Source organism: Ureibacillus galli, assembly GCF_014836845.1.
Classification (GTDB): Bacteria; Bacillota; Bacilli; order Bacillales_A; family Planococcaceae; genus Ureibacillus; species Ureibacillus galli.
Genome location: NZ_JACSQA010000001.1, coordinates 1 through 115,343, shown reverse-complemented (window position 1 = coordinate 115,343; position 115,343 = coordinate 1). Strand labels below are relative to the sequence as shown.

The 115,343-nt window shown below is 33.9% G+C and carries 115 protein-coding genes, 2 pseudogenes and 1 riboswitch (1 of these 118 running past the window's edge); of the genes and pseudogenes, 91 read left to right on the top strand and 26 right to left on the bottom strand.

The window, feature by feature from the left end; genetic code table 11:
- The 8 genes from H9636_RS00575 to H9636_RS00540 form a co-directional block, all read left to right on the top strand.
- Positions 1 to 1,052, top strand: the 3' portion of a protein-coding gene (locus H9636_RS00575) for a type IA DNA topoisomerase (protein ID WP_191705714.1). Its footprint begins 1,027 nt before the window's first position; 1,052 of the gene's 2,079 nt are visible here — the last part of the coding sequence; its start codon lies beyond the left edge, outside the window; its stop codon occupies positions 1,050 to 1,052.
- 687 nt (positions 1,053 to 1,739) lie between these two features.
- On the top strand, positions 1,740 to 3,101 hold the full coding sequence (locus tag H9636_RS00570; RefSeq protein WP_191705713.1) for an aspartate kinase: 1,362 nt from the start codon (positions 1,740 to 1,742) through the stop codon (positions 3,099 to 3,101).
- Positions 3,102 to 3,225: 124 nt separating this feature from the next.
- The gene (locus H9636_RS00565) at positions 3,226 to 3,750 is read left to right on the top strand and encodes a tubby C-terminal domain-like protein (RefSeq protein WP_191705712.1); all 525 of its coding nucleotides are present in this window, start codon (positions 3,226 to 3,228) and stop codon (positions 3,748 to 3,750) included.
- A gap of 16 nt (positions 3,751 to 3,766) precedes the next feature.
- Positions 3,767 to 4,000, top strand: a complete 234-nt coding sequence (locus tag H9636_RS00560) for a thymidylate synthase (RefSeq protein WP_191705711.1) — start codon at positions 3,767 to 3,769, stop codon at positions 3,998 to 4,000.
- Positions 4,001 to 4,037: 37 nt separating this feature from the next.
- Positions 4,038 to 4,265 carry a hypothetical protein gene (locus H9636_RS00555; RefSeq protein WP_191705710.1) on the top strand — a complete coding sequence of 76 codons (228 nt, stop codon included), beginning with the start codon at positions 4,038 to 4,040 and terminating at the stop codon, positions 4,263 to 4,265.
- A gap of 139 nt (positions 4,266 to 4,404) precedes the next feature.
- Complete coding sequence (locus H9636_RS00550) at positions 4,405 to 4,836, top strand: BrxA/BrxB family bacilliredoxin (protein WP_191705709.1); 432 nt, start codon at positions 4,405 to 4,407, stop codon at positions 4,834 to 4,836.
- The gene (locus H9636_RS00545) at positions 4,824 to 5,609 is read left to right on the top strand and encodes a class I SAM-dependent methyltransferase (RefSeq protein ID WP_191705708.1); all 786 of its coding nucleotides are present in this window, start codon (positions 4,824 to 4,826) and stop codon (positions 5,607 to 5,609) included. The genes H9636_RS00550 and H9636_RS00545 overlap by 13 nt, the downstream gene beginning before the upstream one ends.
- A 626-nt stretch (positions 5,610 to 6,235) precedes the next feature.
- A complete protein-coding gene (locus H9636_RS00540; RefSeq protein ID WP_191705707.1) occupies positions 6,236 to 6,844 on the top strand; it encodes a YpjP family protein in 609 nt (202 codons plus the stop codon).
- 46 nt (positions 6,845 to 6,890) lie between these two features.
- Here H9636_RS00540 and H9636_RS00535 read toward each other — a convergent pair whose 3' ends face one another.
- Complete coding sequence (locus H9636_RS00535; protein ID WP_191705706.1) at positions 6,891 to 7,178, bottom strand: hypothetical protein; 288 nt, start codon at positions 7,176 to 7,178, stop codon at positions 6,891 to 6,893.
- Positions 7,179 to 7,534: 356 nt separating this feature from the next.
- The gene (locus H9636_RS00530; RefSeq protein WP_191705705.1) at positions 7,535 to 7,726 is read right to left on the bottom strand and encodes a hypothetical protein; all 192 of its coding nucleotides are present in this window, start codon (positions 7,724 to 7,726) and stop codon (positions 7,535 to 7,537) included.
- 364 nt (positions 7,727 to 8,090) lie between these two features.
- On the opposite strand from H9636_RS00530, the gene H9636_RS00525 reads away from it, so the two are divergent.
- From H9636_RS00525 to H9636_RS00500, 6 genes and pseudogenes are all read left to right on the top strand, one after another.
- Positions 8,091 to 8,282: an ABC transporter permease gene (locus H9636_RS00525; RefSeq protein ID WP_191705704.1), complete on the top strand. Its 192-nt coding sequence runs from the start codon at positions 8,091 to 8,093 to the stop codon at positions 8,280 to 8,282.
- Positions 8,283 to 8,456: 174 nt separating this feature from the next.
- Positions 8,457 to 9,056: a histidine phosphatase family protein gene (locus H9636_RS00520; RefSeq protein WP_191705703.1), complete on the top strand. Its 600-nt coding sequence runs from the start codon at positions 8,457 to 8,459 to the stop codon at positions 9,054 to 9,056.
- 665 nt (positions 9,057 to 9,721) lie between these two features.
- Entirely contained in the window at positions 9,722 to 10,105 is a 384-nt protein-coding gene (locus H9636_RS00515; RefSeq protein WP_191705702.1) for a hypothetical protein, read from the top strand.
- 492 nt (positions 10,106 to 10,597) lie between these two features.
- Positions 10,598 to 11,797 carry a GGDEF domain-containing protein gene (locus H9636_RS00510; protein ID WP_191705701.1) on the top strand — a complete coding sequence of 400 codons (1,200 nt, stop codon included), beginning with the start codon at positions 10,598 to 10,600 and terminating at the stop codon, positions 11,795 to 11,797.
- Positions 11,798 to 12,142: 345 nt separating this feature from the next.
- Positions 12,143 to 12,337 (top strand): annotated as a pseudogene (locus tag H9636_RS00505) (Ger(x)C family spore germination C-terminal domain-containing protein); the annotation flags it as partial.
- 408 nt (positions 12,338 to 12,745) lie between these two features.
- Positions 12,746 to 13,726 carry a thymidylate synthase gene (locus H9636_RS00500; protein WP_191705699.1) on the top strand — a complete coding sequence of 327 codons (981 nt, stop codon included), beginning with the start codon at positions 12,746 to 12,748 and terminating at the stop codon, positions 13,724 to 13,726.
- A gap of 119 nt (positions 13,727 to 13,845) precedes the next feature.
- On the opposite strand, the gene abc-f is transcribed toward H9636_RS00500, so the two are convergent.
- Both abc-f and H9636_RS19225 read right to left on the bottom strand, forming a co-directional pair.
- A complete protein-coding gene (gene abc-f, locus H9636_RS00495; protein ID WP_191705698.1) occupies positions 13,846 to 15,654 on the bottom strand; it encodes a ribosomal protection-like ABC-F family protein in 1,809 nt (602 codons plus the stop codon).
- Positions 15,655 to 15,751: 97 nt separating this feature from the next.
- Positions 15,752 to 15,886: an RAxF-45 family protein gene (locus H9636_RS19225; RefSeq protein WP_263604092.1), complete on the bottom strand. Its 135-nt coding sequence runs from the start codon at positions 15,884 to 15,886 to the stop codon at positions 15,752 to 15,754.
- Between the two features lie 391 nt (positions 15,887 to 16,277).
- On the opposite strand from H9636_RS19225, the gene H9636_RS00490 reads away from it, so the two are divergent.
- Entirely contained in the window at positions 16,278 to 16,556 is a 279-nt protein-coding gene (locus tag H9636_RS00490) for a hypothetical protein (protein WP_191705697.1), read from the top strand.
- Positions 16,557 to 16,666: 110 nt separating this feature from the next.
- On the opposite strand, the gene H9636_RS00485 is transcribed toward H9636_RS00490, so the two are convergent.
- From H9636_RS00485 to H9636_RS00475, 3 genes are all read right to left on the bottom strand, one after another.
- On the bottom strand, positions 16,667 to 17,620 hold the full coding sequence (locus H9636_RS00485) for a TRM11 family SAM-dependent methyltransferase (protein WP_404817729.1): 954 nt from the start codon (positions 17,618 to 17,620) through the stop codon (positions 16,667 to 16,669).
- Between the two features lie 16 nt (positions 17,621 to 17,636).
- The gene (locus tag H9636_RS00480; protein ID WP_191705696.1) at positions 17,637 to 18,086 is read right to left on the bottom strand and encodes a hypothetical protein; all 450 of its coding nucleotides are present in this window, start codon (positions 18,084 to 18,086) and stop codon (positions 17,637 to 17,639) included.
- 130 nt (positions 18,087 to 18,216) lie between these two features.
- The gene (locus H9636_RS00475) at positions 18,217 to 19,023 is read right to left on the bottom strand and encodes a hypothetical protein (RefSeq protein WP_191705695.1); all 807 of its coding nucleotides are present in this window, start codon (positions 19,021 to 19,023) and stop codon (positions 18,217 to 18,219) included.
- A 145-nt stretch (positions 19,024 to 19,168) separates the two neighbouring features.
- Here H9636_RS00475 and H9636_RS00470 point away from each other — a divergent pair, with 145 nt between their 5' ends.
- The 7 genes from H9636_RS00470 (at position 19,169) to H9636_RS00440 (ending at position 25,567) form a co-directional block, all read left to right on the top strand.
- The gene (locus tag H9636_RS00470; RefSeq protein WP_191705694.1) at positions 19,169 to 19,648 is read left to right on the top strand and encodes a dihydrofolate reductase; all 480 of its coding nucleotides are present in this window, start codon (positions 19,169 to 19,171) and stop codon (positions 19,646 to 19,648) included.
- 143 nt (positions 19,649 to 19,791) lie between these two features.
- Positions 19,792 to 20,322 (top strand): hypothetical protein, encoded by a 531-nt coding sequence (locus tag H9636_RS00465; protein WP_191705693.1) that lies wholly within the window; start codon positions 19,792 to 19,794, stop codon positions 20,320 to 20,322.
- Positions 20,323 to 20,338: 16 nt separating this feature from the next.
- Complete coding sequence (locus tag H9636_RS00460; protein ID WP_191705692.1) at positions 20,339 to 21,853, top strand: flotillin family protein; 1,515 nt, start codon at positions 20,339 to 20,341, stop codon at positions 21,851 to 21,853.
- A 107-nt stretch (positions 21,854 to 21,960) separates the two neighbouring features.
- A complete protein-coding gene (locus tag H9636_RS00455) occupies positions 21,961 to 22,377 on the top strand; it encodes a potassium channel family protein (protein ID WP_191705691.1) in 417 nt (138 codons plus the stop codon).
- A gap of 120 nt (positions 22,378 to 22,497) precedes the next feature.
- A complete protein-coding gene (locus H9636_RS00450; RefSeq protein ID WP_191705690.1) occupies positions 22,498 to 23,178 on the top strand; it encodes a response regulator transcription factor in 681 nt (226 codons plus the stop codon).
- Positions 23,162 to 24,574, top strand: a complete 1,413-nt coding sequence (locus H9636_RS00445) for a HAMP domain-containing sensor histidine kinase (RefSeq protein WP_191705689.1) — start codon at positions 23,162 to 23,164, stop codon at positions 24,572 to 24,574. The genes H9636_RS00450 and H9636_RS00445 overlap by 17 nt, the downstream gene beginning before the upstream one ends.
- A gap of 105 nt (positions 24,575 to 24,679) precedes the next feature.
- Entirely contained in the window at positions 24,680 to 25,567 is an 888-nt protein-coding gene (locus H9636_RS00440) for a peptidylprolyl isomerase (protein WP_191705688.1), read from the top strand.
- A 79-nt stretch (positions 25,568 to 25,646) separates the two neighbouring features.
- Here H9636_RS00440 and trhA read toward each other — a convergent pair whose 3' ends face one another.
- The gene (trhA, locus tag H9636_RS00435; protein WP_191705687.1) at positions 25,647 to 26,288 is read right to left on the bottom strand and encodes a PAQR family membrane homeostasis protein TrhA; all 642 of its coding nucleotides are present in this window, start codon (positions 26,286 to 26,288) and stop codon (positions 25,647 to 25,649) included.
- A gap of 201 nt (positions 26,289 to 26,489) precedes the next feature.
- Between trhA and H9636_RS00430 the strand changes: the two genes are divergently transcribed.
- The 13 genes from H9636_RS00430 to H9636_RS00370 all read left to right on the top strand — a co-directional run bounded on the left by H9636_RS00430 (position 26,490) and on the right by H9636_RS00370 (position 38,774).
- The gene (locus H9636_RS00430; RefSeq protein WP_191705686.1) at positions 26,490 to 27,332 is read left to right on the top strand and encodes a DegV family protein; all 843 of its coding nucleotides are present in this window, start codon (positions 26,490 to 26,492) and stop codon (positions 27,330 to 27,332) included.
- 45 nt (positions 27,333 to 27,377) lie between these two features.
- Complete coding sequence (locus H9636_RS00425; protein WP_225229998.1) at positions 27,378 to 28,346, top strand: GDSL-type esterase/lipase family protein; 969 nt, start codon at positions 27,378 to 27,380, stop codon at positions 28,344 to 28,346.
- 103 nt (positions 28,347 to 28,449) lie between these two features.
- Positions 28,450 to 29,028, top strand: a complete 579-nt coding sequence (locus tag H9636_RS00420; RefSeq protein ID WP_191705685.1) for a YpmS family protein — start codon at positions 28,450 to 28,452, stop codon at positions 29,026 to 29,028.
- A gap of 13 nt (positions 29,029 to 29,041) precedes the next feature.
- Positions 29,042 to 29,575: a peptide-methionine (S)-S-oxide reductase MsrA gene (msrA, locus tag H9636_RS00415; protein ID WP_191705684.1), complete on the top strand. Its 534-nt coding sequence runs from the start codon at positions 29,042 to 29,044 to the stop codon at positions 29,573 to 29,575.
- Entirely contained in the window at positions 29,568 to 29,999 is a 432-nt protein-coding gene (msrB, locus tag H9636_RS00410) for a peptide-methionine (R)-S-oxide reductase MsrB (RefSeq protein ID WP_191705683.1), read from the top strand. The genes msrA (H9636_RS00415) and msrB overlap by 8 nt, the downstream gene beginning before the upstream one ends.
- Positions 30,000 to 30,173: 174 nt before the next feature.
- The gene (locus H9636_RS00405; protein ID WP_191705682.1) at positions 30,174 to 30,395 is read left to right on the top strand and encodes a YozE family protein; all 222 of its coding nucleotides are present in this window, start codon (positions 30,174 to 30,176) and stop codon (positions 30,393 to 30,395) included.
- Positions 30,396 to 30,512: 117 nt separating this feature from the next.
- A complete protein-coding gene (gene deoD / locus H9636_RS00400) occupies positions 30,513 to 31,217 on the top strand; it encodes a purine-nucleoside phosphorylase (protein ID WP_191705681.1) in 705 nt (234 codons plus the stop codon).
- Between the two features lie 325 nt (positions 31,218 to 31,542).
- Entirely contained in the window at positions 31,543 to 32,688 is a 1,146-nt protein-coding gene (locus H9636_RS00395; protein WP_225229997.1) for a Ger(x)C family spore germination protein, read from the top strand.
- Between the two features lie 306 nt (positions 32,689 to 32,994).
- Entirely contained in the window at positions 32,995 to 33,378 is a 384-nt protein-coding gene (locus H9636_RS00390; RefSeq protein ID WP_191705680.1) for a hypothetical protein, read from the top strand.
- Between the two features lie 433 nt (positions 33,379 to 33,811).
- Positions 33,812 to 35,317, top strand: coding sequence for a lmo1851 family serine protease (locus tag H9636_RS00385; protein ID WP_191705679.1), 1,506 nt, complete (start codon positions 33,812 to 33,814; stop codon positions 35,315 to 35,317).
- A gap of 120 nt (positions 35,318 to 35,437) precedes the next feature.
- Positions 35,438 to 36,340, top strand: a complete 903-nt coding sequence (locus tag H9636_RS00380) for a CobW family GTP-binding protein (protein WP_191705678.1) — start codon at positions 35,438 to 35,440, stop codon at positions 36,338 to 36,340.
- Positions 36,341 to 36,573: 233 nt separating this feature from the next.
- Positions 36,574 to 37,440 (top strand): CAP domain-containing protein, encoded by an 867-nt coding sequence (locus H9636_RS00375; protein ID WP_191705677.1) that lies wholly within the window; start codon positions 36,574 to 36,576, stop codon positions 37,438 to 37,440.
- A 257-nt stretch (positions 37,441 to 37,697) separates the two neighbouring features.
- A complete protein-coding gene (locus H9636_RS00370) occupies positions 37,698 to 38,774 on the top strand; it encodes an undecaprenyldiphospho-muramoylpentapeptide beta-N-acetylglucosaminyltransferase (RefSeq protein WP_191705676.1) in 1,077 nt (358 codons plus the stop codon).
- A gap of 88 nt (positions 38,775 to 38,862) precedes the next feature.
- On the opposite strand, the gene H9636_RS00365 is transcribed toward H9636_RS00370, so the two are convergent.
- Positions 38,863 to 39,408 carry a GNAT family N-acetyltransferase gene (locus H9636_RS00365; RefSeq protein ID WP_191705675.1) on the bottom strand — a complete coding sequence of 182 codons (546 nt, stop codon included), beginning with the start codon at positions 39,406 to 39,408 and terminating at the stop codon, positions 38,863 to 38,865.
- 340 nt (positions 39,409 to 39,748) lie between these two features.
- On the opposite strand from H9636_RS00365, the gene dapF reads away from it, so the two are divergent.
- The 8 genes from dapF (at position 39,749) to H9636_RS00325 (ending at position 50,328) form a co-directional block, all read left to right on the top strand.
- Complete coding sequence (gene dapF / locus H9636_RS00360; RefSeq protein WP_191705674.1) at positions 39,749 to 40,708, top strand: diaminopimelate epimerase; 960 nt, start codon at positions 39,749 to 39,751, stop codon at positions 40,706 to 40,708.
- 219 nt (positions 40,709 to 40,927) lie between these two features.
- Positions 40,928 to 41,611 (top strand): response regulator transcription factor, encoded by a 684-nt coding sequence (locus H9636_RS00355; RefSeq protein ID WP_191705673.1) that lies wholly within the window; start codon positions 40,928 to 40,930, stop codon positions 41,609 to 41,611.
- Positions 41,608 to 43,008 (top strand): HAMP domain-containing sensor histidine kinase, encoded by a 1,401-nt coding sequence (locus tag H9636_RS00350; protein WP_191705672.1) that lies wholly within the window; start codon positions 41,608 to 41,610, stop codon positions 43,006 to 43,008. Before H9636_RS00355 ends, H9636_RS00350 begins: the two co-directional genes overlap by 4 nt.
- Positions 43,009 to 43,239: 231 nt before the next feature.
- Positions 43,240 to 46,041 carry a 2-oxoglutarate dehydrogenase E1 component gene (locus tag H9636_RS00345; RefSeq protein WP_191705671.1) on the top strand — a complete coding sequence of 934 codons (2,802 nt, stop codon included), beginning with the start codon at positions 43,240 to 43,242 and terminating at the stop codon, positions 46,039 to 46,041.
- Positions 46,042 to 46,142: 101 nt separating this feature from the next.
- Positions 46,143 to 47,396, top strand: coding sequence for a 2-oxoglutarate dehydrogenase complex dihydrolipoyllysine-residue succinyltransferase (gene odhB, locus H9636_RS00340; RefSeq protein WP_191705670.1), 1,254 nt, complete (start codon positions 46,143 to 46,145; stop codon positions 47,394 to 47,396).
- 180 nt (positions 47,397 to 47,576) lie between these two features.
- Positions 47,577 to 47,763: riboswitch (Lysine riboswitch) on the top strand.
- Positions 47,764 to 47,866: 103 nt separating this feature from the next.
- Positions 47,867 to 48,706: a transporter substrate-binding domain-containing protein gene (locus H9636_RS00335; protein WP_191705669.1), complete on the top strand. Its 840-nt coding sequence runs from the start codon at positions 47,867 to 47,869 to the stop codon at positions 48,704 to 48,706.
- A 139-nt stretch (positions 48,707 to 48,845) separates the two neighbouring features.
- A complete protein-coding gene (locus tag H9636_RS00330) occupies positions 48,846 to 49,568 on the top strand; it encodes an amino acid ABC transporter permease (RefSeq protein ID WP_191705668.1) in 723 nt (240 codons plus the stop codon).
- 25 nt (positions 49,569 to 49,593) lie between these two features.
- Positions 49,594 to 50,328 (top strand): amino acid ABC transporter ATP-binding protein, encoded by a 735-nt coding sequence (locus tag H9636_RS00325; protein ID WP_191705667.1) that lies wholly within the window; start codon positions 49,594 to 49,596, stop codon positions 50,326 to 50,328.
- Between the two features lie 30 nt (positions 50,329 to 50,358).
- Here the strand turns inward: H9636_RS00325 and H9636_RS00320 are convergent, their stop codons facing one another.
- Positions 50,359 to 50,997 (bottom strand): YitT family protein, encoded by a 639-nt coding sequence (locus H9636_RS00320; RefSeq protein ID WP_191705666.1) that lies wholly within the window; start codon positions 50,995 to 50,997, stop codon positions 50,359 to 50,361.
- A gap of 168 nt (positions 50,998 to 51,165) precedes the next feature.
- Entirely contained in the window at positions 51,166 to 51,444 is a 279-nt protein-coding gene (locus H9636_RS00315) for a YerC/YecD family TrpR-related protein (RefSeq protein WP_191705665.1), read from the bottom strand.
- Between the two features lie 310 nt (positions 51,445 to 51,754).
- Between H9636_RS00315 and H9636_RS00310 the strand changes: the two genes are divergently transcribed.
- Complete coding sequence (locus H9636_RS00310) at positions 51,755 to 51,952, top strand: DUF6501 family protein (protein ID WP_122971750.1); 198 nt, start codon at positions 51,755 to 51,757, stop codon at positions 51,950 to 51,952.
- 69 nt (positions 51,953 to 52,021) lie between these two features.
- On the opposite strand, the gene H9636_RS00305 is transcribed toward H9636_RS00310, so the two are convergent.
- Complete coding sequence (locus H9636_RS00305) at positions 52,022 to 53,134, bottom strand: toxic anion resistance protein (RefSeq protein ID WP_191705664.1); 1,113 nt, start codon at positions 53,132 to 53,134, stop codon at positions 52,022 to 52,024.
- Positions 53,134 to 53,781 (bottom strand): 5-bromo-4-chloroindolyl phosphate hydrolysis family protein, encoded by a 648-nt coding sequence (locus H9636_RS00300; RefSeq protein WP_191705663.1) that lies wholly within the window; start codon positions 53,779 to 53,781, stop codon positions 53,134 to 53,136. Before H9636_RS00300 ends, H9636_RS00305 begins: the two co-directional genes overlap by 1 nt.
- Positions 53,782 to 54,190: 409 nt before the next feature.
- Here H9636_RS00300 and H9636_RS00295 point away from each other — a divergent pair, with 409 nt between their 5' ends.
- Together H9636_RS00295 and H9636_RS00290 are read left to right on the top strand one after the other, a co-directional pair.
- On the top strand, positions 54,191 to 54,469 hold the full coding sequence (locus tag H9636_RS00295; RefSeq protein ID WP_191705662.1) for a DUF1033 family protein: 279 nt from the start codon (positions 54,191 to 54,193) through the stop codon (positions 54,467 to 54,469).
- Positions 54,470 to 54,718: 249 nt separating this feature from the next.
- A complete protein-coding gene (locus tag H9636_RS00290) occupies positions 54,719 to 54,919 on the top strand; it encodes a cold-shock protein (protein ID WP_036179813.1) in 201 nt (66 codons plus the stop codon).
- Between the two features lie 409 nt (positions 54,920 to 55,328).
- On the opposite strand, the gene H9636_RS00285 is transcribed toward H9636_RS00290, so the two are convergent.
- Positions 55,329 to 56,933 (bottom strand): ABC-F family ATP-binding cassette domain-containing protein, encoded by a 1,605-nt coding sequence (locus H9636_RS00285; protein WP_191705661.1) that lies wholly within the window; start codon positions 56,931 to 56,933, stop codon positions 55,329 to 55,331.
- A gap of 348 nt (positions 56,934 to 57,281) precedes the next feature.
- Here H9636_RS00285 and ahlS point away from each other — a divergent pair, with 348 nt between their 5' ends.
- The 3 genes from ahlS to recQ all read left to right on the top strand — a co-directional run bounded on the left by ahlS (position 57,282) and on the right by recQ (position 61,178).
- On the top strand, positions 57,282 to 58,115 hold the full coding sequence (ahlS, locus tag H9636_RS00280; RefSeq protein ID WP_191705660.1) for an AhlS family quorum-quenching N-acyl homoserine lactonase: 834 nt from the start codon (positions 57,282 to 57,284) through the stop codon (positions 58,113 to 58,115).
- A 31-nt stretch (positions 58,116 to 58,146) separates the two neighbouring features.
- Complete coding sequence (locus tag H9636_RS00275; RefSeq protein ID WP_191705659.1) at positions 58,147 to 59,286, top strand: zinc-dependent alcohol dehydrogenase family protein; 1,140 nt, start codon at positions 58,147 to 58,149, stop codon at positions 59,284 to 59,286.
- Positions 59,287 to 59,423: 137 nt separating this feature from the next.
- Complete coding sequence (recQ, locus tag H9636_RS00270) at positions 59,424 to 61,178, top strand: DNA helicase RecQ (RefSeq protein WP_191705658.1); 1,755 nt, start codon at positions 59,424 to 59,426, stop codon at positions 61,176 to 61,178.
- A 46-nt stretch (positions 61,179 to 61,224) separates the two neighbouring features.
- Here the strand turns inward: recQ and msrA (H9636_RS00265) are convergent, their stop codons facing one another.
- Positions 61,225 to 61,740 carry a peptide-methionine (S)-S-oxide reductase MsrA gene (msrA, locus tag H9636_RS00265; RefSeq protein WP_191705657.1) on the bottom strand — a complete coding sequence of 172 codons (516 nt, stop codon included), beginning with the start codon at positions 61,738 to 61,740 and terminating at the stop codon, positions 61,225 to 61,227.
- Between the two features lie 224 nt (positions 61,741 to 61,964).
- Between msrA (H9636_RS00265) and H9636_RS00260 the strand changes: the two genes are divergently transcribed.
- Both H9636_RS00260 and H9636_RS00255 read left to right on the top strand, forming a co-directional pair.
- Complete coding sequence (locus H9636_RS00260) at positions 61,965 to 62,912, top strand: LCP family protein (protein WP_191705656.1); 948 nt, start codon at positions 61,965 to 61,967, stop codon at positions 62,910 to 62,912.
- 79 nt (positions 62,913 to 62,991) lie between these two features.
- Entirely contained in the window at positions 62,992 to 64,218 is a 1,227-nt protein-coding gene (locus H9636_RS00255) for an AI-2E family transporter (RefSeq protein WP_191705655.1), read from the top strand.
- 84 nt (positions 64,219 to 64,302) lie between these two features.
- On the opposite strand, the gene H9636_RS00250 is transcribed toward H9636_RS00255, so the two are convergent.
- Positions 64,303 to 65,466: an aminotransferase class I/II-fold pyridoxal phosphate-dependent enzyme gene (locus H9636_RS00250; RefSeq protein WP_191705654.1), complete on the bottom strand. Its 1,164-nt coding sequence runs from the start codon at positions 65,464 to 65,466 to the stop codon at positions 64,303 to 64,305.
- A 209-nt stretch (positions 65,467 to 65,675) separates the two neighbouring features.
- On the opposite strand from H9636_RS00250, the gene H9636_RS00245 reads away from it, so the two are divergent.
- Positions 65,676 to 66,476 (top strand): P-loop NTPase family protein, encoded by an 801-nt coding sequence (locus H9636_RS00245; RefSeq protein ID WP_191705653.1) that lies wholly within the window; start codon positions 65,676 to 65,678, stop codon positions 66,474 to 66,476.
- A gap of 42 nt (positions 66,477 to 66,518) precedes the next feature.
- Here the strand turns inward: H9636_RS00245 and H9636_RS00240 are convergent, their stop codons facing one another.
- Complete coding sequence (locus tag H9636_RS00240) at positions 66,519 to 67,310, bottom strand: enoyl-CoA hydratase/isomerase family protein (RefSeq protein WP_191705652.1); 792 nt, start codon at positions 67,308 to 67,310, stop codon at positions 66,519 to 66,521.
- Positions 67,311 to 67,599: 289 nt separating this feature from the next.
- Between H9636_RS00240 and H9636_RS00235 the strand changes: the two genes are divergently transcribed.
- Together H9636_RS00235 and H9636_RS00230 are read left to right on the top strand one after the other, a co-directional pair.
- On the top strand, positions 67,600 to 68,466 hold the full coding sequence (locus H9636_RS00235) for a tyrosine-type recombinase/integrase (protein WP_191705651.1): 867 nt from the start codon (positions 67,600 to 67,602) through the stop codon (positions 68,464 to 68,466).
- Positions 68,467 to 68,488: 22 nt separating this feature from the next.
- Positions 68,489 to 69,352: a patatin-like phospholipase family protein gene (locus tag H9636_RS00230; protein WP_191705650.1), complete on the top strand. Its 864-nt coding sequence runs from the start codon at positions 68,489 to 68,491 to the stop codon at positions 69,350 to 69,352.
- A 39-nt stretch (positions 69,353 to 69,391) separates the two neighbouring features.
- Here H9636_RS00230 and H9636_RS00225 read toward each other — a convergent pair whose 3' ends face one another.
- Complete coding sequence (locus H9636_RS00225) at positions 69,392 to 70,420, bottom strand: PTS transporter subunit IIC (RefSeq protein WP_191705649.1); 1,029 nt, start codon at positions 70,418 to 70,420, stop codon at positions 69,392 to 69,394.
- A 333-nt stretch (positions 70,421 to 70,753) separates the two neighbouring features.
- Here H9636_RS00225 and H9636_RS00220 point away from each other — a divergent pair, with 333 nt between their 5' ends.
- Together H9636_RS00220 and H9636_RS00215 are read left to right on the top strand one after the other, a co-directional pair.
- Positions 70,754 to 71,182 (top strand): GatB/YqeY domain-containing protein, encoded by a 429-nt coding sequence (locus tag H9636_RS00220; protein ID WP_191705648.1) that lies wholly within the window; start codon positions 70,754 to 70,756, stop codon positions 71,180 to 71,182.
- Between the two features lie 135 nt (positions 71,183 to 71,317).
- A complete protein-coding gene (locus H9636_RS00215; protein ID WP_191705647.1) occupies positions 71,318 to 71,512 on the top strand; it encodes a transcriptional regulator in 195 nt (64 codons plus the stop codon).
- 170 nt (positions 71,513 to 71,682) lie between these two features.
- Here the strand turns inward: H9636_RS00215 and H9636_RS00210 are convergent, their stop codons facing one another.
- Positions 71,683 to 73,077 (bottom strand): nucleoside-diphosphate sugar epimerase, encoded by a 1,395-nt coding sequence (locus H9636_RS00210; RefSeq protein WP_191705646.1) that lies wholly within the window; start codon positions 73,075 to 73,077, stop codon positions 71,683 to 71,685.
- 624 nt (positions 73,078 to 73,701) lie between these two features.
- On the opposite strand from H9636_RS00210, the gene H9636_RS00205 reads away from it, so the two are divergent.
- The 3 genes from H9636_RS00205 (at position 73,702) to H9636_RS00195 (ending at position 76,817) form a co-directional block, all read left to right on the top strand.
- Entirely contained in the window at positions 73,702 to 74,070 is a 369-nt protein-coding gene (locus H9636_RS00205; protein ID WP_191705645.1) for an ArsR/SmtB family transcription factor, read from the top strand.
- A complete protein-coding gene (locus H9636_RS00200) occupies positions 74,063 to 76,219 on the top strand; it encodes a heavy metal translocating P-type ATPase (protein WP_191705644.1) in 2,157 nt (718 codons plus the stop codon). Before H9636_RS00205 ends, H9636_RS00200 begins: the two co-directional genes overlap by 8 nt.
- A 160-nt stretch (positions 76,220 to 76,379) precedes the next feature.
- Entirely contained in the window at positions 76,380 to 76,817 is a 438-nt protein-coding gene (locus H9636_RS00195; protein WP_191705643.1) for a hypothetical protein, read from the top strand.
- A gap of 111 nt (positions 76,818 to 76,928) precedes the next feature.
- Here the strand turns inward: H9636_RS00195 and H9636_RS00190 are convergent, their stop codons facing one another.
- Positions 76,929 to 77,333, bottom strand: coding sequence for a cytidine deaminase (locus H9636_RS00190; RefSeq protein WP_191705642.1), 405 nt, complete (start codon positions 77,331 to 77,333; stop codon positions 76,929 to 76,931).
- A 281-nt stretch (positions 77,334 to 77,614) separates the two neighbouring features.
- Here H9636_RS00190 and H9636_RS00185 point away from each other — a divergent pair, with 281 nt between their 5' ends.
- The 17 genes from H9636_RS00185 to H9636_RS00110 all read left to right on the top strand — a co-directional run bounded on the left by H9636_RS00185 (position 77,615) and on the right by H9636_RS00110 (position 91,083).
- Positions 77,615 to 78,409 carry an IclR family transcriptional regulator domain-containing protein gene (locus tag H9636_RS00185; protein WP_225229993.1) on the top strand — a complete coding sequence of 265 codons (795 nt, stop codon included), beginning with the start codon at positions 77,615 to 77,617 and terminating at the stop codon, positions 78,407 to 78,409.
- Positions 78,410 to 78,596: 187 nt separating this feature from the next.
- Positions 78,597 to 78,767: a hypothetical protein gene (locus H9636_RS18955; protein ID WP_225229992.1), complete on the top strand. Its 171-nt coding sequence runs from the start codon at positions 78,597 to 78,599 to the stop codon at positions 78,765 to 78,767.
- On the top strand, positions 78,748 to 79,056 hold the full coding sequence (locus tag H9636_RS18950) for a hypothetical protein (protein ID WP_225229991.1): 309 nt from the start codon (positions 78,748 to 78,750) through the stop codon (positions 79,054 to 79,056). Before H9636_RS18955 ends, H9636_RS18950 begins: the two co-directional genes overlap by 20 nt.
- 361 nt (positions 79,057 to 79,417) lie before the next feature.
- Entirely contained in the window at positions 79,418 to 80,101 is a 684-nt protein-coding gene (locus H9636_RS00175; RefSeq protein WP_225229990.1) for an RraA family protein, read from the top strand.
- Positions 80,102 to 80,115: 14 nt separating this feature from the next.
- Complete coding sequence (locus H9636_RS00170) at positions 80,116 to 80,994, top strand: DUF1932 domain-containing protein (RefSeq protein WP_191705641.1); 879 nt, start codon at positions 80,116 to 80,118, stop codon at positions 80,992 to 80,994.
- A 61-nt stretch (positions 80,995 to 81,055) separates the two neighbouring features.
- Positions 81,056 to 82,408, top strand: a complete 1,353-nt coding sequence (locus tag H9636_RS00165) for a TRAP transporter large permease subunit (protein WP_191705640.1) — start codon at positions 81,056 to 81,058, stop codon at positions 82,406 to 82,408.
- 14 nt (positions 82,409 to 82,422) lie between these two features.
- A complete protein-coding gene (locus H9636_RS00160; protein WP_191705639.1) occupies positions 82,423 to 82,707 on the top strand; it encodes a hypothetical protein in 285 nt (94 codons plus the stop codon).
- 267 nt (positions 82,708 to 82,974) lie between these two features.
- Positions 82,975 to 83,826 carry a MurR/RpiR family transcriptional regulator gene (locus tag H9636_RS00155; protein WP_191705638.1) on the top strand — a complete coding sequence of 284 codons (852 nt, stop codon included), beginning with the start codon at positions 82,975 to 82,977 and terminating at the stop codon, positions 83,824 to 83,826.
- Positions 83,827 to 83,951: 125 nt separating this feature from the next.
- Complete coding sequence (locus tag H9636_RS00150; protein ID WP_122973533.1) at positions 83,952 to 84,230, top strand: ArsR/SmtB family transcription factor; 279 nt, start codon at positions 83,952 to 83,954, stop codon at positions 84,228 to 84,230.
- A 106-nt stretch (positions 84,231 to 84,336) separates the two neighbouring features.
- The gene (locus tag H9636_RS00145) at positions 84,337 to 84,720 is read left to right on the top strand and encodes a VOC family protein (protein ID WP_122973527.1); all 384 of its coding nucleotides are present in this window, start codon (positions 84,337 to 84,339) and stop codon (positions 84,718 to 84,720) included.
- 242 nt (positions 84,721 to 84,962) lie between these two features.
- A complete protein-coding gene (locus tag H9636_RS00140; RefSeq protein WP_191705637.1) occupies positions 84,963 to 85,535 on the top strand; it encodes a hypothetical protein in 573 nt (190 codons plus the stop codon).
- Positions 85,536 to 85,641: 106 nt separating this feature from the next.
- Positions 85,642 to 86,013: a hypothetical protein gene (locus H9636_RS00135; protein WP_122973525.1), complete on the top strand. Its 372-nt coding sequence runs from the start codon at positions 85,642 to 85,644 to the stop codon at positions 86,011 to 86,013.
- Between the two features lie 227 nt (positions 86,014 to 86,240).
- Positions 86,241 to 86,963 (top strand): GntR family transcriptional regulator, encoded by a 723-nt coding sequence (locus tag H9636_RS00130; RefSeq protein ID WP_122973524.1) that lies wholly within the window; start codon positions 86,241 to 86,243, stop codon positions 86,961 to 86,963.
- Between the two features lie 222 nt (positions 86,964 to 87,185).
- Positions 87,186 to 88,487, top strand: coding sequence for an SLC13 family permease (locus H9636_RS00125; protein WP_191705636.1), 1,302 nt, complete (start codon positions 87,186 to 87,188; stop codon positions 88,485 to 88,487).
- 9 nt (positions 88,488 to 88,496) lie between these two features.
- On the top strand, positions 88,497 to 89,264 hold the full coding sequence (locus H9636_RS00120) for an amidohydrolase family protein (protein ID WP_191705635.1): 768 nt from the start codon (positions 88,497 to 88,499) through the stop codon (positions 89,262 to 89,264).
- A 183-nt stretch (positions 89,265 to 89,447) separates the two neighbouring features.
- Positions 89,448 to 90,404, top strand: a complete 957-nt coding sequence (locus H9636_RS00115) for an alpha/beta fold hydrolase (RefSeq protein WP_191705634.1) — start codon at positions 89,448 to 89,450, stop codon at positions 90,402 to 90,404.
- Positions 90,405 to 90,492: 88 nt separating this feature from the next.
- Positions 90,493 to 91,083 carry a hypothetical protein gene (locus tag H9636_RS00110; RefSeq protein ID WP_122973658.1) on the top strand — a complete coding sequence of 197 codons (591 nt, stop codon included), beginning with the start codon at positions 90,493 to 90,495 and terminating at the stop codon, positions 91,081 to 91,083.
- A gap of 282 nt (positions 91,084 to 91,365) precedes the next feature.
- Here the strand turns inward: H9636_RS00110 and H9636_RS00105 are convergent, their stop codons facing one another.
- The 3 genes from H9636_RS00105 to H9636_RS00095 form a co-directional block, all read right to left on the bottom strand.
- Entirely contained in the window at positions 91,366 to 91,815 is a 450-nt protein-coding gene (locus H9636_RS00105) for an AraC family transcriptional regulator (RefSeq protein ID WP_191705633.1), read from the bottom strand.
- Positions 91,816 to 92,271: 456 nt separating this feature from the next.
- On the bottom strand, positions 92,272 to 92,475 hold the full coding sequence (locus H9636_RS00100; RefSeq protein WP_122973660.1) for a tautomerase family protein: 204 nt from the start codon (positions 92,473 to 92,475) through the stop codon (positions 92,272 to 92,274).
- A gap of 21 nt (positions 92,476 to 92,496) precedes the next feature.
- A complete protein-coding gene (locus tag H9636_RS00095; RefSeq protein WP_191705632.1) occupies positions 92,497 to 93,684 on the bottom strand; it encodes a YbfB/YjiJ family MFS transporter in 1,188 nt (395 codons plus the stop codon).
- Between the two features lie 126 nt (positions 93,685 to 93,810).
- Here H9636_RS00095 and H9636_RS00090 point away from each other — a divergent pair, with 126 nt between their 5' ends.
- Positions 93,811 to 94,677 carry a LysR family transcriptional regulator gene (locus tag H9636_RS00090; protein WP_191705631.1) on the top strand — a complete coding sequence of 289 codons (867 nt, stop codon included), beginning with the start codon at positions 93,811 to 93,813 and terminating at the stop codon, positions 94,675 to 94,677.
- A gap of 196 nt (positions 94,678 to 94,873) precedes the next feature.
- Positions 94,874 to 95,242, top strand: coding sequence for an iron chaperone (locus H9636_RS00085; protein ID WP_191705630.1), 369 nt, complete (start codon positions 94,874 to 94,876; stop codon positions 95,240 to 95,242).
- Positions 95,243 to 95,980: 738 nt separating this feature from the next.
- Here H9636_RS00085 and H9636_RS00080 read toward each other — a convergent pair.
- Positions 95,981 to 96,859: an alpha/beta fold hydrolase gene (locus H9636_RS00080; protein WP_191705629.1), complete on the bottom strand. Its 879-nt coding sequence runs from the start codon at positions 96,857 to 96,859 to the stop codon at positions 95,981 to 95,983.
- A gap of 150 nt (positions 96,860 to 97,009) precedes the next feature.
- Here H9636_RS00080 and H9636_RS00075 point away from each other — a divergent pair, with 150 nt between their 5' ends.
- Positions 97,010 to 97,720: a MerR family DNA-binding transcriptional regulator gene (locus tag H9636_RS00075; RefSeq protein ID WP_191705628.1), complete on the top strand. Its 711-nt coding sequence runs from the start codon at positions 97,010 to 97,012 to the stop codon at positions 97,718 to 97,720.
- A 202-nt stretch (positions 97,721 to 97,922) separates the two neighbouring features.
- Here H9636_RS00075 and H9636_RS00070 read toward each other — a convergent pair whose 3' ends face one another.
- Entirely contained in the window at positions 97,923 to 98,882 is a 960-nt protein-coding gene (locus tag H9636_RS00070; RefSeq protein ID WP_191705627.1) for a helix-turn-helix transcriptional regulator, read from the bottom strand.
- A gap of 110 nt (positions 98,883 to 98,992) precedes the next feature.
- Here H9636_RS00070 and H9636_RS00065 point away from each other — a divergent pair, with 110 nt between their 5' ends.
- From H9636_RS00065 to nhaC, 8 genes are all read left to right on the top strand, one after another.
- Positions 98,993 to 99,478 (top strand): GyrI-like domain-containing protein, encoded by a 486-nt coding sequence (locus tag H9636_RS00065; protein ID WP_191705626.1) that lies wholly within the window; start codon positions 98,993 to 98,995, stop codon positions 99,476 to 99,478.
- A gap of 19 nt (positions 99,479 to 99,497) precedes the next feature.
- Entirely contained in the window at positions 99,498 to 99,962 is a 465-nt protein-coding gene (locus H9636_RS00060; RefSeq protein WP_191705625.1) for a phage tail protein, read from the top strand.
- Positions 99,963 to 100,319: 357 nt separating this feature from the next.
- Positions 100,320 to 101,237, top strand: a complete 918-nt coding sequence (locus H9636_RS00055; protein ID WP_191705624.1) for a LysR family transcriptional regulator — start codon at positions 100,320 to 100,322, stop codon at positions 101,235 to 101,237.
- A gap of 118 nt (positions 101,238 to 101,355) precedes the next feature.
- Positions 101,356 to 102,459 (top strand): 5-methyltetrahydropteroyltriglutamate--homocysteine S-methyltransferase, encoded by a 1,104-nt coding sequence (locus H9636_RS00050; RefSeq protein WP_191705623.1) that lies wholly within the window; start codon positions 101,356 to 101,358, stop codon positions 102,457 to 102,459.
- Between the two features lie 167 nt (positions 102,460 to 102,626).
- On the top strand, positions 102,627 to 103,262 hold the full coding sequence (gene ytaF / locus H9636_RS00045; protein ID WP_191705622.1) for a sporulation membrane protein YtaF: 636 nt from the start codon (positions 102,627 to 102,629) through the stop codon (positions 103,260 to 103,262).
- A 479-nt stretch (positions 103,263 to 103,741) separates the two neighbouring features.
- Positions 103,742 to 106,333, top strand: a complete 2,592-nt coding sequence (locus H9636_RS00040; RefSeq protein WP_191705621.1) for a calcium-translocating P-type ATPase, PMCA-type — start codon at positions 103,742 to 103,744, stop codon at positions 106,331 to 106,333.
- A gap of 198 nt (positions 106,334 to 106,531) precedes the next feature.
- Positions 106,532 to 107,065, top strand: coding sequence for a hypothetical protein (locus H9636_RS00035; RefSeq protein ID WP_191705620.1), 534 nt, complete (start codon positions 106,532 to 106,534; stop codon positions 107,063 to 107,065).
- Between the two features lie 294 nt (positions 107,066 to 107,359).
- A complete protein-coding gene (nhaC, locus tag H9636_RS00030; RefSeq protein WP_191705619.1) occupies positions 107,360 to 108,736 on the top strand; it encodes a Na+/H+ antiporter NhaC in 1,377 nt (458 codons plus the stop codon).
- Positions 108,737 to 109,137: 401 nt separating this feature from the next.
- Here nhaC and H9636_RS00025 read toward each other — a convergent pair whose 3' ends face one another.
- Positions 109,138 to 109,761, bottom strand: coding sequence for a LysE family translocator (locus H9636_RS00025; protein ID WP_191705618.1), 624 nt, complete (start codon positions 109,759 to 109,761; stop codon positions 109,138 to 109,140).
- Positions 109,762 to 109,993: 232 nt separating this feature from the next.
- Between H9636_RS00025 and H9636_RS00020 the strand changes: the two genes are divergently transcribed.
- The 4 genes and pseudogenes from H9636_RS00020 (at position 109,994) to H9636_RS00005 (ending at position 115,025) form a co-directional block, all read left to right on the top strand.
- Positions 109,994 to 110,326: a TetR family transcriptional regulator gene (locus H9636_RS00020; protein WP_191705617.1), complete on the top strand. Its 333-nt coding sequence runs from the start codon at positions 109,994 to 109,996 to the stop codon at positions 110,324 to 110,326.
- 150 nt (positions 110,327 to 110,476) lie between these two features.
- On the top strand, positions 110,477 to 111,781 hold the full coding sequence (locus tag H9636_RS00015) for an Nramp family divalent metal transporter (RefSeq protein ID WP_191705616.1): 1,305 nt from the start codon (positions 110,477 to 110,479) through the stop codon (positions 111,779 to 111,781).
- A gap of 252 nt (positions 111,782 to 112,033) precedes the next feature.
- Complete coding sequence (gene aspA / locus H9636_RS00010) at positions 112,034 to 113,458, top strand: aspartate ammonia-lyase (RefSeq protein WP_225229989.1); 1,425 nt, start codon at positions 112,034 to 112,036, stop codon at positions 113,456 to 113,458.
- A gap of 570 nt (positions 113,459 to 114,028) precedes the next feature.
- Positions 114,029 to 115,025 (top strand): annotated as a pseudogene (locus H9636_RS00005) (IS110 family transposase).
- Positions 115,026 to 115,343: the final 318 nt, after the last annotated feature.

The window sequence follows — 115,343 nt, the reverse complement described above, 5'->3', positions numbered from 1 at the left end:
ATCCAGGGCAAATGCATAAAACGATCCGTTCTAAAAAATATGTTGACGATAAAAAACTAACGGATCACCATGCGATTACAGTAACCGAAGTGCCCATTGGGAAGAAAAAACTATCGCCATCTGAGTTGAAAATTTATCATCTTATTGCGAGAAGGTTACTAGCAATCTTTTTACCGCCGTATGTAATTGATAAATCTGAAATCCTTTTACAATCCAAGGACAACTATTTCAAAGCAAACGGAAATGTTGTGATGGATAAAGGTTATACGATTCTTTATGAATCATTTAAAAAGAAGCAAGAACAGCCTTTACCACCACTTCATTTAAATGAAGAGAAGATAATTTTCGAGAAAAAATTATTATCTAAAATGACAGAGCCTCCTGCTCGATATACAGATAGTACGTTATTAGATGCGATGTTTCACGCAGGTAGGTTTGTCGAAAATAAGGAACTCCAAAGAATATTAAAGGATGCTGAAGGAATTGGTACTTCAGCAACTCGGGCGGAAATCATTGAAAAGCTTATTTCGATTGGCATGATTGCAAGAAAGGGGAAATCTTTTATGGCTACCCAATTTGGTATTGATGTCATTATGAGTATTGGAGAGCATGATATCGTTTCCCCTGAATTAACCGCTATTTGGAGTAAAAAGTTAAAAGATATCGTTGATGGTCAGTTAAGTTCTAGCGAGTTTTACAAAGAAATGTTGCACTATGTAAAACAAACAACGAAATGTTTCATTGACTTAAATATGAGCGTTGCTGAAAAAACAAAGGTCATAGTAGGAAAGTGCATCCAATGTGGCCAACCAGTAGTCGAAGGTTTTAAAGGATATAGTTGTTCGAATAAAGGGTGTAAATTTTTTATTAGTAAATCAATCATGAAGGGAAAAATTACGCCTGTTGATGCAAAAAAATTATTGAACGGAAAGGAAACGAGGGAAATTCGCTTTACTTGGAAAAGTGGGAAAAAGGGGAAAGCCCGATTAAAACTGAACGGAGAAAAGATAGAATTTGTTTTTAGCACGAATCCTAATTTAAATAAAAAATGAACTAGTTTCCTCTGAACGTTAAAGAAGTAATGTTAAACAGAGTAAAGATTTCTTTATCTTTTATGTCATAAAAGTACTTATCCTTTATTCGTTATAATAGAAGTTTTTAGAATTAAGAATGGATAATCCTTCTATTGGAGAAATGATTGTATTTCAACAAATAGCAAATTCTTCTTTAAAGGATGGAAAATAATACTTTTGAACGTAGAATTTGATAGAGGGAAGGGACTTTTAATAGCCCCATTCTAATTTATAGGAAAGTGCCTTCAAGTGTAGTTATTTAATAAGAAAATTTGTATCCATATAACAATAATTTCTATCTTGCTAAACTGTAAACATAGTATATAATTAATTGACGAAATTATTTTAGTTTATTACTAAGTACAACGATATTATTCTTTTGTGCATCGTCTTGGAGCGGTGTGCATCTTTTGTTTTTGGGTGCTGTTTTGATTTCTATTGGTTTTAGGCATGTATGCTACCATTCAATAGAAAATAACATATAATAAACTGACCTGAATAACGAACAGCCAATTAGTTAAAAGGGTGTTCGTACATTGGCTCTTATGGGTCATGATGTTAGTTTTCTTTAAATAAGCTTGACGCAAGTTTGTAAAATTTGTACACTGTGAACAATCAAATGTTTTTTCAGAAAATACAATTTTTAATAGTAAGGATTTGGTGATATTGATAGTATGTAAATTTGGTGGTACTTCCGTTGCGAACGCAGAACAAATTAAAAAAGTGGCGAATATTGTGAAATCCAATCCTGAGCGAAAGATTGTTGCAGTATCAGCACCTGGTAAACGTTTCGGCGATGATATTAAAGTGACGGATCTTTTAATCGAACTAGCTGACGCAGCCTTAACTAACGGGGATGTTTCTGGGAAATTACAAGTCGTAGTAGATCGATTTAAAGAAATTACCGAAGAACTCGGAATAGATGACTCGATTTGCGATGTTATTGAAAAGGATTTGCAAGAACGAGTCGCTTTAGATAAAACAAATGAATTTTTATTTATTGATAATATAAAAGCTAGTGGGGAAGACAACAACGCAAAATTAATCGCGGAATATTTCAATGCGATTGGTTTACGTGCAAAGTATGTTAGCCCGAAAGATAAATTAATATTAAACGACTATCCAGAGCGTACGATTGCACTTCCTGAAGCATATGAAAACTTAAAAGATCTAGGTAAAGGTGACGAAGTCATTGTCTTTCCAGGATTCTTTGGCTATACAAGGGAAGGTATTTTACGTACATTTGACCGCGGAGGATCAGACATTACAGGATCTATTCTTGCAGCAGCGGTAAAAGCGGATCTTTACGAAAACTTTACAGACGTTGATTGTGTATTTTCTGCCAATCCTAAAGTTGTTAGTAATCCAGTAGGTATTTCTGAAATTACGTATCGTGAAATGAGAGAACTTTCTTATTCTGGATTTACAGTTTTCCATGATGAAGCTTTAATGCCTGTATACAAATTAGGTATTCCGGTTACAGTTAAAAATACAAATAATCCTTCTGCTCCTGGAACAAAAATTGTCCCAACACGTGCCTTAACTGGACGTCCGGTGACAGGAATTTCAGCGGATAGCGGATTTTCTATTTTATATGTATCCAAATATTTAATGAATCGTGAAATTGGATTTGGACGAAAACTTCTTCAAATCATTGAAGAAGAAAATATCTCCTATGAGCATACACCTTCCGGATTAGATGATATATCTGTCGTTATTCGTTCAAAACAAATAACTGATGAAGCGGAAGACCGAATTGTCAAACGTGTAAAAGAAGAGTTACATGCAGATGATGTTTATTTCCGTCATGGTTTGTCGTTAATTGTGATTGTTGGAGAAGGTATGCGTAACAATACGGGTCTTGCAGCTCGTGCGACTTCGGCTATTTCAAGAACTGGAGCAAATATTGAAATGATTAACCAAGGTTCTTCTGAGGTAAGTCTTGTGTTTGGTGTTTTACAACAAACAGAAAATCAAATTTTACGTGCGCTTTACGACGAATTTTTTGCTCCCATAACAGTTGGCTAGTAAATGACTAGCCAAAGGAGAAGGTTCTACAGATGAAACTGTAGAACCTTTTTACTTTCTTAAACGGTTCGTTTCATCTAGTATTAAATAGTGGAAAATAAACTGAAATATTGGTGAAGATAAAATGAAAATATATACATACAAACACCCGGAAAATATTGAATATACAGGAGAAATAGCAATATGTAATGAAATGGGAGAGACAATCGCTATTTCAAAACGTGTATATAATCATGCATTTCAACGTATGGTTGATTCGATATTCGATTACCGCTATTTTTTAAAATATCATATTGAGGATCGGGCCGGGAAACAACTATTCACTGTGAAAAAAATCAGTAGAAGAGGAAAGCTTTGGTTTGAAGGATACGATATCCAATTAAACAAAAAATATGTTATTTCCTATGAAAATTGGCGAATTGGCATTCCAACCCTTTATATAACCGATGGAGACATGAAAATTCAGTTAGAAAAGGAAATGGAAGACTGGTCAAAGTTTATTTATAATGAGCAAGTGATAGCTGAGTGGAAAGCAGAGTATATGGAAGGTCAATTTCATATGGTGCTACATATTCATGATCAAAGTCCAATCCAAAAACCGGAGTTTTTCATCGCAATTTGTCAAGCAACTTTATTTGTTGGAGCATAATGAAGGAGTGTTAGTTATGAACGTTGTTTTTGTCATTACGAAAACGGGAGAAGAAATATTAGAAATGGTATCAAATGATGTGGCGGGTCTTCTTGCGGCAGTAAAAGGAGATAGTGTTACATTCCCCTTCGGTAGTTATAAATATGATTTCCATACATTAGACCATTATCTAGAAAACGAAGTTTATCGACAAGAACTTGTGATTTATTTAAAAGAGGAAGACAATCAATTGTCTATCATACCGGAATAAAGAATCGTAACAAGAGTCATTAAAGTGAGGCTAAATAGTGGTTCAACTATTTTTTATTGGTATCGTATGTTATACCATTTTATTTCTGTTAGCAAAATTGAATATTTATAATGGGCTGACGCGTATTTTGTCTGTCATCAACATGGTGATTATTATAGGTTTTGTATTATTTGCACTAATAAAAACAGGTCTATTACGTACAATTGCTACCTTTATTAGCTTCTTAATAATACGAGTGTCAGAGATGGTAAACGAGTTATTTTAAATACAGGAATACAATAATTTTGGAACAGAGTTCTATGCACTTTGCGGACTTGTAAAGAAGGGAAGCAAACTTTCTGTAAATGAAAGTAAACAGTTGCTATAATGAATAAGGTAATAAAAAAGAAAGAGGGCGATATTTAATGAACGCTTATGATGAATATATGAAGGGCATTGTTCAACCGATGCGCCAAGAATTAGTAGATGCAGGTTTTACAGAATTAACAACAGCGGATGAAGTAAATGAATTTATGGCAACGGCAAAAGGAGTTTCTTTAGTTGTCATTAACTCGGTATGTGGTTGTGCAGCAGGGTTAGCACGTCCAGCAGTTCGACAAGCAATCGAAGAAGTAAAACCAGATCAACTTGTTACCGTGTTTGCTGGTCAAGATCGGGAAGCAACAGCTGCTATGCGCGGATATTTTGAGGAGATTCCACCAAGTTCACCATCCATTGCCATTTTACGAGATGGTCAATTGGAATATTTTATTCCACGGGAACAAATTGAAGGATATCCGGTAGAACAAATTACGGATCATCTTGCAGGTGTTCTGAAACAAGCATGTGCCAAATAACCGTCGTGACAACAGCTGGGAGACCAGATGAGTTATCCATGATGCTTGCTAAAAAAGCATGTGAGGAATTAAATGTACCCTTTGAACCGAGGAGAAAGCGTTCTGTTACAAAAATAAGCCAATTATTAGATGCCAATGTGATTGTAGCAGGAAAAAATCGATATGAATATTATCCGAAAGGTGCTCAAACACCTTTCTTTTTTCATCCTAATTCTGCGGCATTCCGTCTAAAGCGGATAGCTCGAGGGGAATTGGAACCTTTTTTACAAAGTTGCCAACTTGAAGAAGGTAATTCTTTTTTAGACTGTACGTTAGGGATTGGTTCGGATGCGATGTTAGCAGCATACACAGTAGGGAATAAAGGGAAAGTCGTCGGCCTAGAAGCTAATCCCAATGTGGCCTTTATTGTTCGAAATGGAATGAAGACATATGATACATCTGAACTACCTTTAACAAATTGTATGCGTCAAATTGTAGTCGTTCAAAGTGAGGCGGTCGCCTTTTTAAAAAAACAAGAAAACGATTCCTTCGATGTAGTATATATGGATCCGATGTTTGAAGAAGTTATTGGAGAATCCAATAATTTCGAAGCATTGCGGGAGGCAGGTCGTCATATTGAGCTCTCAGATGAATGGGTAAAGGAAGCGCTTAGAGTGGCCAAAAAACGAATTGTTTTAAAAGCTCACTATAAATCGAAGCTATTTGATCGCTATCATTTTCAAAGGGAAATCCGGTTAACTTCGAAGTTCCATTATGGAGTAATCGAAAAATAAATATAATGAGCTCATTTACTAGTAGTATCAATGGATTTTACTTTACAGCAATATGATGTTATAATGTCTATATGCTATTTTAGGGTAGCAGGTAAATAAATTTGGCGTTTCGCTAGAGTTTTTGAAGATACTTATTCACACTGGCGCAAGTATAGGCTTGCAAGGACGCGAAAGTAGGTAGGGTTTGCGTTGCTTAAGTTAGAAGGCGTTTAGTGGAATTTTACCGCGGTTAAGAACGATGCATATTAGCATCTATTATAAAATTCCCCTGATGATAGGGTTGAGACTTAATTTATTTATATGTTACCTTTGAATGCTAAAGGGGTGCCTGATTTAAATCGGGCACCCCTTGTCTAATTTTCTGGAATGAAAAAAGCTACTTTATGAGTAGCTTTGGATTTACCTTTATTAGTCGGTAAAGCACATTGAAGTTAAATAACCTAATAATACAAAAAAGCCAATTCCGATAGCAGCAGTCATTTGTTGAACCTCCCTTGTGAAAAAAACAAGCTTTATTTACTTTATTATTGTACAATGAATTAGAAAAAGTTGAAACCTTTTAATGTGTAAAACGTATATAATAATAGAAGGTTTTTACAATTTTGTGCGAAATTGAAGGTGATTCCATGAAAAAATGGTTACAAAAAACACTTGTTATAACGGTAGCATTATTAACATTTGGATTAATAACGCCAAACCATGAAATATGGGATGCGTTAGATAATGGACAAGCAAATAATGGTTCTGCAAATAGTAATATCCAGAGTAATACTACGAATGAACAAGTCACAACAGTCGTTGAAGACAATTATGCCATTGATCAATCTGAAGAAGAACAAAATTTGGATTCCATCCTATTCGCAGCGAAAGAACAATCATACATAAAGTTTGGACCTAGAATCGCACCAGTCATTGGAAAAGAATTTGAAGAAAACATTTTCCCGAAATTAGAAGAAGTGATTGCCATGACATTATCTAGTTTGGACGATGAATCGATAAAATATTTAACGATCACTGATCGACCAAGTGGACAATATGGGGAAAAAATCTTCCATATTTCGGATGGGACAAACGGTAAAGATTTAATCCGTTTCCATGTGCGAACTGAAAAACGCCCACAAGAAGGTTATTACTATAACTTCCATTACCACACATCAGAAGATAAATTTGTTGTGCATCATTCATTAGGTGATATTTTTTATTCAAAAAATACTCCACCAAAATGGTTATCTTAAAATAATCAAAACACTCGTGCAAAATACGAGTGTTTTTTAGTTTTCACTATTTTTTTAATTTCTTTTGCCTATAGGCGATAATGGTCGTTTTTAAAGACGCATAACTTCCAATAGCCGAATAACCATAAAACCAACCCATAAAAATACCTGCGAGCAAGTTGTGTCTATGACTGATAAAAATAGAAATGAGCAAACCTATGACCAAGGCAATGGTAGGCACCCAAACTGGCTTAATATGCAAAAACTTTTTTAACAGTTGAGTAATTATCATGATAATAGGAACAGCAATGACTGCATCCCAAAAATTTGTATGTATCGTAGGAAAGTGTTCCATAAAAGCACCTCATATTAAATAAAGATCAATTCTTGTATAATGTTCCCAATTAACCGGATTTAATACATTGATACTTTTCAATGAAGTATTGGATACTGAGTCATTTCCCTTATTTTGAAACAGTTTTTTATTATCGGTAATTTTCTAAACGCTACTTTTATAAATGATTGCGATACACGTCCATCTTTTTTTAGTTGTTTAACTTCCTCTTCAGTTCATTTCCTAGGTCGATGCGCGTTCATTTTTTCATCCCAGATAGTTTCGCAAGCTGTTTTAGATTGATTAGTTGTCATTTTTTCAATTCCTTTTATGTAAATTCAATTGGATATTAAAATTACAATACGATTCTGTTGGTTTTATTCAGATAGTTCTTTTTCTCTTTTGTCAATTAATAATTTTAACTCTTTTAATTTGTCTAGATTACTGTATTTATTTATAAAGGTTTTAGCAGCACTTTTTGCACTTTGCTTACGGGTTTTTTCTCTGTTTCTTTCCCTATACGCTTGAGTTGCCCGTTTTTGAGCATCGGCTGTTTTTTGTTCAGTCAAAATAATCCCCCCACATCTCCTTAAGTTAAATATCAAGTTAAAAAGCTCCAACATCGGAATAAATTGAATATTCCTATTTTCATCATATATCTAGATACAAAGATGATTCAATGATTATTTGTTAAATAAGCGGCAACAAAAAATTCACAGTAAAAGAATCGCTACTCAAATAATTTTTAGTGAAATTATGAAAAAACTGACAAATGAGCAATTATTTCATATGTTCAAAGAGTAAAGTCAAAACGAATAATGGTCGCATAAAATGAGTAAATTACAAATAAATAAACTAATTTCACGCTTAAATAGTGAAAAATTTCTAATTAAGAGGTAAAATAAGAATATTAAAACAATGAGGAGGATGCCGATGATAACCGGTCAGTTAGAGCGAGCGTTTCAATTAGCAGAGAAACATAAACTCGACGTAAGCACAATTTTGGAATTAAACAAAATTATTATGAAGGAGGTTAATTCAACTCCAAAAGTTGAGGAAAAAATTCTTCAACAAATTATTCAAATTATTGAAAACAATAAACAAATTTTACGGGAGGCAACATAACAATTGGAAAAACAAATTGAATTGTATGATGATTTAGACACATTTGATTAAAGGCGCTGCTCAGCATAAGTAATAAGAGCAGCGCCTGTTTTTGTTTTTGATATTGGTTTATTTTCCCAACCCCCTTATAATAATGAGTTATACGTAACAAAAATGGGCGATGGGGGTATAGTTTTGTACATATATATTTTAAGACATGGTGAAACAGAAGCAGATTTACTCGATGTCCATGAAGGGCGAGCAGATTATCCTTTAACTACTAAAGGGCATTTTCAAGCAAGTAAAATGGCGAAATACTTCTCAATCCGATATCAACCAGATGTCATCATTTCGAGTCCGATGACGAGAACGAGACAAACTACTGAACATATTTTAAAATTTTGTAATGCTAAGCTTGAGTTTGATGAGAGACTTATGGAGTGGAATAATGGTTTACTTGCTGGAATGGACCGTACAGAGGCAATGGCGAAATTTCCGCTACCCTCTAACGGTCGCCCCATAACAGAGGCAATAGAAGAAGGGGAATCAGAATTAGCTTTTCGCCATCGTGTGGAAGAAGCAATGTTTGACATACTTGAAAAGTATAAAAATTGTCATCAGATATTAATTGTAAGTCATGGTGGTACCATTTCACATATTTTAAACATATTACTTAACCATTCTATAAATGAAAGGATACTATTTCCAACTTCAGATGTAGGGCTTCATTGTATCGAAATTAAAAATGAAAAGAAGATTGTCCATTTTATAAATTTAACTTCAATTGACTCATAAATACAATGAAGTTGCTATTAGATCAATCGTATAAAAGAATGCTGTATAAGAAGTGTTTTCCTTTTATGATGATATTGTGAACTCCTGTAAGGCGAGCTATCAAAAAAGGAGGATTGTTTTATGATTAATTTTCAAACTATTTCAAAACTTCTGCTATTTTGTTTCCTTTTATATTAATTTGTTATTGCATATTCAGAGAGAACATGTAAAAGGGAAGAATACATGGATTATGCTTGATTACATGATTGGTAAAGGGAGAGATTTTTATCAGAAACTATATTGTTATAACTTTTATTGGTTCCATTTTAGCATTTGTTATTAGGACTTTGAGTATTGTAAATAAATCAGATCAACCGCTCCTTTCTTTTTATCATTTTGATTTAGTTATTTTAGGAGTCATAATCATATATAGTGGGTTTCTCCTATTTGTAAAAACAATTAAATTGAAAAATGATTGAGCAGTTAACTGCTATGTTAAATTTTGATAGGATGATTTGTACATTATTATTTTCAATTTTGACATCCGATATGTTATTGCCAGGAATAAGCGCTTTTTCATATGTAACCATTTTCTTTATAATAGACTGTATAACAAAATATGTTGAAACCCAAGTATATAAAACCATCTTACTTTGCTATAGGTAGTGATAAAAATTTACAAGGGGGTGGGGGAAATTGAAATAATTTCAAGGAAACTGTATGCAGCCACTTTGACTTCGATTATTGGATTCTTTATTGTACCATTCTTTTTCTATGAAATTTCACCTGGGTATAATTTAGCCGCTGGTTTAGCAGTAAGTATTTGGACGGTTCCAACACTTTTTATAGGTGGGGTTATTTCATCTATTGTTATAGAGTATCGGGACAAAAGTCATTCGTTTGGATTTTCTTATTTAAAACATTTAGGATGTGCATTAATTTGTACATTATTATTTTCAATTTTGACATCCGATATGTTATTGACAGGAATAATCGCTTTTTCATATGTAACCATTTTCTTTATAATAGACTGTATAACAAAATATGTTGAAACAAAAAGTGAACACTAGATGATTTTATTAATTTTTATTGTTTTAATATAAAGGCAGATTTCTTTTTACATGTTTGTAGAAAAGACTGTCTTTTTTATTTTTGTCTTAACCAAACTCCGAAAAACATCCATTTTTTAACGATTCCCCTTATCTCATTAACATAGATAGTCCAATGATTATTCTTTTGTTGATGGTATTCCTTTTATTCTGGATTGGTCCCCTTTGTTTTCACCGTAATTTGAACTTTTCCTAACAGATTCTCCTTTGAGTCTATTTGCTAAATTTAGCCTCCTATCAAGAGTCTTTAGTTGGGCTATAAAAGATTTACTATTGGTCTATTTTTCATAATTATTTCATATGTATAAATAAGCAAAAAGCATATAAAAACAGATAAAAATCCTTTAGGTAAATGAAATTAGTTTAATAATTAATGAGAGCAATAATTAAAACGGTTTTATACTTTTCTTGATTTTTTAGTAGAAAAAGACTAGGAATGAAGAGGGTGAATCGATGGAAAACAATGTGGAATATGAAACAAAGGTTTTGGAAGTCGAAATCGTAAAACATAACCTTCAAAAAATGAGGCTACTAAATAAAATTTATACAATCGTGATCATTACAATTGTACCTATTATCTATTTTTTAACGTTTTTTCCTTCTTTGCGTATTCAAAAATTATTTATCGAAAGCAAAGTGGAATATGTATTATTGCTTATTTTTCATCTCGTCATTTTTTATTTATTTCATTTTCGTAAAATTCATTTAAACACACTAAATAATAAAAAAATGAAGTTCTTTATAAATTTTTATATTTCGTTTTCATTAATTTTAGCTGCTCTCATTTCGATAAAAGATCAAAGTATTTATAATCCTTTTCTTATTTATACATTAATCTTGTTTACTTGTAGCTCCTTTTTAGTTTTAAAAGCAAAACAACTTTTGATCCCATTAATCATTTCGAGTTTCATTTTAATCGTAGGTCTTTACGGTGATAATGGAGAGTTCTCCGATTCATATTTACAATGGGTCTATATCGCCATCCTACTTCCGACTGCTTTTTATCTATCACGTTCTTATTATTTATCCTTTGAAAAAAACTTTTATCGTCAATTGGAAATATTGGAGGAAAGAAATTATACCCGAAGTTTAACAGCGAAATTAAAAGAGGTAAATAATCAACTAGAATTACAAACTTTAGTCGACCCTCTCACGAATTTATATAATCGTAGGGCTTATAATGAATATTTACAAAAACTACAAGATCAAACATTACAATCTCCAATTCTCCTTTCGGTAATCATGATTGATGTCGATTGTTTTAAATTGTATAACGATACATATGGTCATATGGAAGGTGACAATGTATTAATTAAAATTGGAATGTTATTAAATAATATATCTGAACAATTTCACTGCTTCACTACGCGATGGGGTGGGGAGGAGTTTATTTTATTATTAACAGATGTTCCAGAGCAACAGGTGGAGAAGATTTGTCAAAAAATAAAAGATGGAGTTTCTAATTTAAATATTCATCACGGTTCATCAACGATTGCATCTACTGTTTCGGTAAGTATAGGGGCTTGTACAAAGAGAATTTATAAACAAGAAGAAATTACTCATTGTATAAACGAAGCAGATGCTGCGCTTTATTTTATAAAAAAACATGGTCGGAATAATTATGAATACCGTTCACCTACACAATTTCAATAGTTGTAAGAAACAATTTAACTTCTTTTAAAGATAACATTATCGGTTAAAATTAAAAATTCTCTCTAAGGTGTGTGGTTGTAATCCAACATCCAGTTCCCCCTTATATTGGACAATGATGTAATCAAGGAAGGTTAAATAGGAAAGGACGCTAGGTATTTTCCGCCATCAAATGGGATTTAATTTATGTACGGGAACCCCGTTATTAACAAACGGGTTCCTTATTGCGTATCATTGATCTGTCCACGAATGAATAAGTTCTTTATCTGTAAGCTCATTAACAAAGATAATTACCTCATTAATACCTGTAACTCGTGGACATATAATGCCTAAAAAGTAGTTGAAGATTTAGTGAAAAGTACATTAGATAAAATACAAAATGAATATCAAGTAGACGTTTTGGAGTTTGGAAACAGAATGAGAATCGAACACCCTAGATTATGGAAAAAAATAAAAAAAGATTGGGATCAAACATTTAGTCAGGTTTCAATTAATTGTAAGGTGAAATTTACGATCAAAGATTATGGGACAACAGGTTATTGAGACATTATAGTTAAAAAGACCAGGTATTCACTTGAAAGAGTGAACCTGTTTTTTTATGCGACACCATGAATCATATTGAGCACCCTATATAAACGACGAATCTATTTTGAACTATCGTTACTGATTCCTAACAATTTATAAAGCATTAATATGCCGTTTTCCTAAAATGATTTTCATCCCAAGTGTTAAACACGAATCAAACATTTGAGATGGTTACAAAAATTGATTACCTATCTTATAGAAATTCCCTAGATAAATTGCTCTATTAAAAAGAGTAAATGGTAATTTTTACCTAAAGATAGGACGGTTGATATTCAACGAAATCGAATAAAAGAATTAATGAATAAATCAACATAAACATTAAATTACCCTTTATAATGGGATATAGTTAATGAAGAGGTGATTAAATTGGAAAAACATCCTGAATATGAATATTTAAATTTATTACAATATACATTGGAGAAAGGGATAAAAAAAGAAGACCGAACAGGGACAGGTACTTTTAGTGTGTTTGGTTATCAAATGCGTTTTGATTTAAGCAAAGGTTTTCCTTTATTTACTACTAAACGCGTTTCCTTTAAATTAATAGCAAGTGAATTGTTATGGTTCATTAAGGGTGATACAAATATTCGTTTTTTACTCGAACATAATAACCATATATGGGATGAATGGGCATTTAAACGTTGGGTTGAGTCGGAGGAATATAAAGGACCAGATATGACTGATTTTGGTCGACGTAGTTTAGTAGATGAAGCATTCAATGAAATTTATCAAAAAGAACTAAAATCGTTTTGCCAACGAATTTTAGAGGATGATACGTTTGCTAAAAAATATGGTGATTTAGGGAATGTCTATGGAAAGCAATGGCGAAATTGGACAACTTCTGATGGTGAATTGCTTGATCAATTACAAGATGCAATTAATCAAATTAAAAACAATCCTGATTCTAGAAGAATTATAGTAAACGCTTGGAATCCAGAAGATGTTATAGATGCAGGTGGTAAAGATAGTAAAGCTGCACTACCACCATGTCATGTAATGTTTCAATTTTATGTAGCAAATGGTAAATTGAGTTGTATGCTTACTCAACGTAGTGGTGATCAATTTTTAGGTATTCCATATAACGTAAGCTCTTATGCACTATTAACTCATCTAATCGCACATGAATGTGGTTTAGAAGTAGGTGAATTTATCCACTCTATCGGTGATGCTCATATTTATTCCAATCATATTAAACAAGTAAAATTACAATTATCACGTGAACCTCGTCCGTTCCCAACTTTAAAAATTAATCATGAGAAAAAATCAATTTTTGATATTGAATTAGAGGATTTAACGATAGAGGGTTATGATCCCCATCCTTCCATCAAAGCTCCAGTAGCTGTTTAAAAAAGTAGCAACCTCATCTTACTAATGTCCATACTAATGATTAAAAAAATACTAACTAAAACTATTACTTTATAAATAAAACGAAGCACACTGCTATTGTATAGCAGTGTGCTTATTTGTTATTCGCCTATCCAAAGAGTTAATAGTTCATCCAATTGACGTTCTAGTTTTTCTAACTCCTTTCGATGAGTAATATTATTTGTTTGATGAAGTTGATGTTTTTTCTTTTCTATTTTTTGTTCCAGTTGTTCAATTTGTTGTTCAATCGAAATGGACGTGCTCTGTTTTTCTTCGTACGGAACATCGAGTGTTTGCTCTATCATACGCTCACTATGTTTTTGGCGAGCCCAATGATAGTTTCCTTCATAGATAAACAGTTGTTGGTTTTCTAACCATGCAATACGATGGAATAACTGATTGATGAAATAACGGTCGTGGGAAACAGCAAGAACAGTACCTTCAAATTGTTGAATCGTTTCTTCTAATACTTCCCGAGATTCGATATCTAAATGATTTGTTGGTTCATCTAATATAAGCAAATTAATATCCTGTTGCATTAATTGGGCTAAACGAAGTCGCATTTTTTCGCCACCGCTTAAGTCTTTTACCTTTTTAAATACATCAAAGCCATAAAATAAAAACTTTGCTAGAACATGCCGAGCATCGCCTTCATTCATGGATATATGCTCTCGAAACACATCAATTAATCGAGCGTTTTCATCATCGTATAAAAACTGTTGGGAAAGGTAACCAATTTTCACATTACTTCCAATTCGACATTTCCCTTCATCATGTAATACATCACCAGTAACCATCTTTAATAATGTAGATTTACCAGTTCCATTGGAACCAACAATTGCTAGACGATCTTGCCAATTCAGTTGAAATGTAACGTCATGAAATAGAACTTTATCAAAGCTTTTGCTTACATTTTCGAATATAATGACATCTTTTCCACTTCGATCATTTACGTTCAACTTAAGCTGCATCTTTTTTGCAATCGTCGGTTTTTTCACAAGTTCAATCCGCGCTAACGCTTTTTCCATACTTTTAGCCCGACGATGAAGGGATGCGTTTGGGGGATTCGCTTCATTTGCCCATTGTTTGAGCCGTTTAATCGTTTCTTTCATCTTTGAAATTTTCTTTTGTTGTTCCTCGTATTGGCTAAATTCACTTAAAATACGTGCCTCTCGCTCTTTTAAATAGGCATCATAATTTCCTGTATAAGAGTAGGCAACTCCATTATCGATTTCAATGACTTTCGTAACTACTTCATTCATAAATTGCCGGTCATGGCTAACGACAATTAACGTTCCTGAATAACGACTTAAATATCCTTCTAACCATTCAATCGCATCCATGTCTAAATGGTTGGTTGGTTCATCCAAAAGTAAAATATTCGGGTTTGTTAACAAAATTTGCCCAAGCATCACTTTTGTTTTTTCGCCTCCACTTAGTAAATGGAAGGGTGTATATAGTAGGGGGGTAATGGATAATCCACCTGCAATCATTTGAATTTGGGCATCCATTTCATAGCCACCTTGCGCGATGAATTGTTCCTGTATTTCACCGTATTGCGTTAATAATTTTTCTAAGTTATGATGATTCCCCATTTGTGCTTCTAATTGCTGCATTTGTTTTTGCATACGAAGTAAGGGGGAAAAAGCTTCTTTCAATACATCGATGACTAAACTATTCTCATATGGTGGGATTTGATGTAAATAACCAATTGTTGCCCCTTTCTTTTTAATAATACGACCTGCATCGGGGCTTTCTATATTAGCGAACGTTTTTAAAATCGTTGTTTTACCACAACCATTTCGTCCAACGATGGCAACCCGTTCTCCTTCGTGAATATCAATGGTTAAATTTTCAAAAATAATTGATCCACCGTAAATTTTTGTTATGTTTTCTGCTTTTATCGACACTGTGATTCCTCCGTTTTTAACACAGTGCAGCCAAATAAAAAAGACTGCTCGATTAACAAGCAGTCTTTTCCTAAAGAATTGTGAAAAGAATGGCTAATCAGCTGTGTTTTCGATTTATTTCATTAAAAAAGGGCAGACTAATCCCGTTAATGGCAAAATCGAAAGTAATGACACGTGCAAAATAGTGGTAACCATTCATTTCCACACATGTCGTCACAGCTAATTGATTCATTCTCTCCACCTCCGTTCAAGTTAATTACATATAGTATATTCACTATTGGAAAATATGTCAATTCCCGAAATTTTTGAAATTTCTCTCCTCTAATAAATTGGATACTCGTCTGTAAGAGGTGATTTTTTTTATTGGATATCTATGTTATTATCAAAATACGCATTGTAAACAATTGTTTCAACGAGGCAGGTAAGTGGCAATGCTTGAAATAACTGTTCTAGCGGAGAACTTATTCAATCATTCGATAGGTTTTTGAACAAATAAATAGAACAATAGAAAAATAAAATATGAAGTTATTGTTTAATTGATGGATGAAAATAGGATATACTTTTAAAGCTATGTTTTATAAACATTATTTTAACTTTAACTTAAAGATTTTTGGAGGATTACGATGAATTACAAAATTATTAACAAACCAGTCTTTGAACAAGCGCAATTACGTTCGGTTTCCGATGTTCCTTTTACAGAAGAAGAACTTGAAAATGGTATGAAATTAGCGGTATCGAGAGCAGATGATACCCTTGCTCTATATTTAGTAGATGTAGATGGTCAGAAAAAATTTGATGTCCGTTGGGATGATTCTTCGGAAGTTTTCAGTGGTTGGTATTCAGCATGGGATAATTTTTCTTGGTGTTTATCCGTTGTGGACGGTCAAAAAACAACGAATTAAAACTAGTTCCTATTTTGGGTAAAATGTACGTAACCATCTTCATAAAGGTGAAAAAAAGCTTCAATCTCTCTGAGATTGAAGCTTTTTTATGGAATGACGAAGAGAAAAAATTATTCGCATAACAGAATTTGCCTTACGAATAAGTGTTTTTTCGCAACGCAACGATCGGTAATCGTGAACCCTGTTTCTTCAATGACATGATCAATTGTATCGACCGTTACGATGACCGCTTTATCTGCAATTCGTCTTGCATGTTGAATAATTTCATATTGTTGCTCCCTTGTGATATGCGTATAAAGATTGTAAGGTAAATCGATAATAGCCACATCATAATGCGTCGTTACTTCCGATATCGGTCCTTTAGTAACCGTACCTTCCAGATTAAAATAAGCAATATTTTCCCTTGCCCCTATACAAACGAGTGGATTAATATCCCTACCGACAATATCAATCCCCATTGAGAGTGCTTCTATCACCACTGTCCCAATTCCGCAACAAGGATCGATTACAGATATCCCCTCTGGTTTAGGGGCGGCTATATTTGCAATAGCCCGAGCAACCCTCGTGTTTAAAGCAGTGGAATAACTATTTGGTTTATGTAAATGTTCACGCCAAACGGATATACTTTTTTCATATTTTCCGAAATACCAGTATCCATCAATTGAGACTAGACCAAAAATCATTTTTGGATGATCAAGATCTGGCTCTCCATCAATACATAATCCAATTTCCCTTTCTATAGAGCGACGTTCCGGATGGGGAATTTTCTTTGTATCCCCTATATCCATCTTATTTAAACAGATCACTTTAAAGGTAGTAGCTGTTTCATTCATCTCTTTCACCATATCTTTTATATCGGATAAACTACGTGCTTGATAAATAACTTGTAGCCGCTCTTCTATAAAAGGACTACGACTTGGGTCGACCTCAACATTGCTTATGATATAATTTGAAGTTGAATCGGAACCAAAGAAGGAGCGCATCTCCATTCGACAAAGGTCGAATTCATCTTTATGGTGTACATAGGTATAAATATACGTGTCTTGATCGTGTTGGTTATTCAAAAAATCATCCTTCATTCTATTGTTGTGCTATCGACTTTGATAATTGTTCTAAAAAGTGATAAGTGATTGAGAGAACTTGTTCAATGGATTGATTTTCATGGAAGCCATCCATAAAATCAATTGGGATATTTAATTCCCATAAGCCTTCTTCCCCTGAAAAACTGCAACTATAAAAAGCATTTTCTCCATGTAAATGTTCTGTCAAATATCGTTTTATTCCGTCAGCATGTTTCTTTTGTACTTTAAATCCAAGTAAAACCATATAAGTTTTAAATACGTCATCCACTTCAAAAGATAGAGCATCCGTTTTAATGTTTTCAAAGGTAGGGGATTCAATATAAAGGAATTCGTTCATATTTTGTTTTAAATGTTGAATAGAGGTTGTAAGAAATGTTTGATTTTCATTTGAAATTAATTCTTCACTATCTTTATCACAACGTTCAATGTAAACATCTGTAAGTTCCATCTAAGGGAAACCTCCTAATTTTTTGTAGTAAACTTTTTTCACAAAAATAGACAGCCTTTAGCTGTCTTCTGTAACGTTATTGTTTATACAAGTGTATCATAATTTACGGTAAATGTTAAAATACCACTAATTAATTTAACTTAAATAAACTTTTCGTCCAGATTTCTGTTGATGTAGGATGATTACTTTCAAAAAGATGAAATTTTGATACGTATGGAATAAATTCTTGATTGATAAAAGGCTTTAATGATTTCGGACAAGCATTAATGAGAATCGAATCTTTTTTTAACGATTCAAGTTGATTTATAAAATCATTTTTTATTTGTGGTATTTCTGTCCACATTTTAACCCAAATTTTATCCCTCAACTCACGATAATAATTGTTCATCGCTTTTTCATGGATGAAATGTAAAGAAGTTTGGAAATGAACCGCATTCATAATAATAACCCGATATTGATGTTGTTCCTCTATTACTTGAAACTGATTTAAAGTACGAATCAATTGGCTCAAGTTTTTTTCGATTTTTTTACCTGTTTGTCCTTGGGCAGCACCAATAGGTGTTAATTTTTCATTGTTTTGTTCATACTCGTCAATATGAGGGGATTCTAAAATGATCATAATCGATTTGTTTTTATAGTTATGAATAATCAAATCGTCTTCAAAGTTTGAATTGGATACTAGGTTATTTTTCTTTTGAGGCGTTTTAATAACTACTTCCTCTCCGTTTAGTTCAACAAAAAATCGAGTGACATTTTGAACTTGCTTATTCTTTTTGAAAAAGGATCGTTTAATAGTAATCGTTTGTTTCTCTTCATCCACATTTAAATATTTACGATTACTTTTTACTAAATCATCATAAACGGCATCACTAATTTCTGTAGTCATCGGATATCCTTCTAATTGAATAGACGATTTTTGTTTCATGAACGTCAGCAAAAAATCACTTCCTTTATCATTTTATTGAAAACTATTATAAAATGGAAAATATCTATCATTTATTTATATTAAAATTTTTGTAAAAATATGAATAAAAACGTATAAAATAGAAAAAGAAAATGTCTAAAAAAGTAGGAGAGAAGCTATGATTTCATTAATTGTCGCCCATGACAAAAATCGAGTTATTGGATACGAGAAGAAAATGCCTTGGCATTTACCAGGGGAGTTAAAATATTTTAAAGAACAAACAATGGGTAAACCGATAATTATGGGGAGAAAAACTTTCGAATCGATCGGTAGACCATTACCTGGGAGAAGAAATATTGTTATTACAAGAAATAAAAACTATAATGCAGAAGGAATAGAAGTGGTTTCTAGCCTTGATGAAGCATTGAAACTTGTTTCGAAAGAACAAGAAATTATGATTATTGGTGGCGAACAAATTTTTAAATTAGCGCTTCCAATAGCAGATCGACTTTATATAACAAAAATCGACTATGAATTTCAAGGAGATACGTTTTTCCCGCAATATGATGACGAATGGACGATGATTTCTAAAAGTGAACCGATTGAAGTTCCAGATGGGTATGCATATACTTACTATATTTATGATAGAAAAAAATAATTGTCCTAAAAAGTTTTCACTATTTGTAAAATAGGCGAAAACTTTTTTTATTTTATTTAAATTTTTCTAAATAATTTGAAACTTAGCGGCGAATCAACCGTACATAAGTTGTAGGATTATTTTGGAAGTTGAGGTGATGTTTGTTGGGTGGTTTAGAGCTCCATACCGTTTACCTATTTACTTTAATAATCGCCGGGTGTATCACGATTATTTACCTATTGTTCTCTGAAATGTTTGATGGTGTTTTTGAAGGGATTCCCTTTATTGATCCAGCTGTCATTTTATCTTTTATTACGATTACATCCGCAGCAGGTTTTTTGTTCGAAAAATACAGTTCTATGACAAGTTTAATCATTTTTATTATATCTAGTATCCTATCAGCTATTGTTAGTGCCATTATTTATTTTTTCATACTAGTCCCATTAAAAAGTGCAGAGGTTTCTTTAGCTTACACAGAAGAATCCCTTGGGGGTCAAGTGGGAAAAGTGATTGTACCGATTCCGGTAGATGGATTTGGTGAGATTGTTATAGAAACTGTGAATGGAATTATATCTAAAAGAGCAACAGGATTGGACAATGAAGCGATTGATTATGATGAGGAAGTCCTTGTTATCGAAGCAAAGGAGGGTACTGTTTATGTAAAAAAATACGAATCATCTTTTCAATTTAAATAAATAAGGGGGAATTAGAATGATGCTTAGTACAATGATTATTATTGGGGTCGCATTGTTTATTATTGTGGCCATTGTAGCGGTTTATATTACAAAATACAAAACAGTAGGTCCAGATGAAGCATTAATTGTGACAGGGAGTTTTTTAGGATCAAAAAATGTCCACACGGACGACTCAGGTAACCGAATTAAAATTATTCGTGGTGGAGGGACTTTCGTTTTCCCTGTTTTCCAACAATCTGAACCATTAAGTTTACTTTCTAGTAAATTAGAAGTAACAACTCCTGAAGTATATACAGAACAAGGCGTGCCTGTGATGGCGGATGGAACGGCTATTATAAAAATTGGTGGCTCTATTTCCGAAATCGCCACAGCTGCGGAACAATTTTTAGGGAAAAGTAAACAAGATCGAGAAAATGAAGCAAAAGAAGTATTAGAAGGACACCTCCGTTCCATTTTAGGTTCGATGACGGTGGAAGAAATTTATAAAAATCGGGATAAATTCTCCCAAGAAGTCCAACGGGTTGCAACGCAAGATCTAGCGAAAATGGGATTAGTCATTGTTTCCTTTACGATTAAGGATGTTCGAGATAAAAATGGTTACTTAGATTCTTTAGGGAAGCCGAGAATTGCCCAAGTGAAAAGAGATGCAGATATTGCAACAGCTGAGGCAGAAAAGGAGACTCGTATTAAGAAAGCAGAAGCGGAAAAAGAAGCTCAAAAGGCTGAATTGTTGCGGGCGACGGAAATTGCAGAAGCAGAAAAGGAAAACCAATTAAAAGTTGCGGAATTCCGTCGTGAACAAGATGTGGCAAAAGCCCATGCAGACCAAGCTTACGAATTGGAATCCGCAAAAGCAAAACAACAAGTAACGGAACAAGAAATGCAAATTAAAATCATTGAACGCCAAAAGCAAATTGAGTTAGAAGAAAAAGAAATTTTACGTCGTGAGAAACAATACGATTCCGAAGTAAAGAAAAAAGCAGATGCAGATCGTTATGCAGTTGAACAAAATGCTGCTGCCCAAAAAATGAGAGAATTGGCACAAGCTGATGCGGAGAAGTATCGAATCGAATCCCTAGCTAAAGCCGAGGCAGAAAAAATTCGTTTAGACGGATTAGCAAAAGCTGATTCGGAAAGAGCGCAAGGGGAAACAGAAGCAGAAATCATTCGCTTAAAAGGGTTAGCGGAAGCAGAAGCGAAACGAAAAATTGCAGAAGCCTTTGAACAATTTGGTCAAGCGGCAGTACTAGATATGATTATTCGTATGATGCCAGAGTATGCAAAAGAAGTAGCGAGTCCATTATCCAACATCGATAAAATTACGGTTGTTGATACAGGAAACGGGGAAGGTGGGGGTGCAAACCGTATTACTTCTTATGCAACAAATTTAATGTCTTCGTTACAAGAAACATTAAAAGCTTCTTCGGGGATTGATGTGAAAGAACTAATCGAAAATTTTGCTGGGAAAAGAACATACGACCATCCTATTCCACAATTGGATGAAACAGAAGAAGAAAAACATTTAGTGTAAATATGTAATCCTAATGAACATTACCGTTAAATTGTATGATAACGATTAAAAGATATAGTATAATGCAAAAATACTTTTGTAGTTGTTTGAAAAAAAGGAGTTATCATATGATTTCAGTAATTATTAGTTTTGGACGATTAATGAAAGCGTTGTTTCATGCGGTAAAAGAACCTCGTTTCGTTAGTATATTAACAACAGTTGCTTTCATTGTTTTATCGGGGACACTTTTCTATTCAAAATTTGAAGGTTGGTCTTATCTTGATTCTGTCTATTTTGCAGTCGTTAGTTTAATTCCAACTGGAGTCGATACAAATCTTGCCCCATCAACGAGTGGGACAAAACTGTTCACAATTCTGTATTTAATTATTGGTACCGGTTTAATGTTTGCCTTACTATTAACATTAGGTCGTTCAATGATAAAAGAATCTCCAAAAAGTAAGTATCGATTAAATAAAGACATACACATTGACAAAACAGAAGTACCGAGTCAATTAAAAGCAAGACATTTACCTAACAAAAAATAATGGAAGAAGTCCTAAGTTAACAAACTAGGACTTCTTTTTTGTTTGACATCGTACTGACTTATAGGGATGTTATAATATGTTGAAAATGAGGAGAGAGATCTAAAGTGAAGGGTGACGCTAGTGAGTAAAATTATGATTGTGGAGGATGAACTGGCGATTAATAAAGTGTTAAAAGCCTACTTAGTGAAAGAAGGATACGAAGTAATACAAGTGTTTACAGGTCTCGATGCCATGAACTATTTTGTTCATGAAAATCCTGATTTAGTGTTATTAGATGTAATGCTCCCTGGAAAAGATGGCTGGACGATTTTAAAAGAAATTCGTCACAACAGTAACTGCCCGGTTATTATGTTAACGGCTTTAGGTGACGTCCATTATAAATTAGAAGGGTTTCAAGAAGGTGCAGATGATTACATAGCAAAACCATTTAATGCAGATGAAGTAGTTGCCCGGATAAAAGCAGTATTAAAAAGAGCCTCCTTTGTCCAGATGGATACAGTGAAATTTGGACAATTAGAAATTGATTTTAAAGGGCATTCGGTTTATTTAAATGGGTTAGAGGTCGTACTAACTCCACGGGATTTATCTGTATTATTATTTTTAGCTGAACACCCAAATCAAACATTTACTCGGGACCAGTTAATTGAACAAGTATGGGGTTGGGAATATGATGGTAGTGATCGCGCGGTCGACTTAGCCATTAAGCGGCTTAGAAAAGCCCTTGCCCATTGGCCATCACAACAAGGGGAAATTAAAACTTTAAGAGGGTTAGGTTATCAATTCCATGTCTATAAAAAATAAACGAGTGTCCTTATTAACTTATTGGACGAGTCGATATGTAGTAACATTATGTATTGGTTTGCTCATTATATCGCTCATTTTCGCGATGTGGATACGTCATACAACATTAGAATACCGTCTTGAAATGATGTCGTTTATGGCAGAAGATACAGTCAAAAGAATAACTGATACAGAAACGCCAAAAGAGTTACCAAAGTCCATTGAAGAAAGGGATCGTTTTAACTTTCGAGATATTGATCCAATTGTTTATATCCTCGATCAAAAAGGAGCGGTTATTTCTGTCAATCGACCATTTAACCCGTTAGTTGAGGTTGATTTTAATCCATTATTACAAAAGGAAGAGTTGAGTAAACTAAAAATTCCATCTACGAATGAAACATATTATGTAGTGAAGAAAGAAATTGAAATCGAAAACAAAGTCATCGGTTGGGTTATTGTATTGGAATCTAAAAAACATTTAACTGAAGTGAAGCAGCAATATGGCCAATTAGCGATATTTATTATTGCCCTTGGAATATTAGGGGGGGTTGCCATTTATTTTTTATCTCGTAGACTCTCACGTCCGATTATGAAAGTGGCAGAAGCTGCTAAACAGGTTCAATCGGGAAATTATCATATTCAATTATCCTCTTCTATAAAAGAAAATGAAGTATATGAACTCGTATCATCTTTTAAAGATATGGCAAGTCGTCTGCAACAGTTGGAGAAAACGAGAACAGAATTATTAGCAGGGGTTACCCATGAATTGAAGACACCAGTGACCTCTATAAGTGGGTTATTGCAAGCTGTAAAGGATGGGGTTGTAACAGGTGAAGAGGCGGAAGAATTTATTAAAATGGCCTTAGTAGAGACAGTAAAGATGAAAACGATGGTAGGCGACTTATTAGCTTTTAATTCCTTTGCCGTTGATGCAGTACCGGTAACAATAAGCCATTATGAAGTTAGTCGATTAATAGGCGACATCTTTACCCAATTTAAGGCAACTTTGCAAGATCAAACATATAAATTCGAGTACCATTCTTTAAAAAAAGAAGTCTTTGTATTAGCGGATTTAGTTCGTATCCAACAAATCTTATCGAATCTATTAACGAATGCCAGTCAAGCTATGGTGAATGGTGGGACAATGACAGTTACATTAAAGGAACGGGATGATGATGTTGTTGTTTTAATAGAAGATACAGGTACCGGGATAAACAAGGAAGATCAACCTTATATTTTTGAACGGTTTTTTAGAGGGGAAAATAAAAAGTATACTGTACGAGGACTTGGCTTAGGATTGCCCCTAAGTAAAATGATGGCCCAGTCAATTGGGGGAGATCTTCAATTAAAGAAAAGTAATGGCATGGGTACTTGTTTTGAACTCCAATTGAAAAAAGTGAAACGTAGCGAAGAATAATCGCTACGTTTTTTTATTTTTGATTCATTTATGTTCTGACATCTTGTTGACACATTCTCCATTTATAGTAGGACATGTATTAAAAGTATGAACGGAGGATAAATAATGAAAAATAATAACTTGAAGAAATTTTTAAAGGGTATGACTCTTCCAATTGTTGCAACTTTATGGTTAGTTGGGTGTTCCAATAGCAACAACTCTTCCATGATTGCATCGGTCAATGGTGAGGAAATTACAGAAGACGAATTGAATGAAACATTGACGACCCAATATGGAACAGAGGTGTTAGATACGTTAATTACGAATAAAATCATTGAACTAGAAGCTAAAGAATTAGGTGTTTCAGTATCGGAGGAGGAACTGCAAAAGGAATATGATGAATATGCTTCCCGGTATGGTGGTGAAGATGCATTGTTAGAATTACTCGATTCCTATGGGATGGATGTTGACGATGTAAAGAAAGATATGGAAACGTATTTATTAACATTTAAAGTGATGGAAGATGATTTAGGCATTACCGAAGAAGAAATCAAAACTTATTTTGAAGAAAATAAAGAAACTTATGGAAAAGCCGCTGAAGTTGAGGCGAGTCATATTTTAGTAGAGGATGAAACGACAGCTCAAGAGGTGATCGACAAACTAAATGCTGGGGGAGATTTTGCTGAACTGGCAAAAGAATACTCTACCGATACTGCAAATAATGAAGACGGCGGAAATCTTGGATACTTTGGTACTGGAGAAATGGCAGAAGCCTTTGAAACAGCCGCTTTTGCAATGGAAGTTGGCGAAGTTAGTAGTGAACCAGTAGAAACAGAATATGGTTTCCACATTATCAAAGTAACGGATAAAATCGAAGGAAAAGAAGCGGTCTTTGATGAAGTAAAAGATACTGTTTACCAGGATCTTTTGGCAGCAAAGGTAAATGAACAATATTCAACATGGGTAACTGAAAAAATGTCCGAGTACGATATTGTGAATAAACTAACAGATTAAAAAACAATCTGCTCTATTTCGATGCAATTTAATGAACTGCAAGAAATGAAGAGCAGATTTTTTAATATATATTCAACATTTATAAGTAGACTGCAACACATACAACCATACAAGCACAGCCAGCAATAACAAATAAATGCCAAATCGCATGGTTATAAGGTAGCTTTCTCCAAGCATAAAATATAGACCCAAACGTAAACAATAAACCGCCGATAAATAAGAAGGTAAAACCATCGAATTGTAAAAATGCATATAGCGGTTTTATCGCAAATACGATTAACCAACCCATCGCGATGTAAAGTACTAAAGAAAAGGTCTCGAATTTATGAATAAATAAACATTTAAAGACTATCCCAAATATTGCAATGGTCCAAACGATGCTGAGCAGAACAATTCCTAGCACACCACCGATAGCGATTAATAAAAAGGGAGTATAAGTACCAGCAATTAAAACATATATAGATGAATGATCTAAAATAGAGAAAAATCTTTTATATTTTTCGGGCATACTATGCAATAAAGTGGACATTAAAAACAACAGTACGAGTGATGCTCCGAAAATGGAATACGAGGTAATTGCAACAGCATTACCTGATTGTACACCAATCAATATTAATAACACACAAGCAGGAATACTAATGAGCAATCCAATACCATGGGTAATGGCATTCCACAATTCCTCTTTCCAATTTTTATAATCAAATGCTTCTACATGATTCATTGAACTCACTCCTATCGTGTTCACTATACTGCAAAAGGAAGGGAGTTAACACTATCATTTGTCATATTGTTTCAGTTCTAACCAATGAATAAATGTTCAATGGAACTCCTAACTTATACTTAATGTAATTACATTTGTCATGTTTACAGTCATAATTCATTCTCATTATAATGAAGTTATGCTATAAAAGGATGTGTCATTTTGGGACGAATTCATATTGTAACTGATTCAACTTGTGATTTAACAAAACAAGAATTAATAGAGCATGACATCAAAGTAGTACCTTTAACGATTCAAATTGAAGGGAAAACCTATGTTGATGGAGAAGACATCGAGCCTGAATCTTTTTTAGATTTAATGAAAAATGCGAAAGAATTGCCGAAAAGTTCTCAACCTGCCCCAGGTAAGTTTAAAGAGCTTTATGATGAATTAGGGAAAAACGGAGATCAAATCATTTCCATTCATATGACCGGGTCTATGAGCGGAACGGTTGATTCGGCTAGACAGGCAGCAGAAATATCCGATTCGGATGTAACGGTTATTGATTCTAGATATATTGCCATTGGACTTGCTATTCAAATACGTGAAGCGATTCGATTACGCGATGCTGGTGCAACTGTAGGTGAAATTGTATCAAGACTCGATGAAGTGAGAAAAAACACTAGATTATTTGTTGTCGTTGATACGTTAGAAAACTTAATTAAAGGTGGTCGCATCGGAAAAGGGACAGGCATGATTGGTTCTTTATTAAACATTAAACCGATTGCCACTTTAGATGATGGATCTTATACACCTGTTGCAAAAGTAAGAAGCCATAAGCAAGTGGTCAACTTCTTATTTAAACAATTTGAGGAAGATACGAAAGGAAAGACCGTTAAAGCAGTTGGAATCTCCCATGCAGACGGCTTAACAACATTAGGTAATCCGTTGAAACAATTAATTGAATCTACCGGGTTCCACCAAATAGAGACGAAATTTACGTCTCCAATCATTAGTACCCATACTGGTCCAGGAGCCATTGGATTTATTTATTTTGCTGAATAACAAGAAAACTCGCTATCATTCGCTCATATACTATACATGAGGTGATTGATAGCTTTTTTTTATAAAAATTCCCCCCATATAGCTATGAAAATAATCGAAAATATTGCGAAAGGAGTCATCATACTGAAAATCATAACCATCCTATTGGTCATATGTTTTTTCCTTTTTGGTTGTGCATCGGAAGTTACGACAAATGAAGTTAATGATTTAAAATCCCTTACCGAAAATATGGATCAAACAGAGGAAACCACTAATGTTTCAAAAAATACATTTCCGCTAACGATAGAAGATTATATTTTTGATGATTTCTCAAAACCTGAGGAAGTTCAAGTGGAAGATAAGAAAATATATTATTTAGCCTTAGGGGACTCATTAACTCGTGGAGTTGGGGATGAAGAACATAAAAATGGGTATACTAAAAGATTAGCGGAGAAACTTGAGCAATGGACAAATGTCTCTGAAGTTATTTTGGACAACAGAGGGAAACGAGGACGCAGAAGCGATCAATTACTTGCTTTGCTGGAAAAAGGTCATTACGACTCAGAACTAAGGAACTCTGAGTTAATTACATTAACGATCGGCGGAAACGATATTATGAAAGTCGTTAAGCAAGATTTATTTGAATTGAAGAAAGAAGCATTTGATAAAGAATTAGTAAAATTTCGTGAACGGTATGATCAAATTATGGAGGAAATACGTCTTAGAAACCCGGATGTTCCGATTGTTGTTATTGGCTTATATAATCCTTTTTCAATGATTACGGATGAAATTACGGATTTAGAGTCCATTATTACGGAATGGAATCAAACAATTGAGGATATTTCAAATCAATATGAAAATGCTTGTTTTGTAGATGTGGAAGATTTATTTGATTCCAATGCGAATTTAGTTTATCATACAGATTTCTTTCATCCGAATGGTTACGGATATACAATTATGACAGAACGTATTGTGTCGATGATGAAATCTTGTCATATCGAAGAACAATCAGATGGTTTAATTTTATTTGATTGAATATCCTCAATAAATAACTTCTTGTTCTATTTTGACGTCACTTTAGAAAAAATAACATACATAGTTAAAATGGAAACAGATTTTTGTTAAGGAGTGTACGATAATGAATAAATGGAAAGTCGCCTTTTTTCTTTTAATAGGTGTAATCGTTTTATTATTTACAATCATTATATTTTGGGCGGCTTCTCCAGTTGAAGATGTTCAAATTGAGAGGGAAAATATTACGGTTCAACCGGCGGACAGTGTGTTGTTAGTTGAGACAACAGCTGATGATTTTGAAAAAATTGTATTGAAATTTTTAGAAAATGAGTTGAAAAGTACTTCACTCCCAGTTGACATTGTTGTAGGTGAAGCGATTATTTTAAAAAGTGAATTAACAGTGTTTGGTGTTACTGTACCCTTTTCAATGGAATTTGAACCAATCGTGAATGAAGATGGTAATGTTCAATTAAAGCAAACTTCTGTAAATGTTGGTAAACTAAATATACCACCTGTTACCGTTTTGAAATTAATGAATGACGCAGTCGAATTTCCTCAATGGATTGTCGTTCGACCAAATGAAGAAGAAATTTTTGTTGACTTGACGAATTTATCGTTACCATCTGGAGCGCATATTAAAGCAAAGGAAATCGATCTAGAAAAAAACTATATTTTGTTAGAAGTTATTGTGCCAAATGAATAGGGAGGGTTGTCTTTTGGAAAAAGAAATTGCTACGTTTGCAGGTGGTTGTTTTTGGTGTATGGTGAAACCTTTTGATCAACAACCGGGTATTGAGGAAGTCGTATCAGGCTATACAGGTGGACATGTTGAAAATCCGACTTATGAGCAGGTTTGTTCGGAAACAACAGGTCATTTAGAAGCAGTCCAAATTACTTTTAACCCGGAATTATATCCATATAAAAAATTAGTGGAAACTTATTGGACATTAATTGATCCGACAGATCCTGGCGGTCAATTTTACGATCGGGGTGAATCGTATACGACGGCTATTTTTTATCATAATGAAGAGCAAAAAAGAATTGCAGAGGAGTCGAAGGAACAGCTCGAAAAGTCTGGTAAATTTAATAAGCCAATTGCTGTGAAAATTTTACCAGCAAAAACTTTTTATCCTGCAGAAGATTATCACCAATATTACTATAAAAAAAATCCAATGCATTATGAACGATACCATATCGGTTCAGGAAGAGCTGCATTCATTCAACAAAATTGGGGGAATAAACATGAATAAGGAAGAGAGACTTAAACAATTAACTGAAATGCAATATTATGTAACACAACAACAAGGAACAGAGCCACCGTATCAAAATGAGTATGATCAACATTTTGAAGAAGGCATCTATGTTGATATTGTATCTGGTAAACCATTATTCAGTTCGAAAGATAAATATGATGCCGGTTGTGGTTGGCCGAGTTTCTCGAAACCGATTGAAGAGCAAGAAGTAACGGAGCATTTTGATACTTCCCACGGGATGAGACGAGTGGAAATAAGAAGTAAAACGGCTGACTCTCATTTAGGACATGTATTTCCCGACGGTCCACAGGAGTTGGGTGGTTTACGCTACTGTATTAATTCCGCAGCGCTACGATTCGTACCGAAAGAAAAGTTAGAAGAAGAAGGATATGGAGAATATTTAAAGCTTTTTGAAAAATAATGTATTAACGAAAGACGAATTTCTTTATATCACAAAAAGATTAATGAATCGTGAGGATTGAAATTTTCCTCACGATTTTTTATCTATAGAAACGATTTGTTTTAGTATAAATTCGTTATATAATGGATATTAAAAAACTATTCTATTTTTACGTATCCAGTAAGGAGTGTCCATGTGAGAACTAGTTTTTACTTATATGTTCTTTCCTTTAGAGGGGGAGATTGGAATGATCCGAAAACTCGATTTGCAGAAAGGGCTTTTTTAGATCATAGTTTTCCAATTACTAGCTCGTCCTTTGAAGAACTGTCAAGCTATATAGAGACAATGGCAGATGAACATTTAACTACCCAAGCTTTTGATGAATTATGGGACTTATATGAAATGAAGTTCGGGTAATTGTCAATGATTTTTCAATTGTTTTAGTGAAAAATTTGTATTAGAAGGTAAATCATTGCACAATGTTAGAAAAGCAAGTATATTTTAATTTGAGAATATTGGAAAGAGGGATAATTTATGAGTGTCCATATTAATGCAAAACAAGGTGAAATCGCAGATACGATATTATTACCTGGAGATCCGCTACGTGCGAAATATATCGCTGAAACTTTTTTAGAAGATGTAACTTGTTATAATGAAGTTCGTAATATGTTTGGCTATACAGGTACATATAAAGGAAAACGTATTTCTGTACAAGGTACAGGAATGGGTGTACCGTCTATTTCTATTTATACAACAGAATTAATGCAAGAATATGGTGTGCAAAAATTAATTCGCGTTGGTACATGTGGAGCGATTCAAAAGGATGTTAAAGTGCGTGACGTAATTATCGCTCAATCTGCGTCAACCGATTCAAAAATGAATGAAATTATATTCAACGGTATTGATTTTGCTCCTACTGCAGACTTTGACTTGTTACTAAAAGCTTATAACGCTGGTGTTGCTGCTGGATTAAATTTAAAAGTAGGTAACATCTTCACTGCTGATATGTTCTATTCAGATGAAAATCAAAACGAAAAATTAGCACAGTATGGTGTATTAGCAGTAGAGATGGAATCAGCTGCCCTTTATACATTAGCTGCAAAATTTGGACGTAAAGCGCTTTCTGTTTTAACTGTTTCAGATCATATTCTAACAGGTGAAGTAACAACATCTGAAGAACGTCAAACAACATTCAATGACATGATTGTTGTTGCACTTGAGGCTGCAATTCAAGACTAATATATAAACGTTTTTTAATCGTCACTTTTTCATCTATTTCGAAAAAGTGACGATTTTTTTATTAAAGAAAGTAATCGTAAGTAATCGTGTTAGAATACTCTCATGGTTAAAGCAAGGCAGGAAGCTTTAAAGAATAATATATTGTTAAACCAAAGACTAGGTTCACTTAAGTGAGCCTGGTTTTTTTATTTGTTATTCTCATCATGTATTTTCATTATAAAAACTTCAATGAAAAGGAGCGAAAGAATATCTGCTTAAAACAGCGGTATATAAATCTTTTTTTCGGTAATTCTAAGTTAAATGTATATAAATCGGGGAGTAAATGATGTTTAAAAAGAAAATGAAATATACGAAACGGTTTTTATTCATAACAACTGTATGCCTAATACTTACCGCTTGTGCTGAGACAAAAATACTTGAGAGAATTAGTTTAGTAACATTAATTGGTTATGATAAGGAAGAAGAAAAATTATCTACAACAGCTGTTGTTCGTCAGATTAGTCCAGACTTTGAAAACAAAGTAGAGATTCACTCTGAAATAGCCGAAACTAGTAAAGGGGCAAGATTTAAAATTAATTTAGATGCGGCTAAAAAAGTAGAGGCAGGCCAGGTAAGGGTCGTTTTGTTTGGGGAAGACTTAGCAAAAGAAGGGATAGAGGAAGAAATACATACGCTTTCAATTAATCCTGAAATTGCTACAAGTGTTTATTTAGGTATTGTAGAAGGTAAATCAAAAACATTATTAGAAAGTAATTTTAAAAATATTACTGATATCGGACAACATGTATATAACTTAATAGACCATAATATTCAACAACAACAAATGATTTCTTCTACTTTACATGAAATTGAAAGAGATGTTCATTCACCAATTCGAGATTTTGCAATACCCACATTAAAAAAAGAGGGGGAATATATCGACATTAACGGTATTGCTTTGTTTAAAGAAGGGAAGTTGGTAGGAAAACTTCCAACAGCTGATGTTTTTTATATTATGTTGTTACGGAAAAATATTCGCGACGGGACATTACAACTTGTGCTACCCGGAGATTTAGTAAATAGTTCTAAAAACCCACCCGAAAACCCTCCAGAAGAATTACCAATAGCTGTTGATGCAATTAACTCAAAGAGAAAATTAAAAGTCACTGACCATGAGAAAAATGAAATTGATTTAAATATTACATTGGATTGTCGTTTGCTAGAGATTCATTCCAGCTTATCTTTAGAAGATAAAGAAACGACAGAAAAAATTGAAAAAGCCATGAATAAAAAAATGGAAGCAGAAATTAAAAGAATTATTAAATATAGTCAAGAAGTGAATTCGGATATTTTTGGTTTTGGCGAACACTTCAGTGCTCATGTAAGGGGATCGAAATTAAATACGGAAGAAAAATGGCATAATTTGTATCCCAAAATGAAAGTTAATGTAAAAGTGGATACAGAAATTATACGAAATGGTGTATTCGAATAATTAATCGAAGGGGGTTATTTTAATAGTTGAACAATCGGGATTCCGCTTTCCATATTCGAAAAGCGGTTTTTTCTTTCTTCTTTAGTAAATCAGTTAACAATTGAATAGACTAAAGGAAAAGGTACAAAGTCACATTTTATGATTACCGAGAAGACTTGGATGGAATTGCACTTGCTCTACTTAAACTGCAAATGTTAACAAAATAAATAGACATACTTTATGTATGTCTATTTTTATATTATCCAAAATTTCCTAATCAATTTTTTATAAAATGATTTATAATGAATAATAAAAAGGAGATAAAACATGAAGAAAATATTGAATATTTCATTAGCCCTCTTGCTAGTATCTGTATTTTGTTCAACTTCTACTCCTAACGCAAAAACAAAGGACAACAATAATGATATTGATTTGGCCATTATCCCATACGTGAAAATTTTAGAAAAGCTTAGTCATGAATATGGAGTAAAAATGTATGTTTCAGATGAAGATAAAGAAAAATTTTATAAAAGTGTATCAACTATGTCTCCAAAACAATTTGAAGAGCTACAAAGACAACAATATAAAGAAGCACTAAAGTATATCCATGAAACAACACCTTCTTATGATAGTTCGGCTGATGTTGGTAGTCCTTATCCTACTCCAATTCCTAAAGCAGATAAAAAAATTCCAGCAATTCCATTAAAGTAAAAGAGTTGTCGAAAATAATAGATAGTGAAACGATTGAAAATAAAGGGATCACACATAAAACTCATCATTAAATGTGTGGCCTATTTTTTGTAGCTAAAAAATAAAGTTACATTTTTCCTGACCAAAAAGTGACCAAATTGTAAATTTGAAATGGGTTTAACTGGAGATTTCTATAATAAGATCAGGTTTTTGCGTTTCCAAATGTTGCAAAGTCACTGTTTTTAAAGTATCTTATAAATAATTAAAGTCATATCCTTTTACGATATGATTGTCGTTGCACTTGAGGCTGCAATTCAAGTGTAATAATCATCTAATGCTTTGCATATTTCATTTCGTGAGGCTGTCTCCTGACAGTCTTTCTTTTCGTAAAGATGTGAAACTGTTATGATGGTAGTAACGACTTTTAAGTGTAAAAATGAGAGTGGTGAATTAGATGGATGATCAAAATCAACAAGAAATGGAACAAAAAGAACAAACGGAGAATATTGAACATGAAGATCAATTAAAGCCTGCAAAGAAATTTATTCGTATTAAACCGTTTACTTTTATTATGCTGATGTTTTTCACCATAATAGTTACAGCAGGTATAACAATCTTTACACTCACTTTCGGTGATAAGAAAGTAGTAGAAGTGACAGTACCAGAAGAAAGAGAAGAGTTTTCAAAATTATATGATGCTTATGATGAGTTAAAACAAAATTATTATGTCGATATAGATGAGAAGGCTGTCATTACGGGTGCTATTAATGGAATGTTTGATGCTTTGGACGATCCATATTCCGATTTTATGGATGAAACAGAGGCAGAACAGTTCAATAGTGATCTATCATCAAGTTTCCAAGGAATTGGAGCGGAGATTCAAGAACGTAACGGCAATATTGTCATCGTATCACCTATTAAAAACTCACCTGCTGAAAAAGCGGGTCTATTACCAGAAGATATTATTTTAACGGTAGACGGGGAAAGTATTCAAGGTATGAGTGCTTCAGAAGCAGTTTTATTAATTCGTGGAGAAAAAGGTACACCTGTTACCCTTACAATTCAACGGGGTGACTCTGACGAATTAATGGAAGTTACCGTTGTTCGTGATGATATTCCGATTGAAACAGTGTATGGAGAAATGGGAGACGATAAAGTGGCCCATATCCAAATTACATCTTTTAGTGAACAAACTTATGATGAATTAACGACCATTTTAGAGGATTATGAAAAAGATGGAATGAAGAGCATTATTTTAGATGTTCGCCAAAATCCAGGTGGTTATTTAAATTCAGCGATTGAAATTGCGAATTTATTCATAGATGAAGGGAAGCCAATTGTACAACTAGAAGGTCGTGAAGGAGAAGCAGAACCTGAAGTAATTCTAGCTGAAGGCGGAAAGAAATATAATCTGCCAGTCGTCGTATTAATTGATAATGGTAGTGCATCTGCTTCTGAAATTTTAGCTGGTGCTTTACAAGAATCAGCAGGAGCGAAACTAGTTGGGCTTACAAGTTTCGGTAAAGGAACAGTTCAAACGGTAAACACTTTACCTGATGGTTCAAATTTAAAATATACAACTGGTAAATGGTTAACACCAAATGGTAATTGGATTAATGAAAAAGGGATTAAGCCGGATGAAGTCGTAGAGTACCCTGCTTATGCGACGGTTACTTATATTAATCCTGAGACAGAATTTACTGTTGGAAATGTATCGGAATCTGTTAACTCAGCAGAACAAATTTTAAATGCATTAGGCTATGATGTTGGAACCGTTGATGACGAGTTTGACGAAGCAACGAAAGAAGCTGTAGAACAATTCCAAGAAGATCAAAAATTAGATCAAACGGGCGTCATTGTTGGGGAAACAACTTATGCTTTAATGGATGCCATTCGAGAAAAAATAGATAAAGAAGACCCGCATGTGTTGAAAGGGAAAGAAATTTTAGCTGGTAATTAATAATTTCGATTTGATTATTTCATTCATGTAGTTAATTGAAAAACGATGTAGAGAGGGCTGTTTTTGTTCGGGTGTCGAGCAAGGAACAGCTCTTTCTTCCATAATAGAAGGAAGTGCAAAATGAAAGACGTTTATTTATTTAGTGGATTTTTAGGTAGTGGAAAAACGTCCATGTTAACGGATGTATTAAGGCAATTGAAGGAAAAAGGGTTAAAGCCAGCAGTTATAATGAATGAATTAGGTAAATTACCTTTTGATTCACAAGCAGTCGATGAAGATGTCCCTTTAAAGGAAATGTTAGAAGGGTGTATTTGTTGTTCTGGAGCTGAAAAAACAGAAGCTCAAATCCAATCTTTACTTATGGATGCAAAGTTCGATGTCTTGATTATTGAAACAACAGGGGCTGCCCATCCTGTAGAAGCGTTGGATGCGGTTTATTCACCTCTTTTTGCGGAGCAGTTAAACATAAAAGGCATTGTGACGGTAGCAGATAGTAAGTTGTGGTTAGAACGTGAAAAGTTAACACCGCAAGTTCGTAGTCTATATTTAGAACAAATTCGACACGCCCATCTTTTAATAGCAAATAAGATGGATTTATTAACGGATGCTGAGCAAGGGAAAGTAGTATTTGAAATGCAAAACGTTAATTCAAATGCGTTTATTTTACAAACAACAAATGGGAATGTACCACTTTCTTTACTGGAAAAATTAAAGGCAACAGCTCCCCGACCTAAAGAGGATATTGAATTAGCTAGAATTGGCTCTCAATTACATTTAAGTTCACGGTTAGTAGAATTGAAGTCAAGTTATACGCAGGAACAATTTGAAGAGTGGGTACGTTCATTGCCTTCTACCGTATATCGCATAAAAGGGTATGTTCCTATTGAAGGGATAAAAAATCCGATGTTATTCCAATATGCATATGGATTAGTTCAATGGTTACCTGAATATATTCATATGCCTTCAAAGATTGTTATGATTGGAGAAAACATTCAAGAGATTGAAGTTATAAATGAAAAATAGTGTAATATAGTTGTAATATAAGAAAAGAAATTGCATTATAAAATGAACCTGAAAATTTGTCAATAGGGTTTTGCAGGTAAGTTCTTAGGTTATAGGAAAATTTTATTTAAAAAATAGAGAAATAAAGTCATAGTTTATTAGGTTTAGTATTTTGCTTGGTTCTGTTACCAAGTTATGGTCCATATTTTTCAACTTTTCTCGTATATGATTAGTTGCGAGAGGAGGAATACAAAATGAAAAAATGGTTTATCACATTTTGTGCACTAGGTTTAATCTCAACACAAGTTCCGACAGCAGATGCTGCGTCTAATAATGAGGAAGGTCAAAATACATCAGTTCAAAGCATGGTGAAAGTCGTAAATCCTGATCAATACGAAAATGCTTTAAATAAATTTTTAAGTAACTGTTCTTTAACTGATGAGGCAAGCATTAAAGACCTTGCGAATAAATTATCAATCTCTACAATTAAATTAGAAGAATTACTAGCTTCTAAAGTACAAGAAGAAGCAAAACAAAATACAAAGCAAGCGGAGAAAGTAACTGTTCCATCAAAAAATGAAACTACTAATAAAGAAGTAGTAAAAACACCAGCACCAACAAAGGAACAAAAAGAAGTTACAGCTCCTGCAGCTAAACCTGCAACAAACAACAATACAGCAGCACCGACTACAAATAATAATGTAGCTCAAAAGCCAGCAGCTCCAGCTGCAGAAAACGGTTCTGTTTCTGCATTTGAAGAAAAAGTAATCGAGTTAACAAATGCTGAACGTGCAAAACAAGGTTTAAAACCTTTAGAAATGTATGCACCATTAATGTCAGTTGCTCGTGCAAAATCTGCTGATATGGCGAAAAATAATTATTTCTCCCATACAAGTCCTACTTATGGTAGCCCATTTGATCAAATGAAGGCTGCAGGTATTTCTTATAAAGCAGCGGGTGAAAATATTGCACAAGGTCAAAGAACTCCAGAAGAAGTTGTACAAGCTTGGATGAATTCTGAAGGTCACCGTGCAAACATTATGAATGCTAACTTTACACACATTGGTGTAGGTTATGTAGCAGATGGAAACCACTGGACACAACAATTTATTCAACTATAAGTGTTGGTTTAAAATACCGGGACAAGAATTCGTTCTTGCTCGGTATTTTTTATTTTTGTACATTATTTTTTATATGAATCTGGTTTTTAATCTTCCTTTTCATAATTAGAATGGGTTTGATTCATAAATTATGATACAATATTGACTGAAAAAAGGATGTCAATAGCAAGTTTTCCATTGTTTTTTCATTTATATTTTTTTGCAATCATATATTTTTTAATGAAATACAAATTAGTGTATTTAGATTGGAGATTTCTGTGAAACAAAAATCAATTATTTTAACTGGTGGCGGCACAGCCGGACACGTTTCTTTAAATCAAGCAATTATCCCATCTTTAATAAAAGAAGGATATGATGTTCATTATATCGGTTCCTTTGATGGAATTGAAAAAGAGTTAATTACCGAAAGTTTTCCCGATGTACCATATCACAGTATTGCAAGCGGTAAGTTAAGACGATATTTTTCAATGAAAAACTTCTCAGATCCATTTAAAGTATTAGCTGGTGTTGGTCAAGCTTTTAGAATTATTCGAAAGGTGAAACCATCCATTATCTTTTCTAAAGGTGGATTTGTATCAGTACCTGTTGTTATCGCGGCAAAGCTTGCAAAGATCCCGGTCGTTATTCATGAATCGGATGTAACACCTGGTTTGGCTAATAAAATTGCGTTACCGTTTTCCTCACATGTTTTTACGATCTTTCAAGATACTTTAAAGTATTTACCAAGTGATAAAGCAACATGTACTGGTTCGATTGTTCGTGAACAATTATTTACGGGAAATGCAACGAAAGGTAAAAAGCGATGTGGATTTGAAGAAGATAAGAAAATACTTCTTGTTATGGGAGGAAGTTTAGGTTCTGTTGTTTTAAATGATGCCTTGCGAAATAATTTACCCGAACTATTAAACGAATTTAATGTTATTCATTTATGCGGGAAAGGAAATGTTGATACCACTTTAAATCGCTTAAAAGGATATAAGCAATTTGAATATGTTACATCGGAACTGCCTGATTTACTTTACGCAGCAGATTTTATTGTTTCAAGGGCTGGTTCGAATTCGATCTTCGAGTTTTTAGCTTTGAAGAAACCGATGTTACTAGTTCCTCTTTCTGCATCTAAGAGCCGCGGGGATCAAATTTTAAATGCCAATATTTTTGAGCGTCAAGGATTTGCCCATGTATTAGAAGAAGAACTGTTAACGAAAAATACATTTATGAAGGCAATTGACACCTTAAGTAAAAGAAAAGATGTTATGATTGAGGCGATGGAAAAAGCTGAAAGTCCAAAAACTCCTGATGAAATGGTACAGTTAATTCTTCAATACGAAAAATAATTGACATTTTAATATCATAAAAAAGTAGGTGGTTCATTATTTGAATCACCTACTTTTTTGAATCATTTTTTTAAAATAAAAAATAAAGTTACATCGCTTGTTCTTCGTTTGCTTGTTCCTTTGCTGTTACAATGTAGAATAAGTCTTTTGGAATTTTATATAAGTCGAATTTTACCTCACCATTGTTAATTTCTTCATATAATGCCGGATGGGATTCTTTCGCACATACGACATATGGTAGTTTTTGTGAGGCGCGTTTCGATTTCTCATTCTCTTTTCGAATACGTAAAAAGATTGTATGGAAATCCTTTTCAAAAAATAGTTCTGTTAAGAATTCATGTTTAGCCGCTTGGTTGTAACCTTTGCCTTGATAAGGTGCACCTATCCAAGTTCCAAGGAAGCCAGCGCCATCTTGAATATCATAAAGATTAATGGTACCAATCGGTTGACCCCAGTCATCGGTTATCGTTCTTGAAATCGTCTTTCCTAATTGTTCCTCTTCCAATAACTGTTTCGTTATAAATAAATATTCTTCAGGAGAATTTGCTTTATGACGAACAAAGGGGAAAACAGTTGGATGTATCATTAATTGGTATAACTCATTTGTTTCAGAAAGATCTCGATATTTTAACAAATGAAACGCCTCCTTTTTTGGATAGTTGCAAATCCGAAAATTACTTTGTCACAAGGCAACAGAACAAAATAATATACCGAAAGGAACAAGACGTCAAACAAAAAATTTTAGTTTTTTTAGTTTCTCAAAATTAGCTCCAAAAAAACAATTGGGATGATACTATCATATTACAAAAATGCTATTCTATACAAAAATTTAATCCTTTTATTACACAATTCACTATGACGAATTTGTGGCGAAAATATTATGAATCTATAAAAAATCATACCGATTTATTCAGTTGATTCAACATCCATAAACCCTTATGATAGGAGTAAATAGAAAGAGAGCGGGTGAACCGATGGAAAGAACTTTATTAAAGGTTCATGGGTCCGGCAATACATTTTATTTATATCAAACAAACAATGAAAATGAAGTCGATTGGGCAAAGTTAACAACTTGGTTATGTCAAAAAGAAAATAACGATGGAGCTGACGGTTTATTACTTGTATTACCTTCAACCATCGCCGATGCCAAAATGCGAGTTATTAATGCCGACGGTTCAGAGGCTTCCATGTGTGGAAATGGTTTACGTTGTGTTGCTAGATTCGTATGCGAACAACTTGAAAAAGAAGAAGCCTTGATTGAAACAATGAAAGCAAACTTAAAGGTGCGAAAAGAGACGCCTCTATTAAACAATATTCCGTCATATGCAGTTGAAATTTCACCAGTGTCCTTTGCTTTAAGTAGTTTACCGATGACTTATAACGGGCAAGAAGAAATTCGCCATCAAGTGATTCAAGAATTTTCATCAACTATTCCTTTTACGGCAGTTTCCGTTCCGAATCCCCATTTAATTGGAATAGTGGACCAATCTTATATTGAAAACAATACGCACCAAAAATCGTTAGCTGAACGTTTAAACGGTGAAAATGAGTATTGTGTTGATGGCGTAAATGTAAGTTATGTTTATCCAATGAAAAGTGACACAATTTTTGTTCGAACTTTTGAACGAGGAGTAGGTTTTACAAATGCTTGTGGTACTGCAATGACCGCTTCAGCCCTTGTGTCAAAATTAAACGGCTATGTCAATAACGATGTTATCACCGTATTCAATCCAGGCGGTTTTGTAAAATGTGAAGTGAAAACGAATGGTGATCGCTACGAATTAACGTTAATTGGAAACGCAACGGTTACTGCAGAATACACTTTTGACATCCATCACTTTACATTTTTAAATTGTCACGAAACGGATGAACAAAAACAGTACGAAAAATGTATTGAGTTGGTTCAAAAAGAAATGGCATCTTTTACGAATTAGCTTAGGTAGAAATTTAATACATTACAATAATAATTGGTTTGAATGAATTGTAGATGAACTGATTGTTAAATATTTGTAATATGCTTTCAAAAGTTTATCCATCTTTTATGCAACTATGGATTTCGTTTTCAAAGAAAAGTCATAGTAGTTTTATAAAGCCCTCGTTTTAAGCTAAACTTAAGACGAGGGATTTTTATCTATTTTTCGAGGGATGATTCAATGAAAAAAAGAATTTTAATAGTGGAAGATGAAAAAAATATAGCACGATTTATGGAATTGGAATTACAACATGAATATTTTGATGTATCTGTAACCTATGATGGGAGAGAAGGGTTAAACAGAGCGTTAGAGCAAGATTTTGATTGTCTTTTACTAGATGTTATGCTACCAGGGTTAAATGGAATTGAAATTTGTCGCCGCGTCCGAGCAAAATCAGATGTACCAATTATTTTAATAACGGCTAGGGATGCGGTTATGGATCGTGTCGCGGGTTTAGATTCTGGGGCTGATGATTATATTGTGAAGCCATTTGCTATTGAAGAGTTGCTTGCTCGAATACGTTCGGTCTTAAGGAGAACGCAAGGTAATGAAAAGGAAATAGAGAAAGACGACGTAATTCATGTACGAGATTTAGTAATCAAGCCACAATCCTATGAAGTTTTCTTTGAAAATAAAAAACTTGAATTAACCAAAACAGAGTATGATTTACTAAAACTATTATGTGAAAATAAAAATCGTGTATGTGAAAGGGAAATGATTCTACAATCTGTTTGGGGTTACAATACAGAAGTGGAAACGAATGTAGTAGATGTTTACATTCGTCATTTAAGATCTAAACTAAAGACAGAATCAACACCATATATTGAAACTGTACGCGGTGTAGGGTATGTGGTGAGGGAATGAATAAACTGAAGAACATTATTTTTAAAAACCAATCATTAAAAAAGAAATGGATATTATCAACATCCATTGTCATTTTTATTAGCTATGCGGCCATCTGCACAGTAATTTATTTTGCACTTTATTCATGGCTTTTACAAAATGAAGAAAATAATGCCATCCGTACCGTAGATGACTTAACGTCTTTCTTTAATTCTCAAAATGGCTCTATTTCAATTCAAGAGTTTCAAGGGAATACAGGATTATTTAAAGCGATAGTAAATCAAAATCAAACGGTCAGAATTTTTAATAAAGACGGCTATGAAGTATTGAGAATTAATGATGAATCGTCGGCAGCTCCAATTGAATTAGATTATGAGAAAATTAGAAAAACGATAGTGTCCAAAGAAGTAATTGATCATCGTGATGTATTTGTTGTCAATAAAATGGTCGCAATCGGGCCTTTTACAGGGATTATTCAACTCATCCATCCTTTAGAAACTTTTCAATCGATGATGAAATACGTATTAACAACAATGTTAATCGCAGGTCTTGGGGCTATGCTTATTGCAGGTGCTATCGGTTATTATTTGGCCAATGTTTTAATACGCCCTATACAAGATTTGCGGGACTCTATGTTATCGATTCGAGATAAAGGCTTTGAAGAAAAGATTCACTTAGCCTATAATGCAGATGATGAAATAGGTGACTTACTTAATATTTATGAGTCGATGATGAATGAATTACAAACTTCCTTCGCAAAGCAACAACAATTTGTTTCAGACGCTTCTCATGAATTAAGGACACCTATTCAAGCAATCGAAGGCCATTTATCATTAATAAAAAGATGGGGAAAAAATGATCCGGCTATTCTGGAAGAGTCATTAAATTCCTCACTAGAAGAAGTCGTACGAATGAAAAAAATGATTGAAGAGCTTCTAGACTTAGCAAGAAAAGAAAAAAGGGATGAACGTTCTTTTGCTAATATCAATAAAGTGCTATTATCTGTCAAGGATGAGCTGCTAGTGATTTATCCCCAATCAACAATTAATATTAAGGAAAATGGTGAACCGAAACAGCCAAATGTTTCTGAAAATGCATTGGCGCAAATCGTACGCAACATTGTAGAAAACGGAATAAGATATAATGATCAACATCCGGTCATTGACATCGAGGTTCATTATTTAACTGAAAGTTTATTTTTGACGATAAAAGACAATGGGATTGGAATTGCAAAGGAACATTTACCATATATTTTTGATCGTTTTTATCGAGTAGATACTTCACGGGAAAATACCGGCGGTGGTACAGGTCTTGGATTAAGTATTACGAAGATGTTAGCTGAAAAATATCACATTGAAATGGATGTGGTGAGTGAGGTCGAAAAGGGTACAACTTTTACATTAAGTTTTAAAATTTAATGAATTTTTTTCATTATTTCCTACTTAAAACAGTTATTTGCCAAAAAAATTACTCAATTTGAGAAAAATAGTTGTATTTTTTGTGAAGAGTAGTAAGATTGAAATGGAAAAAAAACGTTCTTCGCTAAATAGCAATAGATAATTTATATTGTAGAAGAATGGTTAAATATGAAATAATATTCTAGGTAAAACAATGGAACTGCCTTAGGGCGAAATTTGGAGGTTATTCTCATGTCGAACAATGTATTATTTGCTGGTTCCCCTTGGTCAGCATTCTCTGGTCCGAACTTAGGTTATGTGATGGAGCAGTATGATTTATATTTACAGTCTCCAGAGCAAGTAGAACCAGAACTCGTTATCCTTTTCCAACAATTTGGTGCGCCAGTACTTGGTGGTGAGCAAGCTGTTGTAGAAGGTGTAGCAAACGAATCAGGCAATATTAAAAAAATATTTGCTGCAGTTCAATTAGCTGATGCTCTTCGTTCCCACGGGCATTTAGCTGCAGATATTTACCCTTTAAAAGACCGTCAATTAGATTCATCACGCATTGAATTGTCTGCTTACGGATTAACTGAAGCCGATTTAACAGCAATGCCAGCATCATTATTCTTTCATAATGTCCCTGGAAGCGTTAACAACGGAAAGCAAGCAATTGACTATTTACGTGCAATTTATACTGGAAAAATTGCTTTTGAATATGCTCATGTTGAGGATGCAGAACGTCAATGGATTCAAGACAAAATTGAATCTGGAAAGAGTGCGGTAAGCTTAACTGCTGAAGAGAAAAAAGGGTTATTAGAAAGATTAACACGCGTTGAAGATTTCGAAAGATTTATTCATAAAACGTTCGTTGGTCAAAAACGATTCTCAATTGAAGGTTTAGATACACTCGTTGTATTACTAGATGAAATTGTGAAAAAAGCCGATGAAGAGAAAATGAAATTTTTACAAATCGGTATGGCCCACCGTGGTCGTTTAAATGTATTAACTCATGTAGTAAATAAACCTTATGACATGATGTTTGCAGACTTTGCCCACGTACCAAATGACTATTTCTTCCCAGAAGATGGTACTTTAGAAATTTCTAAAGGTTGGACTGGTGATGTGAAATACCATATGGGAGCTACTTACACAAAAGAGTCAGGCTTGAAAGTAAAATTAGCTTATAACCCATCCCACCTAGAAGTTGTAAGTCCAATTATCACAGGTTCAACTCGTGCTGCTCAAGAAGATACTACGAAGCCAGGCACACCTGTTCACGATGCATCAAAAGCATTAGCGGTACTTGTACATGGTGATGCAGCATTTGCTGGGGAAGGAATCGTTCAAGAAACATTTAACTACGCGGAAACAACTGGTTTCTCAACGGGTGGTTCAATCCATATTATTTCGAATAATATGATTGGTTTTACAACAGAACATTTTGATTCTCGTTCAACTCGCTATTCTTCAGACGTGGCAAAAGGTTACGGAATTCCAGTAATTCACGTTAATGCGGACGATCCTGAAGCAGTTGTACAAGTAGCCCAATTAGCTTTTGAATACCGTCAAACTTTTGGCAAAGATATTTTAATAGACTTAATTGGATACCGTCGTTTTGGTCATAACGAAACGGATGACCCAACGGTAACAAATCCTTTAACATATAAAATTGTTTCATCTCATCCAACAGTACGTAATCTTTATGGTGAGAAATTAGCTAATGAAGGAATTCTTTCTTTAGATCAAGTGAAAAAGCTGGATGAAGAAATTTACGCAGAGATGCAAGCTTCTTATGACCATGTAAAAGAAGTGGGCGCTGTGAAAGGTCATTTTGAAATCGAAATGCCAGAAGAAGTGAAAAATGAATATCCAGAAGTTGAAACAAGCGTTTCAAAAGAAGATTTAAAACAAATTAACGAAGATCTTCTAGCTTGGCCAGAAAGCTTTGAACCTCAAAACAAGTTAGCAAAAATATTGAATAAACGTATTGAAGCATTAGAGACAAATAAAATTGATTGGGGTCACGCTGAAACATTAGCATTCGCTGCTATTTTACGCGATGGTAACCCTATTCGTATTAGTGGTCAAGATGCTCAACGTGGTACGTTCTCACAACGTCATTTAGTACTTCATGATAAAAATAGTGGTGCAGAGTTTGTTCCATTACACAACGTATCTGATTCAAAAGCGTCATTTACTGTATATAACTCTCCATTAACAGAGGCAGCAATTGTTGGTTTTGAATATGGTTATAATTTAGAAAATGAAAATGCATTAACGATTTGGGAAGCACAGTTCGGTGACTTTGCGAATATGGCTCAAATTATGTTTGATAACTTTATTTCATCTGCCCGTTCTAAATGGGGTCAAAAATCCGGATTAGTTCTTTTATTACCTAACGGTATTGAAGGACAAGGACCAGAGCATTCATCAGCTCGTATTGAAAGATATTTACAATTATCAGCTGAGAATAACTGGATTGTAGCAAACTGTTCAAATGCAGGAAACTACTTCCACTTACTTCGTCGACAAGCGAAAATGCTTGGAACAGAAGCAATCCGTCCATTAGTCATTACTTCACCAAAATCATTACTTCGTCATCCGTTAGCTGCAGCATCTTTAGAGCAGTTATCTGAAGGGAAATTCCAAGAAGTAATTGAACAACCAGGTTTAGGTGGTAATGCGAAAAAAGTAGAACGGATTATCCTTGCATCAGGTAAAGTAACAATTGATTTAGCTGATCGTATTCAAGATGGAAAAGGGTATGAAAACATTCATATTGTTCGTGTAGAACAGCTATATCCTTTCCCAAGTCAAAAAATTTCTGAAATTATTGCGAAATATCCAAATGCAAAAGAAATTGTTTGGGTACAAGAAGAACCTAAAAACCAAGGTCCTTGGAAATATGCGCTTGAATATTTACTAGATCTTGCTGATGGTAAAAAAGTGAAATATGTTGGACGTCCTGAAATGTCTTCAACTTCTGAAGGAGACATGGATTCTCATAAAGCAGCACAAGCAAAAGTTATTGATGAAGCTCTTTCTAAATAAACTTTTGATGTTAATATTCAAATAGGCTATTACATGTTAGTAGATGCATGTGTGCCTTTATAATTAAAGGTACACATGTTTATTCAAAGGAGGATATCAAAGTGGCTGAAATTAAAGTCCCTGAATTAGCAGAATCGATTACAGAAGGTACGATTGCCCAGTGGGTAAAAAAAGTTGGAGATCGTGTTGAAAAAGGCGAATTTATCGTTGAATTAGAAACAGATAAAGTAAATGCTGAAATTATTTCTGAAGAGGCTGGAGTATTAACTCAAATTCTAGCTGAAGAAGGCGATACAGTTCTTGTAGGTCAAGTAATCGCTGTTGTTGAAGCTGGAGAAGGCGCAGCGCCTGCACCAGTTGAAGAAGCTCCAAAAGCTGAAGCTGCACCAGCACCAGTAGCTGCACCAACACCTGCTCCTGTTGCAACTCCAGTAGTAGAAGAAACATCAAACGAACGTGTTGTTGCTTCTCCAGCAGCACGTAAATTAGCACGTGAAAAAGGAATTGATTTAGCATCAATTTCACCAGTAGATCCACAAGGTCGCGTACGTGTACAAGACGTTGCTGCTCATGGTACAGCACCTGCAGCAGCTCCAGCAGCACCAGTTGTACCAACAACAGGTGGACCAATAGTATTTACACCAGCAGCTGAATCTGACCGTGTAACAATTGAAAAAATGAGCCGTCGTCGTCAAACGATTGCAAAACGTTTATTAGAAGTTAAACAATCAACTGCAATGTTAACAACATTCAATGAAATTGACATGACAAACATTATGGCTTTACGTAAACGTAAACAAGAAGAATTCGTAAAAGCAAATGATATTAAACTTGGATTTATGTCATTCTTCACAAAAGCGGTTGTTGCGGCGCTTAAAAAATATCCATACGTTAATGCACAAATCGTTGGAGATGAAATCCATTTAAATAACTTCTTCGACATCGGTATCGCTGTTTCAACGGAAGAAGGCTTAGTTGTACCAGTAGTTCGTGATGCAAATGCTAAAAACTTTGCAGAAATTGAAAAAGATATCGCTGAATTAGCGAAAAAAGCTCGCGATAAAAAATTAGGATTAAACGACATGGCTGGTGGATCATTTACAATTACAAACGGTGGTGTATTCGGTTCATTAATGTCAACACCAATTATGAACGGTACACAAGCTGGTATTTTAGGTATGCACTCGATCGTTAACCGTCCAGTTGCTGTTAATGGGGAAGTGGAAATCCGCCCAATGATGTATGTAGCTCTTTCTTATGACCACCGTATTATCGATGGTAAAGACTCTGTTGGATTCTTAAAAACAGTTAAAGAGTTAATTGAAAACCCTGAAGATTTACTTTTAAATTCTTAATCCAAATGAAGCCTCTAGCGAAAATATTTCGTTAGAGGTTTTTGTTTATATACGTTGAAGAAAACTTTTAACGAACACCATTTCTATTAATATTCTATTAATCAGAATAATCAATGTTGACACAAACATGTTAATATAGTAACATACTAATAGTAATTTAATATTAAAACCTCACGTTACGAGTGGGGTAGAGGCGCGATATTTATTAGTTTTTCATGGAGCTTAGAGCAAAGCAATGATATGAAAAATAGGAAATGTCGCCGAAGTGTGTAAGTAGGCTCTCTACTTCATGCTGGGTCTGCAGTGAATAATTGCAGGACTGTCTCAGATGGAGTTTCCCAACCATCTGAGGGGTGCTATCTCAATCGGGAGCGTAAGAGGATTTGGGCTTTTTTATTCAAGCGACCTAAGTTCATCTTAGGTCGCTTTTTGCGTTAACTAGCTCGAAAAAAGTAAAAGGAGAGAGAAAGATGTCGAGAAAAATCAAACTATTAATAACTACTTTAGTAGCAGTCATTTTACTTGCTGCATGTGGCAGCTCTGAGAAAGGCAGTTCATCAGCTTCAAAAGAAGATGATAATGTATTAAAAGTAGGTCTAGAAGCTGGTTATGCTCCATTTAACTGGACTCAACAAGACGATTCTAATGGAGCGGTTAAAATTGAAGGTACTGAAGAATATGCTGGTGGATATGATGTAGAAATTGCAAAACGTGTTGCAGATGCATTAGGGAAAAAATTAGTCATTGTAAAAACTGAATGGGATGGGTTACTTCCAGCTCTAGAATCAGGTGTTATCGATGCAATCATTGCTGGTATGAGTCCAACAGATGAACGTAAAGAAGTAATTGATTTTACAGAAAACTATTATACTAGTGAACTTGTTATTGTTACAAAAGCTGGTGGAAAATATGCAAATGCCAAAACATTAGCAGATTTTGCAGGTGCAAAAATCACTTCACAATTAAATACTACAAACTATGATGTCATCGACCAAATTCCAAATGTACAAAAAGAGACAGCAATGGAAAGTTTCTCTCATATGCGTGTTGCTTTAGAATCTGGAGTTATTGACGGCTATGTGGCTGAAAGACCAGAAGCAATATCTTCTACTACTGCAAATGATAACTTCGTTTATGTAGAATTAGAAGATGGTTTTGAAACAAATGAAGAAAATACGGCCGTAGCAATCGGTCTTAAAAAAGGCGATAAAAACATAGAGGCAATTAATGAAACATTAAAATCTATTTCTGAAGAAGAAAGAAAACAGCAGATGGATGAAGCAATTGCTAACCAACCTGCAGCAAAATAATGTGAAATGGTGGCACTGGTCGATAATCGACCAGTGGCTCTATTTTTTACAAAAGAGAAATGGATAAAAAGATCATGGTTTAACAATCGAAACTTCGTATTTTACGAAATTCGATTTTCAAAATTTTAGGAGGATATTTATGAGTTTAGATATTATACTCTCAATTCTAGAAGAGAATTGGCCAAGTTATTTACGCGGCGCATATATGACGTTAGTCATTGCTATTATTAGTACAATTATTGGTGCTCTTATCGGATTGTTTATCGGTGTTATGCATACGATACCCCATCGTAAGAAGTCGATGAAATCTGTTATTTTAAAAGTGTTTAATTTCATATTAACAGTTTATGTGGAAATTTTCCGTGGTACACCAATGATTGTACAAGCAATGGTTGTTTTCTATGGTTTAGCTGCTTACGGATTAGAATTGGATCGATTTGTTGCTGCACTTGTCGTTGTCGGTTTAAATACAGGTGCTTACATGGCTGAATATGTTCGTGGTGGAATTGCATCGATTGATAAAGGTCAATATGAAGCAGCTGAAGCGATTGGAATGAGTCATTTTCAAACGATGATTCATGTCATTTTACCGCAAGTTTTCCGAAATATATTACCTGCAACGGGTAACCAATTCATTATGAATATTAAAGACTCGGCAGTGTTAAGTGTAATTAGTGTAACGGAACTATTCTTTACGACAAAATCGATTGCCGGTGCAAATTTCCGTTTTGCAGAATCTTACATTATTACATGTGTTATTTATTTAATTATGACATTAACCGCTACATTTTTATTGCGTTATATCGAGAGAAAAATGGATGGCAAAAATGCCTATAAAGTAGAACAAAAACAAAGTATTTAAATTTATCGCGTAAGGAGTAAATAAGATGGAGAAAGTTATTGAAATCAAACATCTAAATAAATCATTTGGTAACAATGAAGTTTTACGCGATGTGAACTTTTCCGTTTCGAAAGGTGAAGTGGTCTGTTTAATCGGTTCATCAGGTTCAGGAAAATCCACGCTACTTCGTTGTATTAATTTATTAGAAACGCCGACTGCAGGTGAAATTATCTATAACGGTGACAATATTTTAGATGATCAACATGACATTAAACAGTATCGTACCCATTTAGGAATGGTATTCCAACAATTTAACTTATTTGATAATCATAATGTTTTAAGTAACTGTGTCATTGGTCAACAAAAAGTGTTAAAACGATCAAAAGAAGAAGCAAAAAGAAATGCAATAAACTATTTATCTGTTGTTGGAATGGAAAAGTATGTTAATGCGAAACCCCGACAATTATCTGGGGGTCAAAAACAACGGGTAGCGATTGCACGTGCTCTCTCCATGGATCCGGAAGTAATGCTGTTTGATGAACCAACTTCTGCGTTAGACCCAGAAATGGTAGGAGAAGTGTTAAAAGTAATGCGTAAATTAGCAGATGAAGGTAGAACGATGCTCATTGTAACCCATGAAATGGAGTTTGCCCGTGAAGTATCGGACCGTGTTGTCTTTATGGATAAAGGAGTTATTGTGGAAGAAGGTCCTCCTGCACAAGTATTGGTTAATCCAACACAAGAAAGAACAAAAGAGTTTTTAAAAAGAACATTAAAATAATGAAGAGGGCGATCCAAAATGGATTGCCCTTTATTGTTGCAATACTGGCATTTCATTTGATTCATTTTCCTCTATAGACTCTTCATTAACTTCCGTTACATTGATTTTTTCATCAATCCGCTTTTTAAATGTGGAAACCATAGCTGACACGATAAATGCGGAAAGGGAAGAATAAATGAACCCAATCCAACCTATGGAATAACAAGTCGTTAAAATGATAAATAAATCAAATATGAATAATGTCTTACCCGGATCCCATTGGAACTTTCTTTGTAAATAAAGGGATACTATACTTGTTCCACCAAGGGATGATTTATTAAGGAATAATAGGATTACTCCGCAACCGACTATAACACTACCAAGTATGACACCAATCCAAGTAGGAATGGAGATTTCAGGCATTATAAGTTCAGTGATATAGGACAATATACTAAGAATCGCAATGGCAAGAACGGTTGATAATGTAAATTGTAATCCTAGTTTTTTTATAGATAGGATGAAAAAGGGTATGTTTACAATAACATAGGCAAAGGGAAAGGCTATATCAATCCAATAAGAAATGCTTAATGCTAATCCAATCGATCCACCTGTGCCAATGTGCGCACTATGTAAAATAAAAACGCCAATGTTTACAATTAAGCAGCCTAAAAAAAGTTGTATATATCTCATAGAAGTTTCCTCGCTTAATGATGTTTTTGTCAAACTTTGTAACTTAACGTGTAAATATTATTATAAAAAAATTTAAGCTGCAATCGTTCCATGTAACGCGTTGAAACTTTAAACGGCTAAAGTGACTGGACAAAAGAAAAAAGAGTCACTATAAGGGACTCTTTTTCTTTAACTATTTATTCGATCTAAAATAATCTTTAAATGATTGTTTTGTAAAACCTTTCTTACTCTAGAAATAGTATTATAAGTAGCATATGTCAATTCTTCTATTTCTTCATATGTATGCCCGTTTAATAACATACGGGCGACTTCTAACCTTTGGGCAAAGGCTCGAATTTCTTTTTGTGTACATAAATCGTTAAAAAAATCTTCACATTCCTCGACTGTTTGTAATGTAAGGAATGCTTTCATTAATTGATCTATCTTTTTTTCATCCAATCTGTCCATCCATAACCTCCAATATAAAACATAAATAAATTAATCTGCCAATATAAGCTTAAAAGGGAATGAATAGATAAAAAATATTAACTTCTAGAATTCCATTCCGAAATGATAATAAAAACGATTGCAAAAATAATTACCATTATAAAAAACCAACTCGGAACACCACTGAAAGACAAATCAATCACCTCTTCAAATAATGTAACATTTTTCATGATTTTCATTCAATGGCATGCGAAAAATTCCACAAATGAATTGAAATCGTTTAAAATAGAGAAGAAAATAAAAGTAGGTCAGTTTAAAGTGAGGTAAAATAATGTTAAATTTAAAATGGAAAGACGCACCAACAATTCGCAAAGTAAAATGCGTAAATACAAATGCTGAGAAATATTTAGTTTCCAATGTTTTAACGGTTGGAAAAGAATATGAAGTGAAGAACGAAACAGAGGAATTTATTTTTGTCATCGATAACACTGGTAATGTTGGTGGCTATTATAAAGATTACTTCGAATAATGGATATATGAAAGAAGCACGATTGTTTTTAAATAAAACAATCGTGCTTTTTTACTGGGAGAACAATGTTTAACGCTGAATGTCAGGGAGGTTTGCTTCGATGGATGCTTTTTGCTCATTGCTAATCGCTTGTACGCGTAACGTTTCTTCAATCGATTCAAGTAATTGATATTGTGTCTGTTTGAAGGAATCAATATCTGCGTGGCTAATCGATTTTTGCTTACTGGCATTTTGGACAGATGCTTCAATCATTTTTGCATTATTCCGTAGCATTTGTTCGGAAGTATCCATTAATCTGCGACTAGCAGCCTCAGTACGTTGCTGACGACTTAAACTGATAAGAATCGAAATCTGTGTCTGCCATAAAGGAATTGTCGTCATAACCGATGTTTGAATTTTTTCAATTAACATTTGATTCGTTTGTTGGATTAGACGAATTTGAGGCGCAGTTTGTATGGCAATTTCTCTAGATATTTGTAAATCATATATTTTTTTATCTAGCCACTCAATCGAAGTTTTTAAATCGTTTAAAAGTTGTCGATCCATTGGATTAGAGGAGGTGATTGCTTTTTCCTCTAATATTGGTAGATCGTGATTAAGTAAATCCTTTTTTTTCATTTCTCCAGCTGCAATAAATAAATTAATATGATAAAAATATTGTTCATTCAAGTCATACAACTCGTTTAATAAATTCATATCTGACAGTAACCCTTTTTGAGCATGTTGCAATTGAATACTTAATCGGTCAATTTGTTTACTTAAACGATTATATTGAGTAACAATTTCTTGTAAGGACGTTTTTGGCTGATTAAAAAACTTACGAAAGAATCCTTTGTTTTTTTCAATTAAATCATCAGGATTCACTTTCTCTAAATGTTGCATTAATTTAAACAAAATTTCCCGAATGGGAGAAGTATCATTTCGTTGAACAGAGACTAACATATTATGAGTGAAATTTTTTAGTTTTTGTTGAACTTCTTCACCAAAACGAAGGACATTCTCATAACGAGAAACGTCCAAACGACTGGCTAACAACAATGCCTCAGATTGCTGCTCATTATTAAGGGAATTAAATACCGGTGTATCGTCAGAATAGTCGTGATTAATCATAACATCAAAAAAAGAGCTTCCATTTTTCGAAAACTCTTCAAATGGATTCATGGCGCTCTTTTTTTCAGACACTATTTTTCACCTCTAAGTTCCATTTGTTGTTGTTTTTTTGCGTTTTCAAACTTGACATAATCTAGTTCGATTTTTAAGTTTTCTAAATCAGATTCAAGGGCAGATTTCAAATCATTTTCCATTGTCTCATGTAAGCCCTTTAATGTTCTACGAGTATCTTCCAGTGTAAGGTGAATTTCCGTATCTTTTACTTGTTGCTGTGATAACATGGAATAATTTTCGGTTAACTGTACAGCAGATGGTAAATGGGAGTAGAAGAAATCTTCCACTGAATAAAATTTTCTTGGATTCATTTGGACGATATTAATAATTCTTTTCGATATTTTTGTCATTTCATTTAACAATTTAAATGAACGAACCGACCGAACTTGAATAAACTGTTGTGTTAAAGAATGAAGATGAGATTTCGCTTTTTTAATTTGCATAGCAATCTGTTTATATTCAGAGCGGGAAATACCAAGCTCTTTACACTTTTTTCCTATTTGGAACATTTTAATCCCTTTATTACTTAAATAGTAGGCAGCTATTGTGATGATTGGCACGAACAACATGCCCAAATCAAAATTAACAACGGTTAAGATAAATACTGTGAAACTAGATAAAAAGTTGAATGCATGTCTAGTCATAAAATTCATAGCACCAAGCATAGTCGTACCTCCTTAAATCTCTATAAATGTATTACGTAAATCGTTTGTATAAAGTTTCAAAGTAAGCATATTTTATTGTGAGATAGTGTATTGATTAAATCTTTTTTGTTTAATAAAGTAAATCAATTTTATAATAGTATATCCATTTTAAACTTAATAAAAGGATAGAACAAAGAATAAGTATTAAATGAAAAGCTTATTCAATGACATTGATGGATGGGGCTAAAAGTATGATTGATTATACTTTTTCAAAGTCCATTAAGAGTCGCACGAATTGTAGAGACTTCAACTTTCTGAACAATAAAAATTCTCAATTTTACACATTTTTCATGTTATAAGCTCTTCCGATAGACATTTTACATTGTATTCACTACAATACAAACTAATAGAAGGAAAGGATCGTCGTAGAGTGTATCAAGTCATTTATATGAAAGCAGATTATGAACCATGGTGGAAATTTGAAGGCTGGGAATCCAATATTGTGTCTACGAAACAATTTCAAACAGAAGAAGAAATGCGAATTGGATTACAAGAAATATTGCAAGATTTTCGTCGAAGATATGAACATGAAGCAAATAAAGAAGGCATTTACTTCGCCTTTTGGTCAGATGAGGAACGGGAATATTGTGATGCTTGTGATGATGATATCCAAATTTATCATGGTATAATTGTAGAAAAATCGGTTTAAAATAATGTATAACCGATCAATTGACAGAAATAAAAGAAAAATGAGAAAAAAAGTACATTAAATGTTTGACAAATTGTAATATGATGGTATACTTTAGGTAACAATAAAATTGCTTGGCCGGGTACAAATGATTCACATATTACAAAGAGTGATCGGTGTAAAGTCGGTACTCTTCGTAATATGTGAATTTTTTATTTCGGTAAATCAATCACATATTGTTAACATTTATTTTTTTGGAGGTTTTCTTAAATGAAACAAGGTACAGTAAAATGGTTTAACTCAGAAAAAGGTTTTGGATTCATCGAAGTTGAAGGTGAAAACGACGTATTCGTACACTTCTCAGCTATCCAAGGTGAAGGTTTCAAAACACTTGACGAAGGTCAAAAAGTGGAATTCGAGGTTGTTGATGGTAACCGCGGACCACAAGCTGCTAACGTTGTAAAACTTTAATTATTAACTAATTAAATGAGACCGTTAATCTGAGACATCCCTATATAGGGATGTCTCTTTATTTTTGTTTAAAATGGATCAAGAGGGAACGTGAAGAACAAGTACTCATATTTCTAGTAAAGATAAATAATAATATTATTATGTAAACTAACTAACCTCGTCATTAAATAATAATATTATGTAAACTAGTGGGGATACATAGTGAAGTGACTCATAAAAGTTAAACATGGTTCCTTTATAAGGGTCTAGTATTATTTGGACTCATGTATTTTAATTTTTCCTTTAAATATGACAATCATTAATTTTTATTACTGTAAACTGTTCAAAAAGAAAGCACCTCTCATTGTTAGTTTTAGTGTCTAACAATGGGAGGTGCAGTTTATTTAAAAAGCTTATAGACTTATCTAAGTTAGTTTAATCCTTGAGCTTCTTTCCACTCTAAGAATTCATCATAAGTTAATTGTTTATCTAATATTGAACCATCGTCTTGAATTTCAATGACACGGTTGGCAATTGTTTGAATAAATTGATGGTCATGGGATGTGAAAATCATCGCACCTTTGAAACGAATTAATCCTTCATTTAACGCTTGAATTGATTCAAGGTCAAGGTGGTTTGTTGGTTCATCTAAAAGAAGAACGTTTGCATTGGAAAGCATCATTTTTGATAACATACAACGCACTTTCTCGCCCCCTGAAAGAACAGCAGGGGATTTTTTCACTTCTTCACCAGAGAACAACATACGACCTAAGAAACCACGTAAGAATGATTCTGTCTCATCATCAGGTGAATATTGGCGTAACCATTCAACTAGTGATTTTTCTGTTCCTTGGAAGTATTGGTCATGATCAAGTTCAAAATAACTTTGAGTAGTCGTAACACCCCACTTGAATGAACCACTATCAGCCGGACGACGTTCCATTAAAATGTCCATTAATGCCGTTTTTGCAATTGGGTTACCAATTAAAATAATTTTATCTTCTTTATTCATTGTAAAGCGAACATCTTTAAATAATGTTTCACCATCTTGAGTTGCTGTTAAGCCATCAACTGTTAATACATCATTACCAATTTCACGTCCAATTTGGAAGTTAATGAAAGGATATTTACGGCTAGAAGGCTTAATATCTTCTAGTTCAATTTTTTCTAACATTTTTTTACGTGAAGTAGCTTGGCTAGATTTTGAAGCATTTGCAGAGAAACGAGCAACGAATGCTTGTAATTCCTTAATTTTTTCTTCTTTTTTCTTATTTTGATCTTGTGCCATTTTAAGGGCCAATTGACTAGATTCATACCAGAAATCATAGTTACCAACATAAAGTTGAATTTTCCCGAAATCAAGATCGGCAATGTGAGTACACACTTTATTTAAGAAGTGACGGTCATGGGATACAACAATGACTGTATTTTCAAAGTTAATTAAAAACTCTTCTAACCATTTAATTGCTTTTAAATCTAAATGGTTAGTAGGCTCATCTAGTAATAGGACATCTGGTTTACCGAATAAAGCTTGTGCAAGTAACACTTTTACTTTATCTGATCCTTCTAGTTCAGCCATTTTTACATAATGAAGATCGTCACCAATACCTAAACCGTTTAATAAAGTGGCAGCTTCTGAATCTGCTTCCCACCCGTTTAAGTCTGCAAACTCTCCTTCTAGTTCGGCAGCGCGCATACCGTCTTCATCAGAGAAATCTTCCTTCATATAAATCGCATCTTTTTCAACTTTTACTTCCCAAAGACGTTTATTTCCCATCACAACCGTATCAAGTACGTTGAATTCATCGTATTCAAAGTGATTTTGTTTTAAGACAGATAAACGTTCATCTTTCCCCATGGAAACATGACCTTCTTGAGGTTCAATATCCCCAGATAAGATTTTAAGAAATGTTGATTTACCAGCACCATTCGCACCGATTAAACCATAACAGTTTCCAGGGGTGAATTTAATATTTACGTCTTCAAATAGTTTACGATCGCCATAACGAAGACCTACATTACTAACTTGGATCATGTAAGCTCCTCCTTTTATTGTTATTCAGTTACAAATTGTTTTAAAAGTGATGTTCTATTTTCTCTTTTGTACACAATGTTTCTATTATAACACGTAGTATGAATATTTTAAACAATGAACGTATCCATAACGAGTGTATTTTAGTCACTTATTTTTTGGACATAAAAATGTAAGGGCTAAATTATCCTAACCTCAGAGAACTTAAACATTAGTCACTTTTGGTAGAGAGTACTATCACCACTACAATTCTGCATAGAATGCTATGTTGATAGGTTGTCCTAAGTTGGAAAGCGGACAAAAGTTATACAACTAAATGAAAGAAAAAATTGATGTACAGGAGGTACAGTAATGTGTAACAAAAAAGTGTATGTGCTTGATACTGGAACAATGAAGATGGATAAAAACTACATGATTGCAATGCATAATCCTGCAAGTATTGACAATCCAAATCCACCAGCAGAGTTTGTTGAATTTCCGATTTATGCAGTACTCATTGATCATCCGGAAGGAAAAATATTATTTGATACTGGTTGTAACCCTGATGGGATGGGGGAAAATGGGCGCTGGCCAGATGGCGTTCAAAAAATGTTCCCTACTTTTGCCAGTGAGGAATGTTATTTGATTAACCGTTTAGAGCAATTAAAAGTGAGCCCAACAGATATTAAATATGTCGTTGCTTCTCACCTGCATTTGGATCATGCAGGATGTTTAGAACTATTTACAAACGCAGAAATTATCGTCCATGATTCAGAATTATCCAACGTAATGAAAATGTTCGCGATGACACGGGATATGGGTGCCTATATATGGGGAGATGTCATGGCATGGGTTCAAAATGATCTACGTTGGCGTACAATCAAACCCCACGAAAAAGAAGTAACCCTTGTTGAGGGGGTTAAAATCATTAACTTTGGACCTGGACACGCCTATGGATTATTAGGTCTTCATATCGAACTACCTGGAACAGGTAATTTATTGCTTGCTTCCGATGCTCTATATACTGCCGAAAGTTTAGGACCACCTGTAAAACCACCAGGAATTTTATATGATTCCGTCGGCTACAATGCAACGGTAGAATACATTCGAAAATATGCTAATGAACATAATTCAACGATCTGGTTTGGTCACGATGCAAACCAATTTAAAACATTTATTAAATCGACGGAAGGCTTTTATGAATAAATAGCAAATAGAGGGAAAGGGGAGAGGGCATTTGAAAGTAAAATCAGCTATACTACGGTCTTCTGGTTTAGCACAACCCTATGCTAAAAGTAGACCCTTACAAATCGAAACGGTTGAACTCGATCCTCCTGAAAACGGGGAAGTGCTTGTAAAAATCAAAGCAGCAAGTTTATGCCATTCTGATTTGTCAGTAATTAATGGTAGTAGACCACGTCCTTTACCAATGGCTCTCGGTCATGAAGCTTCCGGAGTAGTGGAGCAAGTTGGAGAAGGGGTAACAAATTTTTCACCAGGGGATAAAGTGATTTGCATCTTTGTTCCTAGTTGTGGTCATTGTATCCCTTGTTCAGAAGGAAGACCAGCCCTTTGTGAGCCGGGTGCCGCCGCAAATGGAGCGGGAACATTAATTGGTGGTGGTGTCCGTATTCATACCGAAACAGAAAAGATTGCGCATCATATTGGGATATCTGCTTTTTCAGAATATGTAGTTGTTTCGGAAAATTCTTTAGTTAAAATAGAAGAGGATTTGTCCTTTGAAAAACTAGCACTTTTCGGTTGTGCAGTCATTACAGGTGTCGGAGCGGTCGTCAATACAGCCAACATTAAGCTCGGAAGTTCGGTTGCAATCGTAGGATTAGGTGGAATCGGTTTAAGTGCTTTAATTGGCTCCATCGCTTCTGGTGCACGAGAAGTGATTGCCATAGATATTAATGAAAAAAAATTAACGCAAGCATTAGAATTAGGCGCTACTGCTGTTTTTAATTCAAAGGACGAAAATGTGATTGAAAAGATAAAAGCTTATTCAAATGGAGGGGTTGATTACGCTTTTGAAACAGCAGGGGTTGTAGCAGCAATGGACATTGCCTACGCTGTTACGAAACGTGGAGGAACAACAACAACGACAGGATTACCCCATCCGGAACATAAATTTGCTTTTCCGTATGTATCGTTAACTGCTGAAGAAAAGACCATTAAAGGTTCTTATGTTGGAAGCTGTGTACCGAAACGGGATGTCCCCCGTTTCATTCAAATGATGAAGCAAGGTCGATTACCTGTAGATCGGTTAGTATCCAATATCATTTCATTAGAAGAAATTAATGAAGGTTTCGACTTACTTGCTACAGGAAATTCATCTCGAATCATAATAAAAATGGATGATTGTTCTACTTAATATGGAAGAAAAATCGATAAAACTACTGTAAAGTTACTAGCGCAGTAGTTTTTTATTTTATATATCGTTAACGATTTTTGTCAGCACCATCTATCAATAGTATACTGTTCTTTATGAAGTAAAAAGAGGGGTATAACATGTTACAACAAGCAGCACAAATATTAAAAAATTATTTCGGATATGATTCCTTTCGTACCGGTCAACAACAAGTCATTGAAAATGTTTTAAATATGCACGATACACTGTGTGTTATGCCAACCGGTGGGGGGAAGTCCCTTTGTTATCAAGTTCCTGCCCTTTGTTTTGAAGGAACGACGATTGTAATCTCACCACTTATCTCTTTAATGAAAGACCAAGTCGATTTATTACATAGTAATGGGATCAATGCAGCCTACATTAATAGTTCTTTAACCTTTAGTCAAATAGACCAAGTGATGACAGATGTGGAGAATGGGCTCGTGAAGTTATTGTATATTGCTCCAGAACGGTTAGAAAATGAGTCCTTTCGTTATAAACTATCTAGGCTCTCGGTTCCACTCATAGCTATAGACGAAGCCCACTGTATTTCCCAATGGGGTCATGATTTCCGTCCGAGCTACCGAACAATTTCTTCTCTTTTATCTCTTTGGGAAGTTAAACCAACTGTTATTGCCTTAACTGCAACGGCTACACCTTCTGTTAGTCATGATATTTGTTCTCTATTAAACATCAATGAAAGTGATACATTCATTACTGGTTTTGAACGGGATAATTTATCATTTAAAGTATTAGTAGGGGAAAATAGAGAACGCTACATCAAACAATATGTGAAAAATAATTCAAATGAGGTAGGAATCATTTATGCAGCTACGAGGAAATCGGTAGAGGCGTTATATGAATCCCTATTAAAATTAGGTATACGTGTCGCTAAATATCATGGTGGAATGGGAGAGACGGAAAGAACGACTGAGCAAAATCGCTTTTTACAAGATGAAGTACAAGTAATGGTTGCAACGAATGCCTTTGGAATGGGTATTAATAAAACAAATGTCCGATATGTGATTCATTTTCAAATGCCTCGAAATATGGAAAGTTATTATCAAGAGGCAGGACGTGCGGGACGTGATGGGTTACCAAGTGAATGTATTTTATTATATAGTTCGTCGGATGAACAAACACAGCGATTTTTAATTGACCAATCCCAAGATCGGTCTCGGATTCCATTAGAGCTTGAAAAACTGCAAAGTATGGTCGATTATTGTCATACCGAAAAATGCTTACAATCCTACATTGTTCAATATTTCGGAGAAAAGGAATCGAAGGACTGTGGACAATGTAGCCATTGTACGGACGAGCGTCCAAAGACAGATGTCACGAAGGATGCGCAAAAGGTCCTTTCGTGTGTCGTCCGGATGGGTCAAAAATTTGGCAAAACGATTACTGCTCAAGTTTTAGCTGGTTCCCGCAATAAAAAAATTGAAAACTTTAAAGGATTGTCCACTTTTGGTATTTTAAAATCGATGAATGCTAAGGAAATCTCAAACTTTATCGAATTTTTAATTTCTGAAAAGCTGTTGTTAGTTCAACCTGGTCAATTCCCGACAATTTATGTATCCGATGAAGGAAAGGAAGTCTTGCTCGGTCAAAGAAAAGTATGGCGTCGAGTGAAAGTTGAACAAACCGTTATTAAAAAAGATGATCCATTGTTTGAACATTTACGCGCTATTCGAAAAGAAATAGCAGAAACAGAAGGAGTGCCTCCTTTTGTTGTCTTTTCAGATAAAACATTAAAAGATATGTGTGAGAAAAGACCAATCGATGAACAGATGTTTTTAGAAGTAAGTGGAGTAGGTCAAAATAAACTGGAACGTTACGGTTCAAAATTTATTAATGCAATTAAACAATATAACTAGTTGAAAAAGCCGACAAGTTCTTTTATAAGAAATTGTCGGCTTTGTATTATTTCCAATGTTGATTAATAAATTCATCTCGACCAGATTTTTCACGGTCTTCTTTGTAATGATTCGGCTCTTTTTTATAATAATCTTGATGGTAATCCTCCGCTTCATAGAAAGTAGAAGCTTCTAGAATTTTCGTGACAATTGGTTTTTTAAAGCGTCCACTATTAGCTAACGATTGTTTTGACTTTTCTGCAATTTTTTGTTGTTCTTCGGAATGATAGAATATAGCTGTTTTATAAGACTCTCCCCGATCATGGAACTGTCCACCATCGTCAGTTGGATCGATTTGCATCCAATAAATTTCTAGAAGCTTTTCATATGGAAAAACAATAGGGTCAAATTCAATTTGTACAACCTCTAAATGTCCTGTATTACCTTTTTTTACTTGTTCGTATGTAGGGTTTTCTACTGTTCCGCCCATGTAACCAGAAGTTACTTTATGTATACCGTCCCATTCTACAAATGGTTTCACCATACACCAAAAACAACCACCTGCAAATGTTGCTTTTTCCATAAAATGACGCCTCCAATGCTTAAAATAAATTGTATTGTACCATGATAGATAGAATGAAACAATTTTAACATTATTCAATCAATCTCACAAACGACTAGCTTTAGCAATAAAATATGATCGATTTTAAGCTTTCTTTTTCTGGTCATAGTATAATATGGTAAAAACAAATCTTTTTCCGAACAAACTGTTTATTGATTGCGTTTTTTGAAGGGGAGTGTAAAAAGATGGATGAGCATCAAGTACAAGAAACGAGACAAACTCGGTATAAAAAAAGAAAACTGCGAAAGGGTCGAGTTTTCTTCACACTCATATTATTACTATTAATCGTCATTACGGCTTATTCTATTTTCCAGTATCGAAGCGGGCTCAAATTGGCAGGTGAGACGAAACTACCGGAAGAGGAATTTGTTCCCGATGAGGCTATGAAAAAAATTGAAAATTATCTAATCGTTGGTGTCGACAGTAGAGGAGAAGAAAAATCCCGTTCTGATACGATGATGGTACTTTCTTGGAACAAAGACACGAATGACTTAAAATTAGTATCTTTTATGCGGGATATTTATGCGGATATTCCAGGATATAAATCTTATAAATTAAATACGGCTTATTATTTAGGTGGTGTTCAACTATTAAAAGATACGTTAAATTCAATGTTTGATGTACCAATCCACCATTATGCGTTAATTGATTTTAAAAGTTTCGAAGCCTTGATTGATATATTAGCTCCCGAAGGAATTGAAATGGATGTAGAGAAAGACATGTCTGCCTATATAGGAGTTTCATTAACGAAAGGTGTCCAAAAACTAAATGGGAAAGAGCTACTAGGCTATGCGCGGTTCCGACATGATACAGAAGGGGACTTTGGACGGGTCGAACGGCAACAAAAAGTAATTGAAGCGTTAAAAGAGGAGTTTCTATCACCGAAAAATGTTGGCAATATCCCGAAATTTGTTGGTGCTGCGAAAGGCTATGTGACGACCGATTTAACTACCGCGGAAGAATTAAAAACGGTGCTTTCGGTTGTTACTGGCGGAGGTTTAAAAATCGAAAAGATGACAATCCCAGTTGAAGGAACCTATAGTTACAATTCCTATAGCCACGCTGGAGACGTAATAGAAATTGATACTGAAGAAAACAAACAACAGTTGCATGATTTTTTAAAGTTGGAATAGGAGTAAATTCTTCCAAAAAATATTATACATGATAAAATAAAAGTAATTATAAATTTTCATAGGTTGACGGGGTGGTTTTTTGGAAAGAGAAAAAGGTTATGAGGATCGTTTAATAAGGAATAGGACATCTTTCTTCCAATCAAGATTTATTCGATTTTTAGGTGGGAAAAATTTATTATTCCTACTTATTTCGTTACTATTAGTTGGTTGTATCATTTTTATATTTGATAAAGTTTCATTTATTTTTTACCCCCTTCAAGTATTATTTGAAGTTGTTATTTTACCGGGTGTGCTAGCGATTATTGGTTATTATTTGCTAAGACCTTTTGTACGATTAGCAGAAAAAAGCGGTAAAGGAAAAGTTCCTCGTGGCCTTGTTATATTAATATTGTATGTCATTGTGGCAGCTCTTTTGACGTTATTGGCTCTTATCGTATATCCATTTTTACGAGATCAATTTATGAATCTAATTCAAGAGTTTCCAATTTACTTCATGGCATTAATTGAAAATATTGTAACGTATTTAAATAATTCAAAATTCGATGAATTGTTTACAAAATTTAACTTCGATTACGATGCTGTTTTAATGAATGTAACGAATGATCTTGTTTCGACAATGAAAGATACTTTTGCAAATGTTGCTTCAACACTTGCATCTGGTATAACAGGATTTGTATCAACCTTAACTGGAATTTTGTTATCACTAGTAACCGTACCGTTCATATTATTTTATTTACTTTATGAAGGTGAAAAACTACCGAAGTTTATTTTACGCTTGTTCCCACCTCGAGCTAGAAATGAAGTTGGACAAGTAATGAAAGAAATGGATAAGCAAGTTAGTTCTTACATATTAGGGCAAATACTCGTTTCCATTTGTATCGGTGTAATGATGACCATCGGATTTTTAATCATCGGCTTAGACTATGCTTTCTTATTAGGTATTTTAGCGATGATTACAAGTGTCGTACCTTATTTAGGTCCTGCTATTGCCATAACGCCAGCGCTTGTCATTGCGATTGTTAACTCACCATTCATGTTAGTGAAATTAATCATCGTTTGGACAATTGTCCAGTTAGTAGAAGGGAAGTTTATTACGCCAAATATTATGGGGAAATCTCTTTCCGTCCATCCGATTACGATTATCTTCGTATTATTAACAGCAGGATCCTTATTTGGAGTTGCAGGGGTAATCTTAGGTATACCGGGCTATGCGTTATTTAAAGTTTTAGTTAGCCATCTATTTAGTCTCTTGAAAAGACGATATAACCGATATGAACAAGATCCAGAAAATAAATATGAAAGTTAAACGAAAGGAATGTCTCTTATTAAGAGGCATTTTTTTATAAAGAAAGTCCTAAAAGTGATATACTTTTAGGACTTTTTATGTGGATTAAAATGAGATTGTTTTCAAACGTTGAACGGCTTCTTCTAATAAATGTTTTTCTTGTACTAATGCAAGACGCATATACCCTTCGCCTTCCGAACCAAATGTCGTTCCAGGAACCATCAATACACCAGTTTGTTCGATTGCTTTAAAAGCAAAGGATACACTATCAATTTCATAAGGGTATTTAGCCCAAACAAACATACCACCGTTGGATGGAGCTACTTCCCATCCTAATGCTTTTAATCCATTCATTAAAGTGGTATGACGTTCAGAAAAGGTAGATCTTAGGTTTGCTGTAATTTCCTCTGCATGATTTAAAGCAACGGCCGCCGTCGATTGAATTGGATCAAATATACCGAAATCTAAATTAGATTTTAATTGTTTGATAATCGAAATCATTTCTGCATTTCCGACAATATAAGCTACCCGTGCACCAGCTAAACTAAAACTTTTTGATAAGGAGTTAATCTCTAAACCGACTTCCTTTGCCCCCGGAGTTGCTAAAAAGCTAATCGGTGCTTCACCCGTAAAGTAAAATTCTGAGTAAGCAGCGTCGTGTAAAACGATAATATTATATTTTTTCGCAAATTCGACTACTTCCGTGAAATATTCAATTGATGGAGACATCGGAACAGGATTTCCTGGCATATTTAATATTAATAACTTTGCCTTTTTAGCAATTTCTTCAGGAATCGCGTTTAAATTTGGTAAAAATCCTCTATTTTCATCTAGGGGTATGTAATAAGGCTGTGCACCAGCTAAACTAATACCGGCTGCATAGGCAACATAGCCTGGATTTGTTGTTAAAACAAAATCATCAGGATCACAAAAGGCAATAGGTAAATGGACTAATCCTTCTTGTGAACCAATTGTTTGCACGATTTCAGTTTCGGGAATTAAATCTACTTTATTGACACGTTTATAGTAATTTGCCACTGCCTCTAAAAATTCCTTCGAGCCGGATAATGTATATCCGTATGAGGAAGAGCGTTTACTTAATTCAGACATATGATTCCGTAACATTTCATGGGGTGGAATGTCGGGGCTTCCTAAACTTAAGTCGATTAATTCCATTCCTTTTGCTTCTTGTTTTTTTGCAAAACTTTTTAAATCACCGAAAATGGCAGGTTCAAATAATGACATTTTCTTAGAGGGGATAATATTCAAGATGTAACACTCCTTATAATCAAACAAATATAAATCACATTTTAACATAGGACCAATGATATTTCGTCACAAAATCAGAAAAGATAAAAAATACATAATTTATAGAGAATCTTTAGGGATATAATGTGGAAATGAATACATTTGTTTTAGAAAATAGCGAATAAATCGATTATCCATTATACTAGTAAAAATAGGCTGGAGGGAGATAAATGATCGTACATTCATTAAGTGGTCCAAGTGGCACAGGAAAAAGTACAAGTGCCCTTCAATTTGCTTATGAACATCAAATAGAAGCTATCATCGATGATGGTCTCCTCATTATAAATGGTGAGAGGAAGGCAGGTACTTCAGCGAAATTCGAAAAAAATACAGTAACGGCTGTTCGACGAGCTATTTTTCAAGACGAAGAACATAAAAGGGAAGTCGTAAATGCAATTCGTCAATATCATGTACAATCAATTCTGATTATAGGTACTTCAGAGAAAATGACGAAAAAGATTGCAGAGCGCCTTCAGTTACCTCCAATTAAAACATTTCATCATATAGAAGACATCCGATCAAAAAGGGAAATTCAAATGGCTAAATTTGTTAGGGTAACTCAGGGGAAACATGTGATGCCTATACCATATAGACAAGTAGGACAAAATTTTTTTAAACGGCTAGTTCAAAAAGGGTTTGACATTGTTTCGAAAAATAAAGTGAAATTGGGGGAAACGACAATCGTTCAACCGGATTTTCATCGACAAGTAGTCGTCATTTCCCGAAATGTTTACTCGGATTTGATACAACATATTGCTCGCCAAAATAAAATGGTAACAAAAGTGAACTCAGTTCAATTTGTAATGAAAAAAAACCCGATTATTTATCTCTCTATTTATATTTTACCACCTATTAACTATAAAGTAGTGGAAGAAATGGTGAATTTACAGCGTAACATTTCAGAGCAGTTTAATAACCATTTTGAATTTGAACCATCACATATTCAAATTTTTATAAAAGGATTTAAGTAGAGTAAGGGGCTATTTCATTGAATTGAAATAGCCCATTTTCATTTAATGACGGGAAAAGCGTGGTTGCCTTTTTTCGACAAATGCGCGGACACCTTCAGGAAAATCGTTAGGATCCACAAATGTAGAGGATGTATTCCATAAAACTGGGATTGAATCAACACACTCTTGTACAGAACGTTTAATGGCAAGGATGGACGCGGGTGACATACCAGCTACTAATTTCCCCATACGAATAGCAAATCTATTTAAATCCTTTTCCGGAACTAAATAGTTCAGTAAACCTGCATTAAAAGCTTCCTCCGCTTTGTACATACGTCCAGTAAAAACAAAATCCTTCGTTGCTGATGGCCCTACTAAATCAACAAGACGTTTCGCAAATTTATTATTGATCGTAATCCCCAATTTACCAACGGGTATACCTAATCTGGATTTATCTGAACCAATTCGTATATCGCAGGCTAATGCTAATTCTAAACCAGCCCCCATCGCAGGTCCGTTAATGACACCGATGACAGGTAGAGGTAATTGCTCGATAGTGGATATCGTTTTTTCCATTAAAATAAACGCCTCTTCAGCTTCTTCTAACGAGATGGAGTGAAATTCTTTAATATCTGACCCAGCTGTGAAATTTTCGCCTGAACCACGTAATAATAAAACTTTATTTTTTGGATTGTCAGTGGATTGTAAGGCGATTTTCGCTAATTGTTGCCACATATTTGCGGTTAATGCATTTTTTAATTGGGGACGATGGATTGTAATAATCGCTAATCCAGCCGTTTCTTGATAAATAATTTTCGCTTCCTCTTCTTCCAACCGAGTTGTTCGTACTTGCATCGGAAACACCTCCTTACTTAGATACCCCCATTATATACAATAAGCACTTTTTATCGAACAAATTTCAGAATATTTAATGAAAGGGAAAAACTAAATGTTGAAAGGATTATGTAAAAAAAATTATTTCTCTATATAAAGAAATCCATTTTGCTATAATTGTTTTTGTTTTATGTGTTCTTCATTTGCATATTATCCGACACTACTTTTATAATTTAAACTATACTATTCACGCTCCAAGAACAACTAAAATATCAAGTTTTTTTACGCATAGTAAATAAGGAGGGGAATTATGAAGCAACAAGTCGCTTATTATAAAACTTATTTAGAATCATTAAAAAAATCTCCTCATACGATTAAGCAATATTGTATTGATACGGAACAATTTATCAAGTTTTTGCAAGAAAATCATATTCCATTAAATAACGAAATAAACAGTTGCCTTCCAAGCTATAAAGAATATTTAGTAAATACATATAAGTCACCTGCAAGCATCAATCGAAAACTATCATCTTTAAAACACTTTTTATATTATTTGAAAGATCGAAATATAATTGATCCATTTCCTGTTGAATTATTACAACCTGTACATCGTCAATTAACTAAATTTGATACATTGACATCTAAACAAGTAGAAGAAGTTTTAAATTATTGGCTACAGATCTATCAACTTAGTGGAGATCCAGAATACAAATGGCTTGCATTACGAAATTTTTGTATTGTTAATCTCATTGTTGAATTTGGTTTAAAACCATCTGAAGTCGTTGCAATGAAGTGGAGTCATATTCATGAAAAAGATATTACAATTATCGATCAAAGGAAAAATAGAAAAATTGCATTATCAGATAGTCAGATTGCTTGGTTAGCCTTATTAAAAGAGGAAACTCATCAATTTTTTCCACGATGTGAGAACACCGACTACATTTGGTTAGGACTTGGAAATAAACAATATGAACCAATAACTGTAAAAACAATTGAACGAATCTTCCAAGCAATTTCAACAGGATTAGGGTTTACAGTGACGGCTACGAAATTGCGCTATACTTCGATTCATCATCATGTACAACAAGTATATAACGTGCAATTAAAACAGATTTATGAACGATTCGGTTATGCAAGAAAAAGTGTTCTCGTAGACCGAATTAAACGATTAAACTAAATGACAAGATAAGAGGGTTATAATGGACGGATTAAATGACAAAAATACTAGTTTAATATTAGAAGGAGGAACTTTTCGTACGGTTTATACAGCCGGCATTTTAGATGCTTTTTTAGATCAACAGATAATGATGCCATACATTATTGGTATTTCAGCTGGTGCAATGAATGCTTGTTCCTATATTTCTAAACAAAAAGAGCGTACATTGCGAGTGCTCATTAATTTCCGTCATGATAAACGATATATGGGTTTTCGAAACTTCTATAAAGAGAAAAGCATATTTGGGTTGGATTATGCCTATGATTTAATTCCCAATCAATTAGATCCATTTGATTGGGATACATATCAAAAATATGATGGCACTTTATTGTTTGGGGTAACAAACGCAATGACAGGTGAAATAGAATATATGAATGCATTGGAAATGGATCGGAAATGTATGATGTTAAGAGCTACGTGTGCAATCCCTATTTTGTTTCCCGAAATTAAAATAAATGATATTCCATATTTTGATGGTGGATTAGCAGATCCAATACCGATTCAAAAAGCAATAGATGATGGGTTTGAAAACCATGTTCTCGTATTAACACGACCAAAGGGATATCGTAAAAAATTGGACTCTCAAAGTAAATGGGCTATGAAACTATTAAAAAAGAAATATCCGAAACTTGTAGAACTTATGCAAGTGCGAATTGATAAATACAATGAGACCCTTGCATTATGTGAAAGATTAGAAGAAGAGGGAAAAGCTTTTATTTTCAGACCAGAATATCCGATGAAAAGTATGGAGAAAGATGTGAAGGTAATGCGACAAAGTTATGAAATGGGCTATAACTTAGCAAATAGTCAAATGGAAAAATTAAAATCTTTTATGAAAGCACAATAAAGAAAAACACCATTTCTTCATAAGAAATGGTGTTTATACTTATTCGTATGTAACTTTATAATCTTCATACTTTAACCATTTTAATTTTGATTCAAATAGTTTTAAGAATACTAAGTTTAACACGATTGGTAATGCAATAAATAACGTAATGGAAATGAAGATGCTTTCAGTATTCCAACCTACTAAACTTAAATATTTTAAAGGTCCAACAAATCCGGCTAGTCCAAAACCTGCACTGTATGGAGTACCGATTACTTCAAATAGTCCGCCGAGTCCTCCTAATATGCCTGCAGTTAAAATCATTGGAAAGGCGATTTTCGGTTTCATAAAGAAGTTTCTCATTTGAATTTTAGCAGAAGCAATATGAGCAATGGCTGTACCAAAATTGTTGGCACGGTAACTTGCGATACACATTCCGACACCTGATGCACATACACCAAGGTTCGCTGCGCCAGCACCAATACCAGAAAGCATAATAACTGTAGCAACTCCGATTGTTGAAATGGGTGATAAAATTAACACAGAGAATATCATGGCAATGATAGCTCCCATTACAATTGGTTGAAGGCTTGTGACATACATAATTCCTTCACCGATTAATAGAGAACTGTTTTTTACATAAGGTAAGATTGATAATCCAATAATTCCGGGAAGAAAAATCGTTAGTGCTGGCATTGCTAGTAATGTCCAGTCTTTTAATCTCGTTCCTAACCATTGAACAAATAAAACAGCTAAAGCAGCAGTTAAACCGATATTAATAACAGTTCCAATTCCTGCTATTGTTAACGTTCCATCTGTTGCTACCGTCGTAACACCACTTCCGATAAATGCTGCTAAACCAACAGAACATGTTTGAATCGGTGTTAATTTGAACTGTATACCAATCATCACTCCAATGACAACTGGCAATAAGCTCATGACGATGACAGAAACATTTAATACCGTTTCTAAAAAGGGTGCATAGGGAATGAAAAGTTTTAATATTTCACCAACAAGGGCGTTGGGGATTAAACAAACAACAATTCCTAAACTCATTCCAGTTAATAGCTTATTAAAAAAATCTTTCATACTTATTTCATATCCTCTCTAGGTGTCACTCTTTTAATGTAAGATTATTATATAAGTTAGAAAGATTATTTCAATACTAAATTTTCTGAATATAAGACGCAGATGTAAAATCATAACGTATAATAGAATGAAAACGATTTTAAGTAGAATTAAATCATATAACTGAAATTAGCTTTTTTCTTTATTAAGTAAAGATGACAAGGTTTTAATCGCTATTTTCAAAAATTGAAGCCGACCTTCCTTAGTCTTGGTATTAAAAGGGAAATCAGTGTATAGTAATAGTATTCAACCATTTTAAACAATGGAAAAGTATATATCGAGAGGAAGATCTACATGTTGAAAGATACTGTGTTTGAACAATTAAAAGTGGCGATGAAAGAAAAGAATGTCATCGCAAAAGGTGTCTTAACGCTTTTAAAATCGGCATTAGATAATGCTGAAAAAGAAAAAGGTTCAGCATTAACAACTGAAGAGGAAATTGCAGTAGTCAATCGTGAAATTAAACAAACGAACCAATCGTTAGATGGGGCAAAACAAGCTAACCGTGAAGACTTAATTGAAAAAGAAGAAGTAAAATTAGCATTGTTAAAAAGTTTCTTACCGAAACAATTATCTGAAGAAGAAATTACAGCTGTACTAACTGAAGCAGGAGTCAAAACAGGTTTAAATATGGGGGAAGCAATGAAGATTGCTAAACCTTTACTTGCTGGTAAAGCTGATGGAGCTACGATTTCGAAAGTAGTGAAAAATTTAATATCATAAAATTTGTTTTGAACTCGCCTATATTGTGCGAGTTTTTTTATTGGAGAAAACGTATTGACAAGACTGTCATACTGTTATATATTAAATCAAACAATAAATATCTGTTATAGAACAGATGAGGGGAGTTTCAGTTTAATGTCCATTTATCGTGAAGGTTATGATTACTATGTTGCTAAATGTATGGATTTTGGTCTAGAGCCGATTAATTTTTATTATTATGTTCTTCAACTTTCCCAAGAACAACTAGATGCTTTCAATGAACAAGCAAAAAAAATGAAAGGGAGTGCTTTAAGGAGTTTTAGAAAAAATAGTGCTTCAAATGCCCATTAAATACTATGAAATATTAAACGAGGTATTATACTTGAACAATCATTTAATTGATCCATATCCATAAACAATCTTACTTGTTATCGAGACAAGTGGGGTTGTTTTTTATTTGCTTATGAATTCAAAAAAAGAGAGCAGCCAAAAATGATGACTACGCTCTAGTGGACTATCGTTTATTCACTTAACAATTCTTGTAGACGTTCATACTCATCGTTGCCGATCGCACCATAATATTGATATAACAAGTCAGAGTCTACTTTTATTTTGTCTCTATAATTTAAATATAGTTCCTCAGTTAGGTGTCGAATAATAATTGGAACGGGCTGATTATGATTAAAGTGATGAATATGTTTTTCGATAAATGCTTCAGATAATTCACACCATAAGTTGTTTCCTAGTGCCTCAAAATCAATATAAGATAAATGAGCATTTAAAAAGTCTTCCGTTAAATATTCATTATATTGGCAAACAATACGCCAATTTAGATGATCTCTGTAACGATGTAACCAATGGGGTTCAAAAACGGCACTCATCAAATCCATTTGTTTTTTGGAATAGGCATTAAAAAACTTATCCATTTCTTTATTTGATCGTTTTTTATAACCCATATCATCATAAATTTGACAAGCTAATGAAGGAATTCCTTTTACCATATGCTCGCTTCCCGGCCATTTATATTGTCCCCGGTCATACTCAAAAAAGTGGAAATCCAATTTTTCCTCTTCATCTTCTATTAATTCGTCTTCATCAAGAAGATGAATGGTACTATATTCACTAAAATAGGTTTCATCTTCAATAAACAATTCGATTTCTTGTTCAAAGTGTTCGTTGATTTTTAGTTTTTGACGTCTTAGTTGTTCAACTATGTAGTTTTTAAAGGACGCAGATAGTCTAGATAATACTGGATAATTATATTGAAGCGTTGAAACATCCACTTGATCAAGATGTTCAATTAAATATTGTTCATTTAATTGGTCACAAGCATAACAAATGTAGGAAAAGTCTACGTAATCAAGGTATTCTTCAAACTCGGTTGGATGTAATTTGATTAGGTTATATCTCCAAAAACAATAATCATGGATAAATTGTTTGGACATTTCCGGGTTATTGTCCAGAATATGAGTCATATCAATCTCATCGATAATTGGACCAACATACGAAGGAATTGATTTGATATCAAAATTTTTAGGAAAATCGAGCTTTGCCAAAGATAACTTCGGATTAAATTTTTTTCTTCGACTTGGATGCGTTTTTAAACTATATGTTCCGATTGAACCGCGCTCGTCTAATAAAATATAAGCCAATTCCTGTTTTTGATCCCTCGTTAATTTAATGTTTTTCGGAAACTTAACAGAGGCGTAATAAGTTATATTGGCCATATCATAGAAAAATTTATAATCACCTTCAGGAGTAAATTCCGAACGGGACAAATTCTTTTTCCAATATAGAAGGGCTCCGTTAATCGGTGGATAGTTGGAAAAATGTATATTTGCTATAGAAAAAATATTATGCGAAAGAGATTCATCATAAACAGTTTTAATAAAATCTATACTTTTAATTTTTAACATGCTGTACCTCCGTTAAAACTATTATATACTTCCTAGACGAAAACAGCAGTAAAAAGTGTCTGGAGTAGATGGATTAAATATCGACTAGAATAAATAAAAATTTATTCATTTTTCGTAATCTGTTGGGAGCAAAATATGACCACTTTACTATCATATTTCTTTAACTTGAAATCTAGAACTAAATTATAGAAAAATTGTGAGGAAAAATGGAATATCAATCCTTCAATTCACTAATGAAATTGTAGAAACTTTTCGTATAAGGGAATGTAACGAAGGAGAATGTTATCTATTAATTCGATATCAACTTTGAGGTCGCTATTTAATTGATTTAAATTTCATTCGGTCACCTTCAAAAATGGATTTAGATATTTACGAAAAATCTTTAAATATTTCCTCAAGGATTGTGGGGCGAATCGGGAAAAGTAGATAACAAAATATTTCCATAAAAAATTTATATACAGGATAGTATTGGTGGACGTAATAAGTGGGAAGTAGGGAACAATAGAAAATTGAATGAGAACAAATTTATACAAAATATTCAAACAATCATTTGACTATTTGAATGTTATTGAATATATTAGTTTTAACAATCAAATATTCATTTGAATAAATGGGGTGTCTAGAGTGAATAAAGAAAGAGATGTATGTGAAATTACGTGTATAAATGAGGAGAAAGTCGTTTCGATTCAAAATAAATTATCGAAGGAAAATCCCTTCGAAGTGGCAAAAATTTTTAAAGCTTTATCTGATGAGACAAGAATTAAAATTGCCTATACACTTTTAGGTGGTGAGTTATGCGTCTGTGATGTGGCAAACATTGTAGGGGCAACTACAGCTACTGCATCCCATCATTTAAGGTTGTTGAAAAATTTAGGAATAGCAAAATACCGAAAAGAAGGTAAATTAGTTTATTATTCATTAGATGATGATCATGTCAAACAACTAATTGAAGTTGCTTTCGCCCATCAAAGGGAGGGAGTTCGAAATGAATGATACTACAAAAGAAATAGAAGAAAAAAAGGTATACCGTGTAGAAGGTTTTTCCTGTGCAAATTGTGCAGGAAAGTTTGAAAGAAATGTAAAAGAACTTCCAGGTGTACACGATGCAAAAGTGAATTTTGGCGCATCAAAAATTAGTGTTGTAGGGGAAGTTTCCATCGAAGAACTAACGAAAGCCGGTTCATTTGAGAATCTTCAAGTGTTTCCTGATAAAGTTAGTTCCCGAAGCAGGAAAGAAAAGGAAATTTCTAAAGTAAAAAATGAAGCATTTTATCAAAAATACAATACTTTACTTTATGCAACTCTCTTCATTGTTTTTGGATACCTCTCGATGTTCGTGAATGGGGAAGGAAACATCCTCACTTCATTATTATTTTTAACATCCATTGTCATTGGCGGTTATTCCCTTTTTATTGTAGGTTTACAAAACTTACGTCGTTTTGATTTTGATATGAAAACATTAATGACAATTGCAGTAATTGGTGCAGCGATTATTGGAGAATGGGCGGAAGCTTCTGTCGTAGTCATCTTATTTGCGATAAGTGAAGCGCTTGAACGATTTTCCATGGATAAAGCCAGACAATCAATTCGCTCACTAATGGATATTGCTCCAAAAGAAGCTCTTATTAAAAGGAATCATCAAGAAATGTTGGTACCTGTAGAGGATATTTTAATTGGTGACATGATGATTGTGAAACCAGGTCAGAAAATCCCAATGGATGGCATTATCGTAAAAGGTAATTCAACCGTAAATCAAGCAGCCATTACAGGTGAGTCCGTTCCTGTGTATAAAAAGGAAGACGATGAAGTATTTGCAGGTACCTTAAATGAAGAAGGGTTACTTGAAGTTCGAATAACAAAATTAGTCGAGGATACGACGATTTCGAAAATCATTGAACTTGTTGAAGAAGCCCAAGCAGAACGGGCACCATCCCAAGCATTCATAGATACGTTTGCGAGATATTATACGCCAATCATTATAGTGATTGCGGTTATTGTGGCCGCTGTTCCTCCTTTACTTTTTGGTGGAAGTTGGTCGACGTGGGTTTATCAAGGGCTATCAGTTTTAGTTGTTGGTTGTCCTTGTGCTTTAGTCATTTCAACTCCTATATCTATTGTTTCTGCCATAGGAAATGCAGCAAAAAAAGGTGTTTTAATTAAAGGTGGCATTTATTTAGAAGAAATGGGCTCTATTAAAGCAATTGCTTTTGATAAAACAGGTACGTTAACAAAAGGGGTTCCAGTTGTAACGGATTTTCATGTATTGAACGAAAATATGGAGGAAAAGAACATATTAGCCCTCTTAGCTGCATTAGAATCACGTTCTGGTCATCCGCTTGCTTCAGCAATCATGAATAAAGCAAAAGAAGCATCTATCGTTTACGAAAATATTGTGGTTGAAGATTTTGCTTCTTTAACTGGCAAAGGGATTAAAGGAACTGTACAAGGTAAATCAGTTTATGTCGGCAGCATGAAACTATTTAAAGAACTTTTAACGATTGACGAAAGTTTAGAACGGATATTCATAGACCTTCAAAACGAAGGGAAAACCATCATGATCATCGGTACAGAAAAGGAAATTCTTAGTGTCATTGCTGTTGCGGATGAAGTACGTGAATCGAGTAAGGATGTAATTCAACAATTACATCAACTTGGAATTGATAAAACAATAATGCTTACAGGAGATAATCAAAGTACTGCGAATGCGATTGGACGTTACGCTGGGGTATCAACTGTTAAAGCAGAATTGATGCCGGAAGATAAATTAAATTCGATAAGACAATTAAAATCTCAATTTGGAAAGGTCGCTATGGTAGGGGACGGTGTCAATGATGCACCTGCATTGGCTGCTTCGACTGTTGGAATCGCAATGGGTGGAGCTGGAACGGATACGGCTTTAGAAACTGCAGATATTGCTTTAATGGCCGATGATTTAAGAAAACTACCATTTACAGTAAAGTTAAGTCGCAAGTCGTTAAACATTATTAAAATGAACATAATTTTTGCGATAGGAATTAAAGTTTTAGCATTGCTACTAGTCGTTCCAGGATGGTTAACGTTATGGATTGCTATTTTATCGGATATGGGTGCTACTTTACTCGTCTCATTAAATAGTCTACGTCTTATGGGAATGAAGGAATAAGGAGATTTAAAGAGCATGGTTTTGATTCAATATATTTAGTGGATCAAATTACATGCTCTTTCCTATATGTGATAAAAAAACATTCAATTTAAAGGGATTTGGAAAAATGTGTATAATGATATGAAGGAGATGAAAAGTTGAAAATAAAGGAAGAAGAAAAATGATGAAATTTTACGGTGTTTTAGTTTTAACGATTATTATAGCTATAGGATGTTTCGTATCTTGGACTAATTCTCAAAACAAATTACAAGGAACTTCCGAAAATGAAATATGGGAAGCCGAATATAAAAATGAAAAAATTGGAGGCAGCTCTATCGGATGGAAAGTATCCGTTCAACAACGAAATAAAGAAGAGTTGACGGTTAAAAAATTGCTATTTTTAGAAGATGATAAAAAAATATTCGAACAAATAAAGTTCCAAAATGGCATAGATATTGATGGTACAAAATACTCTTTACATCCTTTTTCTTATCCAGATTTATATTTTGGAGATGCTCCAAAGGATAATGTGGATTACACTATTGAAATCGTATGGGTTGATCAAAGTGGGAATGAACATACAGATAAAATTGAACTTAAAAAAAGGGATATCTTTTGATGGAATGCTTATGTCTTACAATTGAATATTCTTTATTTAAATAAAAATAGGAACTTCCATTTAACTGAAAGTTCCTATTTTTGTCTTCTACAACTTAAACAATACCAATTTTTAAAATGAACCTTGGTAGGCTTTATACCAATGATATGGTTGTATTTCTTTTAATAATTTATATTCCAATTTACCATTTGGATTAGTCACAGCCGCTTTTACATTTTCTCCCCAGTAAAAAAGTCTTTCTTGACATACACCACAGGGAGATAAAACGGTAAATTCAGAATTTTCATCTTCCCTTACTACACAAATTGTATGAGTGACTTTTGTATTTAGTTTATGTGCTTCAAGAATGGCACCCGTTTCAATACATAATTCAGTCGAAGCATTGATAACGTCTGGTGCTACACTGGTTAAGATTTGACCATTTTCCGTATACATGGCTGCAGCTCCACCCCAGCCTGATGGATACCTCTTTTCTATCAAATCGATTGCTGCTTGATAAAGTTTTTCGATGTCCATTTTCTGCTCCCCTTAATTTTTTCTATAATAATACATTAACAGAAATTAGTTCCTTCTGCTAAATTGGCTATTCCTGTTTAACAAATTATTAATAAGTACTTTAACAGTGCCAAATAAAGTTTCTTTTAATAACTAAAAAGATACCGCTCTTCATCTATAATTTTCTTTATTGGTTAACTTTATTTAATGGGGATTATTTAATTGCATATTTCCTTCGGTTGATGTACGTTATGTGTACACATTTTCACATAACGTACATTTTTACTTGTGGAGGCAATCGTATGATATCGAACATGAATAGGGACGATTTTAAAGAAAGTAAAGATTATATCCAATCAATTGACCGGATGTTTCAAGTGTTAAATACGTTTAGCGTAGAAAATCCTTCATTAACAACAAGTGAAATTGCCCAAATGACCGGTTTAAGTCGACCAACAGTACGCAGAATTTTACTTACATTGGAATATTTAGGGTATGTAAAATCAGATCATGCAAATTTTTCACTCACTATGAAAATTATCGAGTTAAGTTCGGTTTATCTTTCTTCTCAAACATCCGTCTGGCAGATGGCTCAACCTGTTATGGAATCTTTTGTTAGAGAAACCGGTGAATCAAGTTCTATTTCGATTTTAGATGATGATAATATTTTATATGTGGCAAGAGTTTCGGAAAAAAGAATAATGTCGATTAATTTAGAAGTCGGATCTCGTTTGCCGGCGGTTTCAACTTCCATGGGCCAAGTATTGCTTGCCTATTTACCCGATGATGAGTTAAAGGAACGTTTAAATAAGTTTCAGTTTAAAAAATTTACTGAAAATACGATTGTTGATAAAGATGAATTGTACGAGATATTAATGGACATTCGAAAAAAGGGCTGGGGAGGAGTTGACCAGCAGTTGGAGGAAGGTGTTCGTTCCATAGCTGTACCTATTCGTAAATTAAATGGTCAAGTGATTGCTGCCATTAACTGTTCTGTTCATGCAGGTCGTGTTTCCAAACAACAGTTGTTAGAAGAATTTTTACCGAAGCTTAAAGAAATGGCACGGTTAATTGAGAAAATAGTAAGTATTCGTTAAAGTATCTTAACCGTAACAATTTCCAACTTCAACGTAAAAATCTGCACGATTCTTCCCGGGGAGTCATGCAGATTTTTTAATAACATTAATCAAACTGAAATAGGTCTCGGGAAAGTAAATACATAAGAGAGAACCATAGTAAAAGTAGGTGTTCCAGAAAATGTTAATTTGTTAGGATAGGTGAAAAATGATTTCAATCGATAGAAAATTAAGATTACGAGATTTAGAAATTTTTCATTTCTATAAAGAAAATAAAATGTTAGCTTATGTCATTATCGAAGATACGAGAGGACCTTTTACAGAAGAGGATAAAAGGTTAGAACCACTTTGCTTTTTAGATGAAAGAAGATATACATGACATTGTTAATGTATTTAAAATTTATATCTTAACCGATGAACCGTTAGGAAGAGATGAATCGATTATGTTAAGACAGTTTTTTGGAAATTTAGTAGACAATAGTTCTATTACCAATTTTATTATCCAAGAATTTGTACAAAAAGACTTATATGAACATGTCGATGATTCTTGGGATATTAAATCTTATCAAAGAATGTTAGAAAAAGTTGGATCAAGTTTAAAATTCAACCTATCGATGAAAAAAATTGGTGCCATTTATCGCAAGGTGAAACTAAATTTGATAGAGTAATGTATACAGTTAAAAATACAAGATAGATAGCGATTGATTAAAGAGTGCATTTCCAGAAGGAAAATGCACTCTTTTTTCGTTTACAAGGTAAGTATTTCGGTCTTTTTCCGAACAGTACAAGAAAATAGTTTATATGATTTAGAAAATTAAAGTTTGAATGTTCAAAAAAATATTTACATCGATAAATAACGATGATATCATTCCATTTAAGTAGTAATAAATATTACAAAATATTTTTAAGTTGTTATTTTTACTACATAAGGTCAGCTGTTATGCCATCTTTGAAAGCGTTATCAGCTTGATTGAAAGAAAAATAAAGTTAGAGATTTAAACATTTTTCAAAAATAGGGGGAGTATTCAATTGAGCTATACAACATCGCTTTTATCAAAGGAAATTATAGAAAGGGCCAAAAAGCTTAATACAACACTTATTTCTGATGCTCTAGGATGTACTGGTTCGATGGATTATAAAGTAAAGCCAGTTTCATCAGGAATGAAAGTAGTTGGTACTGCTTTAACTGTAGATATGAGAGCAGGAGATAATCTTTTCTTACACCAGGGTATTTACTGCGGGGGAGAAGGATTTGTACTTGTCGCGGATGGAAAAGGTCATACAGAAAATGCTTATCTCGGTGAATTAATGGCTAAAGCGGCAAAAGCAATTGGTATTGAAGGAATTGTTATAGATGGACTTGTCCGTGATAAAGAAAGTCTTATTGAAATTGGGTTACCTATTTTTGCAAAAGGATTCATTCCGAATGGTCCATTTAAGGATGGCCCCGGTGCTATCAATATACCAATATCTTGCGCTGGAGTTACCGTTTTTCCAGGTGATTTAATTGTCGGAGATGATGACGGAGTTGTTGTTGTATCAAAAGAAAAAATTGAACAAGTACTGGAAAAAGCAGAAGCAAAATTTAAATATGAGGAAAAACGTCTACAGACAATTGTAAGCTATGAGGAAAATCGAAAAGTAGGGAATACAGATAAATTCAGTATAGCTCCAGTATGGCTAGGTGAAAAAATGAGAGAATTTGGAAATTAAAAGGAGAAACGAATATGCATTTAGGATTTATAGGATTTGGTGAGGCTGCTTTTGAGTTAGCGTCAGGTTTAAAGGAGCAAGGAATACAAAAAATGAAGGCATATGATCCGCTTTGGGATGAACCGAAATATAGCGAACTTATTAGAAGTCGAGCTATGGAGTCTAACGTTACAATAGTTCATTCTATGGAGGCAGCAATTAAAGACGTAAAGGCTATTATTGTTGCTGTACCTGCAGATAAGGCACTTGAAGTTAGTGAAAAATTGAAGTCTCTAGTTACAAATGAAAGCGTTTATATTGATGTTTCGGCAGCATCTCCCAATATCAAAAAGCAGATAGGATTAAATATAAGTAATTCTGGTGGGAAATTTGTCGATGCTGCGATGATGGGACCTCTACCAGTTTATAAACATAGGGTTCCTATTCTTGCGAGTGGTAATGGAACAGATCGATTTATTGAAATGATGACTGTATATGGTATGAATATCGAGAAAGTTAGTGAAATACCTGGTGAAGCAACAGCCGCAAAATTAATACGAAGTATTTATATGAAAGGAGTTGTTGGACTTTACCTTGAAATGCTGGAAGCTGCTCAACATTTTAATGTAGAAAAACTTGTCATTGATTCACTTAGCGAAACAATCAATGGTAGAACATTCGAAGAAACAATGAATCGATTGGTAACAGGAACAGCACTACATGCATCTCGTCGTTCTATAGAACTTGGGGGCACAATTAACATGCTAGATTCAGCCAAAATTGATTCATCGATGACAAAAGCAGCAAAAAGTAAAATTGAAAAACTTGCTTCATTAAATTTAAAAGAGAAGTATCATGGTGAAAAGCCAAAACATTGGAGACAGGTAATTGAGGAATTTAAAGTTACAACTTAAACAATGGCAATGAATGTTGTTGTTACTATTACAAAGCTAAAATGAAAAAGAGGGTGTATGTATGGGGGTTGGAATTTGGGCATTACTTGTATTTATTGGCATTATTGTTTTTTGGAATGTAGTTCTAAAACGAAATATTGCAGAAGCAATGCTGATAGGTTTTATTGCAACTTCTTTATTTGGAGGTTCAAAATTTTTAGATTTAATGTGGAACGGTCTCTTGTTTGCCGGAACAAATGATGTATTATATGCTTCTGTTGCGTTTGTGTTTATGGCTTATGTTATCGATCATACAGCAATCATTTCAAGTCTAGTGAAAATATTAAATTCCTTGTTAGGTCGGCTTCCTGGGGGAGCTGCATATGTTGATACAATTGCATCCGCAGTAATGGGAACGCTTGCAGGATCGAACTCGGGAAATACAGCTACGACTGGCTCCATAACAGCACCATGGATGGTTCAGTCCAATTTCACACGTGAACGGGCAGCTACTATTGTAGCTGGTAATGGAGGTCTAGGGGCAGCATTACCTCCTAGTGCTTCGATGTTTATTATGCTTGGATTTGCACCCATTGCAGCTGTTGTATCAGAAGGAGATTTGTATGTAGCACTATTTATTTCAGGAATTTATCAAGTCATTTATCGTGTAATCCTGATCATGTATTTCGTTAAGCGGGATAATATTAAACCAATCTCACCAGAGTTTATTCAGCCACTGAAAGAAGCCCTAAGAACAGGCTGGAAGTCAACATTGATTTTCTTTGGAGCATTAATTCCGATTGTCGTCACCATTGGTCCTCTTGCAGAAAATTTTATGGAAAATCCTAATATTGGTGAAGATGCAATGGGGAGTATCTCACTTATTACGTGGATACCGATTTTAATTATTTTAATTAGCATGATGGTTGGCTGGGCAAAATTACCAAAAACAGTAGCAGGCTGGTCCGATTTTTTAAATAATGCGATTCCTCGTTTTTCAACGATTGGTGCTTTGCTTGTATTTGCATACGCTGCTAGTCAAGTTTTAACAGATCTTGGCCTTCCTGAAGATCTAACAACATTAATGGGGTCTATCGACATTTCTAAGTGGTTAATGGTACTTATAATTTCACTACTTGTAGCAATTGTTGCTGGACCATTATCATCAACGGCAACTTTAACTGCAATTGGTATGGTTGCTTTTTCAGCGATGGTGTCAGCAGGCGTAGATCCGTTGCTTGCCGTAGTAGCAATTCTCGTTTTTGCTTCTACTGAAGGTGCTTCACCTCCTGCTTCCGGATCAATCTTTATTGCCGCTTCACTTGCTGGTGCAAGTCCTGAAAAAACATTTGTTCCTTTAGTTGTATATTATGTTGTTCCAATTTTATTGATTGGCTATTTCATTGCAATGGGATTCTTGCCAGTTTTATTCTAAAGGAGAGTAGAAAAATGAAGAAGTATATTGCCTTTTTATTTAAAACTTGTCTTTTATTGTTTTTAATCGGTGGAACATGTCTTGTCTTTGGCCAGTTAGCTGGGCTTCTGTTTCAAAGAGGTGAGTGGATTGTGAAATCTTGGGAAATGTTTGCAGAACCAACATTTATGATTAGTGCAATTGCTGGTATATTTGGCTTCATTCTCGGTTATTATCCAAAGAAAGAAGTGACTAAAGTAAATGAAGTTGAGAAAAGTTCTTCAAATGAATTGAGTGAAGAGTTTGAACTTATACGCTAAAATAAAGGAGCAGACTGAATAAGTCTGCTTTTTCTTTATTGTTACTCCGACAAGTTTGTTTTAGATTTTCGACAACTTCCTATATATTATTATTTATCTGAAGTAGTGATTTCTATTAAGTTTTAATGAGTGGCGGAGAAATTATGGATCTGTTCTCTGTCTCCTGACAAATTTCATTTTTACAAGATAGAGAAATCGTGATAATATTTTCTCAAATGAAACAAGGTGGAATATTTACTACAATAACCACCTGTCTGGAGAGATAATATGGAAAATCCAATCGAAAAATTACAACATAAAATTGGAGAATTAACAGAAACGCAACGAAGAGTGGCAGACTATATCATTAAACATCCACTTGATGTAGCCTTCTTAACGGTCGATCAACTTGCAGGTGTAGTAAAAACTAGTACGACAACGATTATGAGGTTAACATTTAACCTTGGCTATTCAGGTTATTCTGAATTTCAAAAGGGACTACAAGAAAATTTAAGGAACCAAGCTGCACCCCAAACAAGATTTGAAGCCAATATTAAAGGAATAGAAGAAGATGATCTTTGGGGTCGATACGCAGAGAAACAAATTAACAACATTCAAAACACGATTGAGATGATTTCACATGAAACGCTTGAACAAACTCAAAAAATGATTTTGTCGGCTAACCGGATTATTTGTACGGGTGTTAGGAGTGGATTACCAGTAGCACAATATTTAACGCATGGATTAAATAGACTTTTTGGTAATACAAATCTTGTCGTAGCTGACGTTAGTGATTGGGTAGATAGTGTTGTCAATATGGATGAGAATGATTTAGTGATTGCAATCAGTTTTCCTCGATATGCAAGGAGAATCATTGATCTTTCACGGACAGTTAAAAATAATGGTGTAAAAATTATATCCATTACGGACAGCTATTCAGCGCCTATTACCACTTATTCAGATTTAGTTTTGCCATGTAACGCTAGTAGTATCGCTTTTCATAATTCCGTCGTATCATCGATATTTATTGCCGATTATATAATTAGTGCTCTAGCAATTAATTATCCAGATCAAACAAAAAAACGTCTAGATAAAGTAAATGCAATTTTAACCGATATCAATTATCATTCATTGGATTAATTTAATGTAAAACAAATGCAGTAAAGGCTAGAATTATATTTTGCTAGCCTGTTTTTATTTTATTTATGCAACTAAATAGTTTCTTTTACTTGACGCGCAACCAAAAAGTTGCGTATTATCGAATTATGAATCGTAATACAGATATAATATTCAAAGCACTCGCTGACTCAACTCGAAGGCTCATATTAGATGAATTATCAGAACGTAACGAGATGACATTGTATGAACTTACAGCGAGGCTCATTATGAAGCATAACGTTAGCATTTCCCGTCAAGGTATTGCAAAACATCTATCTATATTGGAAGATGCAGGACTAGTATTTTCAAAACGAAAGGGGAAGTATCGAGTACTTGTGTTCAATAATGAACCGCTTAAAGACTTATTAAAAGGATGGATTGAGTAAGAATAACGTTTAAATAAATATGAGATGAATGAGTCGAAATATTTGGTTCATCACAAACTGTTTAGGACGCACGAAACACACTATCTATACGAGGAGGAAAAGATATATGAAAATCATTGTTATGAGTATATTTGTTGAAGATCAAGAAAAGGCGTTAAAATTTTATACGGAGACACTAGGATTTATAAAAAAACATGACGTTCCTACTGGAGAATATAGATGGCTTACCCTTGTTTCTCCTGAAGGACAAGAAGGTACAGAACTGTTACTTGAACCTAATCAACATCCAGCTGCTAAAGATTACCAAAAAAAGCTATTCGAAGATGGTATACCTGTAACTATGTTTGGTGTAGACGATATTCAAAATGAGTACGAACGATTACAAAATTTGGGCGTGAAATTTATAATGGAGCCTACTAAAATGGGTGATATGACAATAGCAATTTTTGATGATACGTGTGGAAATTTGATTCAAATTATTCAACAATAATAAAGTGAACTTTACCGAAAACTAAAAAAATTTTGTTACCCCGTTCTTTTTATAGGATGGGGTTTCATTATGTAATGAAAAAGTTAAAAATTAGAATAAAGTAAAGAGCTTACTAAGTTAAGAGTAACATAGTGAAAAAAGTGCTGTTTACATGGTGACATAGGGTATAGATTGATAAAATATACATAGATGAAAGTTCAATGGAGCAATAGTAGACTAATTTGTGAAGTAGGATGTGAAATATGTTACAATACGGATTTCCAATTAGTTTGAGAGATGATGTTATGGAAGTAATTCGACTGCTTCCAAAGAAGACTTACCATAATCTCTCTAATGAATTACTTGAAACTATAGAATACATTCAAGATGATTATGTGGTTAACATTCCTTATCGTCTTTATTTCAAAGATAATTCTGATCAATATATAGACAATTTAACCGAACAACAAAAAATGATTTTACATTGCATTTATTCAAGAAATTGTGATGGTTATGTTCGACAAAAGCATTTACATTCATTGCTTTTAATGGATTATGAAGAGTGGGCTATTCCTTATATTGTAAAAATATGTGATGAATACATCATTGAAATACTAGAGATGACGTATGTTATTCTGAAAGAACAAGATACAGAGAAGATAAAGAGATTTTGTATGGAAAATATAGAGGGATTTTGTAAAAGCTATAACAGAATGATTAGCTATTGGAATGAATTTTATCGTGATCGATACAATAATTTTCATCAATATATTGGTAGAAAACTTTTTAGAGAATGTTTTGGTTACTCTAGATTCTTGGAACGTAGGAAAAAGTGAGATGCTTGAACACATCAAAAACAGAACACAATTTTAAATGGAAATTTGTGTTCTGTTTTTATGTGGTGAAATCACTATAATGTAAAAAAGAAAGGACGATGCTATTTTGGAAAACGTATCGAATGTTGATCGAATAGAATCAATCAAATCTTTACAATCGACACTTCGTAAACTGGAAAATGCCTTGTCCCAGATGAGCCATAATGGCAAAAATACCACCTTAGTAAAAAAGCGACTAAAGGCTGTGAACATCGGTTTAGCAATGCTAGAAAATGTTTGGAATCTTAGAAATCATCATTTTTTCAAGGAGGATATAGAAGAAGCCCACGATGTTCTTACTAGTTTATTTCCATCCATGGAGAAAATCTATGCTAAATCAAAAGCTGGAAGTCCGCAAAGAACACTTTTAGAAAGAAGAATAAAAGCGTTGAAATTTGCTGTTCAAGCGATTGCGGGAAGTACAGGAAATAAACAATAGATCTATCTTGAACAGAATCTAGATTGATACAAGGAAAATTATCTGAAGGCGATCTTCGAATAGAAGAATCGTCTTTTAATCTTTACATCGTTTATAGATTAGGGAATTGAAAATTCAGAATACATTGTTGACGCTTAACATTTCGTACTATAAAATAAAAAACATGTCATCTAGATGTATAGATGAAATGTCGGTAGCTTATTAAAAATGAACCACGGAGGGTCGAGATGAGTAATTATAATCCTCATATTCCAAAATACGTCCAAATTGCTGAACGGTTAAGAAAAAAAGTAGATGAAATGTACAAAGAAGGAAAAGAAAGATTTTTAAGTGATGATGAACTCATCAGTATGTTTGATGTCTCCCGAATGACCATTCGTCAGGCAGTACAGTTGCTTGTCGAAGAAGGTCTTTTACAACGTATCCAAGGAAAGGGTACATTTATTGTTCGAAAAGACAAATTAAAAACAGATATTGCGAAATTGGATACTTTCTTTAGAGGGTGGTATTTGAAAAACTTTCATGTCAAGTTGCTATTTCGCGGTTCCGTACCATGTCCAGAAGGAATCGATGTGAAATTGGGGATAACACCTGGAGAAGAAGTTTATCAAGTAAAACGGTTACGTCTATCAGAGGGGATCCCAATTGTTATCGATAACCGTTATTTATTAAAAAAATATGGTGAACAAATTACAGATGAAGAGTATGTGAATTATTCATTCTCCCATTTATTTTTAAATAAGTTTAATATGTCCCTTACCGACGGAGAAATAGAAATAGAAGCTGCTCTTGCTAGTGAAGAAATCTCAAACATCCTTGGAATTTCCGTAGGCTCTCCAATTTTATATCGAAGTGTTGATTTAAAAGTAAAAGATAAATGTGTTTTAACAGGTGCCTCTTCCTATCGTGGAGATATGTACAAATACAAATCCGTCTTAAGTTTAGAATAAATGTCGATAAGAGCTGATTGTTATATAGTTTATCGTATTTTGTAAGTGCTTCCATTGGTGTTTTTAAATTCTAAAAGAAAAATAACATATAGGCTCGAATATCAAAATTACAAAAAGGAACATAACTTTTTCTAAATTTTATAATTCAATCTTAAAAACTTTAGTTCTTAATAAAAAAATCTATAAACTACATACGATGTGATCGATACGAAGGAGGTAACTATGTTTTATTCTATTTTAATTATACTAGCAATTATTATTGCAATTTATTTAGGTGAAAAGCTTGATATAAATACGGGTTTAGTAGCTTTAGCATTTGCTTATTTAATTGGTTGTTTTGTTTTAGGAATGTCTATTAATGATTTATTGGAAACATTCCCGACAAAATTATTTTTAGTTATTTTTACTTTAGCTCTTTTCTTTAATTTTGCAGTTGTAAATGGTACTTTAGAGAAAATTGCCCATTTATTGCTTTTTAAATTTCAAAAACATACAAAATGGCTGCCATTAATTTTGTATTTTGTGACGGCATTAGTTTCAGGAATGGGGGCCGGTTTCTTCACTTCAGTGGCGGTAATGGGCGCGATTGCAATGGCCTTATGTAAATCCTCAGGAATGAATAAATTACATGCTTCATTTGCCGTTTCATTAGGGTCCCTTTCTGGTGCCAACTTCATGTATAGTGCCCATGGAGTACTATTTAACTCATTACTTAGTGAAACGGCTCTTGCTGACCAGGCGAATTTACTAACAAAGGATATTTTTGTTGTTTCATTTATTTATCCAATATTTATTATGTTAATTCTTATGTTTTTTGATAGAAAAAATAGTCAAATCGATGAACTAAATATTGAAAAACCTGAAAGATTTTCAAAGAAACAAAAAGTAAATATTTCTTTAATTATTCTTCTAATGGTAATTGTACTTGGCGTACCGATGCTCGCTACTTTTATGCCAGAAAATGAAACGATTCAGTTTATTAATTCACGGACGGATATTACTTTACTGGCAGTTGTGTTCGCAATCGTAGCATACATTTTAAAATTAGCTGGGAATCAATCGAAAGAGGTAATGACGAGAATCCCTTGGAGTACGTTATGGCTAGTTTCTGGGGTAGGAATGTTAATTGATGTGGCGGTAGAAGCAGGTACTATTGATTTATTAGCTTCTATGATTAATAATATGCCGTCCTTTATTGTTCCAATTGCTGTCACAGTCATTGCTGGTATTATGTCAATCTTTAGCAGTACATTAGGTGTTGTTGCACCGCTTATGTTCCCGATGATTGCAGGAATCATCGCTCCTACAGGTTACAGTGCTTCGCTAATTGCAGTGGCAATTATTATTGGTGCCCAATCAACAGCTTTAGCACCATTCTCTACAGGTGGTAGTTTGATCCTTGGGAATAGTGGGTTGAGCGAAGAAGAATCTAAGAAATTTTATAATGATTTACTTTATAAAGCAACGCCTTTAGGATTAGGATTTGCGATTGTTGCAACGGTGATTTTAATGTTTATATTATAGGGGGTAGCTATGCAAAAAATATTTGACTCTCATTTTCATATTATTGATCCAAAATTTCCACTTGTTGAAAATCAAGGATTTGTCCCAGATTTTTATACAGTGAATAATTATTTAAAAGAATTAGAAGAAATGTCCATTGAAGTAACTGGGGGAGCCATTGTATCAGGTTCCTTTCAAGGATATCATCAAGATTATTTTGCGGATGCCATTTCAGAATTAGGAAATCATTTTGTAGGTATTACACAACTACCATTTGATACGACCAATGAAGAGATCTTAAAATTAAATGACATCGGAATAAAGGGAATAAGATTTAACTTATATAGAGGGTTATCTGCATCACCGAAAGAAATTAAAGAGCTTTCAGAGCGAGTATATAAGTTATGTAATTGGAAGACAGAACTCTATCTTAATTTACAAACGATTGATAAAGATCTAGAAGAATTAATTTTCACCTTGCCAAAAGTATCCATCGATCATTTAGGGATGCAAAAATGTTCTATGGATAAGTTGAAAAAAATTGTGAACGCAGACGTTCCGATTCGATTAACGGGTTTTGGTCGGGTAGGTTATGAACGAGATGAAATTAGAGAATTAATTACAATATTATATAGAGAAAATCCAAACTCTCTTATATTTGGTAGTGATTTACCATCAACTCGAGCGAGTTATCGATTTTCATATGATGATATACAATTAATTAAAGAAACTGTCGGTAAGGAAGCGCAGGATAGAATATTCTTTCAAAATGGGGAGAATTGGTATCTTCATAAATAAAAATTATTTCAACTTACAAAACCTTAGTTTTTCCTCATAGCGGGAAAAATTAAGGTTTTATTTTTTTAAGGAATATTTTTATAGGTAAGACGTTCTTAGTCTATTTTTTATTGATTTTTATATGAAATAATGCAACTTTTACTTGAAATCAACGTAAAAAAAGTAAAAAGAAAGGATGAATTGATGGCTGTCTCGATAATATTAATGGTGATTGTTGGAATTGGTATACTGTTCTTTTATAATCAGTGGCAATTTAAAAAGGCAGAAAAATTATATGAGCCGGTTGGGAAATTTATAACAGTAGATGATGATATAAAGTTACATTATATTTCAGAAGGTACCGGTCAACCAGTTGTATTTCTACATGGGGGAATACTCTCTAGCAGTGATTATAAAGAAACCGTTCAAATGGCAGCTCAGCAAGGTTATCATGCAATTGCCTTTGATAGACCTGGTTATGGATATAGTGAAAGGCCTAAAAAAAGAAAAATTACTCCCATTACGCAAGCTTCTATTATTCATAAAGCGTTAAAAGAACTTGGAATCAATGAACCAATCATATTAGTTGGCCATTCTTGGAGCGGTACGATGACCCTTTCCTATGCTCTACAATTTCCAAAGGAAGTTGCTGGAATTGTGATATTGGCAGGAGCAATGTATAAAGAGGGATATGCTGCAGAGAATGGTGACCTGTTATCAAAGTTCGTTACAACACCTTTTTTAGGAAGTATGATTTTAAATTTATTACTTAAAACACCTTTAGCAAAAAGTATGGCTTTCTCAATGGCCAAGCAAACTTTTGCTCCGGAGCAGGTACCAGAAAAGTATGCAAAAGAGCTATATGCAATCGGATTCCGTCCAAGTCATTTTAGTGCAAATAGGGAGGATGTGCTTGTATTCTCTGAAACCTCTAAAAACTTTTGTGAAGAATATAAAAAAATTACAGTTCCTACAGTAATTGCAGTGGGAGAAAATGATCCATTTGGGGTGATTGATCAAGCGCGGCGATTAAAAGAGGATATTCCCCATGCCACTTTAAATATCATTCCAGACATCGGACATATGATTCCAGAACTTCATCCAGAGATGGTCTTGGAAAATGTGAAATTTATATCTAAAAAAATTACGAGTATTGTTTAAAGTTGTTTATTAAATATCAAACGTAGGAGACTTAAGGGGATTTTGGATTTAATTTCCATTTAAACTAAAAGGGAGAGGAGTTTTATGTATGTTTAATAATGAACAATTACAAGACTTAATTGCTGGGAAAAGTGTTGGGAATAAGTTCCCCTATAGTATAAATGATGACCAAGAAATAGAAGCACATATTCGGCGATTATTTCATCGAATAAACCGTATTCCGAATTTAGTATGTGAAGCAGAGTGGAATCATTTTGGCAGTGGATACGCTTCCTTTGTTGAATTATTTTGTTATCGGAAAGAGGATGTTAAAGTTGTTGAAGAGAAATATGGGCGTCGAGAGATAAGGACAGATGGGATCATTATTGATATTTGTCGTTTAGCACCTGTTGCAATTATGGGTGAAGATGACAGATATAAAACAATACGTACCGAAACAAACGAAGTAGTTGGTGGAGCACATGGGACTTTACTTAGTGGTCCACATCGATTAAAAATAAGTAAAGATTTCCAAACAATTGCAGAAAACTTGAAACAAGTTTTGGAAGAGTTTGATTATGAGCTTTTAGAGGCTAAAGAATTAAATCAACCTTTATCTTTTCAAACGGAAATAGCAACAATTTATCGGGAACCTAGAGAATATTTAGTGATGGATGCGATTTTTTATTGGGAGGATTAGTTTAATTGTAATGTATTACTAAGTCTAATACGACTTGGTTGTTGTAAAAATTAATTCTCTTAATGTCTATCACTTTTGGAAAATTAAATAACTTGATGATCTTAATATATTTTCCATAAAAGCTTCCTTAAATTGAAGTAATCAAATAAATGAGAACATTCTATAAGTTGAGTTTAGAGGATTGAATTCGGTATTAAACCGGACTCAATCCTTTTTATTTTTCTTTAATTCGTTTGTAATTGATGTAATGTAGAAATAACCTTATCAACAAATTAAACCATATCACTGTTTAATAGGTACACATATTTCACAATAAGGGTAACTAATCATATCACTAATGTACTTTTCCATAATTGGTTTATGATCGATTTGGAAATTGTTATTTTGTAAATGTTGAAAAATAGCCGGATATGCTTTTTGAATATCTTCTGTTGTATGTTTTACTTCGTAAACATAATACTCACCCCCAGAGAGTTCCCTTTCAAGAACTGAATCATCTACTTGAAAATCATTTGGAATGACAATGCAAGCATCAAATCTGCACTGATTAGGTGGTGTTGTTTCTGGGTTATCGAGTGGAATTGCAAACAAAATTGCAGAATTAAGAAGATTATTCTCCTTCGCCCATTTTTTTAACTTCTCCATTACTTCCATATTAGCAGGACCGTATTGACCAACTCGTCGCATATAAGCAATACGATAGTTTGGAAAAGTTTCGATTTTAAATTTCATTACGTTCCATCCCTTCTATCCATATTCTTTGGTACATTTCGAATGTAACATGTTATAAAAAAATATTTCGATTAATTTTAAAAATAATTTGAAAATTTATTATATAATTGAATGAAAATGAAGAGTATGGAAAAAAATGTTATCCATCATCGTGTTTTTGGGCTATTTGTAATTATTGTCTTTTTAGCTATGGTTAAAACAATAAAGGAAAGTCAACGTCAGAATCGGGATTAATAACTTTATTTCATCCACCATTTTTTAAAATTTACAAAGGTAAATTAACAAGTTATTTTGTTATACGCCTAAATAAACTATTGGTGTAAATGTCGAGCAATACGGTTTGGTAGAAGTAAAATGATTAAAAGAAGACAATGAAAAAAGCAAAAAGGAAAGATGAATAGAAGAGTCTTCCTTTTTGCTTTAACATTGAATTTCAATTCGTTGTTATCCTTTTATTTACTGACCGTTTTTTCTTCGAACCGTTATCGATTCTCCAGCGATTCCCCAATTATCCGTATCAACTTCATCAATGACAACGACCGTTGTATTCGGATTTTTATCTAATACATCGACAAGTAATTGAGTGGCTCCTTTAATAAGGGCTGCTTTTTTTTCGGGTGTAACGTTTTCGTTGGTAATTTTAATATTTACGTATGGCATTAATATCCCCTCTTTTCTTTTTTATTTTATGGCTGAAGTTTCTAATGGTGGTCTTCGATCAAATCGAATCCCACGTATAAGAAACAATGCGCCAATAAAGACAACGCCAGCTGCTCCTATCAAAGCAGCGTTATAACTTTGAGTGAAGGATGTTAAAAAGCCGGCAATTGTTGGTCCAATCATTTGGCCAAAGGCATAGATCGCCGTAAGATAACTAATCACTCGACTACTATTCGCAGGGTTCATTTGACGGACTAATGTAGTTGCAAGGGTGGTGATTCCCATAAATGTTGCGCCAAATAATAATGCAGAAATAATAAGACTAATTTGAGATGTCCAGAAAACAGGTAGAGCAATTCCGATAGCTTGTAATATCATTGATAAAACTAGTGTTATTACGAAACCTTGCTTTTTTGCTAATGTTGACCAAAGTATACAGGAAGGAATTGCACCTAACCCAACAACAATCCAAACAAAGGATGAGTCCATTTTAAATGTTGGTGAATTTTCTGCAATCGATACGATGAATGTTCCTGTTACAATATAACCTAAGCCTTCTAACCCATAGGCAATCATTAACCATGTTAGCCATTTTGGGGGAGGTACTTGAATTTTTTCATCTTGTTTTTCCGTTTTTGTCAATGTATTTGGGGAATCCTTTAGCCACATCCATACAAAGATCGTAAGAACTATGCTTACAGTGGCTAATCCTATCCATACTCCTTCCCACCCATATAAATCGTTAAAAGTTGGAATGAAAAGGGTTGAAAAAAAGATCCCAAACCCTACGCCAGAATAAAAAATGCCTGACCAATTTGTTTTACCGGCAGAAGATAATTTATCTAACACAATACTAGAAGCGATAACAAAAATGAATGAACTTGCGATTCCTGAAACGAAACGAAGGATAAGCATTAAAACGTAAGAGTGGGAAAGTCCCATAACGAAGGTGGTCAGCACACTGATGATAAGACTAGCTCTTAAAAAATTAGTTTTATGCTTTTTCAACGGAAGTACTCCTGCTACTATTGCACCAGCCAAATATCCAGCATAATTACTCGAAGCAAGGTAACCTGCTACTGTGGCAGAAAACGAAAGGTCTTTTTGCATGAGTGGTAGGGTAGGTGTATAAGCAAATCTTCCAATTCCCATTGCAATCATTAGTGAAAAAATTCCGCCAACTAAAAATAAAATTGGATGCTTCTTCAAATGTTTCACCCCCTCGTTTTGTTTTTTATTTCTATCATAATCATATCTGTTTTTTGGTATATGGTATAATACATAAAATCGATATGAAGGCATCATTAATTTATATATCAAAAAAGGGGGAAGACGATGGATATCCAATCGTTAAAATTTTTTCGAGCTGTCGCAGCGTCAGGTAGTATTTCAAAGGCAGCGAAAGAATTAAACTATGCCCAGTCAAATCTCACAGCAAAAATTCAACAATTGGAAAGTAATCTTCAAACGACGTTATTTTATCGACACAATCGAGGGACGACTCTTACGGATAAAGGGAAACTATTACTAGCTTATACAGATAAAATATTTCAACTGTTAGAAGAAGTAAAAGAAGTAATGAATGATGATGGTGTACCAAAGGGACCTTTAGCGATTGGTTCAATGGAGACAACTGCTGCGGTTCGTTTACCCGCATTGCTTTCAAAGTTCCATCGTGAATATCCGGATGTTGATCTTACATTAAAAACTGGTCCGACAGAGCAAAATGTTCAAAGTGTTTTACAATATGAATTGGATGGCGCCTTTGTTGCAGGTCCTATTGAACATCCAGAACTTTCTTGTCAAACTTTTATAGAAGAAGAGTTAGTGCTTGTTACAGATCCGTTTCATCAACCTTTAACTTCGTTAAAAGAAATACAAAATCGAACGATATTAGTATTTCGTAGTGGCTGTTCTTACCGAGCAAGATTTGAAAAATGGTTACACTATGAAGGGGTGATACCAGAAAAAGTAATGGAGTTTGGAACTCTTGACGGAATTATTGGTTGTGTATCTGCCGGGCTTGGTATTAGTTTACTTCCTCGTAGTGTAGTAGCCAAACATGTGAAAGAAGGAGTGCTTGTCCAACACGATATTCCTGAACAATTTGGAAAGGTGAAAACGATTTTTATTTACCGGAAAGATAAGTATTCGTCTACTTCACTCGAGAAAATGATAGAAATGTTGAGCAGTGAAAGGTAGGTTTGGTTTAAATTTACTCTGATGTAAACGGCAATTATAAAAGATATAGGAAGTAAACTACATATCACTCCATTAATAAGGGATTAAATAAAATAATAAATATCTAAAATGAGGGTTATTGTATTAAACTTATAGGAGATTTTAATTTTTCAGTATAAGCTGAAAATATATTATTTCTATTCTAGGAGGAGAAAATATGGAAGTATTTGCAGAATTTCTAGAGAAAATCGAAAATATACAACATCGGGAACGAACAGAAGAAGTTTTAAGGTGGGTAAGTGAAAAATATCCAAATTTAACGCCAGTAGTTAAATGGAAGCAGCCTATGTTTACCGACCACGGTACATACATTATAGGCTTTAGTGTAGCGAAACATCATTTAGCTGTTGCCCCTGAAGAGGCGGGGATTACTCATTTTACGGATGAGATAATGCAGGCTGGATATAGTCACACGAAAGGACTAATTCGATTCCCATGGAATAGCCAGATTGATTACGCATTACTTGAAAAAATGATTGATTTTAATATTTTTGATAAAGCAGACTGTTCAACCTTTTGGAGGTAAAAGAAAATAGAAAAGAAAATAGTATTTTCAAAATAGAGGGATTACCATCCATTTGGCGCAATTTTATAAATAAATTGTGCTCTTTTTAATGACTAGGAATAATTTGAATTGGATATTTATGTTAAAATTAATGGACTCCCATATAAATAAAGTTGAAATGGTAGTTATCTAGTAATATATCTATAGGTAGGTGTTTAAAATAGATAAATTTTTAAAATGGTTCTTAACGTCATTTGTATTAGGATTAATAGGATTAACAGCAGCATTTTTCGTGCAAGATATTGCTAGTATAAATGGTGAATTAAATCAAAGTATTTTATTAGTTTGTACGATAACTATATATTCATTCTCATTCTAATATCGTTATTTAGTATTATTAAAGCTAATTTTAGAAGAATGAGAAGTGAATTAATTATGTCTGCATTTGTTGTAATCATTCCTTTGACTGCATTACTAATAAATAGCGTATTTTTTATAATTTATTTTGTTGGTAAGTAGTTAAATAGCGGTTAGTTACTTAATCAGCAATCCTCATAAAGCGAGGATTGCCAAAATTAAATACTAGCTACTTTCTTTCTGTTAATTAAACCTTGTTTGTGCAGTTTATCAAAACGGTATTCAGGACAATGTTCACAAGCTCACACTTTAAAATATCATGTGAGTTTCATTTTCTTGAGGCGATTGTATTGTATAGGTCAATTTGTTCAACCTTTGAGAATTGGTATCGAATAACTATAATTAACAAGTTATATTCAAATTTTTAAGCAACCAAGGTTTTATCAAAGGCAGTACCGTTACAGGTTGCATTGCTTTGGTGTGATTCATATCATCCCCTTTTATAATCTCTATATCCCATCCATTATGTTCTAAATCTAATTTATTTTTTTGAAGTATACCGATAATATCTACCGTTAAACTGCCAAAGTTTTCTCCATAAACAATTGTATCTTTATCTCCAGCAAACGCTAATCTTGGTATAGCTAATTTATGTTGAATTATTCGATCATCAAACTCCTTCAAATTTTTATACATTGTAACAAATTGTTTAGTTTGATTCGTGTCAATCTTTACCTGTATGTTATCCCACTCACCATTTTCGGGATTAACATCATTATATTCGTTCATAACAGGAGAATTTTGATTAAACAAAGCTTGTTCGTATGTTTTATTTGTTACTACCATCATTTCTTTATATGGACCATTTAATGGCGGAAAACCACCCATGATTAAGCTTTCTAATCGATCTGTCCGAATAGCTAATTGTAATCCAACTAAAGCTAACCATGAATATCCATAATAGCTAAACTTTTGTACTTTCATTTCATCAGCAATTTTTATTAAATCTTTTACTATATTTTCAGGTGTGAGATTCTCAGGGCTCGGATGTTGCAAACGGTGTCCTTCGTAGTCGAAATATAGAATCTGAAAATTGTCCACGAGTCCTTCAATAAAATGTTTTCCTAATTCGGGGTCTACTCCCCACATTTTTAAGTTTTCAGCTTCTTGTCCATAAACAGATTCTTTAGCAACTGGAAGCATGATTGTTGGAGTGTCGGGATTCCCAACTAAACCAACCTTTAATTCTGATTCATCCGTAAGTTTTATGTTCTTCTCCATTTTTATCACTCCTAAAATGTTTATACTATTATCGTATAACATTCATGCAATATTTCGGTTTTCCGCCTTTTCGCCCTTATGTATTGGGATTTAATTCGGAATATGTTAATGTAGCACTTGAAGGTTTTACTTTAATAGAGGAGGCTATAAATGGAGTCTTACACCCCTAAACAAATTGCAAACGCCTTAAATGTTAGTACAACAACTTTGAGAAGATATGAAGAACAAGACCTCATCCCTGTTGTACCAAGAACGGATAGTAATCACCGTTTTTATAAATCAATTCACTTCCAAGCTTTTGCTACCATTAGAGCCTTGCTAAAAGGATATGACATACCGATTGTTTACGAAGTTATGAGAATGATTAAAAATTCAAGGTTTGCAAAAGCCTTATGGCTAGTGAATGAACAGCAATTCCATATACAAGTGGAAAAACAGCGAGTGGAAGAAATTCTCACTATGATTCAAAATACTGAATTGACTCAATATAAAAAAGTAAAATTAAATGAATGGATGAGTATTGGAGAGGCCGCAAAAATAGCGGGAGTAAATACTTCAGCTATCCGACATTGGGAAAATGAAGGATTAGTCCATTCAGAAAGAAATAAAGAAAACGGTTATCGAATGTTTTCGATACCTGAGCTTCGAAAAATATTGATTATAAGCAGTTTGAGAAAAACGGTTTATTATATAGAAAATATGAAGATATTATTAAACGACTTAGACACAGGAAACTACGATAAAATTGAACGTTCCTTCCAGGTAGCATTGGAAAATCTGAACAATAAATTATTACTTCAATTAAAAGGGATTGCTAAACTGATGAAATATATAGACATTTACCAAGAAGTAAATTCTTAAAAAAAGAGATAAGCCCACGCCTATCTCTACTTTCTTGACAATGTATCTATCCTATTAGTTTGATGATCTAATAAAAAAACTAAAAACTATTGTTCAATCTATATACCAAATAACTTACTTTAGAAATTATCATAGTTTAACATTTAAAAGATAATTCTACTTTTTTTCTGAAGACCCTCATTTTCACTTAGAAAATCAATGATTATGGAAAGAATAAGCAGTATCTTTCTTTTAAAATATCTAACACTTCTTCTGGCATTTCTCTAATTTTAATATCTTCACCAAGGAAAAGTAACCAATTTGTGAATTCAATCAGTTCTTCTGTTTTATTTACATTAATAAAAGTTTTTAAAATTGCTGTCGTTTGGTAAGGATTTGTATAGGAAATTGAAACTTTGAAAGGATGATACTTTTTGTATTGGGAAATTGCTTTAGGGCCTATTTCAAGGACAAGATTGAATATTTCCTGATTGCTTAATTTTTCTAATATCTTTTTCCTACTTACTCTTTTTTTAGGCGAATAGGCAATGACATCGGTGAGATTGTCGACAGGAAAAATTTGTTTCCTTTCTTCTTTTAAGTCAAAGCCTTCAATCATCCAAACACTTTTTTCTTTATATAGATACAAAAGATAAATTGGATAAGTTTTTATGGCATCCTCTTCATTAATGGTAATCTGTAAATAGTTATCCAAAAGTAAAATTTGAATGAGTTTTTCCAACATAGGGTGGGGGAGGTCAGACAGCTCCAGTAAATCAGGATTATTCGGATTGGTTCCTTCAAATAGTAAAATTTGATTTAACAGTACAAGATCATCCTGTTGGTTTTTTGAAATTAAACCGAGTAATTTTTCGGCTAAAGATTGACGACTTTTTAGATAAGGAAGTTGTTGGTTTCTAGTAGCCATAAAGGCGATGAAAAGAGCTTTTACCTCATTATCGGTAAAACGAACTTCGGGAAGGACCGAATTGTGCATGACAAAATAGCCTCCATCCCTTCCTACTTCAGCCACAAGTGGCATCCCCATCGCCTCAATTTCTCGAATATCCCGAATAGCCGTCGAACGAGAGATGTTGAATTCTTGCATGAGTTCTGAAATTGTAAAATGGGCGCGGTTGTTTATATACCGCATGATGATATTAATTCGTTCAACTTTTTTCATTTCTGCTCCTAAACAGTATCATTTTTTGACATGATTTAAGTTTATCATAAACGTATCAAGTGAATGAGTCAAAATCATTTGAATAATTTTAAAAAAGGAAGGTTATGAAAATGGAAAATTACAAATTAGAAGAAAAAGAAAGTTTTATCGTTTTAGGTTTTGGAACGGAGCTAAAAAGCAATTATACAGATTTTGCCGGTTTAAACAAAGAAAAAGCGGATTTTTGGAAAAATTTCAGTGAAGATGGAAAACTCGATGCATTAAAAGCCATTGCTACGAATAATTACGTTTTTGCAGTGAATGAGGCAGTCAATAACAAGATGATGTATTATGCTGGCGTTATAACAGATAATGAGGCACCGGAATTAGGCGAATCGAGATTAATTCAATTTCCTAAAGGGGAATACCTTGTTGTAAAAGGCGAAGGAACGTCTATTAATGAATTGAATAATCAACTGACGGGCATTGCCTTTGGTCAAGTCTTGCCAGAAGCAAAGGATTTTGCCTATGTCGGTGGTCCAAATGCGACGGTTGAGATGGGTCAGCGCAATGGAATGGTTTTTGGCGAAATTTGGATTCCTGTCGTTAGACGATAAAATTACCGGAGGGATGGAAATGACTTCTATCGTTGATTTTAAAAATGTGTCTACAATTGGATTAGAATCTTCACCTGTAGTAGAAACATTAGCTGGTTTACGTGCTAATGAAGCCCGTTACTTTATGAACAAATACAAGCATGAATTTACGGTTGTTCCAGCTAGTGAAAGCCAAGATACCCTTGATTATGTGAACCGAATTTTAAAAGAAGAGCGGGATATCGAGTTTGCAGCGAAGCCATTAGAAACATCACGTTTTCAAGTGGAAAACATTCAATTCGCCTATGTTTTCTATGAAGATGGTCTTGTGGTCAATATTATGTATACCGTGGATGACCCAAAGAAAAGAGCGGTTGGTTTTAAACTTTCGGAAGGGATGGAAGTACCAAAAGAGTTAGATGGGAAGTTTAAATTTGCAAGGCAAAAATCAAAACTAGCTGGAACAATTAGAGGATCGTTTTTTGTTATTAAAGGCGAATATTAAAGTACACAAAATATCTATTACATTAAAGAATAACTCGGTTATTTATTGTTCCACGAGTGAAAACATATCGTATTAGGACTGTGATTATCATTCAATTATATCGTTAGAGAGCGCAATTGCCGGAGGTGAAATTGTGCTCTTTTTTTATACACTGGACTACTTAATTAAAAGTACTTCGTCTGAATAGTGAAGTTGATTGTTATGAAAATTGCAACAATACCATTCCGATATGGTAGGATAAAAGCATATTCGTTAGAGTGGAAAATGAGATGGAAAAGGTTAATGGTATTGAGTCCGAAAAATTTAGGAAAATAAGTTGTTTTCTTCATATTAAATAAAAAAGAAAAGGGATTAAAAATGACATTACAACAATTAAAATATGTGATTGAAGTAGCAAAAAGTCGTTCGATTAATAAAGCTGCACAAAATCTGTTTATTAGTCAACCTAGCCTATCCAATGCAATTAAAGAGTTGGAGGAAGAAGTCGGGATTACGATCTTTTTGCGATCAAACAAAGGGATATTGATTACGCCTGAAGGGTCGGAGTTTTTAGGCTATGCTAGGCAAGTCGTAGAGCAGGCAGAACTTTTAGAGAATCGGTATACGAATACTAGATCTCCGCAACAACATTTTTCAGTATCTGCACAGCATTATGCATTTGCAGTTAGTGCCTTTGTACGGCTTTTAAAAGAATATGACCCAGAAGAGTACGAGTTTAGCCTACGAGAAACAAAAACATATGAAATTATTGATGATGTAAAAAATTTACGAAGTGAAATTGGTATTTTATATGTAAACGAATTTAATCAAAAGGTCATTCACAAGTTTTTAAGGGAAGGAAATTTACAATTCCATGAGCTGTTTACAGCAAATCCCCATGTGTTTATTAGCTCAGCAAACCCTCTATCTGAAAAGGATTATGTGACTTTATCCGATTTAGACCCCTATCCTTATCTTTCCTATGAGCAGGGAGATTATAATTCTTTTTATTTTTCGGAAGAGATTCTTAGTACCCTTTCTAGACCGAAAAATATTCGAGTGACGGATCGTGCAACGTTGTTTAACTTACTTATTGGATTAAATGGTTATACCATTTCAACTGGGGTGATTAGTCATAAATTAAATAGTAAAGACATTATCGCTATTCCTTTAAAAGTAGATGAGCAAATTCATGTTGGTTATATTACCCATAAAAATGTTACAAATAGTACGTTGGCTAATACGTATATTCAATATTTAAAAGAGTCAATTGAGGAAGAATTACAATCATTATAGTTTGAAGCTATAACGAGGAATAGATTTTTTGTGTTACGTTATAATAATTCCCCTATGCTACACTAGCTTTACATCAAGAGAAGAGGATTTTAATAAAAGGAAAGAGGGAGATCACATTATGACAACAACACTTGTAAAAGCTCCGTTTAGAGCAGACCATGTAGGAAGTTTATTGCGCCCAGAAAGAATTCATAAGGCAAGAAAGGATTTTCAAGAAGGTAACATTACTAAACAAGAACTACATACGATTGAAACAGAAGAAATCAAAAAAATTGTTGATAAGCAAATTGAAGTTGGGCTCCAAGCTGTTACAGACGGAGAATTTCGACGAAGATTTTGGCATACGGATTTTCTTGAACATTTAAATGGTGTAGAAGGATATGTCCCAAATCATGGTTTTGCCTTTAAAGGGGAAGAAACGGAAAGATATGATGTGCGTGTTGTAGGGAAAATTTCATTTAACCCAGATCACCCACATATTAAAGATTTTCTCGAATTTAAAGAAATCGTCGGGGATCGGGCCGTTGCAAAACAAACAATCCCAAGTCCAAACCAATTATTTAACGCAGGAATTCGTAACTTAGAAATTTATCCAGACATTGAAGAATATACAAAGGATATTATCCAAACATATCGTGATGCAATCAAAGCATTTTATGATGCGGGTTGTCGTTATTTACAACTCGATGATGTCTATATTGCTGGTCTAAATGCACCTGAAATACCATTTAATGATAGCGGCTATTCTCGTGAAGAATTAATTGATTTAGCACTACGAGTAGTAAATGGGGTGTTGGAAGATAAACCAGAAGATTTAATTGTTACGACTCACCTTTGTCGTGGAAATTACCGCTCTAAATGGGCGTTTGAAGGAAGTTATGCGAAAATTGCGCCAACACTATTTGCAAAAGAAAAAGTAAACGGATTTTTCTTAGAATATGATGATGACCGTTCTGGTGACTTTGACCCATTAAAGTATATTCCGAACGGTGGACCACAAGTAGTACTTGGCGTGTTCACATCTAAACATGGAGAATTAGAAGAAAAAGAAAATATTAAAGCTCGAATAGAAGAAGCAACAAAATATGTGCCATTAGAGCAATTATGTATTAGTCCACAATGTGGATTTGCTTCTACTCATCACGGAAATATTTTGACTGAGGATGAGCAATGGGCGAAGTTGAAGTATATTGTCGATATTTCGAAAGAGATTTGGGGATAAGTTTTTAGCGAACACCTTTTACAAGGCTGTTCGCTTTTTTATTATCATTGATCTTTTAAATCAAGACAAGAAAAAGAGCTATGGGACGAAATCACAAATTGAATCATTATCACTTTGCTTAGCCAGTTCATACGATAGATGGGAGTAGCGTATGAAAGGAGCAAAAAATGGGTGACTTACTTTCTTTAATGCTATTAGGCTTTGCAGTTAGTCTTGATAGCTTTACGGTTGGATTAACATATGGAATGCGAAGAGTTAAGATTCCGTTCAAATCATTTATGATTATCTTTTCCTGCACTTTCATTATTTTATTATTGGCTATGGGAATCGGTTCGGTTATCGAATTGTTCATTTCCTATGAAGCGGCGGAAAGAGTTGGTGGGTTGATATTAATCGTTATCGGCATCTGGGTCTTGTATCAATTTATAACATCCAACAGTAATTCAAAACGAAGACAAAGCGATATGAAAGTTATTCAAATTGAAGTGAAAAGATTAAGGCTAATTATTAAAATATTAAAAAAGCCTTCGGAAGCTGATTTTGATCGTTCAGGAAGTATTAGTAGTATCGAGGCACTGTTTTTAGGATTAGCGTTGTCATTGGATTCATTCGGTGCTGGTATTGGTGCGGCTTTAATAGATTTACCTCCAATTTTATTTTCAATCGTCGTAACCGTTTCAAGTGTCATTTTTGTAATAGCAGGGATTAATATTGGTTTAATCTTTAGAAATATGAACTGGATGAAAAAATTATCATTCTTACCAGGCATAGCCCTTATATTAATTGGACTATTTAAAATGTGAAGATAGATTCTAAATAGGATAAATGGTGCTGTTTTAAAAGTTAGCATACAAACTTTTAAAACAGTATTTTATTTTGTAAAAACATACTATTCTTTTTTAATTAATGCCATAGATGTTGATTCACCTAGTTGGAATCTATTCATTTTTGCTTTATAAGATAAAAAATGAACATTCAATATTTAGGGGATATAGAACAACTTTCTATAATGTTAATTTAGTTACAATTGAAAAATCTCACATAATTATCCATCCCATACATATAATTTATTGTGCTATACAAAAAGATGGTTGCTGTAATGGAAAGTAAATAGATAAGTGAACGAGTCAAATGGGAAAACAAAATAAGATTTAGTTTGTATTTTCCATTGGTGAAAACAAAGCATAGTCTCCTTTTGTCTTACTAGAAATGATTAGAAGGTATAGTAAAGTACATTTGCCAATAAGAACAATACGAATTACAAGGATATGGGGGATTTCTAATGAACGTAACAGAATATTACCGAGAACCTATACAAAAAGTAATGAACGATTTGGATGTAACGGAGCATGGATTAACGGATTTTGAAGTTCGGACGAGACAAAAGAAGTATGGATATAATGAAATACAAGAGAGCGAACGGAAAAGTATAAGTCAAATCTTCCTTGAACAGTTTAAAGATTTTTTAGTCATAATTTTAATGGTCGCTGCTTTAATTTCTGTATTTTTAGGGGAAGTGCAAAGTTCAATCGTTATTTTGGTCGTTGTCATTTTAAATGCGATACTAGGCACTGTTCAACAAATTAAAGCAGAAAAATCTTTAGATAGCTTAAAGGAAATGGCCGCCCCTATCGCAAGGGTACTTCGAAATGGACAAGCAACGGAAATCCCTTCAAAAGAGGTTGTTGTTGGCGATATTCTTATTTTAGATGCCGGGGATTATATTAGTGCAGATGGTCGAATTATTGAAAGTCATAGTTTACAAATTAACGAGAGTTCCCTAACAGGGGAGTCACTCCCTATCGAAAAAGAAGCAAATGTTATTAATGTAGCGGAAGTGGCACTTGGTGACAAGACGAATATGGTCTTTTCGGGCAGCTTCGTAACAAATGGTCGAGGAAAAGCTATTGTAACATCTATTGGTATGAATACGGAAATTGGTAAGATTGCAAACTTGCTTGATAGTGCAAAAGAAAAGAAAACACCTCTTCAAATTAGTTTAGAACATTTTGGTAAACGTCTTGCAATAGGGATTATAATCATTTGTTTCATTATATTTGGCTTAGATATTTTGCGCGGTCGCGAATTAGGTGATTCATTTATGTTTGCAGTTTCTTTAGCAGTTGCTGCCATTCCTGAGGCATTAAGTTCAATCGTGACAATTGTATTAGCATTTGGGACACAAAAAATGGCGAAAGAAAATGCCATTGTTCGAAAACTCCATGCAGTAGAAAGTCTTGGGAGTATTTCAGTAATTTGTTCTGATAAAACAGGGACGCTAACTCAAAATAAAATGACTGTCCAAAAATTATATATAAACGAAAAAGTAATGCAACATGATCAATTGCAAATAAGTAATGAACTTCATCACACATTCCTTCATATGGCTTTATTATGTAATAACTCCGTTGCGTTTACCGATAAAGAAATTGGGGACCCAACAGAAATAGCCCTAGTCCGTTTAGGAAATCAATATAATATTGATGAACTTCATATACGGAAGCAGTTTGAGCGATATGGTGAAGTACCTTTTGATTCAAATCGAAAATTAATGAGTACTCTTCATCGAGTAGGTAATCGATATGTTATCATTACGAAGGGAGCTGTAGATGTACTGCTTTCTCGTATTGTGAAAATTCGGACTTCCCAAGGAGTTTCGAACATTACGAAACAACAACTCGATGCCATTAAACAAGTAAATAGTAATTTCTCTAACGAAGGATTACGAGTACTCGCATTAGTTTATAAAGAAGTGAATTCTATTAAAGTAAGTACGAAAGATGAGGATGGCTTTATTTTTCTTGGTTTGGTTGCAATGATGGATCCTCCTCGAGAGGAATCGAAACAAGCCGTAGCAGATTGCATAAAAGCGGGGATTAAACCTGTAATGATAACAGGGGATCATAAAATTACAGCTGCCGCTATTGCGAAACAAATTGGCATTTTAAAAGACCCATCTGAAGCAATTGAAGGGAAAGAAATTGAACATTTATCAGATAAAGAATTGAGAGAACAAGTTGAAAACTTCTCTGTTTATGCGAGGGTGTCACCGGAACATAAAATTCGGATTGTAAAAGCTTGGCAGGAAAAAGGGAACGTTGTTGCAATGACGGGAGACGGTGTCAATGATGGTCCAGCGTTAAAGCAAGCTGACATTGGGGTTGCAATGGGGATTATGGGCACAGAAGTTGCAAAAGATGCCTCATCGATGATTTTAACCGATGACAATTTCTCAACTATTGTTAAAGCAGTTTCTAATGGTCGTAGTCTTTACGAAAATATTAAAAATGCAATAAGGTTTTTATTATCTGGAAATACAGGAGCAATATTAGTTGTTTTATATGCAACACTTTTTGCATTACCAGCTCCATTTACACCGGTTCATTTATTATTTATTAACTTGCTAACCGATAGTTTACCAGCAATTGCAATCGGTTTAGAGCCACATAGTAAAAAAGTGATGGAAGAAAAACCTCGAAATATCCATGAACCGTTATTAAATAAGAGCTTTGTTTCGCAAATTGGTTTGGAAGGGTTACTCATTGCGGCGGTTACGATTATCGCTTTCCAAAGAGGGTTGATGACTGGTGATACGACAGTTGCGAGTACGATGGCGTTTGCAACATTATGTTTATCGAGATTGTTCCATGGCTTTAATTGTCGTTCAAATGAATCTATTTTTAAAATAGGACTATTTTCAAATTTATCCGTTTGGATCGCCTTCCTTATTGGATTTGTACTATTAAACGTGGTGTTAATTGTAGGATTATTCGAAGTAGCCATATTAGATCGTACCCAATTATTAACGATTTATGGACTTGCCATTGTACCGCTCATTATTATTCAGTTTCATAGACTTTATTTTAAAAAATAAAAAAAATTATATGAGAAGGTCTTTCAAAAAAGATGGTCAAAAATGGATCATCTTTTTTATTTATTAATCGTTACGATGGGTAGAACAAATATAGATAAAAATAGTTCAAATAATAAGTAAGTTACTGTGAAATTATGGCTAAAAAACAAGAGATTAACTTTCAAATACTTTATAATAAATGAAAGGAGTGTATTATAAATGATTGTACAAATGACAAAACAAGAATTTGATTCGTTAAATGATGAAGCTCTATTTCATGCATGTTTTAAACCGCTAATTTTGGATTATAAACACAGAATGGCTCAAGAAAATAGCACGATGGTAAAAGTACATTTTTATAAAGAGCTTACTTCGGGACAAAAAGCATTGTTTGTTTTTCATATATATTATGATCATGTAATTGAATCTGAAGCTGAGTTCTATTGGTGGAGTGCTTATTTTATAGCTCAACCAAAAATTTGGTCTGCCATTAAAACTGGATTACAATATTTTGGGGAGGGGAACATGTTCCACCTTCTAGAAGAAACGGAATCTGTTATTAAAAGGCATAACGGTCCGAGTAGTCTGGAAAAGTTTGTTGTTAAACGGGAAGACCTTCAGAATAATAAGGAACTTTCTGAGTCCATTAAACCTTTGTATTCCAACTTTAATGAAATAGCTAATCTTACTATAAAGAGAATAAGTGATTTTATTCGATTCAATCATGAAGACTTCATAAAAATTATTGATTAATAGATTTCATAAGTCGGGCACCGTTTTTTTATAAGGGTGCTCGTTTTGTTTTTTTAGAAAAGGAATACTAGGCATTAATTTCTTAGATTAGTAAATAAAGGATGAACTTTATCCCTTAAATACCCATAGTCACCTTTAAAAGCTCTACCTGTTTAAGTCCTAATTCTGACTTATATTAATTCTTAACCCTCTCTATTGACTTTTAGCAAATACGTGCTAGAATGATAGTTGACTTTATCGAGTTGAAGCGTTGAAGTTTAAAGCGTGAAATTACATCATCTAGGAGTTTACAAAATGTTTTCTATTGAGGCAAAAACAAAACCGTCATTATTCGAAGCATTATTTATTGTAATAATAGTTATTTCAATCATTTCGATTGCGATAGGAAAGTTAGGTGCTGTACCACATATTCCTATTCTTTTATCGATTACTCTTCTCATTTTTTACGGTTTACTAAAACGTGTGCCATTTAAAGTGTTAGAAGAAAGTATGAGATCTGGAGCTATTACTGGAATTGGAGCTATTTATATTTTCTTTTTAATAGGTATATTAATCAGTAGCTGGATATTAAGCGGTACAATACCAACGCTTTTATATTTGGGTTTCTCTCTCGTATCGGCTAGTTTTTTTTATGCGATTGTATTTATCATTACAGCGATTATTGGTACAGCAATCGGAAGTTCATTGACGACTGTAGCGACGATTGGGGTTGCTTTTATAAGTATTGCAGGAGCTATTGATGCATCGCTTGTCTTGACTGCTGGCGCTATTGTATCTGGTGCGTTTTTTGGCGATAAAATGTCTCCATTGTCAGATACAACCAATTTAGCTGCGAGCATTGTCAATATTGATTTATTTGAACATATAAAAAATATGAGTTGGACAACGATTCCTGCGTTTTTAATAAGCGGTGTCCTATATGCTGCTTTATCCCCTTCAGTTGAAGAAGTAGATAACACAACTATTGCGTTCTATCAGACTAGTTTACAAGATGCAAATTTTGTGCATTGGTATGCCATTGTTCCTCTGCTCGTCTTGATTGTTTGCACATTGAAAAAAGTGCCGGCATTTTTAACACTTATTGTTAGTTCCCTTGTAGCACTTTTCTTATCAATTTTTCATACTTCTTTATCAGTTAGTGATTACTGTGCAATTTTATATAATGGATATGTTTCTGAAACAGGAGTTGAAGTGATTGATTCACTCTTAACTCGTGGTGGTATCAGTAGTATGTTCTTTACAATTATGCTTGTGGTGCTTAGCCTCAGTATGGGTGGGTTATTATTTGCTCTAGGTATTATTCAAACATTGCTTAGTAAAATTGAAATTTTATTAAAATCTGTTGGTGCATTGATTACAGGGACGGCTTTTACCGCAATTGGTATTAATATAGTAGTTGGAGAACAGTATTTATCGATTTTATTAACAGGGGAAGCCTTTAAGAAACAATATAGAGAATTAGGTTTACATCCGAAAAATTTAAGCCGGGTAATGGAAGATGCGGGTACAGTCGTTAATCCGCTTGTCCCTTGGAGTGTTTGTGGTTTATTTATTACCTCAATGCTTAACGTTTCCGTGATTGACTATTTGCCTTTTGCGTTCTTTTGCTTACTGAGTCCAGTCCTTACCATCATTTTCGGATGGTTAAATCTGACAATATCAAGAAACTAAACATACTAAGTAGTACAAACCGAAGCCATGGTTTGTGCTACTTTTTTTATAGTAGACATGAAGGAAGGTCGACCAGCTTCTATTATTATTTAGAGTCCGTATTTTAAACAGACCAACTTCACAAGCTTATTTGCATAAACAAAGTAGCAATATTAACCGAGATCATATGCCTTCTAAAAAAATAATTAAATAGGGATTTACATTAGAAAAGATTTGTAAAGTAGATGGATTACCTGGAGAAAGTAAAAGTAAAGTTTTTAGTAGTTCAACAATCGTACGCTATCCTTGAAATGATTTGCACCGCAAATGTTAGACACAATTCTAACATTTGCGTGCAAATCAATAAGGATTGCGCTTTTTTATGTAAAGGAAAACTAGAGTCTCATGTTTTTTAAGTATTATTATTTTTGACTAAAAGCAATTTTCAAACCGATTAGTGTAAATAAAGATCCTTGAATCATGTTAATTTTTTTAGAGATTGAATTGTTTTTACGTAGGAAATTACCTACTTTACTAGCAAAAATACTTATTAAAGTGAAGATGACGAAAGATTGAATTAAAAATATGATTCCAAAGATGAGCATTTGAATCGGGACATGACCATTCTCATAGTTAATAAATTGTGGGAAAAAAGCTAGGAAAAACAAGGAAACTTTAGGGTTTAAAACGTTCATGATAATCCCTTTTTTGTATAAAGATTTGTAGTCTAAATTGTCTTCGTTATGAAGATGAAAACTAGAACTTTTTTCTCTAAATGATTTATATGCTAAAAATAACAAATATGCCGCGCCTGCATATTTCACTACCGTGAAAGCAAAGGCAGATTGATAAATGACTGCTGATATTCCGATTGTTGCAGCAGTAATATGAACCAACAATCCTGTGCAAAGTCCAAGGGTAGTAAAGATACCTGCATTTTTACCCTTTGCTATACTTTGGGCCAAAGTGAACAAATTATCTGGTCCAGGCATTAAGGTAAGAACGATTGCAGCACCTAAAAATGATAGTATAGATAGGATGTCCATATTTATCCCTCCATTTTTTAAAGTTAATTATATTATAGACGTATGTAATGGTATACCAAATTTTTTCGATTATAGTTATGAATTTGGAAAAATCCCAATATTGTGAACTTTAGTTACCAGTTGTATCCACTCCCGAAAAAAGTAATTAAATTAGAACGTTCGTTCAATTCAAAGGAGTATTAGTGATCTTGGGAAAAAGTGTTATAACAGTGATAATGCTAGGAGGAACATTATGGAAAACGCAGCCTTGATATTTTCTCAAAAAGGCTACAATCAAACTTCTATACAAGACATTTCAAAAGCTTCTGGTTATAGTAAAGGACACATTTATTATCATTTTCAAAATAAAGAAAAGCTCTTTGTTTTATTAGCACAAAATTCGATGGAAGAATGGTATACAAAATGGATGGCAAAAGAAGCCTTCTATTTTACAACAACAGAGAAACTTTATGGAATAGCAATGCATGTCCTCTATAATTACCTGACCCCTTTATTTAAAGGCGGTCAAGAACTTGCTGTAAATCCTACCTCACGTATTGAATCTGTTAAGGGATTTAAGAGATAGACCATTTGAATCATTTTTGGTTGATAGGTAATGTAATTAAAAAAATTTTCAGAAAAATATTGTTTTCTCGTGTTATCCTTGTTATCTTTAAAATACAAATAAACGTATTTCGTACTTTTGTACGCAGTACGTACAAATGGGAGGTTTTACATGGAAGCGCATACAAAGGATAAGGTGGCGGCAACTACAGTGGAAGCTGTCCCTAATTTATTAACGCCGCCGGAAACATTCAGTCAAAAAATGAAGCAAGTTGGGCCGGGAATCGTTGTAGCAGCTACTGGGGTAGGTACTGCAGACTTAGTTACATCGATCGTAATCGGAACACAATTTGGTACGACATTTATATGGGCCATATTAGTTGGTTCCATTTTAAAATACTTCTTAAATGAAGGAGTAGGAAGATGGCATTTAGCATCCGAACGTACGATGGTTCAGGGATGGCATCAACTTGGTAAATGGGCTACTGGTTACTTTGGTGTTTATTCCATCATTTGGGGGTTTGTTTACGGGGCAACCGCAGCATCAACATCCGGAATGGCGATGCATGCTATATTCCCGAGCATACCGTTATGGGCATGGGCTGCCATTCATGCCGTTGCAGGATTTTTACTTGTATGGTTTGGTAAGTATCAAGTAGTCGAAAAAGTAATGACCGTACTAATCGGGATTATGTTCCTAACAATCATCGGAACAGCTTTATTGTTTTTACCAAGTTTCGGGGACTTCATGAGTGGTTTCGTTCCACGTGTTCCAGAAGGTTCATTTATGTTAATGATGGGCTTAATTGGTGGTGTAGGTGGTACAATAACGATGGCTTCCTACGGTTATTGGTTAGCTGAAAAGAAATGGACAGGACCAAAATGGGTATCGACGATGCGCATTGATTCGAAAGTCGCTTATATTTTAACAGGGATTTTTACAATCGCTGGGTTAATTATTGGTGCTGAGTTTTTATTTGGAACAGACGTTAACTTACGGGGAGATCAAGGGCTGATTGATTTAGCCGGTTTGTTAGGTCAAGAGTTTGGAGAGCCGATGAAGTGGGTTTTCCTAGGTGCCTTTTGGTCAGCAGCCTTTTCTTCATTGCTTGGAGTTTGGCACGGTGTTCCGTATTTATTTGCCGATTTTGTACAAACAATTCGTGAAAAGAAAGATGCACCACGGAAGCAAGTTCATGAAACGGATAAAGCTTATCGTTTCTTCTTATTCTGGTTAACATTCCCACCAATGATTCTTTACTTCTTTGGTAAACCAGTAGAACTTGTGATTATATACGGTGCTCTTGGTTCATTATTTATGCCGTTCTTAGCGATTTCCCTATTAATCTTGTTAAATTCGAAGAAAATTGATCAACCATTACGAAATAAAGCATTACCTAATATAGTTTTAGTTGCCTGTGTTGCAATGTTTGTATATTTAGGTGCTAATGAATTAATTAAAATAATTTTCGGTTAAGAATATCAGCAACTGTTCAGTACAGTTGCTGATTTTTTTATGTGCAAAATAGATATGATTGGGTGCAAAATTTGTTTTTCATCCAATTCAATGGAGGTGAGATCGCTCTTTTTATGTTTTATTAAATAAAAATTTGGATAATGATAAATAATATGTTTCTTTCTTTTCAAAACTATTATATTATCTAATATGTAGATAGGTTTTATCGAAAAAATAGATTAATTAATGATGTCTTAAAAGGAGTATCATATTATGATGACGACAGAATTTCGTATTGAAAAAGATTTTCTAGGTGAAAAGGAAATACCGAAGGATGCCTATTATGGTGTTCAAACGATGAGAGCAGTCGAAAACTTTCCAATTACGGGTTATCGTATTCATCCGGAACTTATTAAATCTTTAGGTATCGTAAAAAAAGCTGCTGCGCTAGCTAATATTGAAGTGGGTATGTTAGGAAAAGAAATTGGGCAATACATTATTCAAGCTTGTGAAGAAGTGATTGAAGGGAAATGGAATGACCAATTTATTGTAGACCCAATTCAAGGTGGAGCAGGTACGTCCATCAATATGAATGCAAACGAAGTAATTGCAAACCGCGCGTTAGAATTAATGGGAGAGGAAAAAGGGAACTATAAATTAATTAGTCCGAACAGTCATATTAATATGTCTCAATCAACGAATGATGCATTTCCTACTGCAACCCATATCGCAGTACTAAGCTTAATGGATCAATTGTTAGATGCTACTAAAAAAATGCAAAAATCATTTGTTGCAAAATCGAAGGAATTTGCTGGTGTTATTAAAATGGGTCGGACACATCTTCAAGATGCAGTGCCTATCTTATTAGGACAAGAATTCGAAGCATATAGTCGTGTTGTTTCACGTGACATTGATCGCATTTCCCTTTCAAGACAGCATTTATATGAGGTAAATATGGGAGCAACTGCGGTTGGGACGGGATTAAATGCTGATCCAACTTATATTGATGCAGTCGTTCGAAATCTTAGTGAACTAAGTGGCTTCCCATTAAAAGGTGCTGAACATTTAGTTGATGCAACTCAAAATACTGATTGTTATACAGAAGTGTCCGCTACATTAAAAGTTTGTATGATTAATATGTCAAAAATCGCAAATGACTTACGTTTAATGGCTTCTGGTCCAAGAGATGGTTTATTTGAAATCGTTTTACCAGCTCGCCAACCTGGTTCATCGATTATGCCTGGTAAAGTAAATCCTGTAATGGCTGAAGTAGTCAATCAAGTGGCGTTCCAAGTAATGGGGAATGATTTAACTATTTCTGCAGCATCTGAAGCAGGTCAATTTGAATTAAATGTTATGGAACCAGTCCTATTCTTTAATTTAATTCAATCCATTTCAATTATGAGTAACGTCTTTACTGTCTTTACGGAAAAATGTTTAGATGGTATTAAAGCAAATGAAGAGCATTTAAAAGAGTATGTTGAGAAAAGTGTCGGCATTATTACAGCAGTAAACCCTCATATTGGATACGAACTTGCTGCTCAAATTGCAAAAGAAGCGATTGCTACTGGTGCATCTGTACGTGAACTTTGTTTAAAATCGGGTGCATTAACAGCCGAGCAACTTGATATGATATTAGATCCTTATGAAATGACTCATCCTGGTATTGCAGGTGGCAGATCTTTAGTAAATAATTGAGTTTTTGATTAAGAAAACAAATAAGGAAATAGTAGAATCAAGAACTATTTTAATGAAATGTTAACTTAACTTTTAAAAAATGCCTTTATATTGGATTTGGAGAAAATAACCAATCATCCAATATAAAGGTTTTTTGCATTGAATAATTTAAATACAACACTAGTTAGTTAGACAAAATTCATAATGATTTTAAGAAGAGGCTGGGACAAAACCCACCTCTGAAATGAAAAGCCGGTGAAATTTTACGATAAGTAAAATTTCACCGGCTTTGATTATTTTAAATAAAAACAGTCATGAGTTTTTCACACCCAACCCTAGCATGAAAATAAGTACCTTCGGTTCATAATGGTAATGACACAAACAGGATGTAAGATGTGGGTTTTTTTGGTGGCGTTGACCCTGTAATAAAAACTGTTTGAGTGAATTTGGTGTTCAACCCTTTGTTAGCTCCGCTTATTAGTAGGATGACTACGTACAGAAAAATGCTTATGTTCAAATTCACTCACTGTTTGTGATCATCATGTATCGGAGTGATTTTATGGAGGTGGTTTAGATGTACATTCAGAAACAATTGTAGCCTGTGTTATTAAGGGGAATCGTGAAGACGACCTGTATACAGAAATCGAGACATTTCCAACACTCACAAAAGATTTGTTTCGACTTTTAAAATGGTTAGAGGGGCATGAAGTTACACACATTGCAATGGAAAGTACGGGTGTGTATTGGAAACCTGTTTTTAACATTTTAGAGGATTTCTTTGATATCACCTTAGCGAATGCACAACGGATTAAAAATGTACCTGGAAGAAAAACGGATGTTTCAGATGCAGAATGGATAGCGAAGTTATTACGTCATGGTTTGATTGAAAAGAGCTTTGTTCCCCCTGTAGATATTCGTGAACTAAGAGATTTAACAAGACTGCGTAAAAAGTGGATTAGTCACTTGGTTTCAGAGAAGAATCGAATACAAAAGGTATTAGAAAGTTCAAATGTCAAACTAAGTACAGTTATCTCAGATGTATTCGGTGTATCAGGTCGAAAACTATTAAATCGATTAATTGAACAAGGCTATGTCGATGAAGTAGATGTGGAAAAAGATATTCATGGAAAGTTGATTCCGAAAAAACAACGGATTACAGATTCTCTATTTGGAACAATTAATGAACATCAAATCTTCCTAATTCGTCAATCTTGGCAACATATTCAATACTTAGAAACTTTAATTTCAGAAATTGAAGAACGGATGGATCAACTCCTACAAAATTATCAAGAAGAGCTACAGCTGTTATGCATCATGGGCAGGCGTTTCGCCTGGTAATCACGAAAGTGCTGGGAAAAGGAAAAGTACACGTACAGTGAAAGGAAATCCTCATATTAAATCCGCCTTGTGTGAAGCAGCTTGGGCTGTATCTAGAAGTCGAAATCGATGGCTAGCAAACAAATATTGGTCACTCGCCTCACGAAGAGGAAAGAAAAAAGCACTCGTTGCGATCTCGCATCGAATGCTCCGGGCTATTTACTCCATGTTGATGAACAAGGAGCCATACAAAGAACCCCAAGTAATTTAATATAACCATAAACAAATAATTTTATACAAAGTTACCTCTGAACAGGTAGCTCTGCTTTCTTATTGGCTTTTTTAGGTCACTTTAAGAATTACCTAATATAAATAGTATTATTCAAAGACCGAAGGTTTGATTTATTTTCACAGAAAAATAAGGACCACTTCTGATAAAATTAAGTCACCATAACAAAATTATACAGAAAGAAGGATCCTTATGTTTAAAGATTATAACATGAATCAACTCGTTTTGCCTTTAGATTTAGAAGTAAAATTACAAAATAATGATATTGCTTTCCATATCCATCATCTAGTTGAAAGTATC

Coding starts and splice junctions, on each gene's coding strand:
- H9636_RS00245 (WP_191705653.1), top strand. CDS start 65,676: ATGATCGTACATTCATTAAGTGGTCCAAGTGGCACAGGAAAAAGTACA.
- H9636_RS00170 (WP_191705641.1), top strand. CDS start 80,116: ATGCATTTAGGATTTATAGGATTTGGTGAGGCTGCTTTTGAGTTAGCG.
- H9636_RS00440 (WP_191705688.1), top strand. CDS start 24,680: ATGAAAAATAATAACTTGAAGAAATTTTTAAAGGGTATGACTCTTCCA.
- H9636_RS00050 (WP_191705623.1), top strand. CDS start 101,356: ATGACAACAACACTTGTAAAAGCTCCGTTTAGAGCAGACCATGTAGGA.
- H9636_RS00105 (WP_191705633.1), bottom strand. CDS start 91,815: ATGAAATTTAAAATCGAAACTTTTCCAAACTATCGTATTGCTTATATG.
- H9636_RS00390 (WP_191705680.1), top strand. CDS start 32,995: ATGAAGAAAATATTGAATATTTCATTAGCCCTCTTGCTAGTATCTGTA.
- H9636_RS00160 (WP_191705639.1), top strand. CDS start 82,423: ATGAAGAAGTATATTGCCTTTTTATTTAAAACTTGTCTTTTATTGTTT.
- recQ (WP_191705658.1), top strand. CDS start 59,424: ATGTTACAACAAGCAGCACAAATATTAAAAAATTATTTCGGATATGAT.
- H9636_RS00385 (WP_191705679.1), top strand. CDS start 33,812: ATGGATGATCAAAATCAACAAGAAATGGAACAAAAAGAACAAACGGAG.
- H9636_RS00060 (WP_191705625.1), top strand. CDS start 99,498: ATGACTTCTATCGTTGATTTTAAAAATGTGTCTACAATTGGATTAGAA.
- dapF (WP_191705674.1), top strand. CDS start 39,749: ATGGAAAGAACTTTATTAAAGGTTCATGGGTCCGGCAATACATTTTAT.
- H9636_RS00330 (WP_191705668.1), top strand. CDS start 48,846: ATGAGTTTAGATATTATACTCTCAATTCTAGAAGAGAATTGGCCAAGT.
- H9636_RS00510 (WP_191705701.1), top strand. CDS start 10,598: ATGGAAAACAATGTGGAATATGAAACAAAGGTTTTGGAAGTCGAAATC.
- H9636_RS00100 (WP_122973660.1), bottom strand. CDS start 92,475: ATGCCATACGTAAATATTAAAATTACCAACGAAAACGTTACACCCGAA.
- H9636_RS00065 (WP_191705626.1), top strand. CDS start 98,993: ATGGAAAATTACAAATTAGAAGAAAAAGAAAGTTTTATCGTTTTAGGT.
- H9636_RS00560 (WP_191705711.1), top strand. CDS start 3,767: ATGAACGTTGTTTTTGTCATTACGAAAACGGGAGAAGAAATATTAGAA.
- H9636_RS00525 (WP_191705704.1), top strand. CDS start 8,091: ATGATAACCGGTCAGTTAGAGCGAGCGTTTCAATTAGCAGAGAAACAT.
- H9636_RS00460 (WP_191705692.1), top strand. CDS start 20,339: ATGATGCTTAGTACAATGATTATTATTGGGGTCGCATTGTTTATTATT.
- H9636_RS00145 (WP_122973527.1), top strand. CDS start 84,337: ATGAAAATCATTGTTATGAGTATATTTGTTGAAGATCAAGAAAAGGCG.
- H9636_RS00320 (WP_191705666.1), bottom strand. CDS start 50,997: ATGAGATATATACAACTTTTTTTAGGCTGCTTAATTGTAAACATTGGC.
- H9636_RS00455 (WP_191705691.1), top strand. CDS start 21,961: ATGATTTCAGTAATTATTAGTTTTGGACGATTAATGAAAGCGTTGTTT.
- H9636_RS00565 (WP_191705712.1), top strand. CDS start 3,226: ATGAAAATATATACATACAAACACCCGGAAAATATTGAATATACAGGA.
- H9636_RS00310 (WP_122971750.1), top strand. CDS start 51,755: ATGTTAAATTTAAAATGGAAAGACGCACCAACAATTCGCAAAGTAAAA.
- aspA (WP_225229989.1), top strand. CDS start 112,034: ATGATGACGACAGAATTTCGTATTGAAAAAGATTTTCTAGGTGAAAAG.
- H9636_RS00420 (WP_191705685.1), top strand. CDS start 28,450: ATGAATAAATGGAAAGTCGCCTTTTTTCTTTTAATAGGTGTAATCGTT.
- msrA (WP_191705657.1), bottom strand. CDS start 61,740: ATGGAAAAAGCAACATTTGCAGGTGGTTGTTTTTGGTGTATGGTGAAA.
- H9636_RS00375 (WP_191705677.1), top strand. CDS start 36,574: ATGAAAAAATGGTTTATCACATTTTGTGCACTAGGTTTAATCTCAACA.
- H9636_RS00185 (WP_225229993.1), top strand. CDS start 77,615: ATGATATCGAACATGAATAGGGACGATTTTAAAGAAAGTAAAGATTAT.
- H9636_RS00470 (WP_191705694.1), top strand. CDS start 19,169: ATGATTTCATTAATTGTCGCCCATGACAAAAATCGAGTTATTGGATAC.
- H9636_RS19225 (WP_263604092.1), bottom strand. CDS start 15,886: ATGAATCAATTAGCTGTGACGACATGTGTGGAAATGAATGGTTACCAC.
- H9636_RS00550 (WP_191705709.1), top strand. CDS start 4,405: ATGAACGCTTATGATGAATATATGAAGGGCATTGTTCAACCGATGCGC.
- H9636_RS00300 (WP_191705663.1), bottom strand. CDS start 53,781: ATGCTTGGTGCTATGAATTTTATGACTAGACATGCATTCAACTTTTTA.
- ahlS (WP_191705660.1), top strand. CDS start 57,282: ATGTGTAACAAAAAAGTGTATGTGCTTGATACTGGAACAATGAAGATG.
- H9636_RS00480 (WP_191705696.1), bottom strand. CDS start 18,086: ATGGAACTTACAGATGTTTACATTGAACGTTGTGATAAAGATAGTGAA.
- H9636_RS00130 (WP_122973524.1), top strand. CDS start 86,241: ATGAGTAATTATAATCCTCATATTCCAAAATACGTCCAAATTGCTGAA.
- H9636_RS00535 (WP_191705706.1), bottom strand. CDS start 7,178: ATGGAACACTTTCCTACGATACATACAAATTTTTGGGATGCAGTCATT.
- H9636_RS00115 (WP_191705634.1), top strand. CDS start 89,448: ATGGCTGTCTCGATAATATTAATGGTGATTGTTGGAATTGGTATACTG.
- H9636_RS00220 (WP_191705648.1), top strand. CDS start 70,754: ATGTTGAAAGATACTGTGTTTGAACAATTAAAAGTGGCGATGAAAGAA.
- H9636_RS00195 (WP_191705643.1), top strand. CDS start 76,380: ATGATGAAATTTTACGGTGTTTTAGTTTTAACGATTATTATAGCTATA.
- H9636_RS00085 (WP_191705630.1), top strand. CDS start 94,874: ATGGAAGTATTTGCAGAATTTCTAGAGAAAATCGAAAATATACAACAT.
- H9636_RS00230 (WP_191705650.1), top strand. CDS start 68,489: ATGGACGGATTAAATGACAAAAATACTAGTTTAATATTAGAAGGAGGA.
- H9636_RS00025 (WP_191705618.1), bottom strand. CDS start 109,761: ATGGACATCCTATCTATACTATCATTTTTAGGTGCTGCAATCGTTCTT.
- H9636_RS00125 (WP_191705636.1), top strand. CDS start 87,186: ATGTTTTATTCTATTTTAATTATACTAGCAATTATTATTGCAATTTAT.
- H9636_RS00215 (WP_191705647.1), top strand. CDS start 71,318: ATGTCCATTTATCGTGAAGGTTATGATTACTATGTTGCTAAATGTATG.
- H9636_RS00165 (WP_191705640.1), top strand. CDS start 81,056: ATGGGGGTTGGAATTTGGGCATTACTTGTATTTATTGGCATTATTGTT.
- H9636_RS00200 (WP_191705644.1), top strand. CDS start 74,063: ATGAATGATACTACAAAAGAAATAGAAGAAAAAAAGGTATACCGTGTA.
- H9636_RS00380 (WP_191705678.1), top strand. CDS start 35,438: ATGAAAGACGTTTATTTATTTAGTGGATTTTTAGGTAGTGGAAAAACG.
- H9636_RS00315 (WP_191705665.1), bottom strand. CDS start 51,444: ATGGACAGATTGGATGAAAAAAAGATAGATCAATTAATGAAAGCATTC.
- H9636_RS00055 (WP_191705624.1), top strand. CDS start 100,320: ATGACATTACAACAATTAAAATATGTGATTGAAGTAGCAAAAAGTCGT.
- trhA (WP_191705687.1), bottom strand. CDS start 26,288: ATGAATCATGTAGAAGCATTTGATTATAAAAATTGGAAAGAGGAATTG.
- H9636_RS00210 (WP_191705646.1), bottom strand. CDS start 73,077: ATGTTAAAAATTAAAAGTATAGATTTTATTAAAACTGTTTATGATGAA.
- H9636_RS00445 (WP_191705689.1), top strand. CDS start 23,162: ATGTCTATAAAAAATAAACGAGTGTCCTTATTAACTTATTGGACGAGT.
- H9636_RS00070 (WP_191705627.1), bottom strand. CDS start 98,882: ATGAAAAAAGTTGAACGAATTAATATCATCATGCGGTATATAAACAAC.
- H9636_RS00240 (WP_191705652.1), bottom strand. CDS start 67,310: ATGCAAGTACGAACAACTCGGTTGGAAGAAGAGGAAGCGAAAATTATT.
- H9636_RS00235 (WP_191705651.1), top strand. CDS start 67,600: ATGAAGCAACAAGTCGCTTATTATAAAACTTATTTAGAATCATTAAAA.
- H9636_RS00350 (WP_191705672.1), top strand. CDS start 41,608: ATGAATAAACTGAAGAACATTATTTTTAAAAACCAATCATTAAAAAAG.
- H9636_RS00285 (WP_191705661.1), bottom strand. CDS start 56,933: ATGATCCAAGTTAGTAATGTAGGTCTTCGTTATGGCGATCGTAAACTA.
- H9636_RS00395 (WP_225229997.1), top strand. CDS start 31,543: ATGTTTAAAAAGAAAATGAAATATACGAAACGGTTTTTATTCATAACA.
- H9636_RS18950 (WP_225229991.1), top strand. CDS start 78,748: ATGAAAGAAGATATACATGACATTGTTAATGTATTTAAAATTTATATC.
- ytaF (WP_191705622.1), top strand. CDS start 102,627: ATGGGTGACTTACTTTCTTTAATGCTATTAGGCTTTGCAGTTAGTCTT.
- H9636_RS00225 (WP_191705649.1), bottom strand. CDS start 70,420: ATGAAAGATTTTTTTAATAAGCTATTAACTGGAATGAGTTTAGGAATT.
- nhaC (WP_191705619.1), top strand. CDS start 107,360: ATGTTTTCTATTGAGGCAAAAACAAAACCGTCATTATTCGAAGCATTA.
- deoD (WP_191705681.1), top strand. CDS start 30,513: ATGAGTGTCCATATTAATGCAAAACAAGGTGAAATCGCAGATACGATA.
- H9636_RS00020 (WP_191705617.1), top strand. CDS start 109,994: ATGGAAAACGCAGCCTTGATATTTTCTCAAAAAGGCTACAATCAAACT.
- H9636_RS00015 (WP_191705616.1), top strand. CDS start 110,477: ATGGAAGCGCATACAAAGGATAAGGTGGCGGCAACTACAGTGGAAGCT.
- H9636_RS18955 (WP_225229992.1), top strand. CDS start 78,597: ATGATTTCAATCGATAGAAAATTAAGATTACGAGATTTAGAAATTTTT.
- H9636_RS00035 (WP_191705620.1), top strand. CDS start 106,532: ATGATTGTACAAATGACAAAACAAGAATTTGATTCGTTAAATGATGAA.
- H9636_RS00110 (WP_122973658.1), top strand. CDS start 90,493: ATGTTTAATAATGAACAATTACAAGACTTAATTGCTGGGAAAAGTGTT.
- msrB (WP_191705683.1), top strand. CDS start 29,568: ATGAATAAGGAAGAGAGACTTAAACAATTAACTGAAATGCAATATTAT.
- H9636_RS00260 (WP_191705656.1), top strand. CDS start 61,965: ATGGATGAGCATCAAGTACAAGAAACGAGACAAACTCGGTATAAAAAA.
- H9636_RS00040 (WP_191705621.1), top strand. CDS start 103,742: ATGAACGTAACAGAATATTACCGAGAACCTATACAAAAAGTAATGAAC.
- H9636_RS00190 (WP_191705642.1), bottom strand. CDS start 77,333: ATGGACATCGAAAAACTTTATCAAGCAGCAATCGATTTGATAGAAAAG.
- H9636_RS00545 (WP_191705708.1), top strand. CDS start 4,824: ATGTGCCAAATAACCGTCGTGACAACAGCTGGGAGACCAGATGAGTTA.
- H9636_RS00155 (WP_191705638.1), top strand. CDS start 82,975: ATGGAAAATCCAATCGAAAAATTACAACATAAAATTGGAGAATTAACA.
- H9636_RS00325 (WP_191705667.1), top strand. CDS start 49,594: ATGGAGAAAGTTATTGAAATCAAACATCTAAATAAATCATTTGGTAAC.
- H9636_RS00075 (WP_191705628.1), top strand. CDS start 97,010: ATGGAGTCTTACACCCCTAAACAAATTGCAAACGCCTTAAATGTTAGT.
- H9636_RS00150 (WP_122973533.1), top strand. CDS start 83,952: ATGAATCGTAATACAGATATAATATTCAAAGCACTCGCTGACTCAACT.
- H9636_RS00080 (WP_191705629.1), bottom strand. CDS start 96,859: ATGGAGAAGAACATAAAACTTACGGATGAATCAGAATTAAAGGTTGGT.
- H9636_RS00490 (WP_191705697.1), top strand. CDS start 16,278: ATGAATTACAAAATTATTAACAAACCAGTCTTTGAACAAGCGCAATTA.
- H9636_RS00140 (WP_191705637.1), top strand. CDS start 84,963: ATGTTACAATACGGATTTCCAATTAGTTTGAGAGATGATGTTATGGAA.
- H9636_RS00540 (WP_191705707.1), top strand. CDS start 6,236: ATGAAAAAATGGTTACAAAAAACACTTGTTATAACGGTAGCATTATTA.
- H9636_RS00355 (WP_191705673.1), top strand. CDS start 40,928: ATGAAAAAAAGAATTTTAATAGTGGAAGATGAAAAAAATATAGCACGA.
- H9636_RS00290 (WP_036179813.1), top strand. CDS start 54,719: ATGAAACAAGGTACAGTAAAATGGTTTAACTCAGAAAAAGGTTTTGGA.
- H9636_RS00120 (WP_191705635.1), top strand. CDS start 88,497: ATGCAAAAAATATTTGACTCTCATTTTCATATTATTGATCCAAAATTT.
- H9636_RS00090 (WP_191705631.1), top strand. CDS start 93,811: ATGGATATCCAATCGTTAAAATTTTTTCGAGCTGTCGCAGCGTCAGGT.
- H9636_RS00345 (WP_191705671.1), top strand. CDS start 43,240: ATGTCGAACAATGTATTATTTGCTGGTTCCCCTTGGTCAGCATTCTCT.
- H9636_RS00335 (WP_191705669.1), top strand. CDS start 47,867: ATGTCGAGAAAAATCAAACTATTAATAACTACTTTAGTAGCAGTCATT.